This window comes from Mesorhizobium sp. A623 (assembly GCF_054489405.1).
Map to the genome: position 1 here is coordinate 56,152 of NZ_JBTMXB010000006.1, position 113,773 is coordinate 169,924.

Consider the following 113,773-nt stretch of genomic DNA (forward strand, 5'->3'; position numbering starts at 1 on the left):
GCGGAGTTTGCTGATTTGCGTGAAATCATTTTCGACACGGAAACCACCGGCCTCGATTCGCGGGAAGACCGCGTCATCGAACTGGGCGGGATCGAACTGGTCAACCGGTTCCCGACCGGCCGCGTCTTCCATAAATTCATCAATCCGCAGGGCCGCGCCATTCACCCGGACGCGCAGGCCGTGCATGGCATCAGCGCCGCCGACCTGGCCAACGAGCCTGGCTTTCACAAAATCGCGGAAGAGTTTCTCAGCTTCATCGACGGGGCCAAGCTGGTCGCGCACAATGCCGGCTTCGATATCGGCTTTCTCAATGTCGAGTTCGGGCGGCTTGGCCACCCGGTGATCGATCCGCTTCGGGTCATCGATACGCTGGCGCTGGCGCGCCGGAAGCATCCGATGGGACCGAATTCGCTCGACGCGCTGTGCCGCCGCTACGGCATCGACAACACGCATCGCACCAAGCATGGCGCGCTGCTCGATTCGGAACTGCTGGCCGAGGTCTATATCGAGCTGATCGGCGGCAAGCAGGCAGCCCTTGGCCTCGACAGCATGGCCCCGGCCGCCGACCGCCGGGAGATAGGCCAAATTACCGTCGCCATTCGCGCGCGGCCAGTGCCGTTGCCACCACGGCTGACGGAGGAAGACCGTGCGGCCCATGCCGGCATGGTCGAGACGCTGGGCGAAAAGGCGCTCTGGCTCAAAGTCGCCAGTCGTTAAAAGAAAACCCGGCGCCAGGCCGGGTTTTTCGCATGAAGGGCAGGGGTCTGGTTGGTCTTAGCTGACCTGGACCTTGGAAGCGGCCTGATCCTCGGCCATTTTCTGCTGGAACATCTGCGCGAAATCGATCGGGTCGAGCATCAGCGGCGGGAAGCCGCCATTGCGCGTTGCTTCGGCGATGATCTGCCGGGCAAACGGGAACAACAGCCGCGGGCATTCGATGAACAGGATCGGCAGCATGTGTTCCTGCGGAAAGCCGCTGACTGAGAAGACGCCGCCATAGACCAGTTCCACGTTGAACAGCACTTCCTTGTCGAAGGAGGCCTTGGCGTTCAGCGTCAGATTGACGTCGAACTGGTTGTCCGACAGCGGGTTGGCGTTGACGTTGACGTTGATGGCGATGCCGGGAGCCTTGTCGCGGCCGCGCAGCGAATTCGGCGCGCCGGGGCTTTCGAACGACAGATCCTTGACATACTGGGCAAGCACGTTGAGCGAAGGCTGCGCGCCGGTTCCGTTGGTTGCAGCGCCGGCCGGCGCGTCGTTGTTCTCGGCCATAAGCCCTATCCTCTTGCCTGGGCCGTCTGGGCCCGAATTAAAATCGGGCGTTGGCTACCATGGGCGGCATGACAAGACAAGGTTTTCCACTGTTCCGGGCTTGCCGTGACCGGCGGCTCACTCGTCCTTGAGCCGGCGCCATGGCGAGTTGGGGTCGGGCTTTGCGCCATCGCGGGAAAAGTCGTCATTGTCGAGATCGATGGTCTTGTTTTCGTCACGGCGGCGAAAACCGCCCCCGAATCCGGGCATGCCGAAATTGCCGGCAACGACGACACGGCTTTTCAGCGCGCGCCAGGCAAAATCGCGCACCGGCGGCAAAAGCAGCAGCAGCGCGAACAGATCGGTGATGAAGCCGGGAACGATGAGCAGCACGGACGCCAGCACCATGATGGCGCCGTGAACAAGCTGGCGGCTGGGGTCGCGCTTGGCCTCAATTTCGGCTTGCACGCGGCGCATGACGCCAAAACCCTGGTGGCGCAGCAGCATAGATCCCGCCACGGTGGAGGCGAGAACCAGCCCGACCGTCGCTAGGGCGCCGATGTGACGGCCGACGACGACAAATCCGGCGATTTCCAGGAAAGGAAGCGCTAAAAACAGCAAAGGAAGGGTCGAGATACGCAATTCTTGCCCGATCGGTTCGTGTTGGGCCATGCGCACGCAATCGCCGCTGGCACTCCCGACCCTAGATAGGTATGCGTGCCTTTGATTTGAATGATTGCAAGGCACGTTCTATATGCTTTGATGATCGAACGCCATGCGCTGGCATGGATGGCCGTTACCGGCCGCAACAGGGATTGATGGCGCAAGACATGGGATTCTTCGACTTCGGCACGATTTTCTTTCTGGTCGCGGCAGTGGTGATCTTCTTCCAGCTGCGCAACGTGCTCGGCCGGCGCACCGGTAGCGAGCGGCCGCCCTTCGATCCCTATACCGCGAGCCGGACGACGGCCAAGGATGCAACCAGCGCGGCGGAGAACGTCATTTCGCTGCCGCGCAAGCGCGCGCCCGGCGAGCCGCCCGTGGATGCCTATGCGTCCATCGACGCATTCGCCAAGCCCGATACCGATCTCAACAAGGGCTTGCGCACCATCAAGGACAACGACCCGACGTTTGAACCCAAGACCTTCGTCGACGGCGCCAAGATGGCCTACGAGATGATCGTCATGGCCTATGCCGATGGCGACCGGAAGACGCTGAAGAACCTTTTGTCGCGCGAAGTCTATGACGGCTTCGTCGCCGCGATCGGCGAACGCGAAGCGAAGTCGGAAAAAATCCAGTCGTCCTTCGTCGGCATCGACAAGGCCGACATCGTCTCGGCCGAGATGAAGGGCGGCGAGGCGCACATCACGCTGCGCATCGTCAGCGAGCTTATTTCCGCCACCCTCGACCAGGCGGGCACGGTTGTCGACGGCGATCCGGAAACCGTCGCCGAGGTCAAGGATGTCTGGACATTCGCCCGCGATAGCCGCTCGCGCGATCCGAACTGGAAGCTGGTCGCGACCGAAGAAGAAGATTGATTTTTCGGGCGGCAGCGAGGCCTTCATGTCGCTCTCTGCGCTTTTTCTCCCCACGCCGTTCTTGGCGTTGCCCGGCTGGGTGCGGGACGATCATTTGCCCGCCTTCGAGGCATTCCGCCGCTCTGCCATCCATGTCCTGACCAAGCCCTACCGCTCGGGCTCGCTTGGCGTGGATTTTGGCGCTTTCGCTGACAGCTATGAAGCGGCACGAAACGTTTCGCTGGCGAATCGAGATGAGGCCAGGGCCTTTTTCGAACGGTTTTTCGCACCGGCCCTGATCGTGCCGGAAGCGGGCGAGGCGGGTCTCGTCACCGGCTTTTACGAGCCAGAAGTCGCCGCATCCCCGGTCCGCACCGACGCTTTCTCCGTCCCGTTGCTGGCACGACCCGTCGATCTGGTCGATGTCGACGATGCCAACCGCCCGGACGGAATGGACCCCTATCTCGCTTTTGCCCGCGAAACGCCCGCTGGGTCGGTAGAATATTTCGGACGCGAATCGATCGAACGCGGCGCGCTGGCCGGCAAGGGGCTGGAAATCGCCTGGCTGGCCGACAAGGTCGACGCCTTCTTCATCCATGTGCAAGGCGCCGCCCGGCTTGTCATGCCCGATGGCCGCATAACCTGCGTCACCTATGCCGCAAAATCCGGCCAGCGTTTCTCGGGTCCGGGCAAAATCCTCGCGGAAATGGGCGAAATTCCGCTCGAAAAAGTGACGATGCAGTCGATTCGCGCCTGGTTCAAGGCCAATCCCGGCCGAATCGACGAGATTCTCTGGCAAAATCATTCCTATATTTTCTTCCGGGAGGCGGCGGTGGACGATCCAGCGCTTGGTCCCATTGCTGCAGCAAAGGTGCCGCTGACGCCGGGCCGTTCGGTTGCCGTCGACCGCCTGCTGCACACCTTCGGCACGCCGTTCTACATCGACGCGTCGACGCTGACAGCGTTCGGCGGCGAAAAGTTCCGCCGCCTGATGATCGCGCAGGATACCGGCTCGGCCATTACCGGCCCGGCGCGCGGCGACCTGTTTGCCGGGTCAGGTGATGCGGCGGGCGAGATCGCCGGCGTGGTCCGCAACCCAGCGGATTTCTACGCGCTGATTCCCCGCAGCCTCGTTTCGGGGCCGAATCGATGAAGCGGCTTCCCGAAAGCGGGCTGAAGGAGGAAGACCGGGTCCTGTGGAGCCTCGTGGCGCGAACGGCAAAGCCATTGAAGGGGACGATTGCAGTCACGGTTCCTGCCGCGATCCTCGACCCGAAGGCGATGCCGGTCGAGCAGCCCAAAGCCATTTCAGTCCCTGCCGCCGCGCCCAAGGCCAAGACAATGCGGGTTTCGCATGTCCTCGACGAGCCGACGCTGGACAAACTGTCCAAGGGCCGCCTGCCGATCGAGGGCCGGGTCGATCTGCACGGCCTGACGCAGGACGAAGCCTACATGCTTTTGTTCTCCTTCCTGCAGCGCGCGCATGCCGGCGGCATCCGCTATGTGCTCGTCATCACCGGCAAGGGTTCTTCTTCCGGCGGCGACGGGGTGCTGCGTCGTTCGGTGCCGGCATGGCTTTCCACGCCGGCTTTCCGCATGCTGGTTTCCAGCCACGACCACGCGGCGCGCCAGCACGGCGGCGCGGGCGCGCTTTACGTGCGGCTGCGGCGGACCAGACCATGACCCCGCTCGGCGAGAAGATGCGCGCCTTGCGGCACGAGCGCGGCGTCAGCCAGAAGGCGATGGCGGCCGCCATCGGCGTCAGCCCGGCCTATCTTTCGGCGCTGGAGCATGGTCGCCGCAGCGCGCCGAGCTGGACGCTGATCCAGAAGATCATCGGCTATTTCAACGTCATCTGGGATGACGCGGAAGAACTGGCGCGGCTGGCCGAGCTGTCGCAACCGCGCGTAATCCTCGACACGTCGGGGTTGACGCCGGCGGCCACCGAGCTTGCCAATCTGCTGGCGGAAGGGATCGGGCGGCTGGATGAAGCCGATTTGCGCGCGCTTGCCGTATCGGTTCGCGAAGCGCTTGCGCGGCAAAAATAACCGGCGCAGCGGCCGTCCTGTTTGCTGCCCTTCGAACCGGAATTTGACTTTAGGCCGGAACAGGCCTACCTATGCCTTGTCGATATTTGCTTGAACGACTTTTGTTATGCGCGCGTACAGCGCGCTCCTGACGAACTTCCCATCAAAAATCGGGACGAAAAACCGCAACGCATCCGCGCGGCGGTGAACGAGTATTGCCATGGAAAGGGTTCGTTATGGCCACAGGCACAGTTAAATGGTTCAACGCCACCAAGGGTTTCGGTTTCATCCAGCCTGACGACGGTTCGGCCGACGTCTTCGTCCACATCTCCGCTGTCGAGCGCGCCGGAATGCGCGATCTCGCCGAAGGCCAGAAGCTTGGCTACGAGATGGTCCGTGACAACAAGTCCGGCAAGATGTCCGCCGACCAGTTGAAGGCGGGCTGACACGAATTCAACGCGCCGGCGACCACGGATGTACTGGCGCCGGCGGCGTGGAATTTTACGGGAGGTCAGGCGAAGGCCTGGCCTCTTTCAGTTTTCGCCCCGCGTGAGGGGCGCCCCGAAGCGACCGGGTCGATTTCTGGTACTGCAATGGTTTTTGCTCTATCAGGGGCACTCTAGGTCAGGAGCAAGAATGTGAGCGAACCGTCCAAGCGATCCCGCGACCAGGCCGAATCCATGTTCAGCAAGACGCAAACCCAGGCCATGTCGCTTAATCGGATCGTTTCGGAGCAGGAAGCGGCCAGCCATGCGCGGGAAGTGAAGACCGCGCGGTTGCGGGAGTTGCGGCTGGAAAAGGAAGCGGAAGAACTGGCGGCGGCCACCAAGGCTGCGCCGAAACGGACGGGACGACGCTAATGGCTAAACGTGCGGTACAGGACGGCATCGCCGCCGATTCGACCATTGCAGATGTCGTCGAACGGCTGACCAAGCCGGTCGAATATGTTCGACGCGTCCTTGAAAAGCTGGAGCATTGCCGGCGCGTTCATGGCGACGCACAGGTGCGGCTGGGCGTGCTCAGCCGCTCGGAATGCCCGAACTACCTGATCGAATATGCGCTCGAGGACAAGAAGACCCACCAGGTGACCGTGCATGCGGAGGCCGCCTATAGCGGCAGCACGCATCGCGAGCTTGCCCCACGTCATATCGAGGACGCGAAAAACTGGTCGCCCGAGGAAATGAACATCACCGCCGTCGCGGCGCTGATCGGCCGGTTGCGCAACCCACGCGCAGTGTCGTCCCGCTTTTCGGATGAGGATTGATCCATGGCGATAAAGTTTTCGACCAAGGATCAGTCAAAGACGCCGCCGGCAAAGGCCGGCAAGCCCGCTCCGGCCATCGATGAAAAGACATCGACAGCGGATGCAGCGGGCAGCGACGCCGATCTGTTCGAGGCGGAAACCGTAAAGCCGGCCGCCAGGGGCCGAAAGAAAAAGTAACGCCTTTGGCGACTGCTTTGCCGCTTATCCCGGAATTCGACTGCCAAAGCTGCGGCGCGTGCTGCTCTTACTCATCCGAGTGGCCCCGTTTCTCTATGGAAGACGACGCGCAGCTTGAGCGGATTCCAGCCAAGCTCGTGGCTGTCAACGAAACCGGCATGCGCTGCGAAGGCGCGCGCTGTTCGGCGCTGGCCGGCAAGGTCGGCCAAGCCACTTCCTGCACGATTTACGAAATCCGTCCCGATGTCTGCCGCGCCTGCATGCCGGGCGACGGCGACTGCCTGATTGCCCGAAAGGCTTTTGGTCTGCCGGTGTGATCGGGCTCTAAGCGTCGCGCACCTGATAGTCCTTCACGTCCGCGAAGCGGATCGCCTTCCAACGCTCGGCTTCGTAGTTGAGCGAAAAGGCGTGCTGCGCCAGAAACACCGGGTCCTCGTCGAGATCGCGGGCGATATCGCCGCGATGCGCCTCGATGAAGCGGTCGACTTCGGCCTTGTCGTCGGCCGAAATCCAGCGGCAGACGGAAAAGCGCGCAATCTCGAAATCCACCGGCAGCATGTATTCGACGCTGAGCCGCTCCTTCAGCACGTCGAGTTGCAGCGCGCCGACGACGCCGACGATGGCCGGCGAGCCGTCCTCCGGCGAAAACAACTGCACCACGCCTTCCTCGGCCATCTGGTGCAACGCTTCCTTCAGTTTCTTGGCCTTCATGGCGTCGCCAAGGCGCACGCGGCGCAGGATTTCCGGCGCGAAGTTGGGCACGCCTCGGAACAGCAGTTCCTCGCCCTCGGTTAGCGTATCGCCGATGCGCAACGTGCCGTGGTTGGGAATGCCGACCACGTCGCCGGCATAGGCTTCGTCGGCGGTGACGCGGGTGCGGGCGAAGAAGAACTGCGGCGCCGACAGGCTCATCGGCTTGCCGGTGCGCACCAGCTTGGCCTTCATGCCGCGCTCCAGCCGGCCCGAGCAGACGCGCACGAAGGCGATGCGGTCGCGGTGGTTCGGGTCCATATTGGCCTGGATCTTGAACACGAAGGAGGTCATCTTCTCCTCGGTCGCCTCGACCGTGCGGATGTCGGCTTCCTGCGCGCGCGGCGGCGGCCCGTAGGCGCCCAGCGCCTCGATCAGGTCGCGCACGCCGAAATTGCGCAGCGCCGAGCCGAAATAGACCGGCGTCAGGTGCCCCTCGCGGAACGCTTCGAGGTCGAAGGGGCGGCATGCAACGCGCGCCAGCTCCAGTTCCTCGATGAAGGCCTCGCGCTGGTTTTCCGGCAAAAGGCCGGCGACGCGGTTGGAATCCGGGCCGCTGACCGGCGTGCGCTCTTTTTCGGCATCGCCCCGGCGCACGGCATTATCGGCCAGATGGTAGGTGCCGGAAAAAGTCTTGCCCTGCCCGATCGGCCATGTGATCGGCGCGGTATCCAGCGCCAGCTTCTGTTCGATCTCGTCGAGGATTTCGAATGTGTCGCGAGCCTCGCGGTCCATCTTGTTGACGAAGGTGATGATTGGAATATTGCGCAGCCGGCACACCTCGAACAGCTTTAGCGTGCGTGGCTCGATGCCGCGCGCGGCGTCGATGACCATCACGGCGCTGTCGACTGCCGATAGGGTGCGGTAGGTATCGTCGGCAAAGTCCTCGTGGCCGGGCGTGTCGAGCAGGTTGAAGACGTTGTCGCCATATTCGAAGGTCATCACCGAGGTGACGACCGAGATGCCACGCTCGCGTTCGATCTTCATCCAGTCGGAACGCGTCTGGATGCGGTCCTTCTTGGCCTTGACCTCACCGGCAAGCTGGATCGCGCCGCCGAATAGCAAAAGCTTTTCGGTCAGCGTCGTCTTGCCGGCGTCGGGGTGGGCGATGATCGCGAAGGTCCGGCGGCGCGGCACGGCGTCTTTAATCGTCTCGGTCATTTCGGGAATCCGTTGATGCGCCGGCTTTTACCAGCCCGCTGCTGCCATGTCGAACGGAAATGAAAGCGCCCGAACTGGCTCAGCCGGCCAGCGACAATTGGGCGGCTTCGGCCGGCGCGAAGGGCCGCACCGTGATGCCGGAACGGGTCATGGTGACGAAGCTCGACGGCGGGATCGCCTGCCACTGTTCGCCCTCGCGGTCCAAGGGTTCGGAGACCAGCGACCGCCCGATGCCGTCGCGGAACGGGCCGGTATAAAGCGTCGGCGCCTCGCCGTAGCTGGCATAGCGCACGGCATGCAGCGTCTCGCCATCGGAAAAGGCGGCGGTTAGCTTCAGCGCTGGTTCGATGCCGGCGTTGCGTGCCGCGTCGAAGACGCGCGCCGTGGCGCGAGACACCGCCGCCTGCGCATCTACGGCCAACCCCTCGTCTATCATCAGGAGAAAGAAAAGCTCGGAATCGGTGCCGCCTTCGAGCTGGTCGTAGAGCGCTTCCGGCAGGCTCGCCTCCAACGCCCGCCTTATCCTGTCGAAGCCGAGGATCTGGCCGTTGTGCATGAACGACCAGCGCCCGCTGACGAAAGGATGGCAATTGGCGCGGTTGGTGGCGCCGCCGGTAGAGGCGCGGACATGGGCGAGGAACAGGCCCGATTTGATCTGCCCGCACAGGCTTTTCAGATTGGCGTCGGCCCAGGCCGGCAGGATATCGCGATAAAGCCCGGGCTGCGGCCGCTCGCCGTACCAGGCGAGGCCGAAGCCGTCGGCATTGGTCGATGTCTTGGCCTGCTCCGCGCAATGGCTCTGCGCCACCAGCGAATGGCAGGGAGCCGACACGATGTCTTCGAGGAAAACCGGTTCGCCGAGATAGGCCGCCCATCGGCACATTGTGGTGATCTTTCTGGCAGGCTGCGATGCCGCCACAATCGCTCATCATGGGTAACAAACCGTAAATGCCCGACCCGACCCCCCTCGCAACGGGTAAGAAATCCGTTGATAGAGGTGTTCGGCAATTGACGGTGCCGATCCACCGCCCGATAGGTTCACCATGTCCGCATCATCCCCGAAATCATTCGTCGTCGGCCCCGCCGTCGGTTTCGTTCGCCTGCCGCATGGCGCGGGTCTTCCGTTGCCCGCCTATGAGAGCGTCGGCGCTGCCGGCATGGATTTGCGCGCCGCCGTCGACGACGACAGGCCGCTTCTGATCCTGCCCGGAAAACGCGCATTGGTGCCGACCGGTTTCACCATGGAAATTCCGCTGGGCATGGAAGGGCAGGTCCGGCCGCGCTCGGGTCTTGCCTTCAAGCACGGCATCACCTGCCTGAACACGCCGGGCACCATCGACAGCGACTATCGCGGCGAGGTCAAGGTGCTGCTGGTCAATCTCGGCGACGAGGATTTTGTGGTGACGCGCGGCATGCGCATCGCCCAGATCGTCTTCGCGCAGGTCACGCAAGCGACCGTCGAGGAACGCGATGCCGCCGGCCAGACGGTGCGCGGTGCGGGCGGTTTCGGCTCGACCGGTACCGCCTGAATGGCGGCGCCGAAGCTGGTCATCTTCGATTGCGACGGGGTGCTCGTCGATACCGAGACGCTTGCCAACCGGCGGCTCGCGCAATGGATCACCGAGGCCGGCTATCCAGTCACCTATGAGCAATCGCGAAAAGAGTTTTGCGGCCGCAGCCTGTCTTCGGTCCATGCCGAGTTGAAGGCTGCCGGCACCGATCTCGGCGACGATTTCGTCGAGCGTTGGTATCGCGGGCTGCCCGATCTGTTCGGCGCGGGCGTTGAGGCGATCCCGCATGTTGAAACCTTCATTGCAGCGGTGCAGGCCGCCGGCATCGCCCATTGCGTCGCGTCCTCGGCCCGGATTGACAAGATGCTGCTGACGCTCGGCCAGACCGGGTTGCTGCCGCATTTTTCCGACGTGCTGTTCAGCGCCACCATGGTCGCGCACGGCAAGCCAGCACCTGATCTGTTCCTTCATGCCGCGAAGACGATGGGGTCCGCACCGGCCGACTGCATCGTCATCGAGGACAGCGTGGCCGGAACGCAAGCCGGCATCGCGGCGGGCATGCGTGTTTTCTCCTACCATGGCGACCCGCATTCCGACCGTGAAGGACTGGCCGGCGCCGGCGGCATCCTGTTCGACGACATGCGCGAACTGGCGGCGCTCGTGCCCCTCGCATAAGCTGCCGGCAGCGCTTTCTGAGCCAATCACATCTGTTTGCCCACCACGCAGCGAGGGGGTAGGCTCAGTTCCTGTTTCCGCTCGGACAAGGGTGATGCTTCCATGGACAAGGGCACGATTTTTCGCGATCTTCATGCTTCGACCTTCATTATTCCCAACCCGTGGGACATCGGCACGGCAAAGCTTCTGGCTTCCTTCGGCTTCAAGGCGCTCGCCACCACCAGCGCGGGTTTTGCCTTTTCGCGCGGCCTGCCCGACGGCGGCATAAGCTTCGAGGCGATGATCGCGCATTGCAAGGAACTGGTCAGCGCCACTCATCTGCCGGTTTCCGCCGATCTCGAACGCGGCAAGGGCGACAGCGCCGAACGCGCCGCCGAAACCATCTTCGCCGCCGAGGCCGCCGGGCTAGCCGGCTGCTCGCTGGAGGATTTCTCCGGCGACGACGGCAAGCCGATCTACGATTTTTCGCATGCGGTCGAGCGTGTCGCCGCCGCCGTCGAGGCCGCGCGGGCGCTGAAACGCGATTTCGTCTTTACCGCGCGGGCGGAGAATTTCCTTCATGGCCGCCCCGATCTCGACGATACGATCAAGCGCCTGCAGGCTTTCGAAAAAGCCGGCGCCGACGTTTTGTATGCGCCGGGCATCACCGACGTTGAGACCGTGCGCGCCATCTGTTCGGCGGTCTCGAAACCGGTCAATGTGCTGGCGGTGCCGGGTTTCACGATGGCCGAACTGGAGCAAGCCGGGGCAAAGCGAATTTCGCTCGGTTCGAAGCTGACCAATTTCACCTTCGGCATGCTGGAGCGCGCTTCCAAGGAAATGCTGGAGAAAGGCACCTTCGCCTTCAGCAACGACGCCATGGCGTTCGCGCGGCTGCAGAAGATGTTTTCGACGGACGGCGCATGACGTCTGTCCTGACCGTGACCGACATGCACACCGGCGGCGAGCCGGTGCGCATCGTCACCAGCGGATATCCGGCGATCCCCGCCGGCACCATCCTCGAAAAGCGCGCCTATGTGCGCGCCAGTCTCGACCATCTGCGCAAAATGCTGATGTTCGAGCCCCGCGGCCATTACGATATGTATGGCGTGCTGCCGGTCGCGCCCGATCTGCCGGGCGCCGACCTTGCCGTGCTGTTCATGCACAATGAAGGCTATTCCACCATGTGCGGCCATGCCGTCGTCGCGCTCGGGCGCTACGCGGTCGATCAGGGCATCGTCGCGAAAAAAGAGCCGGTGACGGTCGTCAACATCGAGGCGCCGTGCGGGCTGGTCGTCGCCTCGGTCGAGGTGCGCGATGGCAAGGCCGGCGCGGTGTCGTTCGAAAGCGTGCCGGCCTTTCTCTTCGCCCGCGACCGGGAAATCGACCTGCCCGGCATCGGCAGGGTCCGTTTCGACGTCGCCTATGGCGGCGCATTCTATGCCTTGGCCGACTGCCGGCAGTTCGGGCTGGAATTCGGCACAAGCCGCGCCCGCGATTTTGTCGATGCCGCGACCGCGCTGACGCAGGCGCTGCAGGCCGGTTTCCCTCTCGCGCATCCCGACCATGCCGATCTCGGCTTTCTCTACGGCACCATCCTGACCGATGGAAAGGACGCGTTTTCAGCCGAGCCGACCAAAAATGTCTGCGTCTTCGCCGATGCCGAGGTCGACCGCTCGCCGACCGGCTCGGGCGTCACCGCGCGCCTTGCCGCGATGCACGCCAAGGGCCAGATCGGCATTGGCCAGACCAGGGAGTTCGAAAGCATCGTCGGTTCGCGCTTTTCCGGCTCTGTCGCGAGGACGACCACGGCCGGCGAGCACGACGCCATCGTTGCGCGCGTCGGCGGCCGCGCCTTCTACAGCGGAAAAGCGGAGTTCGCGCTGGAGCCGGACGATGAACTGGGGCGCGGCTTTCTGCTGCGGTAATCGCCTCGAAAGCGACAAGCGGCTGGACAGGCGTGCCCCCCGCATGGCAAGCCGCCTGCAGATTTCAGGGTTTTGGCGGAGACATGAATGCCCGACTATGACGTGCTTTGCATCGGCAATGCCATCGTGGACATCATCGCACAGTGCGACGACGCCTTCCTCGAAACCAACGGCATCGTCAAGGGCGCGATGAACCTGATCGATGCGCGCCGCGCCGAACTTCTCTACAGCCGCATGGGACCGGCGATCGAGGCGTCGGGCGGAAGTGCGGGCAACACCGCCGCCGGCATCGCTTCCTTCGGCAGCCGTTCGGCCTATTTCGGCAAGGTGGCGCAGGATCATCTGGGCGGCATCTTCACCCACGACATCCGCGCCCATGGCGTCGCCTTCGACACGAAACCGCTCGAAAAAGACCCGCCCACCGCGCGCTCGATGATTTTCGTGACGCCGGATGGCGAGCGTTCGATGAACACCTATCTCGGCGCCTGCGTCGAGCTTGGCCCCAACGACGTCGAGGGCGACAAGGCGAGCAACGCCAAGGTCACCTATTTCGAGGGCTATCTGTGGGACCCGCCGCTGGCCAAGGAGGCGATCCGCCAGACCGCGAAGCTGGCACATGCCGCTGGCCGCGAAGTGGCAATGACGCTGTCGGACTCGTTTTGTGTCGACCGCTACCGCGACGAGTTCCTGGACCTGATGCGTTCGGGCACCGTCGACATCGTCTTCGCCAACAGCAACGAGATAAAATCGCTCTACCAGACGGATTCCTTTGACGACGCCGTGGCGCTGATCCGAAAAGACTGCAAGCTCGCCGCCGTCACCCGCTCCGAGCACGGCTCGGTCATCGTGCGCGGCGACGAGACGGTGACGGTCGAGGCGGCCCGCATCGGCGAACTGGTGGACACCACGGGCGCTGGCGATCTCTACGCCGCCGGCTTCCTGCACGGCTATACGCAAGGGCGCGACCTGAAGGCCTGCGGCGATCTCGGCTCGCTGGCCGCCGGCCTGGTGATCCAGCAGATCGGCCCGCGCCCGCGCCAGAACCTTCGCGACGAAGCCAAAAAGGCCGGGCTACTTTAAAGGATGCTGCCCAAAAACCGGTTTCGGCTTTTCGATCCGATGCCGCGGCGTGAATTCGCATCAAGTCAGGTTCAGGTCAGGTTGAATTCAGGAAGCGATCAGCTTTGTGCCGTTTACTCCGCCATCTGGACCGGGTGGGAGGAGCTGATCCGGATGGTTTGACTGTAGGTGGTGCGCTGTGCGTGCCGGCCTGCGGTCATCAGGATATTCCTCCCCGCGAAGGAACTGGCGCCTGCACGACGTGCAGGGCGAAAATTCTAGGGAGGAAACCAAATGTCTGATAATATTAAACGCCCCGCTGTCTGGACACGCCGCCAGACGCTGCTGACCGGCATGGGTCTTGCCGGCGGCGCCATGCTGCCTATGGGCTTGACGCGCGCCGCTTTCGGCCAGGACAAGCCCGCCATCGGGACCTGGCCTGCCGGCTCGGAAGGGGATTCGGTTTTCGTCGGCGCTTCCGTGCCGCGCACCGGCACTTATGCGGTGCAGGGCGAGGACGAACTCAAGGGCTACCAACTCGCCGTCGAGCACATGAATTCCGGCCACGAGCTGATGAAGGCGATCTCGCCCAAGACCACCAAGGGCGTGCTCGGCAAGGAAGTGAAGCTCGGCGTCGCAGATTCGGGCGCCAAGCCCAACGAGGCCGTGCAGGCGCAGCAGCGTTTCATCAGTGAGAACAAGGCGGTGATGATCACTGGCGGCACGTCGAGCGCCGTCGCGGTCGCGCTGAACAAGCTGGCGCAGCGCGAAAAGGTTCTTTTCGTGTGCGGCATCTCCGGTTCGAACGACACCACCGGCAAGGACTGCGTGCGCTACGGCTTCCGCCAGAACTTCTTTGGCCAGACGGCCGCCGCCGCGATCGCGCCGGTTATCACCAAGGAGTTCGGCAAGGACCTCAAGGTCGCCTACATGACGCCGGACTATACCTATGGCCATACCGTCACCAAATCGATGCAGGACATGACGGCGGAAGCCGGCTGGACGACCGTTACCAACCAGGTGTCGCCGCTCGGCGCGCCGGACTTCTCGTCCTATCTGCTCAACATCGTCAACTCCGGCGCCGACGTCCTCGTCAACGTCAATTGGGGTCACGACGCGGTGCTGTCGATCCAGCAGGCCAAGCAGTTCGGCGTGCTCGACAAGATGAAGCTCGTCGTGCCTTACCAGATACCGTTCCTGGCGCGAGAAACCGGTGGTCTCATGCAGGGCGTCTATGCGGCCACCGAATACTGGTGGACGATGGAGAACGAGTATCCGCTCGCCAAGATGTTCAACGACACGTTCGAGGCGAAGTACGGCTACAAGCCGGAATGGGGCGCTGAAAACGCCTATATCAGCTTCGCCCACTGGGCGCGGATGGTGGAAGAAGCCGGCAGCTTCTATCCGCCGGACGTCATCAAGTCGTACGAAAAGGGCGAGACCATCCCCTCGCTTACCGGCGACGTGCACTATCGTCCCGAAGACCATCAGTGCGTCCGCTCCGTCACCATCGTGAAGGGCAAGATGGAAGCCGACATGAAGAACAAGGAAGACTATTACGACATCATCGAAACGGTGCCCGGTGAAGGGATCATGCAGGCGACCGACGCCTTCGGCTGCAAGCTCGGCGACTACACCTGACACGACGGGTTCGACGTGGCGCGGACGGCACAAGCCGCCCGCGCCACACACCCGCCGCATCGATATGGCGGCGGGTTTCTCAGAGGAAGGGGATGCGGTAATCCGCCATGGTCAATTGGGCTAATTTTGTCTCGCAACTGTTCAACGGGCTGGCGCTCGGCGCGCTTCTGGCGCTGATCTCGTCGGGCCTGACGATCATTTACGGCACGCTGGGCGTGCTCAACCTGGCGCATGGCGCCATGTTCATGCTCGGCGGCTATGCCGGCTATGTCGCTTTCACCTATACCGATTCCTTTGTCGTCGCGGTGATTGCCGGATCGCTGTTCGTGATGATCGTCGGCATCCTGATGGAACGCATCGTCATCCGTCATTTCTACGACCGCCCGCACGAGGACCAGCTTCTGGTCACGTTCGGCATCGGCATTGTTTTTGTTGAGCTCGTGCGCTTGTTCTTTTCGAGCGACTCCAAGCTGGTGCCGCCGCCGCCGGCGCTGCAGGGCATCACCCCGCTTGGCTTCATGTTCTATCCGACCTATCGGCTGGCGGTTGTCGGCATCGTCGCAGTGGCGCTGCTCGCGCTGTTCTTCGTGCTGTATCGCAGCCGCCTCGGCATGATCGTGCGCGCCGGCATCGAGGATTCGGTGATGGTTTCCTCGCTCGGCATCAACGTCCATCGCGTGTTCATGATCGTGTTCGGCATCGGCGCCATGGCGGCGGGGTTTGCCGGCATCGTCAATGCACCGATCGTCTCGCTGACGCCGGGCATCGGCGACGATATATTGGTCGAAACTTTCGTGGTGGTGGTGATCGGCGGTGTCGGGTCGTTCCCCGGTGCCGTGCTGGGCGGGTTGATCGCCGGCGAAATCATCAGCATCACCTCCATGTTCAACCCGGGTTACGCCTATGTCATGCTGTTCGCGGTGATGACGCTGGTGCTTGTGCTGCGCCCTCACGGGTTGCTTGGCGCCCAAGGCAGAGAGTGAGCGCGGTAGCCCAATGTTGAAAGCACGTCCCTATCTTATCGAGGCGCTCACCGCGATCGGCCTGATCGCCGCGCCGTTCATCCTGCCTTATCTCGGCTTTGCGCCGAACACGGTCAACCGCATCGTCGTATGGGGTCTGTTCGGCATCGGCTTCGACATATTGTTCGGCTTCACCGGCCTGTTGTCGTTCGGCCAGTCGGCCTTCTACGGCACCGGCGGTTTCTTTGCCGCCTATCTCCTGACCCGCGCCGGCTTCCCCTATGTGATACCGGCGCTGGTCCTCGGCATGATCGTGGCGGCGGCGGTCGGCTACCTCGTCGGCCTGATTGCGCTCAGGCGCACCGGCATCTATTTCGCCATGATTACGGTGGCGATCGCGGAGGTGTTCTACTTCGTTGAGTTCAATCCGCTGGCCCACTGGACCGGCGGCGAAAACGGCCTGCCCGGCGTGCCGACGCCAAGCCTCTATCTCGGCTTCACGACGCTGCATTTCACCACCGGCTGGTCGCTCTACCAGTTCCTGGCGGTGTGCTACTTCATCGGCATCGTTCTGGCCTTGCGCATCGTGCGTTCGCCGGTCGGCGCCATCTTCCGCGCCATCCGCGAAAACCCGCTGCGCGCCACCGCCATCGGCCACAACATCCACAGCTACAAGCTGACGGCTTTCGTCATCGCCGCCGCCTATGCCGGTTTCGCCGGCGGCTGCCTTGGCGTGATGCAGGCGTTCATGCCGCCGGACGCCTTCATGTTCGAAACGTCGGGCCAGCTCATCATGCAGTCCGCCATCGGCGGCATCGGCACGCTGTTCGGTCCGCTTCTCGGCGCCGCCGTCTGGCTGTTCCTGCAGGACTTTTTGCAGTCTGCCCTTGGCCTCGGCGCTGCGTGGAAGCTCGTGCTCGGCCTCGTCTTCGTGCTTCTGGTGTGCTTCCTGCGCCGCGGCCTGATCGGCGGCATCGCCGATCTCTACGCCTATGCTACCGGCCAGCGGACGAAAGCGGAGCCGGAGGCGGAGACGCTTGAACCAGTCGCCGGCCCGGCGGCGGAAGCGAAGGCGGCGCGCGTACCGGCAACTGCGGCTCCGGTCCGTCATCGCGCCGGTGCGGTTTCCTCGGGACCGATCTTGCAGGCAACCGGCCTGACTCGGCGCTTTGGCGGCCTCGTCGCCAACAACAATATCGACTTCACCGTCGATCACGGTGCGCTGCAAGGCATCATCGGCCCCAACGGCGCCGGCAAGTCGACCTTCTTCAAGATGCTGACCTGCGAGCTTGCGCCTTCTTCCGGCAAGATCGTCTTCGAGGGCCGCGACATTACCGGCATGTCGGTCACCGACGTGTGCCAACTCGGCCTGACCAAGAGCTACCAGGTCAACCAGTTGTTCAACCGGCTGACGGTGCGCGAAAACGTCACCGTTGCGGCACTGGCCGAATTGCGCGGCCCCTTCAAGCTCGACCTGTTCCGCAACATGAACAACATGCCGGAGCTTGACGAGCAGGTCGAGCAGACGCTGGAACTGATCAACCTGACCGGCCGCGTCGATACGCCGGTGTCGGACCTGGCCTATGGCGAAAAGCGTCGGCTGGAAATCGGCCTGGCGCTGGCGTCCTCGCCGAGCCTGCTTTTGCTGGACGAGCCGCTTGCCGGCATGAGCCCGCGCGAGCGCGTCGAGACGGTGGCGCTGTTGAAGGCGATCAGCGCGGGACGTACCATGGTCGTCATCGACCATGACATGGATTCGCTGTTCGAACTGGTCGACAAGGTCACCGTGCTTCAGGAAGGCGAGGTGCTGGTGGAAGGCACGCCGGACGAAATCAAGAGCAATGAAAAGGTGCAGGAAGCCTATCTCGGCGGCATGCGCGGGGTGTTCGAATGAGTCTTCTAGAGGTCGCAGGGCTCAACAGCTATTACGGCGACAGCCATATCCTGTTCGACGTGTCGATGCATGTCGAGCGCAATGAGGTGGTGGCGCTGCTGGGGCGCAACGGCGCCGGCAAAAGCACCACGCTGAAAAGCCTGATGGGCGTGCTGACGCCGAAATCCGGCTCGGTGAAATTCGACGGCGCGGAGATTGCCGGCAAGAAAAGCCATGTCATCGCGCTGGCGGGCATGCAGCTTGTGCATGAGGACCGCCGCATCTTCGGCAGCCTCAATGTCGAGGACAACCTGACGCTGGCCGGGTTGACCGCCAAGACCAGATGGCCGCTGGAGCGCATCTACGAAATGCTCCCGCGCCTCAAGGAGCGCCGCACCAGCCGCGGCACCGACCTTTCCGGCGGCGAGCAGCAGATGCTGGCCATCGCCCGCGCCTTGATCCGCGACCCGAAGGTAATTCTCCTCGACGAGCCGTTCGAAGGGCTGGCGCCGATCATCGTTCGCGACCTTCTGGCCGTTTGCAAGAAGCTGGCGGCGGAGGGGCAGACGATCGTCATCGTCGAGCAGAACATCGCGGCAGCACTCTCCATCGCCAACCGCGCCTACATCCTCAACAACGGCCACATCGTCTTCGACGGCACCCCGCAGGACCTCAAGGCGACGCCGGCCATCCTCAGCCGCTATCTCGGCGTGTGAGCGCCCCGGCTCCGCCCGGTCGCAGCCACCGCTTCGGCAACCGAACCGCGAGCGCCTAAAGCATGTCTCCCGAAAGTGGGAACCGGTTTCGGGGCAAAGACATGCGAGAAAACAACGATCTAAAGCACGACAAGCGAATCTGAAAGATCGCGACGCGCTTTAGGGATTGGCCAAACCCGCGTCCAGTTCGCGCAGGAGCGATCCGATTGCGCGGGCGATGGCGGCGCGCCGGCGCGCCGGCTTCCTGCCGGGTGGCGGGTCGACGATCGTGTCTTCCAGCGCGAGCGCCGCACCGCCGATCGCGCCAAAACCGAAGGTGCCCGCCGAGCCGCCGAGCCGGTGGGCAAGCGTGGCGATCTGCTTCAGCCGCGTTTCTAGCGCTTCAGCCTCCAGATCCCACAGGTCGCGCGCATGGTTGAAAAGCGTCGCCCGGTCGCCTTCCAGCCGGGCGGGGAAGGTTCCGTCCGGGTCCAGCGCCGCGAGGTCGATGCGCGCGGCATCCGCCGGGTGCGCCATCAGGCCATGTCCGGCTTCGTTTCCACCAGCCGGTAGCCGATCCCCCGGCGCGTCTCGATGGTCGCTTCAGCACCTGCCGCGCGAAGCGCCTGCCGCAGCTTGTAGACCTGCGCCTCGATCGTGTTGGTCGAAACCTCGTCGTTGAAGCCGTACAGCGTTTCCTCGATCATCCGCTTCGGGGTGACATGGTTCTTGCGGCGCACCAGAAGCTCCAGCAACTGGAATTGCTTGAGCGCCAGCGGCAGGCTGTCGCCGTCGATGACGGCTTCCAGCGAATCGCGGTCCACGACGATATTGGCGACCGACAAATGGTTTCCCTTCATCCGCGAGGGGCGGCGCAAAAGGGCCGTGACCCTGGCCCGCAACTCCGGCACGGCGAAGGGTTTGACCAGGTAGTCGTCGGCGCCGCGCGACAGGCCGCTGACCCGGTCCTCGACGCGGTTGCGGGCGGTCAGCACCAGGATCGGCGTCTCGATCAGGCGGCTGCGCAGGTCGCGCACCAGCTCCAGCCCGTCGCGGTCCGGCAGGCCCAGATCCACGATCATAAGCGCATAGGCGGTGTTGCGGGCGGCAAGCAGCGCATCGCCCGCAAGTTCCACCACGTCGACCGTAAAGCCGAGCGCGATCAACTCGCGCCGCACAAGGCCGGTCAGGTCGCGATCGTCGTCGACAACCAGTATCCGTGCCTGCGACAGGCCGGACAGATCATTGTTCTCGTCAGGCGTCGCGCCGTTGGTCAGCTTGCCGGCCCCATTCATCATGTCGCTGCGCGCCCCGGATGCAGTGATCGACATTTGTGCTAGTCTTGCCGGCCAAACACAAGAGGGCTACTAACTTTGCAGTCTATTCGGGAGGACAGCAACGCATGTCGGCCTCGGTCCTGATCGCCGACGACGACCCCAACATCCTGCTTGCCTTGAGTTATCTCATGCGGCGGGAAGGCCATGACGTACGCACGGCAACCGATGGCCAGGAGACGCTGGACGCCATCGCGCTGGCGGTCCCCGATCTCTTGTTGCTCGACCTGATGATGCCCAAGGCCAATGGCTACGATGTCTGCCGCACGCTGCGGGCAAGCCGCGCCTATGACGGCGTGCGCATCATCATGCTGACGGCCAAGGGGCGCGAAGCCGACCAGATCGCCGGTCTGGCGCTGGGGGCGGACGCCTATATCAGCAAGCCTTTCGCGATCGGCGACGTGGTTGCCTGCGTGGCGGACGTGCTTTGCGCCAGTCCGCGGCGGGTAGCCGCCGCCACTCCTTCCGAAGCATAGGGCGCGCGAAAATGCTTCGCCGGACAGCAAAGCGCGACCGGCTGGTCGGCCTGTTCATCGTCGCCTTCGTGCTGTTCAACCCGCCCATCCTCAATCTGGTCGGCGGAACGCTGTTCGGATGGCCCGCGCTCTATCTCTATCTCTTCGGCGTCTGGGCCGCGCTGATCGCGTTGACCGCCCTGGTCGTCGAGCGCGGCGGCGGATCGCCGCCGGGACGCGACAGGGACGGCGGCCGGCCATGAGCCAGCAATTCATCATCGCGGCCGCCGTCGTCTATCTGATGCTGCTGTTCGCGGTCGCCTATCTGGTCGAGCACAGCACCGGCCGCGTGTCGCGGCTGACCGGTTCCAGCCTCGTCTACACGCTTTCGCTGGCGGTTTATTGCAGCTCCTGGACCTTCAACGGCGGCGTCGGCCGCGCCTCGCAGTCGGGCCTGGACTTCCTGCCGATCTATCTCGGGCCGACGCTGGCCTTCCTGCTCGGCCCGGTGCTGATCCGGAAAATCCTGCGGGTCAGCCAGGCCAACCGCATCACCTCGATCGCCGATCTCATCGGCGCGCGCTTCAACAGCGGTGGGCTGGCGGCCCTTGTCACCATCATTGCCGTGATCGGGCTGGTGCCCTATATCGCGCTGCAGCTCAAATCCATATCGAGCGGCTTTGCGGCACTCAGCCAGAGCGGCGAGGCGGCGCACCCGATGATGCAGCCGCTTTTGGCCGACGGCGCACTGTGGGCGGCCATCGTGCTGACCGTCTTCGCCATGCTGTTCGGCAGCCGCAGCATCCATCCGGGCGAACACCATCCCGGCATGATGGTCGCCATCGCGCTCGAATCCATCCTGAAGTTCGTCTGCCTGACCGCCATCGGTCTGTTCGTCGGCTATGGCCTGTTCAACGGTTTCGGCGATCTCTTTGATCAGGCGCTGGCGCGGCCGGAGATCAGCGCCATCTTCGAATACACGCCCGACCGCTATGGCTACAACTGGATCGCCATGACGCTGCTGGCGATGCTGGCGGTGTTCTGCCTGCCGCGCCAGTTTCAGGTGATGGTGGTCGAGAATGTGGATGAGCGCCACCTCAACCGCGCACTCTGGCTATTCCCGCTCTATCTGCTGGCCATCAACCTGTTCGTGCTGCCCATCGCCATTGCCGGGCGCATGCTTTTGCCCATCGATACCGATCCGGACAATCTGGTGCTGGCGCTGCCGCTGGCGACGGGCCAGCCTTTCCTGGCGCTGATCGCGTTCCTCGGCGGGCTTTCAGCCTCGGCCAGCATGGTGGTGGTTGAAACCACGGCGCTCAGCCTGATGGTGTGCAACGACGTGGTGATGCCGGCGCTGCTGCGCGTCAAGGCGCTCGGCCTGGCGCAGAAAGCCGATCTGACGCGCCTGCTGTTATGGGTGCGCCGCATCGTCATGATCGCGGTGATGGCGCTCGGCTATTTCTACATGCGCCACGACAGCGCCCAGTTCGCGCTGGTTTCCATCGGCCTGATGTCGTTCGTGGCGGTGGCGCAGTTCGCGCCCGCCATCGTCGGCGGCCTGTTCTGGCGCGGGGCCAGCAAGGCCGGCGCGTTCGCCGGCATTTCGGCCGGTGTGCTGGTCTGGTTCTATACGCTGCTGTTGCCGTCCTTTGCCCGCTCCGGCGCGCTCGAAATCAATTTCATCGCCGACGGTCCGTTCGGCGCGGTGTTGCTGAAGCCCTATGCGTTGTTCGGCCTCGCCGGGCTGGATCCCGTCACGCACAGCGCGTTCTGGTCGCTGCTGGCCAATATCGGCGCTTTCCTCGTCGTTTCGATGATGGGCCGCCAGAGCCCGATGGAGCAGGCGCGCGCCGCCCTTTTCGTGGATACGGAGCATGTCGAAGGGGTGGCGCAAATCTGGCGGCGCACGGCGCGCGTTCCCGACCTGATGTCGCTGGTATCGCGCTTCCTTGGCCGCGAGAAGGCGGCGGCGGCCTTTGCCAGCTGGGCGCATGCGCGTGGCCTCGATCCGGCCACCGCCGTGCTGGCCGACGCCGAAACCGTGCTGTTTTACGAGCGGCTGCTGGCCGGCGTCATCGGCGCGGCTTCGGCGCGCGTCCTGGTCAGCGCGATCGTCGAGGAAGAGCAACTCGGCGTCGACGAGATGATGCGCATCCTGGACGAGACGTCGCGCATCATCGAGGCCAACAGGCAGTTGGAGGACAAGTCCCGCGCGCTGGAGGCGGCCACCGACGAACTGACGGAGGCCAACGCCCAGCTTCAGGTTCTGGACCGGCTGAAGGACGATTTCGTCGCCACCGTGAACCATGAACTGCGCACGCCGCTCGCCTCGATCCGCGCCTTTTCCGAAATCTTGCGCGACCATCCCGGCCTGCCGGACGAGGAGCGGAACGAGTTCCTGCGCATCGTCGTCACTGAATCCGAGCGCCTGACCCGGCTCATCAACCAGTTGCTCGATCTGTCCAAGATCGAAGCGACGGGGGCCATTCCGGCGCAAAGAACGGTCGTCGACCTAGCCGGCGTCATCCGCGAATCGACGGCCGCCATGTATCAGGTATTCGCGACGAGCAATGTCGAACTGGCGCTGCGCATCGAGGCCGATCCGGCGCTGGTTATGGGTGACCGCGACCGGCTCGTTCAGGTGGTCATCAACCTGCTCGGCAATGCGGCGAAGTTTTCGCCGGCCGACGGCGGGCTGGCGACGCTGCGGCTTCACCGCGCCGGCCGGGAATTCGAAATCTCGGTCAGCGACAACGGCCCCGGCATCCGCGCCGCCGATCGCGAGATCGTTTTCGAACGCTTCCGCCAGCTCGGCGACACGATGAGCGAAAAGCCGCATGGCGCCGGCCTCGGGCTGGCCATCTCGCAACGTATCATCACCCAGCATGGCGGGCGCATCTGGGTCGAGGACGCCAAGGGCGGCGGTGCTGCTTTCCGCGTGCGGCTGCCGGCCGCGCCGGCTTCCGCCACCGCCGAGGGCAAGCTCGAAAGCACGCCCTGAGCCGGCTTCCGGCTCGCCTGCCGTTTCCTGCGGAAATGCACCGACGGGCTTGCGAGGCGGTGCCGCATGACCGAGAACCGTCGCGGTTCCGCCATTAAGGATCGAAGGGCGAGCGATGGCATTGACGGCTTTCTTTTCCCGGCCGGCGCTTACCGTAGCCAAGGACCTTGTCGGCGCAGTGCTGCTTGTCAATGGAGCGGGCGGCGTAATCGTCGAAACCGAAGCCTATGAGCCGGACGATCCGGCCTCGCATGCCTTTCGCGGGCCGACGAAGCGAAACCGGGCGATGTTCGGGCCGCCGGCTCACGCCTATGTCTACCGTTCCTACGGCATCCATTGGTGCCTGAACTTCGTCTGCCTGCAAGGCCATGCCGTTCTCATTCGCGCGGTTGAGCCGACCGCCGGCCTCGACGCCATGGCCTTGCGCCGCAACACCGATAGGCCGCGCCTGTTGTGCTCGGGACCGGGGCGCTTGTGCCAGGCGCTCGCCGTCGACGCCTCGCTGGATGGACTTCCGCTGGACCAGCCGCCCTTCACGCTGAAACTAGCGACGGAGCCGGCAAGCGTCGCTGTCGGCCCGCGCATCGGCATCACCCGCGCCGCCGAATTGCCATGGCGCTTCGGGCTGGCCGGCTCGCCTTTCGTCAGCCGGCGGTTTTGAGCAGCCATGCGTGAAGCCCGGTTGTGCATCGCCCGTCGCCCCTGATATGCGCAAGCCTATGATTTTGAGCGCTGCCCAACCATGCGAGGCAAGGTGATATCCCCGGAGTTGCCCGACCTGCCGGTTACGGCTGCGCTACCGGCGCTGGGCGAAGCTCTTGCCGCCGGCAACGCCGCCGTGCTGGTCGCGCCGCCCGGTGCTGGCAAGACCACGCTGGTGCCGCTCGCGCTGCTCGATGCGTCGTGGCGCGGCGACGGCAAGATAATCCTGCTCGAACCCCGCCGTCTTGCCGCGCGCGCTGCCGCACGGCGCATGGCGTCGCTGCTCGGCGAGGAGCCCGGCGAAACGGTCGGCTACGCCATGCGCATGGAAAACCGCACTTCGGCGCGCACGAAAATCCTCGTCGTCACGGAAGGCGTGTTTTCGCGCATGATCCTCGACGATCCCGAATTGCCGGGCATCGCCGCCGTGCTGTTCGACGAATTCCACGAACGCTCGCTGGACGGCGATTTCGGGCTGGCGCTGGCGCTCGACGTGCAGGGCGCGCTGCGGCCGGATTTGCGCCTGCTGGTAATGTCGGCGACGCTAGACGGCGCGCGCGTGGCGAGGCTGCTTTCGGATGCGCCGGTGATCGAAAGCCAGGGCCGCGCCTTTCCGGTCGACATCCGCTACGAGGAGCGCCCGGCGGGCATGCCGGTCGAGGACGCCATGGCGAGGGCGATCCGGGCCGCCCTGGCCGATGAAACCGGCAGCATTCTCGCTTTCCTGCCCGGCCAGCGCGAAATTTTGCGCACGGCCGAGCGGCTGGAAGGAAGGCTCGCAGCCGATACCGTCATCGTGCCGCTCTACGGCCTGCTCGACGGCAAGGCGCAGGACGCCGCCATCAAGCCGTCGCCGGCCGGCCAGCGCAAGGTGGTGCTGGCGACCTCGATTGCCGAAACCTCCATCACCATCGACGGCGTGCGCGTCGTCATCGACAGCGGCCTGTCGCGGCTGCCGCGCTTCGAGCCGGCAAGCGGCTTGACCCGGCTGGAAACGGTGCGCGCAAGCCGGGCTTCCGCCGACCAGCGCGCCGGGCGCGCGGGGCGCACGCAGCCGGGTGTGGCGATCCGCCTGTGGCGGGCCGAGCAGACGGCGGCGTTGCCGGCTTTCACGCCGCCCGAAATCCTGGAAGCAGACCTTTCCGGCCTGGTGCTGGACTGCGCCGCCTTCGGCGTCGCCGATCCGGCCTCGCTTTCCTTCCTCGATCCGCCGCCGGCGCCAGCTCTTGCCGAGGCCAGAACGCTGCTGGGGGCGCTGCATGCCGTTGACGAAGCCGGACGGTTGACCAAACAGGGCGAGGCCATGCGCAAGCTGGCGCTGCCGGTGCGGCTGGCGCATATGGTGGCGGAGGCGGCGAAGAATGACCGCGCACAGGACGCCGTCCAGCTTGCCGTGCTGTTGACCGAGCGCGGTCTTGGCGGCGACGGCGTCGATCTCGAACGGCGGCTGATGCGGTTTCGCAACGAGAAATCGCCCCGCGCCAATGCGGCAAGGCAGTTGGCCGAAAAGCTGGCGCGCAGCATTTCGCCCCGCGTCGATCCTCACCGCACGGGAGAGAAAAACAGCGGCGCGCTGCTTCTGCATGCGTGGCCGGACCGCATCGCCAAGGCGCGGGGGATGCGCGGGCGCTTCGTGCTGGCCAATGGCTCGGGTGCTGCGCTCGACCCGGCCGATCCGCTGGCGGGCGAAGCGTTTCTGGTGGTGGCGGACCTGACCGGCAAGGCGCAGAACGCCCGTATCACGGCGGCGGCCGCCATCGACGAAGCCGATATCCGCGCCGCCTTGGGCGACAGGATCGAGACGCGCCGCGAAACGCTATTCGATCCTGACCGTCGCGCCGTGCGCGTGCGCGAAACCGTCCGGCTGGGTGCGATCACGCTTTCCGAACGCATGCTGCCGGCTCCTTCGGGCGCGGATGCGGACCGCGCCATCCTCGACGCGCTGCGCGAACACGGACTGGATCTGCTGCCGTGGAACGGGCAAGCGGAGACCTTGCGGCGGCGTCTTTCCTGGCTCAATCGCGGGCTTGGCGCGCCGTGGCCTGACGTTTCGGACGCAGCCCTGTTCCAAAACCTCGAAGAATGGCTCGCACCATTCCTGACCGGTGCCGCCGCCTTTGCCACCATCGACGCGAGCGTGATTTCCGCAGGGCTTGTCTCGCTGGTACCGCACGATCTGCAACGCAAGATCGAGGCGCTCGCGCCGACCCATTTCGACGCTCCCTCGGGCAGCCGCGTCCCCATCCGTTACGACGAGGAAGGCCCGGTGCTGGCGATCCGGGTGCAGGAACTGTTCGGGCTGGACCGCCACCCCTCGATTGCCGGCGGCACCGTGCCGCTGACGGTGGAGCTTTTGTCGCCGGCGCATCGGCCGATCCAGACGACGCGCGACCTGCCCGGCTTCTGGCGCGGCTCTTGGGCGGATGTGCGCGCCGACATGCGCGGCCGCTATCCCAGGCATGTCTGGCCCGAAAACCCGCTCCTTGCGCCGCCGACCAGCCGCGCCAAGCCGCGTGGCAGCTAGAATTTTTCGCCGTGCGCCTGTAAAGGCAGCAGATGAACGCTTTCCAGCACGCGCCCGATTTCCGGCAGAGCCAGCGGCTGCGCCTCAATACGCTGATCCGGCTGCGCTGGCTTGCCATTGTCGGCCAGAGCGTCACCGTCATCATCGTCGCCTATGGCTTGCAGTTTCCGCTGCCGGTCGGCCTGTGCTTCGCCTTCATCGCCTCGTCGGCCTGGCTCAACGTCATCCTCGCGCTGCGCTTTCCGGCCGCCCACCGGCTCAAGCCGCTGGCCGCGCTGGCGATCCTGGTTTTCGACAGTCTTCAGCTCGCCGGCCTGCTCTACATGACCGGCGGCCTCACCAACCCGTTCTCGCTGCTGATGACGGTACCTGTGGTCATTTCGGCGGCCTCCCTGCCGCTGCGCCTCACCGCGCTGCTTTGCGTGCTGGCGATGGGGACGGCGACGCTGCTGGTGTTCTTTCATCAGCCGCTGCCCTGGACCTCGGGCGCGCAGCTTGCCCTGCCGTTCGTCTATGTCGCGGGCATGTGGATGGCGCTGTTCTCGTCGATCTCGTTCACTGCCATCTACGCTTTTCGCGTTGCCGAGGAAGCCCGCCTGCTCGCCAATGCGCTGGCGGCCACCGAACTGGTGCTGCAGCGCGAACAGCATCTGTCAGCGCTCGACGGGCTGGCGGCGGCGGCGGCGCATGAACTGGGCACGCCGCTCGCCACCATCGCGCTCGTCGCCAAGGAGATGGAAAAGGCGCTCGGCACGGACTCGAAATACCGCGAGGACGTCACCTTGCTGCGTTCGCAAAGCGAGCGCTGCCGCGAGATCCTCAAGCGGTTGACCAGCCTGTCGTCAGAAGGCGAGCCGCAGCTTTCGAAACTGCCGTTGACCTCTCTGGTCGAGGAGGTGATCGCGCCGCATCGCGACTTCGGCATCTCGATCACCCTGCTGCCGGGCGAACGGATCGGGCCGGAGCCGGTCGGGCGACGCAACCCCGGCGTGCTCTACGGCCTCGGCAATCTGGTCGAGAACGCGGTGGATTTCGCCAGCACGAAGGTCACCATCCGCTGGAACTGGAACGACACAAGCGTCAACTTCTCCATCACCGACGACGGACCGGGCATTCCCGCCGAAATCATCGACCGCATCGGCGAGCCCTATATGTCGACGCGGCAGGGCGCGGAGCCCGGCGGCGGCCTCGGCCTTGGCCTGTTCATCGCCAAGACCCTGCTAGAACGCTCGGGCGCGACCTTGACATTCAACAATTCGAACGGGCCGGGCGAAGGCGCGGTCGTCTCCGTCGGCTGGCCGCGCGCCAGTTTCCTGCATTCGCCATCCGCCGAAACCGGCATGTTCGACACCGCGTGACGGCGGCGGCAGGACACTGGAATTGGACAAGCGCATGCAACAACGGTATTTGCTGAAGAGCGAGTAAAAAGGACGAACGACAATGAACGGCGAAGATGCCGCTGACGGCATGGTAACGGGCGACGACACCTCCCTTCTGATCGTCGAGGACGACAAGCCTTTCCTGACCCGGCTGGCGCGCGCCATGGAAACTAGGGGTTTCGTGGTCGACACCGCCGAAAGCGTCGAGGAAGCAGTCGCCAAGGCGCGGGCCAATCCGCCCGCCTACGCCGTGGTCGACATGCGGCTTGGCGACGGCAACGGGCTGGACGTGGTAGAAGCCATCCGCGAAAAGCGCGCAGACGCCCGCACCGTCATTCTCACCGGCTATGGCAATATCGCCACGGCGGTAACGGCGGTAAAGCTCGGCGCGGTCGACTATCTGTCGAAGCCGGCCGACGCCGACGACGTGTTCGCCGCCCTTACCCGCACCGCTGGCGAGCGCGCGGCACCGCCGGAAAACCCGATGTCGGCCGACCGCGTGCGTTGGGAACACATCCAGCGTGTCTATGAAATGTGCGAGCGCAACGTCTCCGAAACCGCCCGCCGCCTCAACATGCATCGCCGCACGCTGCAGCGCATCCTGGCCAAGCGCGCGCCGAGGTAGGAAAAGAGCGAATAGGGAATAGGGTATTTTCTACTCCCTACTATTCACTCTCTCCCTCCACTGCCGGGACCGAGACGCCGGCCAGTTCGGCCGCCAGCAGGCGGGCCGCGCCGGCGCGGGCGATCCGTAGCATCAGCGCCTTGCGCGTCGCTGCAGCCATCCGATGTTCCGGCGCGTCGCGCATGATTTCCGCGCCATAGCCGTCCGAGAGAATAAATCCGCATTCGGGCGGGAAGATTTCCGCCGGCACGCCCGGATGGGTGGCGAAGAAGAACCGATCCGAATGCAGCCGGTAATCCGGCCATTTGCGATCGACCCGATAATCCTCGACCGAGGACTTTATCTCGATGATCCAGATGTCGCCCGACCGCGTCAGCGCGACGAGGTCGGCGCGCCGCCCCGTGGCCAGCGACAGTTCGGGCAGCACATGCGCGCCCATCTGCACAAGCAGGCGCTGCACCCCGCGCCGCACCAGCATGGCGCGCTCCGACTGGCGGCCGTCGATGAGGGGATTGGATAGAATCGGGGATACGATGGGCATGGGCCGATCATGCCTGATTCTGTTCACGGTTTGAACCCGTGCAAGGCGGGTGCTGACGCTTTTCCGATTCCGCTCGCCGATCTCGGCGTGGCATTGGCCTTCACGTCGTAGAAGCCGCGCCAGCCATTTCTTCCAAAATCGGGCAGTCGGGGCGGGCGTCGCCATGGCAGGCGTGGATGAGCGTCTGCAGCGTGGCGCGCATCGACTGAAGCTCGCGCACCTTTTCCTCGATCGCCGCGACATGGGCGGAAGCGATCCGGCGGACGTCGGCACTGGCGCGCTCGCGATCGTGGTAGAGCGCCATCAACTGCCGGCAATCCTCTATCGAAAAGCCGAGCGTGCGGGCGCGCTTCAGGAAGGCGAGCCGATGGACGTCGCTGCCCGAATAGGCGCGATAGCCGTTGTCGGCGCGCTCGGGCAAGATGAGGCCGATCTCCTCGTAATAGCGGATGGTCTTGGCTGGAAGCCCGGCACGCCGGGCGGCTTCACCGACATTCATGGTCTTGTCCTCGTCTGGCTCTACACTTCGATTGAGCATCGGAATAATCCGAAAACCGGTACCCACTTTCGGTCCGATGCTCCAGGCGCAGTCACGCCGTTGAATCTGCTTCACATTCCCGTGACCACTGTTGTGAAAATGCCACAGCGCGGCGCTTTATGGCAGCGCTCCGTAGCGCATATAGGCACCGCCTGCTTGGCAGGCAAAGCAAATGCCCGCATGAATGAAGGCGGAACCATGGCGCGAATCGGGTCATGCGTGGTTGGGCGGGGCATCGTTTTCATGCGCATCAAATCTCTTTTCATCGCTGCATCGCTGGCTGTCGCCCTATCGGGTTGCAGCACGGTTGGCCCGATGCAGGTGTTTACCAACAATTACGGCGCCGTCACCGACGCGGGTTACCGCCTGCCGCGCATCCCCATCGAAAAGGTGCCGATGAAGTACCGGCGCCAGATCGTGCGCTACGACACGGCCGAAAAGCCCGGCACCATCATCGTCGATACCGGCAACAAGTTTCTCTATTTCGTCATGGGTGACGGCAAGGCGATGCGCTACGGCATCGGCGTCGGCCGCGAGGGCATGGAGTGGCACGGCACCGCCCGCGTCGCGCTGAAGCGCGAATGGCCGACCTGGACGCCGCCCGCCGCCATGATCGGGCGCCAGCCGGAACTGAGGAAATGGGCGGGTGGCATGCCGCCCGGCCTGACCAACCCGCTCGGCGCGCGCGCTCTTTATCTGTTCAACAAGGGCGGCGATTCGGGCTATCGCCTGCACGGCAGCCCGGAATGGAACTCGATCGGACACGCCATGTCGTCGGGCTGCATCCGGCTGATGAACCAGGACATCATCGACCTCTACAGCCGCGCCGATGTCGGCGCCAAGGTCATCGTGATGTAACGAAGAAAATAGGCGGACCGTCCAGGCAACAACGGACGTCCCAGGGCATCGGACCGAAAAGCGGTTACCCGTTTTCGGAAAATCCGATGCTCACTTAAACCGTCGAAGCGTCCAGCCGGACGCCCGGCGCTCCAATGAAAACCGGGCTGTTCTGGCCCGGTTTTTTGTTTTCTGGACGCCGGCAAAGTCAGGCTCTATGCCAAGCTGGCGCCACGCGCGATGAATGTCGATTGGTCCTGGGGCCCCGGTTGCTCCAGGCTTGTCAGCAATTCTGTCTTGCGTTGCTGGAAGCGCTTGGCGGCGGCCTGCTTTATATGACCGTAGCCGCGGATTTCTTCCGGCAGGCCGGCAAGCTCGGTGGCGGTCGCCAGGTTTTCCCGGTCCAGCCGCGCCGTCAGATCCTCGACGAGCGCGAAATATTCCTCGATCAGCCGGCGCTCCATCCGGCGCTCAGTGGTTCGGCCGAACGGGTCGAAACGCGTGCCGCGCAGTCCCTTGGCGCGATCCAGAAGCCAGAATAGGGGCTCGATCCAGCGGCCGACCTCGATCTTTGCTGGATGGCCGGTGCGCGGATCGATACGTGTCAGCATCGGTGGCGCGAGATTGTAGCGGATTTTATAGCTGCCCTCGAACTGCTCGGTGAGCTTGCGCCGGAATGCCGGGTCGCGATGCAGCCGCGCCACCTCGTATTCGTCCTTGTAAGCCATCAGCTTGAACGCCGCTTTGGCGACTGCCGTCGCGAAGGGCGCAGCACCGGCCCCCAGGCGTTCTTCCGCCTGCCGGGCCTTGTCGACCAGGGCGCGATAGCGCTCGGCATAGGCGGCGTTCTGGTAGCCGGTGAGGAAGGCGGCGCGGCGCGCGATCACGTCATCCAGCGTCTGCGCCGGCGGCGTGGGGGCGGCCGCCAGCCCCGCCTGTGCGGTGACGAAAGCGATGTCCTGCGCCGAACGGCGGCCCCAGGCAAAGGCGGCGCGGTTCATCGCCACGCCGGCACCATTGAGGTCGATGGCGTTCTCGATTGCCGCGCGGCTGATCGGCACGAAGCCTTTTTGCCAGGCATGGCCGAGCAGGAACATGTTGGCCGCGATCGCGTCGCCAAACAGGGCTGTCGCGAGCTTCATGGCGGGCAAGGTGACAAGGGCGTCCTCGCCGGCGGCATTGCGCAGGCGGCGTAGCGTCGCGGCCTCCCGGAAGTCGATGGTGGTGTCCTTCACGAAGGCGGCGGTCGGCGCGAAATGGTCATCGACAACCGCTTGGGTCCTGCCCTTGCCGAAGGTGGCGATGACATTTTGCGAAGCGGTTGCGACGAGGTCGAAGCCAAGCACGAGATCGGCCTCGGTCTGGCCGATGCGCGCGGCGTTGAGGAAGTGCGGCTCTCTGGCCAGCCGGATATGCGAAACGACCGTGCCGTTTTTCTGCGCCAGCCCGGTTTGATCGAGCGTCACCACAGACAACCCGTCGAGATGGGCGGCCTGCGACAGGATCGCACTGACGGTAATGACGCCGGTACCGCCGATGCCGGCCAGCAGCATGCTGTAGGGCTGGCTGTGCAGAACGGGCAGGCTCGGCTCGGGCAGATTGGCGTCCGCCTCGCCGGCCGCCTTGGCGCGCGGTTTGCGGATGCGCGCGTTTTCGACGCTGACGAAGCTTGGGCAGAACCCTTTGACGCAGGTGAGATCGGTGTTGCAACTCGACTGGTTGATGGCGCGCTTGCGGCCGAATTCGGTTTCGCGCGGCTCGACCGAAATGCAGTTGGACACCGCCGAGCAATCGCCGCAGCCCTCGCAGACCAGCTCGTTGATGAAGACGCGCTTGGGCGAGACGGGATAGGTGCCGCGCTTGCGCCGGCGGCGCTTTTCCGCCGCGCAAACCTGATCGTAGACCAGCACGGTCACGCCCTCGATCTCGCGCAACTCGCGCTGCACGCCGTCAAGTTCGTCGCGGTGGTGGACAGTGACCGCGCGCGGCAACTGGCCGGCCAGAAGCTGCGGCCGTTCGGAAACGACAACGACCCGTTTGGCGCCTTCGGCCAGGACCTGGCCGACAATCAGCGGCACCGACAATTCGCCGTCATGGCGCTGGCCGCCGGTCATGGCCACCGCATCGTTATAGAGGATCTTGTAGGTCGCGTTGACCTTGGCGGCGATGCCCGCGCGGATGGCAAGCAGGCCCGAATGGAAATAGGTGCCGTCGCCCATATTGACGAAGATGTGCTTCTCGTCGGTGAAGGGCGACAAGCCGATCCACGCGCCGCCTTCGCCGCCCATCTGGGTGAAAGTCGAGGTGTCGCGCTCCATGCCGATCACCATCATATGGCAGCCGATGCCGGTGGAGGCGCGGCTGCCCTGAGGCACGACGGTGGAGGTCGAGTGCGGGCAGCCCGAGCAGAAATAGGGATCGCGGCTAAGCAGGCCGGGCTCGGCCGGAACAGGATTGCCGATGCTGGCCAACCGCTCGGTCCCATCGGTGAGGCCGAGCCAGGCGACGATCGCCCTTGCAACGGAAAGCGTGCCGATTTCGCCGGTGAAAGGCAACAGGCGGCCCTTGTCCGGGCCGCTCTTGCCGAACACAAGGGGGCGGCTTTCGGCCGGCAGGTTGAACAATTGCGCCTTGATCTGTTCTTCGATGACGGGGCGCTTTTCCTCGACGACGAGGATTTGTTCCAGCCCCTCGGTGAATTCGCGCAGGCCTTGCGGCTCCAGCGGCCAGACCATGCCGACCTTGTAGAGACGGATGCCGAGTTCGGCCGCGCGTGCCTCGTCGATGCCAAGCAGGGCCAGCGCGCCCTTGAGGTCGAGCCATGACTTGCCGGTCGATACGATGCCAAGCCGCGCCCTGGGCGCTGGCCATATCTGCCTGTCGAGCCGGTTGGCGCGGGCGAAAGCCAAAATGGCGGCGAGCTTGGCTTCCTGCCGCACTTCCATGGCCTGCTGCCCGTCGGGCCAGCGTATGGACAGCCCATCCGCAGGCAGCGGCATATCGGGAAGGATGATGGCGGGGCTTGCCGGGTCCAGATCGACCGTCGCGGAGCACTCGACGATCTCGGTCTGGCACTTGAATCCGACCCAGGCGCCGCAATAGCGGCTCATCGCAAAGCCGAGCAGGCCGTATTCGATATACTCGCTCACGCCTGCCGGCGACAGCAGCGGCACCATGGCCGAAATCAGATTGTGCTCGCTTTGGTGCGGAAGCGTGGAAGACACCGCGCCATGGTCGTCGCCGACGAGGAGCAGAACGCCGCCATGCCTGCTGGTGCCGGCGGCGTTGGCGTGGCGAATGACGTCCATGCTGCGGTCGACGCCGGGGCCTTTGCCGTACCACATCGAAAACACGCCGTCGTAGCGCGCGCCCGAAAACATGCCGGTCTGCTGGGTACCCCAGACGGCGGTCGCCGCCATGTCCTCGTTCAGGCCGGGCTGGAAGACGATATGGCATTCTTTCAGGTATTTTGCGGCGTTGCCCATTTCGCGATCGAACCCGGCCAGCGGCGAGCCGCGATAGCCGGAGACATAGCCTGCCGTATTCAAGCCGGCGGCGAGATCGCGCTGACGCTGGATCATGGGAAGACGGATCAGCGCCTGCGTGCCCGAAACCAGGATACGGCCGCGTTCGAGCGTGTAGCGCTCGTCGAGCGGGGACGGCATGCCGCTCTTTGAAGTCCTGGCCGCGTTCATGGCTGCGCTCGCGTGTCGGTTCGGGCATGTGGCATGTCGAAGATGCGGCCCGGATTGAGGATGTTGTTGGAATCGAACGTCGATTTCAGGCGGCGCATCGCCGCGATTTCGGCTGGACTGCGCGTCAGGTGCAAAAAAGCCTTCTTGTCGAGGCCGATGCCATGTTCGGCGGAAATCGACCCGCCTGCCTGCGCGACGCAGTCGAAAACGGCGGCCGCGAGATCGTTTGCGCGTTCGGTGCGCGCGACATAGTGCAAATTGCCGTCGCCGAGATGGCCGAAAATATAGACCCGCGCCGCCGGGTCGGCGTGGCTTTGGGCGGCAGCGGCCAGATCGAGGAATTCACCCATGTGCGGCAGCGGCAGGCTCACGTCGAGGCTGAGCATCGCCCCTTCGGCGAACAGGAAGCGGTTGCAATCGTCGCGCAGCGCCCACAGAGCATGAAACTCGCGCTCCGACTGCGATAAAACGACATCGTCGACCAGACCGTCCTCGATCGCTTGCGCCAGTGCGTCGGTCAGGGCATCCCGACCCATGCCGGGTGCCATGGATTGAACGTCGGTCAGCACGTAGACCGGCGAGGAAAGCGCCACCGGAGCGGTCAGGCTGAGCGCCGACACCATATCCGCCATCAGCGGCGCGAGGATCACTTCGAAAGCGCCAAGCGCGCCGCCGAGGCGTCCGCGCAGGAATTTCAGCAGGCCAAGCGCGGCATCAAGCGAAGGCAGCGAGCAGAACGCGGCGGCTTGTTCGAGCGGCCTGGGCTGCAATCGCAGGCAGGCGCGCGTAACGACGCCGAGCGTGCCTTCGCTGCCGATGAAAAGCTGGCTGAGATCGTAGCCGGAATTATCCTTGGCCAGCCCCTTGAGCGAAGAGAGGACGCTGCCGTCGGCTAGCACTGCCTCCAGCCCCAGGACCTGCGCACGGAAATTGCCGTAGGCAAGGACGCGGATGCCGCCGGCATTGGTGGCGATATTGCCGCCGATGGTGGCGGTGCCGCGCGCGCCGATATCGACGCCGAACAGCATGCCGGCCGCATCCGCCTTTTCCTGCACGGCCTGAAGGGCAGCGCCGGCAGCGGCGATGACGGTACCCGCCATCGGCTCGACCGCTTCGATCGCGGTCATGCGTTCCAGCGACAAGACCGCCTCGCCGGGCAGGACGCGGGCGCCGCCCGACAGTCCGGTGCGGCCACCCTGGACGACGAGCGGCAGGCGCCCCGCGTTGCACGCCTTCAGGATCGCGGCCACATCGGCAGTGTCGCGCGGCCGCATCACCAGTTTCGGCCGTACGCCCGGCTCGCCGGAAAGATCGTCGCTGTAGCGTGGCCCGACCGCGTCGCCGACGAGGATCGCCGCCCGGTCGAGCCGCGCTTCAAGGAGGGAGAGAACCTGTTCTGTGGGTTGCGTCATGATGCCTGGAAAGTCCGGGGTAGCCATATCGAGCGACCGTCGGAAGCAGCTTATTTTGCTTGCAATATTTGTCAAACCTATATTGTTTGGTTTTGGCCTGCGGGAAGACCGGGCTATGGAGGTCGAATGCCGATCGAATATCAGGAAGTGGTGCGCATCGGCGTGGCCCGGCAGGTCTCCGAAAAGATTCGCGAGGCGATCCTCTCCGGCCGGCTCCAGATCGACGAGCGGCTTCCCACCGAAGAAGATCTGGCGAAAAGCTTCGGCGTATCCCGCCCGACCGTGCGCGAGGCGTTGAAGCGGTTGGCTGCCCAAAACCTCATCCGTTCGCAACGCGGCCCGTCGGGCGGCACGTTTGTCAGCCGTCCAGATCCCAAAGGACTGTCGGCCGCCATCACTGGGGCCGCGACGCTTCTGGTCGGGGTCGGGGCCTTCGATATCGACGAGATTATCGGCGCGCGGCTGGAAACGGAAGCAATCTGCAGCCGGCTCGCCTGCGAGCGGCGCAGCGCGGCGGATCTCGAGGCGATGCGCGCGGAAATCGAAATGCAGCGCCGTCCTTCGCTGAGCGACGAGGAATTCTGCGCTTCCGACGTGCGCTTCCACCGTTCGGTGGTCGAGGCCGCCGGCAACGGCCCGCTCAGCCTGATGATGTACACCGTCGTCGAGGCCTTCATGCCGATCACCAACATGATCGTTTCGCATGTGCGCGAGCGCAGCGCCGTTGCCGCCTTTCACGAAAGGCTGGCCGATACCATCGAGGCGCGCGACCCGAAGGCGGCGGGCGACGTGCTGGGCGAGCTTCTCGCCTATCTTCGCCAAAGCTATGCGACCAGCCTGGCCCGGCGCGCCGAACGGCAGCCGTCCCGCGCGGGCGCACCAACGCATTCTGCATAACCTATACCGGAGAGTTTTATGAGCGAGACGTTTACCGCATTGATGATCGAGGATGTCGACGGCAAGCCGCGCGCCGGCTTCCGTGAAATCACCAGGGCCGATCTGCCGGATAACGACGTTCTGGTCGAGGTCAGCTATTCGAGCCTCAACTACAAGGACGGTCTTGCCGTTTCGGGCAAGGGACGCATCGCGCGCCGCCTGCCGATGATCGCGGGTATCGACATGGCCGGCACGGTGGTCGAATCGCGCTCGCCGCAATGGAGGGCGGGCGACCGGGTGATCGCCAATGGCTGGGGCATGTCGGAGACGGAATCGGGTGCCTATACGCGCTTCCAGCGGATGAAGCCGGAATGGCTGATGCCCCTGCCGCAAGCCTTCACCATGCAGCAGGCGATGGCGATCGGGACTGCCGGCTATACGGCGGCGCTGTGCGTGGACGCGCTCGAAAGATGGGGCGTTATCCAGAAGGGCAGCGGCGAAGTGCTGGTAACGGGGGCTGCCGGCGGTGTCGGCTCGACCGCCGTCAGCCTGTTGTCGTCGAAAGGCTATAGCGTCGTTGCCTCGACCGGCCGCGCAGCCGCGCACGATTATCTGCGCTCGCTTGGCGCCACGTCCTTTATCGACCGCGCGGAACTTTCGGTCGCGCCGAAGCCCCTGCAAAAGGAGCGCTGGAGCGGCGCGGTGGATTCGGTCGGCTCCACGACGCTTGCCAACGTTTTGGCGCAGACCGTCTATGGCGGCGCGGTTGCGGCCTGCGGCCTTGCCGGCGGCCACGATTTGCCCGCCACGGTCATGCCGCACATCCTGCGCAGCGTCGCGCTCATCGGTGTCGATTCCGTCTATGCGCCGATGGCCCGTCGCGAGCAGGCATGGCAGACGCTGGCCGACCATCTCGACCGCGACAAGCTTGCCGCGATGACCGAGACGCGGAAGATGGCCGAACTGCCCGAACTCGCCAACCAGATCCTGGCCGGATCGGTGCGCGGCCGTGTCGTCATCGAAATCGCATAAGGCAGGGAGAGCGCCATGAGCAGCGATGTCGTAATTTGGGAAAAGGACGCCGAGGACGCATTCGTCACCCTCACCCTCAATCGTCCCGACAAGATGAACGCCATGAACCAGGAGCTTGGCGATGCGCTGGAGGCGGCGATCGCCCGCGCGATCAAGGACCCGGACGTGCGCGCCTTGATCGTCACCGGCGCGGGCCGGGCGTTCACCGCCGGCTTCGATCTCGGCGGCGAGGATTTCGAGATGGGGACGGAGGCCTGGCGCGAGGATATCGGCGCGAACATGCGGCGCATGCAGTTCATCCGCGAAGCGCCGATCCCGATCATCGCCGCCGTCAACGGCTATGCGCTGGCGGGCGGGCTGGAATTGATGATGTGCTGCGACATGACGATAGCGGCCGAGGATGCGATGCTGGGCGAGCCGGAGGTTCGCCACGTCTCGGCGCCGCCGACCCTGATGCTGCCCTGGACCGTGCCGATGATCCATGCCCGCCATCTGATGTACACCGGCGACTTGATCGACGGGCGCGAGGCGGCGCGCATCCACCTCGTCAACAAAGCCGTGCCGCGCGACCAGCTCAAGGCCGAGAGCGAGAAACTGGCGCGCAAATGCGCCCGTATGCCGGGTGCGGCGATCAAGTTTGCCAAGGCTGCGCTGAACCACCAGCAGGAAACCTCCGGGCTTTCCAGTTCCTGGGCCTACAACCGCGAAACGACGGCGATCCTGCATGGCTCGGAAGAAGGGCGGCAATGGATGCGGCTGCTCAAGGACCATTCGCTGAAGGAATTTCTCGACATCCGCGAAAAACCGTTTCGCGAACTCGACTGACCGGCAAACGGGTCAGGCGCCCGAGGGTGCCTGGCCCGCGCCCGCCCGCAGCGCGGCGAACAGTTCCGCATGATTGCGCAAATAGCGCGCCTGCACGATCTGTCCCTTGTCCGACAGTTCACCCTTGTCGCGCTGGGCCTGCGTCGTTGCCAGGCAGAAGCGGACGATCGCCGTCGAGCTTCCGGGATTGGCAAGGTTCCACCCATGGATGCGCGCGGCGAGCTTTTCCGCGAGATCGGGATCGGCCTTGTGCGAGGGGTCGGGAAACACCAGCGCCACCAGCGTATCGCAGCCCTCGCCGGCGATGACGATGTCGGCGGCCAGCGGCGCGCATTGCGCCATCAGCCCGGCGCGCAAGGCACCCGTCCGCACCTTGACCCCGCTCGACAACTTGAAGTCTTCGGCAAGCCTTCCGTCGAAGCGAAACACCGCAATTCCGTCCGAGCGCTTCTCCAGCACGGCCGCGTCGCCCGTCCGGTAAAAGCCGGCTTCGTCCATCGGAAGATCTATCCGGCGGTCGCCGATGAGGTAACACGGCGCGATGTTGGGGCCGGCGACGCGCAACTCGCTGCGCCCCTCGACATCGACCAGCGCGATCCGGTGGCCGGGCAGCGGCTGGCCGAGTTCGCCGGGCTTTTCCAGCGGCGCCGGCGACAGCGTGATGGTCGAGGCCGCCTCGGTGGCGCCATAGCCGGACAGTATCTGAAAATCGCCATGGCCGTCGCGAAAGGCGGCAAGCCTGCGCCACAGTCCGGCATCGATGCCGGCTCCCGCAAAGAAGATCGCCTTCAGGTTGCGGGTGAAGGCGAGGGCTGCCGGCATGTCGGTTTCCAGCCGGTCGAGCAAAAGCCGCAGGCCCAGCGGAACGGCGACGTGTAGCGTCGGGCCAACCCGCGTCAGGGTGCGGATGCTGGCGTCGATGGTTGTCGGGCCAGGTGCTGCATCGACATGCATGCAGCCGCCATTCCAGATGACCTTGAAGATATTGTCCAGCCCGCCGAAGACATGGTGCCAGGGCAGCCAGTCGACCAGCACCGGCGGCGTCTCGGCCAGAAACGGCCACATGGCCGCGACCGCGCCCTGGTTGGAGGAAATCATGCCGCGCGTGATCGGCACGCCTTTCGGCGCACCGGTGCTGCCGGAGGTGAAGAAGATCGCGGCCCAGTCGTCGGGTGTCGCTTGCGCGTCGACCCCGCCGGGCGGTTCATCGGTGCTTTGGCGCACCAGCTCGCCAAGCGACAGCGCGCCCATGCCCTCGATGGCGCGATGCCCGGGCGGCGCGACGATCAGCTTGGGCCGGGCGGCGTCGAGGAAGGGTTTTGTGTCGGCGTTTCTGACGCCGCTGCCGAAGGAAAAGGGAGGCAGGCTCGTGTGGACTAAGCCCCCGCACAAGCAGGCAAGTTTGAGCGTCAGCGCATCGATGCCGGCCGGCGCAAGCGACGCCACGCCGTCGCCCTTGCGCAGCCCGAAGCGGTTGGCAAGCACCTGCTTCAGCGCGCGAGCGCGCAAAAGCATTTCGCCATAGCCGACCGAGCGCCGCTCGCCCGCGTCGGGTTCTGAAAGAACGGTTGCGTCCGGCTGGATCGCCGCCCAGTGGGCGAAGCGTGCGAATATGTCGGGCAGGCCGGCAGGAAGGGGGGTGGAACTGCGATAGACACGACGGCCCGCCGAAGCCGGCTCTTCGATCAGGGTCTGAGCCTGTGCCACCAGCATGTCATCGTGCTTCCCGCTCGGCGCCGGCGGCTACCTGCCGGGCGCTGAGAGCCTTTTCATAGACGCTCGACTGGTACGCGATCAGTTCCTCGAAAGCGGCGGTCGCGGCCCCGGCATCGCGGATGCGCAATGCTTTGAGAATATCGGCATGCAGGGAAACGACCCGGCCGCGCTCGCGAAAACGGAAGGAGATCATGTTGGTCGCCGGGATCAGCGAATCGTTGACCACCAGCATGATGAAGCGAAGCTCGTTGTTGCCCGTCGCCTGGGCGATGGCGTGATGGAACGCGACGTCAAGCCGGCAGAACTCCTCGTCGGAAATGTCGTCGCGCTCGAAGGCCGTGAACGTGGCGGCGATCGAGTCGATGTCCTCGCTGGTGGCGCGCTCGGCGGCAAGCTGCACGCAGGTACGGCCAAGAAACAGCCGCGCCTCGACGATTTCGGCAAGCCCGAACACGCCAAGGCCGACGAACCAGGTCGTCATTTCCTGCAGCATCTGGCTCGCCGCGGTAAGCGACGGCGCGTTGACGAAAACGCCGCCATTGGGGCCGCGCTTGGAGCGGACCAGCTTCTTGGCGGCAAGGATCTTCAGGGACTCGCGCACGGTCGGCTGGGAAACACCGAAACGCTGCGCGATCTCCGCTTCGGAAGGCAATCGCTCCGAAACGCTGAGCGTTCCCTGCACGATTTCCTGCTGGAGTGTCGTTGCGATCTGATGCGCCAGGCTCTTGGTCGCCTGGATCGCCGGCTTGGCGTCCTCCATGCAGTGCGCCCCTTTTCGGTAATTACCGCTATTTCAATATTACAATGCCGAAATTGTTGACCACATGAAAAAAGAATGCAAGCTTTCGATTCAAGAGGGCTGCGAATTCGATCCTGCGGCGTGGCCACCATAAGGACTCAAAAGCAGGCAATGGGAGACAGTCCGATGAAACTGACTAGGCGTGAATTTGCCGTTGGCGCAGCGGCTGCGATTGCTTCGATGGCCCTGCCAAGGCTCGCGTCGGCGCAGTCGACACTGGTCGTTCCAACCTATGGCGGGTTGTGGGCGAAGTTCTGGGAAGACAAGCTCATGCCGGGCTTCAGCTCGGCGACCGGGATCACCCCGCAGCTCGACGTTGGCCTGGGCAAGGACTTCATCGCGAAGATCAGGGCCGGTGGCGGCCAATCGCCTTACAGCATCTTCATGGGCAACGAGAATATCGCCGCGATGCTCCGCGCCGAGGGCTTCTTCGAGCCTTTCGACCTTGCCAAGCTACCGAACGCCAAGGACACCTTTCCGCAGTTCGTCAACAAGAACGCCAACGGCATCCGCGCCATCGTTTCGCCGATTGGCCTTGCCTACCGCACCGACATGGTCAAGACGCCGCCGGCATCCTGGCATGATTTGTGGGAAAATCCCGAATTCAAGGGCAAGACCGGCCTCTACCAGATCGGCAATACCGGCGCTGTCGTGTTCCTGCGCCTGGTCGGCGAACTGTTTGGCAAAGGGCCGGACGATTTCGATACGGCCTTCGCCAAGATCAAGGAGCTTCTGCCCTTCGTCCAAGCTTCGTGGAGCGGCGAGTTGTCGACGTCGCTGATCCGCGGCGATGTCATCGTCGCGCCGGTCGACTGGACCGAGGCGATGACGCTGCAGGACAAGGGCGCGCCCATCGCCATCGTCGCTCCGAAAGAGGGGCTGCTTTCCTTCGAACAGTCGTTCAACCTCGTCAAGACCGGCGCGGAAAAGGATGCCGCCCATGCCTATCTGAACTACGTGCTCGACGCGCAGGTTCAGCACGACATGGCAAAGGCCTTCTACACCTCGCCGTCCAACAAGAGTTCCCTCGTCGATGCCGAGATGGAGAAGCGGACGCCCATCGTCGGCGCGCGCATGGCTGAAATCAGGAGCTACGACTGGGACAGCTATGTCGACAAGGCAGCCGACATAGCCGACCGCTGGAACCGGGAGATGGCCTGAGGGCCGGAGTTCTGCCGCAAGCGGGGCGGTTCATCCCGATTGGTTTTTCGTGAGGATATCGGATGACGGCACTGACCATCGATCGTATCAATAAGCGGTATGGTGCCCTGCACATCCTCAAGGATATCTCGATCCCCATCGAGCAGGGGGAGTTCGTCTCCCTGCTCGGACCTAGCGGCTGCGGCAAGACCACGACGCTGCGCTGCATCGCCGGTTTTGAGCGCCCCGACAGCGGCCGTATCCTGTTTGGCGAGCGGGACATGACGCATACCCTGCCTGAACGGCGCGACATCGGCATGGTGTTCCAGTCCTACGCGCTGTTTCCGCATATGACGGTGGCCGAGAATCTGAGCTTCGGCCTGGAAGTGCGCAAGGTTGCCGAACCGGAGCGGCGGCGGCGCATCGCCGAAGTGCTCGCCCTGGTGCGGCTGGAAGGCTACGACAAGCGTTTTCCGCGCGAACTTTCCGGCGGCCAGCAACAACGGGTGGCGCTGGCCCGCGCCCTGGTTATCGAGCCTTCCGTCCTGCTGCTTGACGAACCTCTGGCCAATCTGGACGCGACCCTGCGCGACGAGATGCGCTTCTTCATCCGCGATCTGCAGAAGCGCGTCGGCATCACGGCGATCTACGTCACGCACGACCAGGCCGAGGCCATGGTCATGTCCGACAAGATCGTGGTGATGAAAGAGGGCGAGATTTCCCAGCTGGGCGCACCGCGCGACATCTACGAGCGGCCGGTGTCGCATTCGGTGGCCGGCTTCATCGGCCGCTCGAACACGATCGGCGGCAAGATTGTCGAGGCGTCGGGCGCAGGCGGCTACAAGGTCGAGGCGCAGTGCGGCGTGATCGGGGCCGCCGGCCCGTCGCACCTCGCCGTCGGTTCGGGTGTGCGCATCATGATCCGGCCGGAAAACATTGCGATCGGCAGGGTGGAAGCCGGCGCGCGCGAAGTGCCGGCCCCCAATACGCTGGCCAATGTCAACATGCTCGACGCAACCGTTGTAAAATCGATCTACCAGGGAAACGCCAACCAGCTCAGCGTCATCCTCGCCGACGGCGAAGCGATGATCGTCGACGTCAGCGGACGCACCCCGTTCGAAGCCGGTGAAAAGGTCATGCTGCGTTTCGCCGCCTCCGACGCCTGGCTGCTCCCGGCATGAGCAGCGCCGCCGCCGCGCCCCGCATCCAGACCTCGCCCGGCCGAGGCGCAATATGGATGATCGCACCGGCCCTTGTGCTCCTCGTCGTGTTCTTCGCGCTTCCCTATCTGAGCATCATCACCATGAGCTTGCGCGAAGCCTCGACCAGGGCCGTCTATGGCGACGGTTTCACGCTTGCTCACTATACCGGCGCGCTTGGCGATCCCTTTATCTGGCGCATCATGGGCCGGACGGTGGCGATCGGCGCGATCGTGACCGTGCTTTCGCTGCTGCTCGGCTATCCCGTCGCCTATCATCTGGCCAATACACGCTCGCGCTGGTCCAGCCTGCTCTATATTTTCGTGTTGTCGCCGCTGCTGGTCGGGCTTGTCGTGCGCACCTTCGCCTGGATGATCATCCTGTCCAACAACGGCGTCGCCAACAAGGCGTTGATGGCGGTTGGCCTCATCGACTTCCCGCTCAAGCTCATGAACAATTCGCTCGGCGTGACGATCGCGCTGACGCATGTGTTCTTGCCCTTCATCATCTTGCCGCTGCTCGGCAATCTGCAGGCGATCAGCCCCGATCTGGCGATGGCGTCACGCTCGCTCGGCGCATCGCGCATGCGCACCTTCTGGAAGGTGACGCTGCCGCTCAGCCTGCCTGGCATCCAGGCAGGCACCATCCTCGTCTTCGTCCTGTCGATCAGCGCCTATGTCACGCCCGCGATGCTGGGCGGCAGCGGCGGGCGCACCATGTCGGTGTTGGTGGTCCAGTATCTTGTCGATAATTTCCGCTGGCCGGCGGGGGCGGCGCTCGCCATCATTCTCGCCAGCGTCGCGGTCATCATCGTTGGCCTGTATCTCCGGCTGACGGCGCGCGCCATGCGGAGGCTGCCATGAGAAGCGCCGGCGGGGTGGAAAAGACCGTCTGGGACTGGTTGTTCCTCGGGCTCGTTGCCGCGATCTATATCTTCTTGATGTTCCCGATCGTGCTGGTCGTTCTGCTCTCGTTCAATTCCGGCGAGTTCCTTGCCTTCCCGCTGGAAGGGTTTTCGCTGCGCTGGTTCGAGGCGCTGTTTTCCAACAAGCGGTTCCTCGACGCAACGCTCTATTCGGTGGTGCTGGCGGCGGTCGCCATGATCGTCAACGGCGTCATCGGCACGCTTGCCGCCATTTACGTGGCGCGCTACGCGGGTGGGTACCGCGACCGCATACGGCTCGTCATGACCAGCCCCCTGCTGGTTCCCGAAATCCTGACGGCAATCGCGCTCCTGTTCTATTTCTACGAAACCGGGATCGGCACGGACTACTCGATCGGCATTCAGGTCGGCCACATCGTCGTGACCTTTCCCTATGTGTTCCTCAACGTGTCGTCGGCCCTTTTCAATTTCGACAGTTCGCAAGAAGAGGCCGCCCGCAGCCTCGGCGCCGGCAGTTGGATGCGGTTCCGGCGGGTAACGCTGCCGGCCATCAAGCCGGGTATCATTACCGGCTGCCTGTTCGCCTTCGTCATTTCCTTCGATATATTCAACATCTCGCTGCTGCTGAAATCGCTCGGGAATAACACGCTGCCGCTGGAACTGTTCGATTATCTGCGCTTCAATTTCGACCCGACCGCAGCCGCCATCGCCTCCTTGAGCATCTTCCTGACCTTCGCCGCGATCCTCGTCATCGATCGCACGGTGGGATTGCGGTCGCTGCGCTTCTAGTTGCTAATCTTAGCCGTTGCCACCGCCGCTACATGCCGCTCGAAATCGGCGGTTTCCATCAGCGCCTTGCAGCGCGCGAAACGGCCGTCGGCATAGGCGCGAAAATCGTCCACCGGGTTGTTGTTGGCCAGTTGGATCAGCCCCCACAGGGTCCACAGCAGATCGCACATCGCCTTGTAGATGACGATACGGCCGCGCTCGCCCAGTGTCGGTTCGCCGCCGAAATAGGCGCGGATCATCTCCTCGTCCTGCGCGGCGTCGAACTTCCCCTCGACGCTGAGATCGCCCAGATCCCACATCGGATCGTTCATGCCGGCATATTCCCAGTCGACGATCCACATGCGTTCGCCCGTATCGAGAAAGTTCTCGCAGAGCGGGTCGCAATGGCAGGCGGTCAGCGGCAGAGGATGCGCCGCGAGCGCCGCCCGCACGACCTCCGCTTCGTGCACCACCTCGTGATAGCCGGCCGGCAAGGCAACGTCCTTGGTCGACAGGATTTTCAGATAGTCGTCGAGCATCGCGAACAGTTCGAAGCGGAAGGGAAATTTCGCGCCGCTGTCATGCAGCTGGCGAAACGCTTTTCCGGCGCGGGCCGGGCTGCCGGCCCGGCTCCGGAAATTTTCGGGCGACATGGTCTCGGCGCCGTTTATGAAGCGCGTCAGCATGACGCCGCTCTGGTCGTCGAAATGCAGAACCTCGGGGCTGACGCCGGCGGTTGCTGCTTCACGCGCCGCAACCGCTTCGTTGGCGCGGTCAATATATTCCTCCGTACCCTTGCCCGGAATGCGCAGGCAAAAGTCGCCCACGGCAAAGACCAGGTTGGTGAGCCCGCCAAGCCGCTCGATGCCTCCGTGATAATCCTTGAGCGCGGGAATGGTTTTCAGCGCATCGCGGGCAAGCGAAATAGGATCGGGGGAAACGGGATCGGCGTCGCTCATGCCTTCAGCCTTTCCATCTTCGCGTCGTACAGCGTGCGCGGGCCGCGGGTCGCGTCATAGGCTTTGCCGAAGGCTTCGATCTCGAAGTCCTGTTCGCCGGCAAACTCCACCGGCAGATAGCCGAAGGCAATCGTCTTGCCGAGCGTATAGCTATAGCCGGTCGAGGTGGTCGACCCGACCAGCTTGCCCTCATGCAAGATCGCCTCGCCGCCATGGAATGGCGCAAACCCGTCGACGGTGAAGGAGCACAGCTTGCGCTTCACGCCGTCAGCATTGATCTTGGCAAGTGCGGCACGGCCGAGAAAATCCCCCTTGCCGAGCGCCACGGCGAAGCCGAGGCCGGCCTCGTAGGGGTTGTAGTCCGGCGAAATGTCGCCCGACCAATACAGATAACCCTTCTCCATGCGGCAGGCGTCGACGGCGCGGTAGCCGGCATCCGCGATGCCATGCGGTGCGCCCGCTTCACGCAGCTTTTCGTAAACATGGCCGGCGAATTCCTGCGGGATGTAGAGTTCAAAGCCAAGTTCGCCGACATAGCCGACGCGCACGGCCAGCGCCGTCGCGTTGCCGATTTCGATGGTTCTTGCCGCCAGGAACGGGAAGGCCGCGTTAGAAATGTCGTCATCGCTGACCGATTGCAAAATAGTGCGAGAAAGCGGCCCGCACAGGTTCAGCGTCGCATACTGGTTGGTGACGTCGCGCATGGCGATGCCGGCGGGCAGGTGCAGGGAAATCCAGTGGCTGTCGTGGATGCCGAAGCCCGAGCCGGTGACGAGCAGGAAGCGGTCCTGCCCGACATGGACGATGGTGACGTCCGCCTCGATGCCGCCCTTCTCGTTGCACAATTGCGTGTAGACAGCCTTGCCGGGCGGGCCCGACAGATCGTTGGCGGTGATCGCCTGCAGCGCGTCGAAAGCGCCGAGGCCGGAAATCTCGAATTTCGAAAACGACGTCTGGTCGATGAGCACAGCGCGCTCGCGGATGGCGCGGACTTCCTCGCCGACGGCCTCGAACCAGCCGGGTCTGTCCTCGAAGCTGCCGCGCTCCACCGATGTGCCGCCTTCTAGCGCAAACCAGTTTGGCCGTTCCCACCCGGATTTCGAGCCGAACACAGCACCCTTGGCCAGCAGCGCGGCATAGAGCGGCGAGCGGCGCAGGCCACGCCCGGCATGTGTTTCCTCGCCGGGCAGATGCACCTTGTAGTAGGCGCCGTAAGCCTCGATGGTGCGCTCTTCCAGATAGCGCCCTTGCGCCTGCACGGCACCGAAGCGGCGCACGTCGAAGGGCCACAGATCCATGCCGGCGTCGCCATGCAGGATCATGTTGGAAAGCGCCAGCCCGCCGCCGCCCGATCCGGCAATGCCGGCGGTGAAGCCGCAGGCGACGTAGAAATTATCGAGTTCGGGAGCGAGCCCCAGGATAGGCTCGCCATCCAGCGAGACCGGGATCGGCCCGTTGATGACGGTCTGGATGCCGATTTCATTGAGCACCGGCAGGCGTTCGGCCGCCGGCAGCGCGAACAGTTCCAGCCGCTCCATGTTGGGCGGAAAAAGTTCGCGGCCGAAATCGAGCGGCGGTTGGCCGCGCCAGCAGCTTTTCGAACCATCTTCCCAGCCGCCGATGGCAAAGCTGCCGGTGTCGGGCTTGAGGTAGAAATTGTGATCGGGGTCGCGCAAGGTGGTCAGGTCGGGGTCGAGCTTCAGCGTCTTTTCGGTCAGGAAATACTGGTGCTCGACCACGCCCGTCGCCAGCGGCACGCCGGCCATGTTGCCGACGCGCTTGGCCCACAGGCCGGCGCAGTTGACGAGGATGTCGCAGGAGATGGAGCCACCATTGGTGACGACACCGACAGCGCGGCGCTTGTCCACCACGATCTCCTCGACGCAGACGCCTTCCTCGATGCGCACGCCGTTCTGGCGCGCGCCCTTGGCATAGGCCATGGTCAGCGAATAGGGGTCGATATAGCCGTCGCCGGGAATGAAAGCCGCGCCCTCGATGCCGTCCTTGACGATGAAGGGAAAGCGCTGGGCGGCTTCCTCGGCGGAAAGCGAGTGGCATTCGACGCCAAAGCTTTTCGCCTGTCCCATCGAGCGGCGGATTTCGCTCCAGCGTTCGCGGCTGCCGGCAAGCCGCAGCGAGCCGACCTTCTTCCACGAAATCGCCTGGCCGGTTTCCTTTTCCAGCCGGTCGAAGACCGCGACGGAATTCTGCATCAGCCGCGTCAGGTTCCGCTTGCCGCGCAACTGGCCGACCAGGCCCGCCGCATGCCAGGTACAGCCATGGGTGAGCTGCGATTTCTCGACCAGCAGCACGTCTTTCGCGCCGTCGCGCCCCAGGTGATATGCGACCGAGGTGCCGATGGCGCCGCCGCCGATAATGAGAATATGGACGTGGCGATCCGCGCGAAAGCTCATGATTTTACCTTGCTCCCGGACGGGTCATAAAGCGGCTGGAGATGGATTTTCGCGGGCGTCCGCTGCGTGGCCACGACAAGCTCGTAGTCGCCGGTGGCCAAAAAGTCGTCGGAGACGCCATCGGCGTCGCGCACATAGCCGTAGCCGATATTCTGGCCCACGGTGTAGCCATAGCCGCCGCTGGTCAGGTAACCGACGGTCTCGCCATTACGCAGGATGGTCTCGCGGCCCAGCAGCACGATGTCGGGGTCATCGACGGTAAAGCCGGCGAAGCGCTTGGTCAGGGCTGCGCCGTTAACCTTTTCAAGCGCAAGGCGGCCGAGGAAATCGGTGTTCTTGCGTAGCTTCACCGCCCAACCGAGCCCCGCTTCCATCGGCGTGTCGTTGGGGGTGATATCGGAGCCCCAGGCGCGATAGCCTTTTTCCAGACGCAGCGATTCCAGTGCCCGGTAGCCGATGGGGCGGATGCCGTGCGGCCTACCCGCCGCCATCAACACGTCGAAAATTTCGCCGGTGGCAGCAATCGGCACGTGCAGTTCCCAGCCAAGTTCGCCGACATAGGTGATGCGCAGCGCCCGCACTCTATGCCCTGCAATGGTGATTTCGCGGACATGGCCGAACGGGAAAGCGGCGTTGGAAACATCGGCGTCGGTCGCGGCCCTCAGTACGTCGCGGGCGTAGGGTCCCATCAGCGACAGCGTGCCGAATTCTTCCGTAACGTCGGTCAGTTGCGCATCGAGCCCGGCCGGAATGTGATCGGCGATCCACGACTGGTCATGCGTGCGGAACCCGGTTCCGGTGACGATGTAGAATTTCTCGTCGGCCAGCCGCGCCACGGTGAGATCGGATTCGATGCCGCCGCGCGTGTTGAGAAACTGCGTATAGGTCAGGCGGCCAACCGGCTTGCTGACATCGTTGGCGCAGATCCAGTCGAGCGCTTTTTGCGCGTCCGGCCCGGTCAGTTCGTATTTGGCGAAAGACGACTGGTCGAAGATACCGACCGCCTCGCGCACATGCAGGTGCTCGTCGCCGACCGGCCCGAACCAGTTCTGCCGGCCCATCGAATAGACGTCCTGCGGCTCCATGCCTTCGGGCGCGAACCAGTTCGGCCGCTCCCAGCCCAGCTTCGAGCCGAACACGCCGCGATGCTTTTTCAGCCGCTCATACAAAGGCGAGACGATGCGCGGCCGGCCCGAGACATATTCTTCGTGCGGGAAGCCGACCGTATAATGCTTGCCATAGGCTTCCAGCGTGCGCTCGCGCACCCATGTCCGGTCGCGGTGCATCTGCGAAAAGCGGCGGATATCGACCACCCAGAGATCGAGCGGCGCTTCGCCGTCCACCACCCATTTGGCCAGCACCCAGCCGGCACCGCCGCCCGACGCGATGCCGAAGGCGTTGAAGCCGGCACCGACAAACATGTTGGCGCATTCGGGCGCGGCACCCAGGATGAAATTACCGTCCGGGGTAAAGCTTTCCGGCCCGTTGATCATCTGCTTGACGCCGACGGTTTCCAATGCGGGAACTCGCGCGATCGCCTGCGTCATATGCTGTTCGAAATGATCGTAGTCATCGTCGAACAGGCGGAATTCCCATTCGTCGGGCACGTCGCCGCCCGGCAGACCCGTTTCCCAGGCCTGAGGGTTCGGCTCGTAGCCGCCCATCACCAGTCCGCCGACCTCTTCCTTGAAATAGGTGCGCCGGTCGGGATCGCGGATGGTCGGCGCATCGGTGGCCAGGCCCTCAATCTTCTCGGTGATGATGTACTGATGCTTGACCGGCTGCAGAGGCACGTCGATGCCGGCCATCGCGCCGACTTGCCGCGCCCACTGGCCGGCGCAGTTCACCACCTTTTCGCAGGCGATGGTGCCCTGATCGGTACGTACTGCAACGATGCGCCCTTCCTTCATGTCGAAGCCGATGACCCGCACTTTCTCGAACAGTTTCGCGCCATGCATGCGCGCACCCTTGGCCAGCGATTGCGTGATGTCGGACGGGCTTGCCTGGCCGTCGGTCGGCAACCACGACGCGCCGACGAGGTCGCTGGTGTCCATCAGCGGCCACATCTTCTTCACCTCGGCCGGCGACAGCAGCACCATGTCCATGCCAAAGCTTTTCGCCGTTGTCGCCAGCCGTTTGAACTCGGTCCAACGGTCTTCATTGGTGGCAAGACGCAGGCAGCCGGTCATTTTCCAGCCGGTGGCAAGGCCGGTCTCGGCCTCCAAACCCTTGTAAAGATCGACCGAATATTTGAGCACGCGGGTGATCGACGCGGACGACCGCAACTGCCCGACCAGCCCGGCGGCATGCCAGGTCGAACCGGAGGTGAGGCTACCCTGCTCCAGCAGCACGACATCGGCCTTGTGGTCGCGCGCCAGATGATAGGCGGTGGAACAGCCGATGATGCCGCCGCCGATGACGACGATGGCGGCGTGTGTGGGCAAGCTCATGGTTGGCGCATCCCATATTGCGTTCTGTAGCTGTCCAGCGCGGCTTCGAGCCGCGCCAGATTGTCCTGCGTGTAGGCGAAATAGTCCGCGCCCGGCGCGTCGAGATGAAGCTCGGAGATCATGCTCCACATGGCTTCGCGCAGCAGCGAGGCGCACTGCATGGCCGTATGCGATCGGCGGATTTCCTCACTCGTTTCGTTCCCGAAATAGACGGCAAGCAGGAGCGCGGCCTGTTCTTCGGCCATGCCCGAATTGGAGGAAAGCCCGGCCAGATCGAACATGGCGGTGTTGAAGCCGGCATATTCGAAATCAATCAGCCACAGCCGGTCGCCGTCGTCGAGGATATTGGCGGGGAGAAGATCGTTGTGGCCGAAGACGATCGGCAGCGGCGTCTGTGCGGCCTCCAGTTCGTCCGCCAGCGCGAGGTAGCGCGGCAGTTCAGCCACCATGCGGCTGCCGCCCGCCGCCAGCGAGCGCGCATAATCGCGAATGACGTGAAATACCCAGAACATGAAGCCGGCGCCGGAGACCTGGTGCGGCATCTCGCGGTGAAACGCACGCACCAGCGCCGCGATGCGGTCGGCATTGGCGCGCACGTCTTCCGCGGCAAACGTGCGGCCGTCGATGTAGCGGCTGACCATGACGCCATGCGCGGCATATTCCACGGCGGGCGCAAAACCGCAGGCGTGCGCCGCGCGCGCGCTCATCAGTTCGCGCTGACGCGAGACGTGGTGGAAATCATAATCGCGCCCGAGCCGCACCACATGCTTGCCGCCGGCGTCGCGCACCAGAAAGTTTGCGTTGCTGAGGCCGCCGCCCAGCGGTTCGATTTCGATGCTGCCGTTCCAGCAGGGCAGGGCGGCAACAAGGGCCTCGCCGGTGACCTGGGCCATCATGCTATATCCAGCCGCGTCTTTGCACGCTGCGCGCCTGCCGCGATCAATCGGTCGGCGATGATGGCGATGAAGGCAACCGCGAGGCCCGCCACCAGCCCGCGCCCGGTGTCCGCCTTGGTCAGCGCGATATAGACCTCCTGGCCAAGATCGCGGGTGCCGACCAGGGCGGTGATGACCAGCATCGACAAGGCGAACATGATGGTCTGGTTGAGGCCCAGCATGATCTCCGGCAGCGCCAGTTTCAGCTTGATCTTGGTGAGAAGCTGCCAGCGCGTGCAGCCCATGGCCCGGCCGGCCTCGATCAGCTTCGGGTCGACCTTTTGCAGGCCGAGCGCGGTATAGCGGATCGCCGGCGCCACCGCATAGGCGACGATGGCGATGAGCGCGGTGAAGTCGCCGACGCGAAACAGCATCACCACCGGCATCAGATAGACGAAGGAAGGCAGCGTCTGCAGCGTGTCGATCACCACCTGCACCCAGCGCCACAGTTTTTCGCGCTCCGACGCGATGATGCCGATCGGGATGCCGATCAGCGAGGCGATGACGACCGAAATGCCGCACAGATAAACGGTGATGGTGGCCTTTTCCCATTGCCCAGTGGCGGCAATCAGGAAGGCGAGAGCGGCGACGGTGGCGGCGAGCCTCATGCCGCCCAGCCGCCATCCGGCAAACGCCAGAAGGGCGGTGACGCCCAGCCATGGAAAGCCACCCAAAAGCCGCTTGAACGGGATCAGCACATTGAGCAGGATCGCGTCCTTGGTGCCTTCGAGCACGTCGAAGAAATTGACGTTGATCCACTTGACGACATCGGAAAAGAACCCGCCGGTCGAGACCTGCAGCGCCTCCGGGTAGCGCTGCAGAGCGGGCAGGGCGAGCCCCGCGACACCGGTGACCAGCACGACCGCAAGCGCTGCCAGCGTATAGGGATGCCGCCGCGCAAAACCGCCGGCATGGCGCGCCGTGGTCGCGGAGCCCGCCTTGATCGCATAAGCCTGGGAAAGCCGGTCGAGGGCTACCGCGAGCGCCACGATGGCGATGCCCGATTCCAGTCCGGCGCCGATGTCGAGACGGCGCAGCGCCGCCAGCACGTCGAAGCCGAGGCCACCGGCCCCGATCATCGAGGCGATGATGACCATGTTGAGCGACAACATGATGACCTGGTTGACGCCCACCATCAGGCTGTCGCGGGCCGATGGCACAAGCACCCGCCAGGTCATCTGGCGGCGCGTGCAGCCGATCATCTTGCCGAGATCGAGCACTTCCGACGGCACCGAGCGCAGCGCCAGCGCGGTGATGCGCGTCATGGGCGGCATGGCGTAGATCAGCGTCGCCACCACCGCCGCCGTCGGCCCGAACCCGAACAGGAACAGGATTGGCACCAGATAGGCGAACACCGGAATGGTCTGCATCAGGTCGAGCACCGGCGTCAGCATCTGCTCGAAACGCCGCGACCGGTAGGCCGCGATGCCAAGCAGCACGCCGCCGGCGACGCCGAGTGGGGCGGCGACGAGAATGGAAGCCAGCGTCACCATGGAACTGCTCCACTGGCCGAAGACGGCGAGGAAGCCGAAGCAGACGGTAACGATGACGGCAAGCTTGCGGCCGCCGGCGTGGTAGCCCATCAGGGCCACGATGACGACCACCGCTATCCACGACAGCGGCGGCAGGATTTCCACCGCGCTCGAACCCTGCCCGGACAGGAAGCCGGTCGACAGCAGCGACAGCGCCAGTTCGTATGGCTGGCTGATGAGCCAGGCGATGAACCGCGTCATGTCGGTGAAGCTGAACAGCCCGAAATTGGCGCTGTCGACCAGCCATTTCATGGCGCTTCCGATCCAGCGCTGGGCTGGAATCTGCCATGCTTTCGGATAGTCGAAAGCCCATTTGGCATGCGCGCCGAACTGCCACAACAGGATGAACGCACCGATCGCCGCGAGCCAGAGCGCTGCGCCGCCGCTGCCGCCCGCCCTCCGGCGCTCGGTGCGCCGCGCCGGGGCTTGCGTCTCGACCGGTTGCGCGGGGCTGCTCATGTCAGCCCCGCATCATCAGTTCGACCACGTCGGCGCGCTCAAGCGTGCCGACCGTCTCGCCGTGCTCATCGACGACGCGCAGCCTCTCGATACCGTCCGCGAACAGGGCCGCCGAACCCGCAACCGTTGTGCGCGCCATCACGGCAACGCCGCCCTCGACGGGCGACGCGCCGCCATCCACCGGCCGCATGACCGACGCCACCCGCATCACCTTCGCCTTCGAGACGTTGCGAGTAAATTCGGTCACATAGGCGGTCGCCGGATTAAGCACGATGTCTTCGGGCGTTCCCGCCTGGACGATCTCGCCGTCCTTCATGATGGCGATCCGGTCGGCCAGGCGGATCGCCTCGTCGAAATCATGCGTGATGAAGACGATCGTCTTCTGGAGAACCGATTGCAGGCGCATGAACTCGTCCTGCATCTCGCGCCGGATCAGCGGATCGAGCGCCGAAAACGGCTCGTCCAGGAACCACAGTTCGGGCTCGCCGGCGAGCGACCGCGCGATGCCGACGCGCTGCTGCTGGCCTCCGGACAATTCGCGCGGGAAAAAATTCGCCTTGTCGGAAAGCCCGACCAGTTCGAGCATCTTGCGAGCCCTTGCCTCGCGCGTGGGCTTGTCGATGCCCTGCACTTCGAGCGGGAAGGCCACATTGGCCAGCGCGCTGAGATGCGGCAACAGCGCGAAGTGCTGGAACACCATGCCCATCCGATGTCGGCGCAGTTCGATCATGCGCGCGTCGTTGGCTTCGAGCAGGTTTTCGCCGTTGAACAGGATTTCGCCGCTGGTCGGCTCGACCAGCCGCGACAGGCAGCGCACCAGCGTCGACTTTCCGGAGCCGGAAAGCCCCATGATGACGAAAATCTCGCCCGTGTGAACTTCCAAATCCACGGCGCGAACCGCGCCGACCAATCCGTTTCGGGAAAGCTCTTCGGTGCTTACCGCCGCCCCGGCCTTGTCGAGGAACTCCCGCGCTCCCGAGCCGAACACTTTCCAGACATTGCGGCAGACGAGTTTTGGTTGTGGTTCAGCCATGGATTAATCACATATGGGGTCGTTTGCATGCAAACCGCCGGACCCCGCCCGCCCGGAAAGTCGCTCGCCCGGAAAGCTGGCCGCCCGGAAAGCTGGCCGCCCGGAAAACCGGCCGTCGGCAAAGGTCGAAGTAGGACGAACCCGCGGCACCTGGCGCCGCAGGTTCTGGATGGCTGCTACTTCTTGATCCAGCCGGACCAGCGCGCTTCATTGGCGCCCATCCATTCGGCAACCACGTCGTCGACCTTCTGGCCGTCGAGATCGACCTTGGTGATCATCTGGCCCATTTCGTCATTGTCGATGGTGAAGGCCTTGATGGCCTTGTAGGCGTCCGGCCACTTGTCCTTCACGCCGACCCAGCCGACTTTCCAGATTTCGCCGTGCGGCTTGCCGCAATCATAGGCCATGTCGGGGTTGCTGCCCCATTTCGGGTCTTCGTAGCATTCCTTGGTGTATTCGGGGAACTCGACCCATTCGCCCTTGTATTTGGCGGTCGACCAATGCGGCGCGTAGATCCACAAAAGAATCGGCGCCTTGCGCTGGTAGGCGCTTTCCAGTTCGGCAAAAAGCGCCGCGTCGGTGCCGGCATGGATAACCTCGAACGGCAGGTCGAGTGCTTCCACGCGCTCGTCGTCAAAGCCGCCCCATGTCACCGGGCCGCCGAGATAACGGCCCTTGGGCGCGGTTTCGGCGGTCGAGAAGGCTTCGGCGCATTTCGGATCCTTGAGGGCTTTCCAGTCGGGCAGGCCGGGGCACACCTCCTTCATGTATTCGGGGAACCACCACTCTTCCTTGGCCTTCATGCCGGTCGCGCCGAAATTCTCGACCTTGCCGGTCGCGGTCGCGGCATCCATGGCGTCGCGGCCCGTCGTCTCCCACATTTCCATCGCCACATCGAGGTCGCCGGTTTCGAGGCCCGCGAACTGCGCCAGATAGTCGGCCTGCACATAGTCGATGTTGTTGCCGGCCTTCTTCAGTACCTCGCCCATGATGTGGGTGGTGATGAGCTGTCCGGTCCAGTCGTGCAAGGTAAGCTTGATCGGGTCGGAAGAGTCCTGCGCCCAGGCCGGCGACAGCGAAAGGGCCGTACAAAGGGCAAGCGCGCCCAGTGCGGCCTTGGTGATGCGATTGCGCGGAACCATCGAGAGCCTCCCTGCTCATTCGTTGATGTCTATTGAAGCCGTGCCGTCTTTCGCGGCATTCCGGCCAAACCATCGTGCGATAGTGTCACGCTCGTTTTAGTGCCTGTCAACGGAGTCCTGTGGTTTTTTTTGGGAATTTGACCATATGGCGTGGCCCACGTTGCAATGATGGGTAAAATTGCCATAGAAGCGGTCATGTCGAACACTTTACCGACGGCGGCGATCCGATGATCCACTCGAAGAGGCATGGCGAAATCCTGCGGCTTCTGGGCGAGCACGGCACCGTTACCATTGCCGATCTGGCCGAGAGGCTGGGCGTTTCGCTGGAAACGGTGCGCCGCGACGTCAAGCCGCTTACCGACGACGGCGTCGTGGTGAAGATGCATGGCGCCATCGGCTTGCCGTCGATGACCGGCGAAGCCCCTTTCGAGCGGCGCATGCGCGACAATGCCGAGGCGAAGAAGACGATTGCCCGCATGGTCGCCGCGACCATCCGCGACGGCGAATCCGTCATGCTCGATACCGGCACGACCACCAGTTTCCTCGCCCGCGAGCTGCTTGGCCACCGGCGGCTCACCGTGGTCACCAACTCGTCCGACATTGCCCGCACGCTGGCGACCGTCAACGGCAACAAGGTCTATATGGCGGGTGGCGAACTGCGCAGCGATTCAGGCGCTGCCTTCGGCGTTTCCGCCATCGATTTCGTCAGCCGGTTCAGCGTCACGCACGCCATCATTTCAGCCGGCGCGATCGAAGCCGCCAACGGCGTCATGGATCACGACCTGGCGGAAGCCGAATTCGCCCGCATGGTACTGTCGCGCGGCCAGCGCTCGGTGGTCGTCACCGATCACACCAAATTCGGCCGTCAGGGCCTGGTGCGCGTGTGCGGCTTTAGCGGGCTCTCGGAACTGGCGACCGACTTGCCGCCCGCAGCCGATGTCGCCGAGGCGCTTGCCGCGGCCGGGACGCGACTGGTCGTCGCTGGCTGATCGGCGCCAATCCGCGCCAAGTAACCGTATCCCCAAAACGCCCACCGCTTTTCGATTGTGCTTCATAAGGACGGCAAGCGCACACGCGCGTGATCCAGCCCAGGCATGATCCTGCTGCCTGAAACCAGGGCTTCTTCCATCGTGAAATGGAACCGGGAGTGCGCGACAGGCATGCGCTCCATCGCTCGACGGTCGCGTCTCGCAGACATCATTGAATTCGCGGTTCCGCCCGTCCGCAGTCGTTGCCCCTCGCGCCGGGAACGCCCGAGTAGCTTCGACATTATCAACCACGAATGCCGTCAATCCAAGCTTATTTTGTCGACAATCATATTGACAAAACGGGAAAGGCTCGCAATGAATAGGGGTGGGACGTCGTGAACCGGCGTTGTGATAGTTCCATGGAGGATGGATCTGATGACACGCTTGCGTAGGGCCTTTTTGACGGCGGCCTCCCTGCTCATCTTCGCAACGGCGGCCGATGCCGCGACACTGCGTTCGGCCGGTCAGCGGGACATCTTTTCCCTTGATCCATATTCCTATGGGTCGACATCCAATCTGGCATTCCTCAACCATGAAGGCCTCGTGCGCTATACGCCTGAGACCAGCAAGGTCGAGGCTGTCGTGATCTGCGCCGACAACAAGCCGAGCCATTGGCTGACGCGCATGGCCGAATAGGCCCAGGGACCTTTCGAGCAAACCGATAATCAGAAAAGACCTCCTGAAGGAGGCGGACACTTCCAGAAGCGGAGCAATTGAAAATGTTGAAGCAACTTGGCCTTGCGGCCGCAGTGGCATTGGGCCTCATTTTTCCCTCTCATGCCGAAACGCTCAAATGGGGCGCGTCGAAGGATATCTTCTCGCTCGATCCTTATTCCTACGGGGACAGCTATACGCTTGCCTTCCTGAACCATGTCTATGAAGGCCTCGTCCGCTACGACGACAAGTTGCAGATCGAGCCCGCGCTGGCGACGTCGTGGGAGACGGTTTCGGACAGCGTGTGGCGCTTCCACCTGCGCAAGGGCGTAAAATTCCACGATGGCGCCGATTTCAACGCCGACGACGTCATCGCCTCGCTGAAGCGCGTGAGCGATCCGGTTTCGCCGCTGAGGGGCAATCTGCCCGCGTATAAATCGTCCAACAAGGTCGACGACTACACGGTCGACATCGAACTGACCGGGCCTTACCCGCTGTTGCTCAACGACCTGACGAACATCCACATTTTCGACATGGGCTGGCTGACCGAACACGACTCGCTCAAGCCGACGGATGTCGGCGCCCAGATCGAGGGTTACGCGACCTATCACACCAACGGAACCGGCCCCTTCATCGTCGAGAGCCGGGTCCCCGACAGCAAGACCGTGCTCGTCAGGAACCCGAACTGGTGGGACAAGTCCCAGACCAATATCGATCGCATCGAGTTCACGCCGATCACTTCGCCTGCGACGCGCGTCTCGGCGCTGTTGTCCGGCGAAATCGACTTCACCGACAACGCACCCTCCCAGGACCTGCCGCGGCTGACCGCGCAGCCCGGGCTCAAGGTCATGGAGCGCACCGACCTGCGCACCGTCATGGTCGGCTTCAACCGCAGGCCGAAGCTTGTCAACGGCGACGACAACAAATTCAACGACCTGCGCGTGCGCCAGGCCTTTGCGCATGCGCTGGACCACAAACTGATCCAGCAGCGCATCATGCGCGGCAAGTCGCGGACGGCGGGAACGATCGTCGCCCCCGAGATTCCGGGCTATTCCGCAGCGCTGGACGAACCCCTGTCCTACGATCCGGAACTGTCGAAGAAGCTTCTGGCGGAAGCGGGCGCCACCGACTTCGCCTTCACCATGGTGTGTACGAATGACGGCTACGTGAACGAGGAAGAACTTTGTCAGGGGATCGTCAACCTTTTGAGCCGCGTCGGCTTCAAGCCTCAACTCGATATCGCGCCGATGGCAGTACAGGCACCGAAGCGCACCAGCGGAAAGGCCGATGTCTATATGATCGGCTGGGCGACCGAGCCGATGCTCGACACCTACTCCATCCTGCTGCAGATGATCGAGACGAAGTCGGACAATGCCGGCGTCTTCAACTGGGGCGGCTGGAGCTATCCCGAGATCGACAAGCTGATCGTCCAGGCCTCGACCGAAATGGATCGGGAGAAGCGGCTGGCGCTCGAAACCAAGGCGCTGGGCATGGTCAAGGATGAGATCATCATGCTGCCGCTGCACCAGCAACCCATGGCGTGGGTGATGACCGACAGGATCGATCACATTGCGCAATTGCCGGACAACAAGGTCCGTCATTGGTTGACCCACATTTCCAAATAGGAAGAACGTTCGGTCCGGGCAGCAGCGCCCGGGCCGGGCTGAAATTGGGGGTATCCCATGCTGGTCTTCATCGTCAGGCGGCTGATAAACGCGATATTCGTGATGCTGGCGGTCGCGCTTTTGGCCTTCCTGATCTTTCGCCTGGCCGGAGACCCCGTCGAACTCATGGCCAACGAGCAGATGACGCAGGCCGACCGCGACAATCTGCGGGAGCGGCTGGGCCTCAACGACAGCCTGCCCGTCCAGTATACGCGCTTTGTCGTAAATGCCGCGCAGGGCGATTTCGGCATCTCCTACCGCAACGGGCAGGATGTGCTGAAGCTGATCGCGGCGCGCTTTCCCGCGACACTGGAACTGGTGCTGATCGCCACGCTGATCTCGCTAGTGCTGGGCATTCCGCTCGGCGTGCTGACGGCCATAAAACGCGGGCACTGGTACACGGAGGGCCTTCAATTCGTCTCCGTAATCGGCGTTTCCCTGCCGAGCTTCATCGTCGGCATCCTGCTGATCCTGATATTTTCGGTGATCCTGGGTTGGCTGCCAGCCTTCGGGCGCGGCGACGTCGTCAAGTTCGGCTGGTGGTCGACCGGGCTGCTGACGCCGTCGGGCCGCGCGGCGCTCATCTTGCCTTCGATCTCGCTGTCGCTCTACCAGATCACGCTGGTGATGCGCCTCATCCGCGCGGAAATGCTGGAGGTGCTTCGTTCCGACTATGTGAAATTCGCCCGGGCGAGAGGCATCCCGCGCTGGCGCATCTATTTTCGCCATGCGCTGCGAAACTGCCTGATGCCCATGGTCACGATGACGGCCATGAACGTCGGCTCGCTGATCGCCTTCGCGCTCATCACGGAAACCGTCTTTCAATGGCCCGGCATGGGCATGCTGTTCATTCAGGCGGTGACCTTCATCGATATCCCGGTGATGGCGGCATATCTGTGCATCATCTCATTCATTTTCGTCGTGCTGAACACGATGGTCGATATCGCCTATGCGGTCATCGATCCTCGCCTGCGCACCGCGCGCTAGTTTCACGAAGGATGGACGCCCGATGACCGTCGAGATATCGCAGCCGGCAATCGCGAAGCCGGCACGGCCCCCGTTTTTCAGGCGCGTCCGCGACAGCGACCTGTGGTGGTCGTTCACGCACAACAAGTCGGCGATGCTCAGCGCCGCCCTTCTGGCGCTGCTGATCCTGACGGCTCTGTTCGCGCCGCTGATCACCCCCCAGAACCCCTATGACGGCGCGCAGTTGGACATGTGGAAGGCGGAACTGCCGCCACTATGGCAGGAGGGCGGCGAATGGCCCTACCTGCTCGGCACCGACACGCAAGGCCGCGACATGCTCTCCGCCATCCTCTACGGCACGCGCATCTCGATCGTCATCGGCGTCGCCTCCGTCGCCCTGTCGCTCCTGGCCGGCATCAGCGCCGGTCTTGTGTCGGGCTATTTCGGCGGCTTTGTCGACAACCTGCTGATGCGCTTCGGGGACATAACGCTCTCGATCCCCACCATCCTCATCGCCATACTGGTATCGACCGTGGTGCGGCAGATGCTTCCGCCCGGCTTGCGCAACGTCGGCGCCTCCGGCGTGCTTGTGCTGGCGATCGCCCTGTCGGCCTGGGTTCAGTACGCCCGTACGGTGCGCGCCCAGACCGTGGTGGAGAGCGGCAAGGACTATGTGCAGGCAGCCAGGCTGATCGGCGTGCCCGCCCGCCGGATCATGGCCCGGCACATACTGCCGAACACGCTGACCCCCATCCTGGTCGCCGCGACGCTGAATTTCGGCATGGCCATCCTCACCGAAGCGACGCTGTCGTTCCTCGGTATCGGCATGCCGCCGAGCCAGCCGTCGCTTGGAACGCTGATCCGCATCGGCAACCAGTTCCTGTTTTCAGGCTCATGGTGGATCGTGCTGTTTCCCGTGCTCCAGCTTTGCATGCTCGTCGTGACCGTCAACGTCCTGGGCGACTGGCTGCGTGACGCACTCAACCCGAAACTGAGGTAGCCCGGCATGACCGATCTTCTCCTGCGCAACGTGCGCCCCATGGCGGGCGAAACCTGCGATATCCTGATACGGGACGGGCGGATCGCCGGCCTCGGCCACTTCGAGCCGCAACCGGGCATGCCGGTCGAGGATGGCGGTAACGCCATCGCCATACCGGGCCTCATCGACGCGCACACCCACCTCGACAAGACCACATGGGGCATGCCCTGGCACGTCAACAACCGTGCCGCGGTGCTGCGCGAGCGCATCGATTTCGAGCGCGAGAACCGCGGCGCCATCGGCATCGATCCGCACCGGCAGTCCATGCGCCACGCGATCGGGCTGGCGGCGCATGGCGCGACGCATATCCGAAGCCATGTCGACATCGACACCGCGCACGGCCTGTCGATCGTCGAAGGCGTGTGGGAAACCCGCGAGAAACTCCGCGGCATCATCGACATCGAAATCGTCGCCTTTCCGCAATCGGGCGTCATGGTGATGCCCGGTACGCTGGAGTTGCTCGACGAGGCGCTGCGGCAAGGCTGCGAAGTGCTGGGCGGGATCGACCCATGCGGCATCGATCGCGATCCCAAGGGGCAACTGGATGCGCTCTTCGGGCTGGCCGTGAAGCATCGGCGTCCCATCGACATTCACCTGCATGAACTTGGCGATCTTGGCGCGTTCACCATGGAACTCATATTCGAGCGCATCCGGGCCAATGGCATGCAAGGCATGGTCGCCATCAGCCATGCCTTCACGCTCGGCATGAACGACTGTCTGCGGGTCGGCAGGCTGATCGACGGGCTTGCCGAACTCGATGTCGCCATCCTCACGACCGGCGCGCCTTCCGTCGAGGTTCCCTCGGTCATGCGGCTCAAGCAAGCCGGCATCCGCGTCGGTGCCGGCTGCGATGGCATCCGCGATACCTGGGGTCCCTGGGGACAACCCGATATGCTCGACCGCGCCAGGGTGGTCGGCATGAAGAACGGCCTGCGCAAGGATAGCGACCTCGAACATGTCCTGCATATCGTCTCGCAGGGCGGCGCCGACGTCATGCGGCTCGAGGGTTACGGGTTGCAGGAAGGCTGCCACGCCGACCTGACGCTGCTGGCCGGCGAGACGCTGGCGCATGCGGTGGTGGAGGTCGCCCCGCGCCCGCTGGTCGTCAAGGGCGGGCGTATCACCGCCCGGCAGGGCCGGGCCACGGTGGACATGCCATGATGATGACCGGGATCGAGCAACTGACGCTTGGCTCCAGGCCGGCAGGGCGTACGCTATTGACCGCCGACTGGGTGCTCGGTCACCGCGATGGCCGGCACCGCCTCGTCCGCAAGGGCGAAGTCGTATTCGAAAACGGCGAAATCCTTTTCGTTGGGCACCGCTTTGCGGGCGAAGTGGCGCGCCGGGTCGATTTCGGGCCATCGCTCATCAGCCCCGGCTTCATCGATCTCGACGCTCTTTCGGACCTCGACACGACCATCCTGGGCATCGACAGCCATCCCGGCTGGGCCAAAGGCCGGGTCTGGCCGCGTTCCTATGTCGAGGCCGGCCCCTACGAAATGTACACACCGGAGGAGCTTGCATTCCAGAAGCGCTTCGCCTTCGGCCAGCTTCTTCTCAACGGCATCACCACGGCCGCGCCCATCGCCTCGCTGTTCTACCGCGAGTGGGGCGAGACGGCGGCCGAATTCGAGGCGGCGGCGGACGCCGCCGGCGAACTCGGCCTGCGGGTCTATCTCAGCCCCGCTTATCGTGCCGGCGGCATGGTGCTGGAAGCGCCGGGGAAGGTGGTTCCGATATTCGATGAGCAGCGCGGTTTGCAGGGCCTGGCGGCGGCTGTCGACTTCATCGAAAGGCAAAACGGCCGCCATGGCGACCTGATCAGAGGCATGCTTGCACCCGACCGGGTGGAAACCTGCACCATCGACCTGCTTCGGCGCACGGACGAAGCAGCGCGCGAGCTTGGCTGCAAGATTCGCCTGCACATGGCGCAGGGAACGATGGAGGTCGACACCGTGCGCGCCTTGCACGGCGCCACCGCTCCGATGTGGCTGGCGAAGGCAGGGCTTCTTACCGAGCGCTTGATTGCACCCCATGCAACCAGTGCGACGCAAGAAGACCTGGCGCTCTACGCGGCGCACGGCGTCTCGATCGTGCATTGCCCGCTGGTGTCGGCGCGCGGCGGAAACACGCTCAACTCGTTCTCGGCCTGCCGTGCCCGCGGCATCAACATCGCCATGGGCACGGATACCGCGCCCGCCGACATGCTGATGAACCTGCTCGTCGGCCTGGTCGCCTGCCGCATCAACGACCGTGCGCCGGACACGGTGCGCTGCGCCGACCTGTTCGATGCCGCGACGCTGGGGGGTGCGAAGGCGCTGGGCCGGACCGATCTCGGCCACCTCTCGGCGGGGGCACGTGCCGACATCGCCGTATTCGGCCTCGATGACGCCGTGATGGCGCCGTCCATAGATCCAATCACTACGCTTGTCGTCGGTGGCTCCGGCAAGGTCACGCGCGCCACCTTCGTTGACGGCCGCGCTTCCATGCTGTCCGGCGAAGTGGCCGGCATCGACATGAAGGCGGCGCGCCAGAGGGCGCAGAACCAGTTCGACAGCCTCGTCGCGAAATATCCCGAGCGCAGCTGGAACCATCCGCCCGTTTCCGAAATCTTCCCCCCGAGCTATCCGATCGAGGTCGATGAAAATGGTTGAAGCAGCCGGAAACCCTGTCCTCCAGGTTCGCAATCTCCGGGTGGAATTTCCGGGCCGCCATGGCGTGGTAACCGCGCTTTCGGATGTCGATCTGGATATTCGTTCGGGCGAGATCCTCGGCGTCGTCGGTGAATCGGGTGCCGGAAAATCCATGACTGGATTGGCGATCCAGGGCTTGCTCGAGTATCCGGGGCATATAGCGGGCGGCGAGATCAGGCTCGAGGGGCGGCGCATCGACAATCTCGCCGACCGCGACATGGAAAAGATCCGCGGCAGCGAGATCGGCGCGATCTTCCAGGACCCGCTGACCTCACTGAACCCCCTTTTCACGATCGGCGCGCAATTGAGCGAAACGATCCGCCAGCATCTCAAGATCGGCAAGGCGCAGGCCAGGCAGCGGGCGGTCGCCCTGCTTGAGGATGTCGGCATCCCTTCTCCGCAAGAGCGCGTGGACCACTACCCGCACCAGTTTTCAGGGGGAATGCGGCAACGCGTCGTCATTGCGCTGGCGCTCGCCGCTTCGCCCAAGCTCGTCATCGCCGATGAGCCGACGACGGCGCTGGACGTGTCGATCCAGGCGCAGATCATTTCGCTGCTGAGGAAGCTGTGCAAGGAGAAGCATACCGCCGTCATGCTGGTTACGCACGATATGGGTGTCATCGCGGAGGCTGCCGACCGGGTGGCGGTCATGTATGCCGGCCGGCTGATCGAGATCGGCCCGGTCGAGCAGGTGCTTCGCGCGCCTTCGCATCCCTATACGCGCGGCCTCATGGCCTCGATCCCGGCACTTGGCGCCCGCGTCAAGCGCCTCAACCAGATCGACGGGTCGATGCCGAGGCTGGATGCGATCCCGCCGGGCTGCGCATTCAATCCGCGCTGCAAGTCGGCAGGCCCGCGCTGCCTGCGCGAACGGCCCGAACTCACACCAGCAGGCGTCGGTATGAGCGCCTGCTGGCTCCATGCCGGAGGCACCCTGTGATGGCGACCAACACCGAAGAGAAACCCGCCCTGACCGTCAAACACCTCGTCAAGACGTTCGACGTTTCGGCGCCATGGCTCAACCGTGTCCTGGAACGCAAGCCGCGCCAGTTTCTCCAGGCCGTCAACGACATCAGCTTTTCCGTTCCGATGGGCGGCTGCCTGAGCCTCGTCGGCGAAAGCGGCTGCGGCAAGTCCACGGTGGCGCGCCTGGTGACCGAGCTTCACAAACCCACAGGCGGCGAGCTTCGCTTCGCGCCCGGCAAAAGCGGCGCGGCCCTCTCGGCACAGATGATTTTCCAGGACCCCTATGCGTCCCTCAATCCCCGCTGGCGCGTGAAGAACATCGTCGCGGAGCCGCTGCGTGAATTGAAACTGCGCAAATCCGCCGCCGAAATCGCCGAGCGGGTCGACGACCTGTTGCGGACGGTCGGGCTTTCGCCTTCCGACGGCGAAAAGTTTCCGCATGAATTTTCCGGCGGCCAGCGTCAGCGGATTTCCATCGCGCGGGCGCTCGCCAGCGAACCCGAATTCCTCGTCTGCGACGAGCCGACTTCGGCGCTCGACGTTTCAGTGCAGGCCCAGGTCCTCAACCTGATGCGCAGCCTTCAGGATGAACTCGGCCTCACCTATCTGTTCATCAGCCACGATATGAGCGTCGTGCGGCACATGTCCGACCGCATCGCTGTCATGTATCTCGGGCGCATCGTGGAGGAAGGCGATACGGAGCAGATCTTCGCCGATCCGCGCCACCCCTATACGCAGCTCCTGCTACAGACGATCCCGAATATCGAAGAGCCGAACCGGGATCGCGCCATCGTACGGGGCGAGGTTCCGAGTCCCTTGAATCCGCCGTCCGGCTGCACCTTCCACCCGCGTTGCCCGATGGCGACCGCGCGCTGTTCCGCCGAGATCCCAAAGGTGCGCACGCTCGCCAACAAGACACGCATCGCCTGCCATCTGGTCGAAGACAGGCCGTCCGTTGAGGCGGCCGATACCCGGCCGGCCTAGAGCATGTCTCCCGAAAGTGGGAACCGGTTTCGGGGTAAAGACATGCGAGAAAACAGAGACCTAAAGCTCTACAAGCGAATCTGAAAGATCGCGACGTGCTTTAGAACGATTGAAGGAAGTTCATCCAGCCTGGCTTATCCCAGCGCCGCCCGCAAATCCTGAGACAGGTTGCGTATCTCACTCAAGTCGAGTTCGGATTCCACATGCTCCAGATGATGCCCCATCAGCCGGATAGCCTTTTCAGCATCGCCCTTGGCAATGGCCTCGACGATATCGGCGTGTTCGTCGGGCCCGCAGTTGAAACGGTTGTTGTTGCGGTACACGGCGGTGATCAGGGAGGTCCGGGAAATGAGATCGCGCATCGTTCCAAAGAGAAAATCCGAACCGACGATCTCGGAGAGCAGCAGATGAAAGCCGCCCGACAGCTTGATGATATCGGTCGTCGCGTTTTCCTGGTTGGCCACCCGCTCCCTGGCGACATGATTGTGCAGTCGTTTGAGGTCCGCCTTGGATATCGAGGTACAAAGCCGCTCGACGACGCGACGCTCGACGGCACGACGAATAAAGAACACGTCCCTCGCTTCATCGACCGAAGGTTCGCAGACGAAGGCGCCGCGATTCGGGATGATGGTAACCAGCCCATCGCGTTCGAGCGCGGTCAATGCCTGCCGGATACGGGCCCGGCTGACATCGAAGATCGAAGCCAGTTGCCCTTCCTTGAGCTGGACGCCCGGCCGAAGCCGCCGCTCTGCAATGGAAAGCCAAACGCGCTCAACAATTTGCTGCGTTGATGGCTCTGTACGTTCGGTCATATTCCGTCTCCCCTGGCGGCAGACAATCGGTATAGAGCGAAAAATGTCAACTAGAGCCCCATTGCTTTTGATTACATAATTGTAGACAATCAATGGAATTATTGTACATCAAACGAAATCGGCTTGGGAGTCACACGATGGAGTTCGATTTCACGGAACTTGCGCCGGATGGCCGGTACCGCCTGCTGACGAACTTCATCGGACCGCGGCCCATCGCGCTGGTGACGACCCGTTCCGCCGCCGGGCACAGCAACGCGGCACCGATGAGCTTCTTCAACGTGTTTTCCCATGAACCGCCGATTGTAATCCTGGGTATCCAGCCGCGGCTGAACGGCGAGGAGAAGGACACCACCATCAATATCCGGCGCACGGGTGAGTTCGTGGTCAACATGGTGGATATGGCGCTGTCGCAACAAATGCTGGTTTGCGGGCTGGGTTTCGACAGCGAGATCGACGAATTGGAGATGGCCGGCCTTGAGGGCATCGCCTGCAGCAAGATCGACGCCAAATATATCGCTACGTCCCCGTGTTCGATGGAATGCCGCGTCGAGAGGCTGATCGACTATCCACGTCGCGTCCTGGTGCTGGGCGAAGTCCTCCACATGCATGTGCGCCGTGACTGCCTCGATGCGGAGGGACGCTATGTCAACGCCGACACCTACCAACCGATCGCGCGTCTCCACGCCGACAATTATATCACCTCGGACCGTCAGTTCGTCCTGAAGCCTCCGGCAATCTCCGCGTTCAAAAAATCCACCGCCGTCAAGCCGTCATGAAGGACCCGATCGTGCACATTCTTCTCATCAACCCCAATTCCACGGCCTCCATGACAGAGCAGGCGCTTCAGAGCGCGTTGCGCGTCGTGCAGGCGACCACACGGGTCACGGCGGTGAATCCGTTGGGAACGCCCGTGAGCATCGAAGGTGGCGCCGACGAGGCGATGGCCGTTCCGGGCATGCTGGCCGAAATTCGCAAGGGCGAGATGCAGGGCGTCAACGCCTGTGTCATAGCCTGTTTCGACGATCCGGGTTTGCATGCCGCCAGAGAAATTGCCCGTGGGCCGGTGATCGGCATTTGCCAGGCCGCCGTGCAGGTTGCCATGACCATCAGCCGGCGATTTTCGGTGATTACCACATTACCGCGTTCCATTCCGATCATCGAGGACCTCGTCAGCACTTATGGCGCGGGTCGCCATTGCCGCAATGTCCGCGCTATCGATCTTCCGGTGCTGGGGGTGGATCAGAACCCCGAGGAGGCCGAACGCCTGCTCATGCTTGAGATCGGCAGGGCAAAGCTGGAGGACCGCGCCGAAGCGATTGTGCTGGGATGTGCCGGAATGTCGTTGCTGTGCGACCGATTGAGCGCATCGACGGGCGTTCCGGTTATCGATGGCGTGACCGCCGCGGTGAAATTTGCCGAGGCGTTGGTGGGAGCCGGCTATCGGACGTCGAAGATCAACGGCTACGACTTCCCCCGGGTCAAGTCGCCCGCTTCAAGGGACACGCTATCGCTAGGCCGTTAAGCCAGCGCGGGAACGCGCAGGTACGGCTGAAAAGCGCCTTGTAGCGGTCAGTGCGCGGTCAGCGCGGCGGAAACCGTCGCATAGGCTTTGGCAAACGTGCCTTGAACTCTGAGCACATATCGAGTGCCGGGATGAATCAACACGCACGTCACGGCGCAAGCGCCATGTAACTTCCGGGTCGACAGCGCCTATTTGTGACAGGGTAGTCTCGGGCTTAAAACCTGAGGTGAAAACATGGCCCGCATCGGTTGCGCCCGGGTCAGTACGCTTGATCAGGGCCTCGATACTCAGCCAGATTGAAGGGCGAAGGCTGCACGATTATCCATTCGGAGAAAATACCGGGGAGCAGCCGTGAGGGTTGCACTGAACTCGCAACCGTCATCGAATTCTGCGCCTTGGTGACGAACTGGTTATCACCCGCCTCGATCGGCTGGGGCGCGATACCGTGACGGGCTCAATGTGCCGCTGAATGTTGAGAAAGAGAAGTGTTAGAGCGTTTCACGCTTTGACGGAATTGTACCCGGCGTTAGCGAAGTAGTTTGCGCATTGGCCGGGTTCGATGGTTGAGACGAGATAGCCGACATGGCGCCAAGTGTCCTTGATGGTTCGTTTTTGGGCCTGGCGCATCCAGTGCTTGACCTTGGCGAAGGCCTGCTCGATCGGATTGAGGTCAGGCGAGTAGGGTGGCAAATACCAGCACCTAGCTCCGGCTGCCTGGATCATCTGTCTGACGGCAGCGGACTTGTGGGAACCGAGATTATCCATGACGACGATGTCGCCGGGTTCCAGCACTGGTACGAGTTGTTGCTCGACATAAGCTCGAAAGCACTCGCCATTGATCGGTCCGTCGAAGACACAAGGGGCGACGAGCCGATTGCAGCGCAGCGCGCCGAGGAAGGTCAACGTGCGCCAATGGCCATGTGGCGCGAAGCCACGCAGGCGCTGGCCTTTCGGCCCCCAGCCTCGCAGCGGGGCCATGTTGGTCTTGATCCACGTTTCATCGATAAAGACCAGTCGGCTTGGATCGAGACCTGACTGCCAGGATCGCCAGCGCTGACGCCGGCGGGCAATGTCGGCACGGGTCTGTTCAAGGGCGAACAGTGTTTTTTTTGAACCTCAGGCCCTCGCGCCGCAGGAACAGCCACACCCCATTGTGCGAAACCTTTACCCCGCGGCCGGCCAATTCATCCTTCAGGCCGTGCAGCGTAAGCTGCGGTGTCTGGTTGATCCGCTCCATGATGAAGGCCCGATGCGGGTCCAGGACAGGTTTGCGGTGCCCACCCATCTTGCCAGGCGTCACCGAGCCCGTCGCCCGATGTAACTGCGTCCACTTCACAGCCGACGAGACCGCAACCTCGAACCGGACAGCCACAGATCGACAGCTCTCGCCCGCCAAAACAGCCGCCACAACACGTTCTCGAAGATCAATGGAAAGAGGTCGGGTCATCAGATGCTGGCCTCCACTCCAGCCAGCATCTTGAATCACAAAAATATCAAAACGTGAATCCCAAAGATTCACTCAATCAGTGAAACGCTCTAGCGAAATGAATGGGTTGGCATGGTGCCAGGGGCGGAATCGAACCACCGACACGCGGATTTTCAGTCCTAATGTCGTTATAAATAGGCGAGTCAAATATGTTTACCGTTCTAGGTATACCGAAGCGGCGTGCATAAAACATTAGCAAAATCAGATGCTTGTAAACAAAGTTCCATTTAATTTAGTAAACCCTTAATTATTAAGCCTAGACCCCACCAGGGCTTGTCAACAGATTTTGAAAAGGTATGAAAAAGGTACGAGCGAAATCCGGGATCGGAGACGGCATGGCCGGAGAGAACAACCTTTTCATCGAAGCGATGCACGTCGAGCGCGCCCAGCGGCAGGCTGCGAAGAACCTGAAGGGCGAAGGCGACCCCGTCGACTACATCCTGACGGACAAGGGGCACAAGCGCCTCTCCCTGAAGCTGCAGGGCGGCACTGTCCGTTGGCTAGCCCGCACCAAGGAACACACCCGTGTCATCGGATACGCCTGGCCGACTTCCCATGAGTGGAGGCTGACCGCACCGAAAGAGGCGAGAGAAATGTGCGGCTACGTTCAGGGGCTGCTCAACGACGATCCTAAAAAGGTCGAGCCATATCTGGCCGGACGGCATGCGGGGAAAGGTCATCAGGAAGCTCTCGATGCCATCAAGCCCGACGTCGACACATGGACCTTCGGCGAGTGCATCGAAGAAGTCATCAAAGGGCGGACGACCACGGGCGCGAAGAACCCTTTGAAGCCCAACGGAGTGAAGGACCTGCGCGGTGCCTTCGCTCGACCGGAGTGCGACGAGCTGAAAACGACCCCCGCTTGCTATGTAACCAAAGGACAGATCGAAGATATCCGCGACAAGGTCGCCACGGCCTACGGTGTATCCGTCGGCAAGAAGATCGTCACTTACACGCGTAGCGTCTTGGATTGGTGTCTACGGTTCCAATCGCTGAAGTCGGGCCTGTCCGACCGCGACGTCTGGTGGAAGCTTCTTTATGACCCGTACGACATTGAACCTCGAGAACGGAAGCCTGAGATCAAGGACATCGTCCGCAGCCTCCTACTGGCAGAGGACTATCTAACGAAGCCGCTTCCAGGTCGTATCGTCGACAAGCCGGGTGTCGGCGCAGGCGTGTTGGCCGGATTATGGTGGCTGATCCTGACCTGCCAGCGTGGCGGCGCAGGCATGGGGCTGCGTTCCTATAACCTTGTCGAGGACACGGAGCGGCCGGGTTGGTGGATCGCCACCTGGGATCAGGAAGACATGAAGGGTGGCCGCGCGCAGATGCTTCCGATTCCGGCGCGAGCCGCAGGGCATCTGCAACGGCTGCGAAAGATGAACAAGCATAAGGGTTCGGACGAATGGGCGTTTCCTTCCGAAGCGAACCCGACAAGCATGCCACAGCAAGCGGTGTCTACCGTATCCTGTATAGGTTAGCCGGCCGCGATGCTCTCGAGGTCAAAAAGAAGGATGACTGGCAGCCGAAGCTTCGCGCCGACGGCATGCCGCGGTCACGCCGTGAACGTGGAGAACGGCGGAATCTTCTGGAAGAACTCATGATTGCGTGGTGGTCGATGCACGACGTCCGACGGACGCTCACCGACTTCCTCGACGAGAAGGAAATGCCCGCTGCGGCATCCGCGATCCTGGCTCACGAACTCGACACCGCGAAGGCACCGAAGGCGACGGCATCCGAGCGCGAACGGGAGGACTTCCTGAAAATGCACACGGCGCGGATCACGCGCATGGCATACGGATCGAAGGCGCAGTTTCTGGGGTTGAAGAGCGAAGCCCTACAGTTGTGGACGGATGTCGTACTTGACGAATACGACCGTCAGAAAGCGGAATTGGCGGCCGCCGTGTCGATGACGGCGGCCGCGCTTCCTACCCCGCTTGCGGGACAAGCTTGAGCCGAGGTTGCTCGTCGAGGATGTCCGTCACCTCATCGCCCGATAGCTTGCCCCTGACGACCAGCGCATGCGCCAGCCGTTCGACGTCACTCCGACGCTCCCGCACGATTTCCTTGGCTTGCTCGTAGCAGTCGGCCAACACCTTCTCGACACGCATTCGGACAACGTGGTCAATCTGCACGAGTCGCATGAGGTCATCCGACCCCACCGCCGACAAAAATGCGAGACTGCTGCCAAGCCCTACGGACGCTTCCATCGCCGCGGCGGCAACCGTCGCGTTGTAAAGATCACTTCCCTGGACACCGCCGCCACCATCGAACCGATGGCCGAATACGATTTCTTCGGCGGCCAAGCCTCCGAGGCTACGGATGATGCGTGCGCGGTAATCGTCGGCCGATGCCGTGTACATTCCGTCATCTTCCCATAGCACGCCGCCTGCCTGTTGCTGCTCTCGAGTATCCGCAACGGCATGCACAACAGATGCCCTGATAACCTTCCAACGACCGCCCCAGGCAAGTCCGACGACCGCATGCCCAGCCTCGTGCACGGATGTCCGCCATAAGGTTTCTGCAGGCATCGGGACGAGGGTGGGCAGTTCTTCGGCGAGGTCGCCCAACCGCATGTCGCGACGAGCACGTCGAGCCGTTCGCCGAGCCTGTCGAACAAGTTGCTCGAGTGCGGCCCCGGAGAAACCTTCCGTCCGCTCGACGACATGCGTCAGGTCCTCTCCGTCGAGAGCACCTTGCAGATGCCACCGAAGGATTCCCATCCGTCCGTCGGCATCGGGCAACGGAATAATGACGTGCCGATCCAGTCGCCCCGGGCGAAGGACTGCAGCGTCGATCCTGTCGGGATTGTTGCAAGCTCCGACCACGACCACCCCTTCCCGTGTGTCGATTCCGTCGAGGCACTCAAGAAATGCGTTGACGACTTGTACGCCATACGAGGCGTTGTCTCCCGTAAAGCTTTCCCGATCTCCGATGCCATCGAGTTCGTCGACGAAAAGAATGCTGGGCGCCGATTCTTTCGCCGCTTCGAAAGCTTTGCGCATTGATCCGAGCATGTCGCCGAGGTGACCTGTTCCCGAAGCCTGCCATTTCGCAAGCGAACCGACGATAAGAGTGACCCCGCAGGTTCGTGCGAGCGCTCCCGCAAACGTGGTCTTCCCCGTCCCGGGCAGTCCAGAAAGCAAGATGCCGCGCTCGACGTCGGCCCATTGAATCTTTCCTGCCCGCCAGTCAGCAAGATCGATTGCGAGTTCCTTGCCCCACGCGCCGGCTTCGCCGAGTCCATGGAGGTCGTCCAAGGTCGGTCCCGAGTCCTTTGGCTTGTCGATGACGGTTGCCGCGTCGCGCAGCACCCGCATTGCGGTCGACATCGGCCGACCCTTGCGGAACGCTCCCGCAAGGGTGTCGAGCGGAGCAGCCGCGGCGACCTCGGCATCCGCCGCTTTCATGTCCACGTTGAAAAGGATGCGGACGGCACCCGAGACGTCGCGCGCGGAAATCGGAGGCGCGTCGACCACGGCATCGGCAAGCAATAGGAATCGCTCGGGAAGGTGGTCTCGGCTTTCGGCGAGGACGACGACGCGGTCGTATTCGCGCAGCGCATCCCAGGTATCCGATTCCATTTTCGTACGGCGGCGCGGGTCAGCGTCGACGGCAACGACGGTAGCGTCGCGGTCCAGGCGAAAGCGGGTGCCCTCGACGATGACGTTCGCGACTTTCTTATAGAGATCGACTTGGTCTTTGGGAATCACGATGCCCAAGACGACGGGCTGACGAGCCATGAGTGCGGGGACCCCGCGGCAGGCTCTTACGATGCCGAAGTATGCAAGCATCTGCGGCAACGATTTAATGCCGTCAGGGAGACCCTTCCGTTTGCGTTTCTGTTCCATGGTGATTTCTTTCCAGGCACCGCCATCCAGCGGGATGCGGGACCACGGGGCGAAATCAAAAGTGTGTAAACGGCGGCCGCCATCATCGGGGTATCTCCCGCCTGATCCGCTTGAAGTCCGCCGTCAGACTCCCCGCGAAAACACTCGCCGCGGCGATGGCATCCTGGAGCGTCAGCGTATCGATGCCCGACGGCTCGACCATCTCTTCATACTCGAGCGCCCTGATTGCGAGGTACGCTTTCCGACTCTCGTCCGACATCAGGCTGTATCCGGCGCTTTTCGGATGAAGCCGCTGCAACATGGAAATTGCGTCCGAGAGTTCCCGTCCGCCGCATTGGATGGCATGACGAACGGCCATTTCCGTCACGTATCCGTCATTGGTCAAAATGACGGCGGCTTTCCCGAAATGCACAACGGCACGCTCGACGACTGCTTCAACGTCTTCCCAGGTCACCATGTCAGACCGCAACCACGAGGTAGGGATTAAACTGTGGGTTCTCGTTGCCGTACCCCCGCGGGTTACAAATGATGCGGGTGCTGCCGACGGTGTAATCGTGGCCGTCATGGACATGTCCGTGAACCCACAAGTCAGGCTTCCCGCTTTCGATAAGACCCGACAAACCGGACACGAACGAAGGATTCAGAGCCGATCCGGCGTATCTCTCATGCACGGATTTCGGATGCGGCCCATGATGTGTTACGACGACCGTTTGACCGTCAAACGCGAGTTCATGCTCAAGAAACCGACGGCTACGCTCATGGATTTCGAGCGCGCGTTTCGCGTTGAAAGCCTCGTACGCCGGGAGCATTCGCCACGAAATCACCTTCGAGTCGTTGAGCAAGCCCTCGAAATTCGCCACGGCCCACGCGATGGCCTTGTCGTCACGGCCGTGAAGGGCGAAGTCCGTCCATAACGTGCAGCCTAGGAAGCGAACGCCGTTGATTTCTACGACGTCGTTCTCAAGGAAGTGGACACGGGGGCAAGCCTCGGCCGCCGTCCGCCCCCATTCGATACCTTCGAAAATGGAGTCGCGATAGAACTCGTGATTCCCGGCTACGAAGATGACTGGCATGGCATGCGCGACGTGGTCGTTGAGCCAATGGATTGCATTCGCGCAGCCTTGCGTGATGTCGCCCGCTGCGATGCAGACATCAGCGTTCGGGATAGCCGGCACGAAATGTTCGTCGTATTCGAGGTGCAGGTCAGAGAGAATCCACAACTTCATGGCTTCGCCCTCCGTGCCACCTTCCGTTGCTGATACAATTCCGCGCCGCGGCCTTCGGTGTACTGCCCGGCCTTGTTCATCAGCCGTGAACAGACTTCTTCGATCCGCTCCTCGGCATGCTCGATCGTGTAGTCAGCCTGACGCACGAATTCTTCGGCCGAGATAGGCCTGAAATCTTGCGCATCGACGCCGACGTCGACGGAACCGGGCATGCCCGAAACCTTGCCGTGGCTGTGGCCGAAAGCGAGGTAGCTGCCCCTGTGCTGGGCATTCCACACATAGCCAGCGTAGTGGCTCAACATGATGCGCTGGCCGTCGTGGGTGATCTCGGCAGCGAGCGCGACTTCTGCCCATGGCAGCCGCTTCAAGGACGGAAGCAGGTTGCCCTTCTTGTCCGTGTCATGGTTGCCGATGATCAGTTTCTTGGTGCCGTGCAGCGCATGGAAAATCTGCGATACGCGCCGGTCGTCCATACGCATCGCGAAGTCGCCGAGATGCCATACGGTATCCTTCGGGTGGACGATGGCATTCCAGTTGTCGATGAGCGCCTCATCCATCTCGTCCGTCGTCGAGTACGGTCGATTGCATGCTTCTTCGCGAAGCATGAGGGCATGGCCGAAATGGGTATCTGCCGTGAGATAGGTAGACATCGAAAGGACTCCTTGAAACGATAGCGTATGTCGGCGCGCCGCAAGGCACGCGGTGGCTTTGTCAGCCTGCTATTCGTGTCGAGGTCCTCATCATGATGTCGTCTCCAATCTGATGCCCGTTGTAGCATCAGAGATCTAATAATTCGCGATCGATGGTTCCGATACCGGGCTCGGCACTACGACGTCAAGCGCAGTCCGCTTCGAACTCATCCTCATCGCGGTCCTGCCAGTGGCGTGCGGCTTCCCGCAGAACGAGATCAGGCTTCTCCTCTTCGTAGGACTCGACGGCATCGGGGAGCGGCACGCCTGCAGCAGCAAGGACTGTCTGACACGCAGTACGAATCATTTCGGGGTGGCCGTTGAGCAATGCAATGAACGGCGACTTCCACCATCCTGCGAGTTTGGGGTTGGCCGCGAAGGCGCGCAGGACCTCGACAAGCAAGCCTTCGAAATGGGCGTCGGCGCGAGCCACGTGCGGCCATTGTTCGGCGAGTTTTCCAATGATGTGCTTTTCCATGAAATCAACCATGTGAGCGGCGGGAATGTTCGGCCAGGCCACGACGTCGTTGATGTGTCGGAAGAATCTCTGGGCCTCTGCGATGACCTCGGGAGCCAGCAGGAAGCGTAGCACCGGGGAAACCGCCGACGGCAGTGACGGAACTACCTTGGGGGTTGCCGCAAGGACTCGGTTGCGTTCGAATTTAGCCATCATCTGTACTCCTCATGGTCATCCAAATAGCGGCCGACTAATTTCTGGATGGTGTCGATGTCGGCTTCGGAAACCGGATATCGGCCAAGCTGCCATGTGTCCGGACGGCCCATCGACATGAACTGAAAGGTCAGCAGGACTCGCCGTTCTCCCGTGAAATTCATCTTCTGGATGGGGCCCCCGACCAAGGTTTCGACGTCGAGAGCGGTCAAAGCCTCGTCGACATGGAAGACGATCTCCTTTGCCGTATCGAAAGTGACGACGTCGGACTCGGGTTCACCTTCGTCCTCCTCCTGTGTGATGAACGCCGGGGCCGCTTTGGCTGCGCGCTTGCGTTTCCCCATGCCGATGCGCTCGAGGCGCGCTTCGTCGGCTTCCCGCTCAATGGTGCCGTAACCCGGCTCCAATTGTTTCGTCGACAGGTCAGGGACATCGGCCTCTTCCGTGATGAAACCCCATGCGGCATAGTCGGCTCCCCTGCTGTTGATTGCTTCAAGCAGTTTGCGACCGCGGAACTGACGAAGATTGAATTCATCCGACAGGGCAACTTCGGACAAGGCTTCGTTCAACGCGATCTGCCACAGGTCGGCCATCTGTCGATTGGTCATTGCGAGGCGGCGGCCGTACGGCTTAGCAGCGCGCCGCCATACGCGGGACTCGACGCGGTACTGGATGACGTCCTTGTGGCTGACGCGGGCGACGTCTTCCGATGGCTTGAAAAACATAGGAACCGTGTGCCGCGACGGCGGGGCCAGATGCAGGATGAAGTCGATTTCGGTAATCGGATTTCCGCGGGCCTTCGAAACGCGGGGGCTGCACTCGAGACGGAAGGCGCGGACGTCGGCGAAGTCGGCCTCCACTTTTTTTAAGAACCGCGCGCGGAGTTTCCCGACATGAACTCGGCCTTTGGCTTCCTTTGGGAACCCGATCCAGTCTGAGACCTCGTCGGGTGTGCCGGTCAGCGTGAGGGTATTGTCGTCGCCTGGAACCCAAGGCTGCTCCTTGGCGGCGAGCGCGAACCGCTTATAGAGACGGCTGGAGAATTTCGACCGCATCTTCGGAAGCGCCGCGAGTTCGATGTACGCATAGGACGGCATATTCCTCATCAGGATTCGAAGAGACTCGGGCAGACGGTAACGGATCACGTCCTCGCCGGGAGCGACCTCGATCCAGCCTTCGAGTAACTGGACGTCTTCGAAGCGTCGTTCCGATGACTGTCCGTAGGATACCGTCGTCCTTTTGAGCCGTGCCAGCGATGCTCGGATGTCCGAACGCTCCACGCGGCTGCCAAGGAAGCGTATCGCCTCGGCCATATCCATAGAATGAGTCTCGGCCGACATGAGGTTGTCGCCCGAGTAGGCGCGGTCGATTAGGAAATCATGCAGGTGCTGGTCGTCTGCCGTCAGCTCGTCGCGGCCGGTGACGATGACCCCTTCGAGCATCTCGGAGGGCCTAGGCGACTCCGGCGCAATCTTCTGCAGGCTGGTTTTCGTAGCCAGGGCTTTCGACAGGCTGCCCCGAGCCTGAGGCTGAAACAGCCCTTCGACGGTCTTCTGGCTGACCTTGTAGCCTGACGGAATTTTGGGTTGATGCAGCATGTTTTCGTTCCTCCCTGTGATCAAGGATTGGAGCGGGCGATGCCTGGGTCAAGGTCTTAGTCTCATATTTTTACGGATTTCCGAAATATGAGACTAAATGATTTCGTCCCATGCCTTGCGGAAAGTAGGATTAAGAAACTAAAACGCATATGTTATAAGGTTTCGTCTCATATTTTCGAAGCATGGGACTAAGACAATTCTCTGCGTCTTCGTCTCATTTGAAAGATTGGATGGGACTAAGTTGCGGAAAGTGGGACGAGAACAATTCGTATGTTGACATGACTTGCGGAAATTGGGACGAAATCAATGTTGACGAGCGTCAGTCCTGCCTAGGTTTCCGAGCATCTTTTGGACAGCATCATTTTCCTGATTCTAGCAGAAGGTTTCGGAGGGTGTCATTCTTGTCCTCCGGACCATTGAATCCGCAGGTCTGGATTCGAGGCTCCGGCGAGGGTGGAATCGGCACCCCCGAAGGGGAAGAAAGATCCCGTGGTTGGCCCTTCGGGCTGGCATTAGGGCTGTGCCTTTGACGAAGGTAGAGCTTAACCTTGCACCGTACAAATCGGAATCCGTAATGCCGTAGGCCAATGACGGCTCCCCGGGTGTGGATACGGCAACAGGCAGCTGAAGACCTCTTCAGCGAAGCCTGACCTCAGACAAATTTATTTTCATGTTTGACCGTCAAACACTTTGTCGCTTGCATGAATCCTTTCGAACATCGTTTCACGACGCTGATGTCGATGGAGACCGAGACGATGAACGACACCCGCGTGAAGACGGGGACTGGCCCGACGAGCCAGCACAGGTCGCGTGGCAGCGTGCTGCCGCTCTCAGCATACTTGCCAACCTAGGCGACCGAGGCGGCATCAAGCATGAGCTATGGAATGTCGATAGCGATGTCCGTGCGGAAATCATTGAGACGCTGACGGAGATCATAGGGCTTGCATACGAGCAGGCGGCATGACCGCCGCCCCCGTATCCATCGAACCCGAGGTTACCATCAAGGCTTGGGCCTTCGTCATGCACTGCGGCGGCGACATCCACCTCACCGGTCTCCGTGATAATAGGAAGGCCCGCGTATCGTCGGCAGTCGAATCCTTCGACAGGGAGACGATGACGGCGACGACGATAAGCGGCCGGAAATATCACCTCGAGGGCATGCCGTTCGACCGCCTCGGCATCATGCTTGCAAGGCTTCATTGGGGATCCGAGGAAGCCGAAGGATGCAAAATCGTTTCCCCGGAGGACGTCGAACTCGCCTTGTCGCCCGCGCCGTCACCGTTCCGGCATTGACCCATTTTCAAAAACGCATATCAGTCTTTTGTAGCTAATACCCGTTAGCTACATCAAGATTTCTTTATGTCTCGGGAGGCGGGTTGCAAAAAAAATGCTGCACAGCCAATAGGCTGCAGGCTTTCGCCATGTATTGATACCACTTACAACTCGATGCCGTTAAAACCCAAAGGAAACTGATTTAACGGGCATGTGCAAATTTGCATGGCTCCGAAAACGCCGGAATGTGGCGAAATAGAGGTTTGCGCGCTTGGCCTGAAAGCTGAATGTGAGCATGTGGCTTTTGGGGGCGGCATGATCGCAGCAGTTATTTCTTCCGTTTTTTTGGCATCGGCATCTCCGGTGGTCGCGAAATTGCTCGACGAGTATTTTGAGCAGAACGGTATTTGTCGAGGAACCTACGGCGAAGGATCGGACATCGCGTGCAAGAAGCGCGATGAACTGGTTACCCAACCTGGTGAAAATAATTACTGCTACGGCAAGAAGTCAGACCAGGCGATGGCGGACATGAGTTGGCATGAATGCACCGGGGATTCCATTCAGCCGACACAGAAGGACACATATGAATTTGGCAGATCGTTCGGGACAACCACGGTCGATTTCGACGGTATCACCGCGGATATGTCGACCCGTCTGGATTTGTATTCAGCGGGCGGCGACAAATTTTCTTGGAGCGATTCCACGAGAGTAGGAATAGGACTATCCTTCACATGCCGTCGTTCGAAGCCGTCGAAGATATTCGTGAATGTGGTCCGCCTCGATCCTATTGATGAATGGAAAACCAGATCGTCCATGCATCAGGATATCCAGTTTACATCGAATGAAAGGGCCGTCGACGCGGCCTTGTTCACCTCTGTCAAATCATCGGGTTTCGGATTTGTGTTTTCGGTTAAATCCAAGGAGATCACCCGGGTCATCGAGGATATGTACGATAATAAGAAGATCGTGTTCGACCTGACCGCGGCGCCCGAATTCGGGATGGCTAAGTTCATTATCGATCCAAATCTATCGACCAAGGTCAAGGAGAAAGTGGGTCGGATTTTCCAGATGTGTGAGACGATGTCGTTGTTCGACTGATCGCTGAGGACTGGCGTTGGACGTCATCAGGTGTTGGCGGGTTTTTTCTTCGGCGATTTGCCTGCCAGTTTCATTGCGACCTCACTGTCCGACCGCCGCATCTCCTCCTCTTTTAGGACGACACCCTCCAAGAGATCCCGCGGATCGTAGCGGTTATAGTCCCGGAGGGGCAGGCTGTATTTCGCCCGTAGGTCGATTGCCAGGTCGAGGGCTGACAACCCCAGCTTTCCATACTGGAACGTGCGCTCTTGAAACCAGTCATCGTAGTCGGGCGGGAAGGCCACCATGTCTCCGGCGAACTGTATCGTCTGCTTGGCACTCTCGATTTCGTTCGGCAGCGTGAGGATTCGGTACATCATATCTGAACCGACGCTTCTCCAATCGACATCGGCGGGGAAGATCAGCGTAGGTTCTTCCGCGTCAGGGCGTATTTCACCTTCAGCGTCAGGAACTCCCGTGTCGGCGGCGGCTACGTCGCAGCATCCCATCACGAACGGGTCGAGCATGCATACGACGCGGATGGCCAAATAGGTTGCGTGACGATCCCGCTCTTCCTTTTTGAAGCGTTCCGACCACGGATAAGCCGATGGTGAGCAGGTCAGCCATTCCGACCTCCTATCGGATCAGGGCTGCGAGGATTACGGCCGCCGCCAGAATCCACAATGCGTATTTCAATCCCTTGAGGTGCTTGTCGATGGGTTCCGAGCGTGGCTCAGAGGTCGGGACGGACTGAGGTGAGAAGCCCGACGGTGTGCTGGCATCAATGTCACCGCAGGTTTCCGATGGAGTCACGATAGCCGGCGAAGACGGAATATTGAACCGGATCGAGTTCAGCACGGCCGGGACATGATGGTCGTAGATGATGACATATTCCCGAGGATGCCATGGCTCCGACAGGGATTCGTCCACCTCGTCTCGGAACATCAATCCTTCCGCGTGCAACGTCAGCGTTGGTTTGGTCGGCTGTGCGGCTATATCGCGGGCAAGCGCCTTCAACTTCTCCGGCAACATATAAAACTGGGCGTAGAGCACGTCCTCGTCAGGCATGTCGTCGTCTCTGCTGTTTTCACGCAGGGACTTGCTCCAAACCCACAGAAAGCCGGGATGTTCTTCGGCCGAACTCAAGATCGTGACTTTGAGTTTGGTGAAAGTTTTCTCGTAGGTCTCGTCGAAATCGCTGCTTCCCCAATTCGGATCGTTGTCGACGGCAAACGAAGTGATTTTGATGTCGCCTATGCCGCCTTCAAGGCGGGCCCAGCATTCGAGATTGATGCCGTCGGGTTGCGCTTCCGCTCCAATGTTGGCCATCTGTGCGGCATCGAATAATTTCTGCTCGTCCTTCGAGAGCGCTTCCCATCCTTTCTCGGACAGCTTCTGCGCAGCCTTGTCGAATTCGGGGTCGTCAATCCTCCGATGGGTGTTGTGCGACGCAAGCCACCGTACGAAACGGTAGTCGTCCGTCGTCATGGTGAAGTAATTCCAGTGCCGGAAGTAGTGCAGGTATCGTCCTGAATCCATCGGCTCCCCGCGCCTGATGGCATTCGGGTGCACCCACCGTCTCTCTTCGTCCATGACATCCCCTCCGTGCCCGGCGTGCAGCGTAGCCGCCGCCGTTTGTTCCTTGCAAGCCCCCGCCTAAATCCTTGTCGCAGCACATGCGAGGAGGAGGCGGTGAAGATAACGAAGAATCATAAGAAGTTTCTAGCCAACCTTACAGGCCGGACCAACAGACACGGGATCGCCGTCGATAACTGCGACTGGAACGGCAACGTTCTAATCTACGAAGTCGACTACGTCGGCGGCTACGAACTGACGTCGGAGGGTGATCACCTTTCGCTCAGCTTCCGCAAGTGGGAGGAGCCAGCATGAAACGCCACCGTCTCCTTTCACACTGGGGCCTCGTCTCCCTCAATGGCCACGGGCCCTAGCTGGCCGGATACGAAGTCGGCCAAGGCACGCGTACGTCGACGCCTCTACTCGAACTCGACGCCGAACTCGGCACCGCTCTCACCTCCTCCGGGCGGCCGTATCGTCTCGTCGGCGCACCCGATCCTGACTTAGGCCTGGTCACGGCCATTTTCGTCTGGGGTGAGTACTTCGGCCTCGCCAAGTCCGTCGTCGGCAGCCTGACCGTCGACGAGGCCGCCGCCATGATCACCGCAAACGGCAATACAGCGTACAATCGCACGCTTGAGGAAGAGAACGCCCTCCGCAGGAAATACGGCGTCCCGGAAGTTGCCGACGAAAGCGAAATTCCACAGGTTTCGGACATCCTTTTCGATCTTATCATTCCCGATTCCGATCCCGGGGAAATCGAATCCTATGAATCCTTTGGCCGTGGGAACGTGTTCCGCGATCTCGGAGTCGACAATCTCGAAGAACGGTTGGCGAAGGCCGACGTCGCAAGCGCGATCGCGGTCCTCATCGATGACCTACACCTGTCGACGGAGCTTGTCGTCGAACTGACGAGGTTGACTTCGACGCAGGTGTTCTGGATCGTCGGCAGGGGTGACGCGGAAGGGGTGTCTCTGGAGCGGTTGGAGGAGATCCAGGCCGTGCTTGAGGCGTACGGGACGGGGAGGAAACCGTGATGCTCGGTCTGCTTTCAGAACTCAGAGCAGTAGCTGTGCTGTCGGTTCTCGATAGCTTGCGGCAGCGCTACCCCCTGTTGAGGCCGCGGCGGAAATTGCGGATATCGACGTCGAGCGGACGCGGACGCTTGTCGACCAGAGAGATTATAGGGTTTTCGGGATCGATGAACTGGCGACATCCTCGATGCGACAGACGAGTCGGTGCCGAGGTGTGGGCGGAGGCCGTGATGCCGTGGGTCGTTGATCATATCGCCGGAGGTGCTGCTGCATGCCGTCATCTGGGGAGATTAAAGGAAGCCGCTAGGATCACGTGTCCAGCATGTCCAGTCGTCGCCGAGAACCTGGCGCAATGCCGGCAATTTGCCGTTTATCAACTCATTCGATCGTCCGCCTTTTGCCTGCACGCCGGCATATCGAAGATCGTCTAAGAGGGTGAAAGCAGTTTACGGTACCCGCGATCTCCGACAAGTCTCTGATAAGGCAACATTATCGGTCTTTTTACAGCCGCGACAGGCGCGGCGGTTTTAGGCCAATCTTTTTAGTGAAAGCGTCCCCTAAGGTCGTTCGCATTTGTGATCATCGGACTGTAGAATGGGGGACTATGATCCCGCGACCTCCAGAATTTGACGGCAAATTCTCGGAGTTTTTCGAACTCGTCGCCGAACCGATTTTCCTCCGGCCGACCGGGTTTCGGTGTTCGATGAACTGCTCCGGCGACACCTGTCGCAACAAGGAGAGCATGAGGATTTGTGTGGCAGCTACGCCGCCGCCTGGTTTTCAGGGAAATGGTGATTGTCGTTTGCCATTCCCGGATACCACTTTTCGAACGTCGACCGCAGCGACCCATCAAGGGTCTGCGTTCTCGTGTGCAACAGGAGATGCGCGCCTGTCCGGCTCCATTGCATTTGCTGCTTCTTGGCGAAGCGCTTGCTGATGACGTCGTTGACGGTGGCCTCGACGAAGGCCGAGGATATCCGCTCTCCGGAGCGGTAACGCTCGCCGTAATTGATCAAGCTGGTGTTGTTGGAGGCGATGTAGAACTGGAATTCGCCGATCGCTGTCAGGAATTTGCGCATGTTCGGATAATCGGACTCAACGCACTCGGCATCATAATATAAGTCGCCGATCTCCTTGCGGGCCCGGTAGCTGTTGCCATGCCAGAGATACCATTTGATACGCGAGAGCATGCCGAGCATATCGTTGCCGGCTTCTTCGTCATAATGGCGAAGGGCCAGGGCGAACTGGCGAAGTACGGTGATCCGCATGGTATATGGAACCAGTCCAGCACGTGCTCACTGGCCGGCGCGATCATTTCGGCGAGTGACCGCACTTCCTCGCCTCCGTAGGTGACGAAGGTGATGTCCTGGTTGGCCTGCACGCCCTGTTCTTGAGATGGTCGAGAATGCGGCGTTGGGGCCTGCGATCATTATGACCATGGACGAAGCCGATATAGCGCGGCTCGCCATTTTCGAGGCAGGGAGCGGCCGCCGATCAGCTCGAAATTCTCCGGTCGTCACGATCCCGGTATATCCGCCCATCCAGCCCGATGACGATGCAGCCATCGGGGATGGGAAGGTTTGCCCAGTCGCGCGGACAGGAATCCTGCATGCAGGAAACCCGCTCTTCTGTCAGCTCCCGCTCGATGCGGCCGGCCGCGCGCAACGCATGCTGCCGCACGGTGGTGGCGTTGACCCCGCTGTTGATCGGCAGCACATCCGCCAGCAATTCAGCCGCGGCGGCATAAGGCACGAGCGAGGCCCAGCGCGTTTCAAGGTAAAGACGTTCGGGTGCAATGAGATCGAGGAGGAGTTGCCGCAAAGGCGAGATCGTCGCCGGGCCGTTGTTTCCATCCCTGATCGAGAGGCCGTATCGCGGGCTCTTAAGCCGGACCTCGCCGAACGGGGTATGGAGAAGGTAACAGGGTAATATCCTTTGTGCCGCCACCAGCGGCCATCCGTCTCGCGGTTTTCCTTCAGCCACGATTCCACCTGCGTTTCGACCAACTTCTGCTGAAGCCTGGCGAGCAAGGTCTTGCCCTCGGAGAGCGACAGACCGAGATCCTCGGCACCTTTGGTGATCTTCTTCAAATCCGCGACCACCTCGCGAGCAATCAGCCCACTGTCTTCGCAGTGAGTTCCATGACGATCCGAACCTAGGATGCCGCACCTCTTTAACCGGCTTTCCAGAACGGGAGGAGTGGAAAACCGGTCGCGCCGAGACCGCACATTTCCATCCTCCGCTTTACCGGAAGCCATGCTATTCCTCGTCAGTTAGCAATCCGGAAATCATCTGGTAAATTGTGATGACCTCAATCGATCGTGCCGCAAGCGCCATCGCCACTATCTTGATCCGGGAGGGGATAACTACCTGCAGAGCAAGGCGGTGATCAAACGCGCCCGCGCACAAGCCGGCCTGTCTGCACCGCGGGAAAAGCGAACGTCGATCAACCGGCTGACGATCGAGGAGGAACTGGTGTTCATCGACCATGCCTATGGGGCGAGCGGTGCGACCACCGGCCTACTGCTTCAGTCCTTGCTGGAAACCGGATTGCGCGTCTCCGAGTTCACCCACCTGCGCGTCGAGGATGTCAGCCTGACCGATCGCGTCATCGTCGTGGTGCGCGGCAAGGGGGCGAAGCGGCGCGAAGTGCCGATCCGCCGGGAGCTGGCACAGATGCTCAGGCTTCATATCGGCACCCGGCGCGCTGGCCCACTGTTCCAAAGCCGGGAGCGGGGCAAAGGACCGCTGCCCTACACCTACAGCCGCCAGCGCATCGGCCAGATCGTTCGTCAGGTTGACGGAAAGGCCGGGATCACCAAGCGGGTCTATCAGCATCTGCTGCGTCACACCATGGCGACAAAGCTGTTGTGGCTCGGCATGGACATCACCGACGTGCAGCGCTTCCTCGGCCACGAAAATATCACGACGACTCGGCACTATGCGGAAACGACCGCGGCGACCCTGCGCCCCAAATTCGATCAGCTCACCGCTCCGGCCGCGCGCTCATTACTCGCCGGCATCCAGCACGACTGTGGTGACGTTGCCGCCCTTGTGGCCGCTGACCTTCTCTCAAAGGGGGCGCAGCGCTGAAAAGCAGATCACATCTGCTGATATATGAGATTGAGATGTTCGTCCTGCCGCAGGCGCTCGTTGACTTTCCGCCGTTCGAACGGCTGTCCCAAGAAGTCGGAACGCGCCTTGATCCTAAAAAGCAGTTCCTGCACCCAAGCCGCCAACCCGCTACCTGACGGCTCGGCACCCGCCCTGCCAGCTCGCCGCGCAACCGTAGGCCGCGCGGCGCAATCTGGCCAGGTTCATGTCCCGTCGCATTCATCCGGTCGCCGGCATGTGTCGCGCCGACTATTCCTGGCGCGGACGCCCGGCGGCAACTCAGCCGATCAGGCGATCCTGCGGCAGCTTCGCCTTGGAAATCAGATAGACGACAGCGCCGAGAATCAGGCAGCTTGCCAGTATCATGATGGTCGCGACGGCGGTGATCGTCGGGTTCACTTCCAATAGGAGTTCGTTGAACATCCGCTTCGGTATGGTGTCATAGCCACCCGAGATGAAAAGCGTGATGATCACTTCATCGAAGCTGGTTACAAACGCGAACAGCCACGCAACCAGGAGGGACGGCGCCACCGCCGGCACGATCACCCGCCATGCCAGATAGGGCCATGATGCGCCAAGGCTCATCGCGGCCTGTTCGATGCGGTGATCGAACATGCGAAAGGCCGTCATCATCACCAGCAATACATAGGGAACCCCCAGGATCGCGTGGGCGATCACAAGTCCGGGAAATGTGCCCAGCAGCCCGATCTTGGCGTAGAACAGGTAAAGGGCCACCCCGATCACGACGCTGGGTGTAATCAGCGGGGCGATGAAATTGGCTTCGAGCAATTTCACAGCCCTGAACCGGCCGCGCGCGACCGCATAGGACACCAGGCCGCCAACAAAGACGGCGACGAGGCTTGACACCAAGCCGATCAGCAAGGAATTTTCGAGCGCCTTGCGCCAGCGCGGATCGCCGAACAGAACCTCATACCAGCGCAGCGACCACGAAGTCGGCGGGAAGGCGAGGGACCGTTCATCGGAAAACGACATGATGACGACGATCAGGACCGGCGCCATCAGGAAGAACAGCGTCAGGCAGCCGAAGAGCGTCAGGCCGATCCGGCGGCCCGCTCCTGGCCGCGACCCTTTGTGCCGTTGCGTGCTCATGCGTAGTCGCCCCTTGAGCTGAGCCATTTATAGCCGAAATAGAATACCATGATCACCACGAACAATATGCTGGCGATGGCGGACGCCTCCTCCCAGTTTGGCAGCTGGTTTATCAGGATATCCAATACGTTCGCGATCATGGACACCCGGCCGCCGCCCAGAATGGCGGGGGTGACGAAAAAGCCCAGCGTCAGCATGAAGACCAGGATCGTTCCTGCGGCCAGGGATTGGAACGTCAGCGGAAAGAATACCCTGGTGAATGTCGTGGAAGACGAGGCCCCGAGCGATTCGGCCGCGCTCATCAAGCGACGGTCGATCCGCGTCATCGTTGCAAACAGGGGCAGAACGAGAAAGGGAAACAATATGTTGGTCGTTCCGATCAGGACGCCGAACTGATTATAGAGAAACGGGACCGAACTGTCCGATATACCAAGGGAAATCAGTGTCCGGTTGACGATGCCCGCATTGCCCAACAGCACGATCCACGCATAGGTCCGCACCAGAATGCTGATCCAGAACGGAACCACGACCAATGTGAGCACGAGCAATTGCCAGCGCCCCGACAGGGTGTACATCCAATAGGCGAACGGGTAGCCGACGACGGCGCAGATGAGGCTTGCCAGAACCGCGATCTTGAGCGTGTTCATCAGCACCAGCAAATAGGCCGGATTGCTCGCCAACTGCTCATAATGCATCAGCGTCGGCGTCGGATTAGTGAAGCTCAACCCGAACATGGTCAGCAATGGCACGTTGAAGGCAAGCATCATTGCCACCCAGAGGGGGATGGCAATGATGGCAGCGACCGATACTGGCTGCTGTCGCTTGGTCATGTGGTCACAGGCCCAGCTTGAACTGCTGCCAGCGCCGCTCGACGATATCCGCGTTTTCCATGAACCAGGCATCGTCAAACGTGATCTGGAGATCCTTGTTGACGGCCGAGGTGGGGAACTTGCCGAGAGCGTCCTGCGGCAGCAGCGGATCGAGATTGATGCTGGAACCGGTATAGGGGATCATCCCTGCCGCCAGCGCCTGATTTTCCGCCACCGTCATTTCGTGCAGCAGTTTCATCGCCGCTTCCTTGTCCTGCGGCGTCGTGCCCCGCGGCACCACGAAATATGACAGGCCCAGCAAACCCTGATTGAAAGTATAGGAAATACCGGGCAGGTCGGTCACGCGGCCCGAATAGGAAGCGGCGTAGTCGACCTCGTTGTCTTTCAGCAATTGTGGCGGCTGGGACGATGAGCTCCACCAGACCGTGATGTCGGACTTGATCTTTTCCAAGCTGCGGAACGCCCGGTCGAGGTCGAGGGGAAACAGCTCCGACGGCTCGACGCCATCGGCAAGCAGCGCGATCGGCAGGGTGAAGGTCGGCCGGTCGGGCAGCGAGCGCTTGCCTGGGAACTTCTCCACGTCCCAGAAGTCTTTCCAGCTGCTCATCGGCGCGGCGGTGTCCTGCCACGAAAGTACGACCGAATAATACTGGAAGCCCATCCCGAAGGGCAGTTTCGCTTCGTCGAATATCGGATCCGGGTCGATCATGTCCCAGTCCAGAGGTTCGAGCAGGTCGAGCGCCTTCGCCTGTTCAAGCACCGAGCCGGACAATTCGAACAGGCTTGCGGAAACGCTGTTTGCTTCCACCATCGCCCGCAGCTTGCCAAGGCTGGTTCCGCTCTCGCGCGTCACCTGGATGCCGGTCTTCTCCGTAAAGGGCTTGATATAGGCCGCCTCGATCGATTCGCCCGACGCGCCGCCGGCTTCGACGATGTTGATCGTATCGGCGTGCGCGCCGAACATGCCAAGTGACAAGGTCGCAGCCATTGTCGCCGCGATACCCAGATTTCTATACTGTGTCATTTTACTTCTCCCTTTTGTATATATCAGCTATCTTTTGGAACAACCCACAAATTCTCTCCATTCCATGTCATGTATACTTCATTCCCGGCTCGCATCTCCCCCGCGCGGCCCCTGGAACTGACGACCATCTTTTCGCCGTTTTCGCATTTGACTTCGTAGCGCACGGCGTGGCCGAGATAGACGATGTTCTCAATTGTCCCGCGAAGGATTCCTTCGTCCTCACGGGTGGTAAAGATTATGTCCTCGGGCCTGAGCATGCCGAGGACCGGCATATCCGTGCGGGCAATCCGTGAGTTGCACGGAATCGAGCGTCCGTCTTTCATCTGGAATGTGCTGTCGGCGGTCAGCCTGCCATTGATGAAATTTGCCGCGCCGATGAACTCACCGACGAATTTTTGCCGGGGATGGCGATAGATATCTTCAGGCGTTCCCATCTGAACGACCTGCCCCTGGTTCAGGACAAGCACCCGATCGGACATCGACAGCGCTTCTTCCTGGTCATGCGTGACGATGATGGTGGTGATGCCGAGGCTTTTCTGAAGGTTGCGCAATTCGACCTGAAGCTCGTCGCGCAGGCTTCTGTCGAGCGCACCGAGCGGCTCGTCCAGGAGGAGGATCTGCGGCTCGAACACGATGGCGCGCGCCAGCGCGACGCGCTGCTGTTGCCCGCCCGACAGCTCCCTGGGCTTCCGCCCCTGCAGGCCCTCAAGATGCACGCGCGAAAGCGCCTTCATCACCAGGCTTCTGGTGACGTCATGCCTGAAGCGCCTTACCTTCAGCGGGAAGGCGATATTCTCGAAAACCGACATATGCGGGAAAAGCGCATAGCTCTGGAACACGATCCCGACATTGCGCTGCGCCGGCGGCGTCGACGTCACATTGGCGTCGCCAATGAAGATTTCGCCCGAGCTTGGCCAGGTAAGCCCGGAGATCAGCTCCAGGGTCGTGCTCTTTCCCGATCCGCTCGGCCCCAGTATCGACAGAAGCTCGCCATCCTCCACGTCAAGGTCGATCGTATCCACCGCGCGAAAGCTGCCGAAATTCTTGGAGATCTGGTTTAGCCGGATAGTGCTCACAATCAGCCTCTCTGGTGCTTTGCTGGCCTTACATCGTCGCCGGATTCTATCCGGCCGACAGCAGGGCCTGTTCTTTTCGCACGGACTTGCCCTGTTCAGCCGGCAGGCCTGGCTTTGGTCCGCGCTCGTCCCGGCTCAGGCGCATCCTCACATCCGCGATGGACAAGCCATCGGGATGAAGCACGATCGGGTTCAGCTCGATTTCCCGGATGCCGCCGTCCAGCAATTGCAAGGAAAGCCGGTGGATAAGCTGCGCCAGGGCCGAACGGTCGATGGCGGGGCTGCCGCGATAGCCGTCCAGCAGCCGTGAAACCTTGATTTCATCAAGCATCTGCATGGCTTCTGCAACCGATACCGGCGCGAGGCGCAGGACCACATCGTCGATCGCCTCGACGAGAACGCCGCCCAGCCCGAACATGACGAGCGGCCCGAACTGCGGATCGATGAAGCCGCCGACGATGGCTTCGAGGCCCGGCGCGATCATGGGCGTGACCAGAATCTGCCGCGCGGGATCGGGTGTCGGCAGGGGAATGTCCCAAAGCCTGGCAAATGCGGCGCGCGCCTCGTCCGGCGTGCGCACATGAAGGATGACGCCGCCAAGGTCGGATTTGTGCACCAGGCCGCTGGCCATCAGCTTCATCGCGACCGGCCCGCCCATCTCCTCGATGGCCGCCACGCATTCATCGGCCGAGGCGACAAGCCGGTGAGGCGGGACCGCGATCCCAGCCAGGCTCAACCGGTCGCGCGCCTGCGATTCAAGAAGCCACTCGCCCTCATCTTCAGAAAGGGCGCCGAAGTCGAAGCGCCCGAATGTGCCGGCGCCCAATGCCGCCGACTGCGACGCAAGCCTGGCCGCAGTCAGCAATCGCGCGATCAATGGAATGGAGCGGCAAACCAGCAGGCCGGACTGGTGAAGCAGATCCATCGCCGGCGTGCTGCGCCCGGCATGGACGGAATGCACGATGACGGGCTTCGTGCTCTGGCGGGCAATCTCGACGATGTGGCGGGCGGACGCCAATTCACGCTCCACCAGAGCCGGGCCGCCAAGATCCGAATAGCCTCCGAAATGGCCGGCGACGATCACGCAATCGACGGCATCGGATTGAAGGGCGATGGCCAGCGAGCGCTCGATGACCGAGGGATCGCCCTCGCTTATTCCGGCAAAATCCACCGGATTGCCAACCGCACAGCGCGGGCTCAGGACGTCGACCAGCGCCGCCTGGATGCCGGGCTCCAGTTGCGGAATCTCAAGACCCGCAAGCTCCAGCGCGTCCGACAGCAATGTGGCATGCCCGCCGCCATCGGAAAGGATCGCGATCCCCTTGCCGTCAGGGCACTTCAACAATGGCAGATGCCGCGCCATATCCCATGCTTCCTCGACCGAGTCCGCAAGGATCGCCCCGCTTTGACGCAGGGCGGCTTCCAGCACCCGGCTCGCGCCCGAAAGCGAGCGGGTATGGGACATGGCCGCCTTGCGCCCGCCATCCGTCCAGGCGGCGCGGATGACGATTACCGGCTTTACGCCGCCGCTGGCGCGCACCGCCTCGCAGAAGGCCCGTCCCTCGCCGGTCGCCCAGCCCTCAAGATAGACGATGACCACGCTGGTGTCGGGGTCGGCCAGCATGTACTCCAGCAACTCCACCGCGCGGACGTCGGCGGCGTTTCCAATGCTCACATAGGTGCTGAAGCCTCCGCCGGTATCGAGCGCCAGATTCGACAGGTCGAGCGCGACATTTCCACTTTGCGAAATCAGGCCCACAGAACCTGGCGGAACCTTCCAGCCAACCGAATTGAGCCTGGCCGAACTGCTGAAGATGCCGGCGCAATTGGGACCGATCATCCGCATGCCCGCCTCGCGGACAAACGCAACCACCTCCTGCTGCAACGCCTCGCCGCCGGGGCCGGCCTCGGCGAAGCCGGCGCTGATCATGACAATCGAGCGGATTCCTTGCCCGGCGCATTGCCGCACGACATCTAGCGTCGCCTGCGCCGGCACGGCGATGACAGCCAGATCGACGCCCTGGGGCAGGTCGGACACGGCTTCAACGGCGGCGACGCCCCGCACCAGCCCGCCACCGCGATTGACGGGGTAGGCGGGGCCCTGGAACCCGCCATCGACCAACGTCTTCCAGCGACGGCCGCCCATCTTGTCGACCGACCCGCTCGCGCCAATCATGGCGATACCCGCCGGGTGGAAAAAGCCCCTCATCGATATACCTGCCCAGATCGATATACCCGCCAAGTCATGGAAGCGCCTCGATGATGCGAAGTGCATTCTCGCCCATGATCGCGCGGCGCGCCGCATCGCTGACGGGCAAGGCCATCGCCTCATTGACCGCCCGGTCAAACGGGATCATCGAATCCGTGGCGAAAAGAAGTTGGTCACGAAGAAGATTATTCGCCATCGACAGCAGCATCCCCCAGCCGGCATCCGGCTTGGCGAGGTATTTCGGCGAAATCCCCCCGAACTCCAGATAGACATTCTTGTGCTTGCGGGCGATGGCGACGCTTTCATTGACCCACGGCCACCCGGCATGATTCATGACAATCGTCAGATCAGGAAAATCACAGGCAATATCGTCGATATAAATCGGCCGCCCGAAATCGATCTTCCGGTTGTTCGAATAGTTTATCCCCGTATGGATACATACAGGAATCCCGTATTCCATGCATTTATAGTATAGAGGATAGGCCAGCCTGTCGTTTGCCAGAAGCTGGCTGGCGAATGGCTGGATATTCAGCCCCTTGAGGCCGAGTTTCTCGACCGCGCGCTCCAGCTCGCGCACCGCAGCGACACCTTCTGAAAAATCGACTGCGGCAAAGCCGACGAACTTTTCCGGCCGGGCGGCGACAAAGCTCGCGACGTAATCATTGTCCAGCCGGTAGTCGCCGCTCATCCACTCTGCCTGCATGACGGCGCGATCGATGCCCGCCGCAGCCAGAGCCGAAACCAGCGTCTCGTCCGTATGGGATACGGAACCAAGATCGAAAATGTCGCTGTAGCGCTTCATATATCCCGGACGGTCCTTTGACCTTTTTTCCTTCGGGCGCTGAACGCGGAAGTCAATTATCATTTTGTCTCAACGAGTTATATAATTCACGGAGTGATAACGCGGTTTGATATCTGTAAAAAATAGTATATGAAGCGCTTCATTAGTCAATGGGAAATGCGTATACTTGACATATCGGCAGATGTGCGCCCGATGAGGCCGAGGCTGAACGTCCGATTGAAGCCAGGATTGAGCATTGCCCGGATAGCCGCCGGTGTGGCGCGGCGGAGCGGCGCGCGCGCTGACGGCCAAAGGCCGCCGCCGGCTCACCCCGGCACGCAGCCGCCGGCCGGAAGCCGTGGCGGCGCGCCCGTTCGGGGGGCAAATTATGTTGACTTTACGGGTGGCCGCTGGAAAGCGAGACTTGCATCCTTGCTGCAGTTGTAACCGGAATGATGGCGATCGACGGAAAGCGGAAATGAGGAAAAAAACTTTCGGCGGTCGTGCAACCTTGTCGGATGTCGCCCGATTGGCCGGCGTTTCTCTCGGCAGCGCCTCGCGGGCCCTCTCGGTGCCGCACAAGGTGAAACCGGCGACGCTGGCGCGCGTGAACCAGGCGGTGTCGCAGCTTGGCTATATAAGAAACGGCGCGGCCCAGGCGCTTGCCTCGCGGCGCACGCGAACCATCGCCGCAGTCTATCCCACGCTCAGCAATCCGATATTTGCCGATTCAATTCATTCATTGCAGCAGAAGCTGTGGGAAGCCTCCTACCAGCTTATCGTCGCCAGCCATGAATATATTCCCGGCAGGGAAGACGCCGTGCTGCAGTCCATCGTCGAGCGAGGCGTGGACGGCATCGTACTGGTAGGGTCGGCGCATTCCGACTTTGTCTATGATCTGCTGCGCAGATATCAGCTTCCCTATGTATTGTCGTGGTCGCATGACGACAGCGGATATGCCCACCAGGTCGGCTTTTCCCACTATGATGCGGCCCGCCGGATGGCGACGCTTGTGCTGGAATATGGCCACACGGACATCGCGCTTTGCTATGGCGATGATTTCGCCAATGAACGCGCGCGCGCGCGCGTCGCCGGCACGCGCGACGCCCTGAAGGGGCACGGGCTGGCGCTGAAGCCGGAATGGATCTTGCAAGAGCCTTATTCCGTCGAGGGAGGCAGGCGCGCCATCAGCAAGCTGGCGGCGCTCGACCGGCTGCCAACCGCGCTGCTGTGCAGCCTCGACTTGCAGGCCATCGGCGCAATCGACGAATGCCGGCAGCGCAATATCCGGGTTCCTGACGATCTTTCCATCGTCGGCTCGGACGACACGAGCGTAGCGGTGGCCATCGAGCCGTCGCTAACCACGATCAGCGTGCCGGCAGACGAGATCGGGAGCCGGACCGCGGATCGAATCCTGTCCCTGATAGACGGCAACATCCTGGCCCCGGCGGCAGCGCTGGAGACGAAGAATGTCATCCGCGCCAGCCTGAAACGCCGGGATCGGCGATAGCCGGACGGCTTCCGGCAAATTGGCGACGGCGTGTGCGGCGGGCCGCGCCAGATGACGCCCCTCTCGACCCCGAAGCAGCACCTCTTGCGCCGGCGACGGCCGCCCTCCGTCGAGCGCCGGCCAGCGGGCCGCGGTTGACGGGCAGATCGGTGTCAATGTATTGGCGACTATGATCAAAAGTGTTTCCATTGAAGACAATGTCAGCCTTGGTGAAAAGGCTTATGTGGAATTGGAAAGGCGCATCGTCACCGCAGAACTGGAACCCGGAACCTGGATCACCGAAGCCTCCATCGGTGAGCAGCTCGGGATAAGCCGGACGCCCATCCGCGAGGCCGTGCGCCGGCTGGCCCGCGCCAAGCTGGTGGAAATCGAGCCCCGACGCGGCCTCAAGATCACGCCGATAAATGTTTTCGACCAGCTTTCGCTTTTGCGCTTCCGCCGGCCGGTCGAGAATTTCATGACCAGGGAGGCCGCCCGCAACGCCGACGATGAAGAGCGGGCATATTTCAGCGAACTAGCCGTCGCGATGGAGCAAAGCGCTTCCGGCATGAATCTGGAACATCATTACGAGATCGACCAGGACTACAAGCGCCAGCTGGTCAAATGCGCGAAGAACGAATACGCCACCAGCGCCCTCGAGCCATTATGGGCGGCTTCGCGACGGTTCGCCTGGGTGACGAGGCGCACGCGCGATATTCCCGCTGTCGCGCATGTCACCGCCGCGACCATGCAGGCCATCGCCAGCGGCGATCTGGTTAAAACCGCCTCGGCGACCACGGCCTTCATAAACTATCTGGAAGCGCAGGCGCGCCGCAGCCTGAAAGAAGACTGGCGTTAACCCGCGCTGCCGGGCCGCAACAGCAATCCCCCCACGACTGCCCGCAGGCGGCTTTGCCGACAGCGTCCGGCCCGCCCGGCCCGCAGTCGCGCCCCGAGGCGAGGGCGGGTGGCGATATCCGCGCTTGCATCGAATTGACTGGTATACTACTGATATGTCAGGCAGACATTGTTAGCGGATGGGATCGTGCGCGACTATGAGACTTTGATCGTTGACCGCCATGACGATGTGGTGGTCATACGGATGAATCGGCCTCGCTCGCTCAATGCGTGCAATGTCGCGCTGTGGCAGGACTTGCGCCGCGTCGCCGAGGATATCGGCCAGGAGGCGGGAATTCGCGCTGCCATCATCACGGGGGAGGGCAGGGCGTTCTGCGTCGGCGCCGATCTGAAGGAAACCGCCTGGAACAGCGAAACCCCCGATCAAAGCCGCCTGCGCATAGAGGGCAACCAACAGGAGCTTGCGCGCTTGCTGGTCGGCCTGCCGGTTCCGCTGATCGCGGCGATAAACGGCTATGCGCTGGGGGGCGGGCTGGAGATCACGCTGGCCTGCGACATCCGCATTGCGGCCGAAGGCGCCAAAGTCGGCTTTCCCGAGAGCGGGGTCGGCTCTTTCATCACCGGCGGGGCGTCGCTGCTCCTGCCGCGTCTCGTCGGCCCCTCACGCGCCAAGCGAATGCTGTTCACGGCCGAGCACATCACGGCGGCGCAGGCCCTGGACATCGGCCTTGTCGACGAAGTGGTCCCGCCTGAGAAGTTGCTGGCGCGCGCGCTTGAAATCGCGGCAAGCATCGCGCGCAACGCTCCCTTGTCGGTGCGCAAGATGAAGGACGCCATCAACCGCTTCACCAGCGACGAGCTGGAAGCGGCCTTGGGGCTGGAGACGGAAACATTGCTGGCGCTCTATGACACGGCCGACCACAAGGAAGGCGACCTTTCCTTCGCCGAGCGTCGCGCCCCGCGATTTACAGGTCGCTGAGGTGGACACCATGTCATTCATCGCGCGCAGCAGGAATGAGCGGGATGCCGCCGGCGTGGACAGTTTGCGCCGCATATTCGAGCCGGACTGCATCGCGTTCATCGGCGCGAGCGAGTCGGTCGACAAGATCGGCGGCAGGCGCTGGAAGTCGCTGGTGGAGGGCGGCTTCAAGGGCAGGCTCTTCCCTGTCAACAACCGCAGCAGCCGCGTGCTGGGCCATAAGGCCTATGCGTCGGTTCTCGACGTGCCCGAGACGCCCGATCTGGCCGTCGTTTCGGTCCCTGTCGAATATACGCCGGGGGTGGTGGACGAATGCATTCGTCGCGGCGTCGGCAATGTGATGATCATCACCGGCGGCTTCGGCGAGGTCGATGAAGCCGGCAAGGAAGCGGAACGGCGCATCGCCAGTGCCCTCAACGGCAAGGCAAGCCGCCTCGTTGGACCGAACTGCGCGGCATTGTATAGCGGCCCCGCCCATGTCGACATCGGCGGATGGCCGATGAAGCCCGGTTCGATCGGGGTGATTTCCCAGAGCGGCAATGTGGCGATCGACCTCGCCTCCCATGCGCAGCAAAGGGGCGGCGGGTTCAGCCGCAGCATCACGATCGGCAATGCGGCCGATATCGGGACCGCCGATATCCTGTCCTATTATCTTGCCGATCCCCACACCAGCGCCGTGCTTTGCTATGTGGAGGGACTACGGATCGGGGAAGGAAGGCGCCTGCTGGATATCATGCGCGCCTCCCCAGTCTTCAAGCCGGCCATCTTCATCAAGCCGGGCCAGAGCGAGGCGGGCCGCCGCGCGGTTTCTTCCCATACCGGCGCACTGGCCGGCGAGGATGCGGTGTTCGACGCCGTGATGCGGCAGGCGGGAATATTGCGCGCCTCGTCGATCGAGCAGGGATGGAGCATCGCAGCGGCATTCGCCCGTTATCCGGTCGACGCGCTGTCGCGGGTCGCCGTGCTTACCGATGGCGGGGGCCACGCCACGCTGGCCAGCGACGCGCTGGGGGCGGCGGGGCTTGAAATGGCCAATCTTTCGCCTGCGTCCGACGCCGCGCTGGCGAAATTGCTGCCGCCCAGATGCCCGCGCTCGAATCCGATCGACTTCGCCGGCGAAGCCGAATCCAATCCCGGCATCATTCCGGAAGCGCTTGCGATCGCGCTTGCGGACCCGAGTGTCGATGCAGCCGTGCTGGTTGGTCATTTTGGCGGCTATCATCTGATCGGCGGCGAGGCGCTGTTGCCGCAGGAAAATGCCGCAGCCAGGAAAATGGTGCAGGTTTGCGCGCATTCGGCAAAGCCCGTCCTCTTCCACAGCGTCCATGCGGAAAGACCGCTTGAGCCGATCGAGATACTGAGCGAGACAGGGGTGGCCGCCTTTCGCAGTCCCGCCGGCCCCGCCGAAGTGCTGGGCGGGATAGCTAGCCTGGCGCGTTTGCGCGCACAGGCTGAATCCGCGCCGGCGAATTCCGCGTCGCCAACCGCCCAAGGCATTTCAGAAACCCATCTTCCCGAGGCCGGGGGCGGCGCTTCATCATGGCTGCTAGAGCCGCAAGCCCGCCAGCTGCTGCAGGCGGAGGGGCTGGACCTGCCGCCATCGCGCGTCGTCGCAAGCGCAACCGAATGTGCCGAGGCAGTCGCGGAACTTGCCGACCTGTGCGCACTCAAGGTCGTATCGGCGCAGGCTCTCCATAAATCTGAGGTGAAGGGGGTCGTGCTCAATGTCGCGGCAGCGCAGGCGCACTCGGCCTTCACCGATCTGTCTGCACGGATGACAGCGCTTGGCATCGACCATAAAATCCTCGTGACGCCCATGCTGAAGGGCGAGGCGGAGTGCTTTGTGGGCGCGTTCGTCGACCCGCATTTCGGGCCGGTCGTGGCGCTGGGGATGGGAGGCACACTTGTCGAGCTGCTGGACGACGTCGCCTTCAAGGCCGCGCCGGTCAGCCGCGCCGAAGCCTGGGAAATGATAGGGAAAACCCGCCTGGCAAAGCTCTTCCAGGGCTACAGGGGCGGGCCGTTACTTGATGGCGAAGCCTTTGTGGATGTGGTCTGCAAGGTCGGCGACATCATGTCTCGACGCGGCGACATCGCTGAAATCGACCTGAACCCAGTCTTCGTCGGGCAGGCCGGCGCGCTGGTTGCCGATGTGAGGGTGGGCGTCGCGGGCGAGGCCAGCGCGGGGCTTCCTGCAGGTCGCATCGTTGACGCTGCGGGTGCTGACATTTAAGTTGGTGTTCCGCTAGTATACCAGAAACGGGAGGAATGAGATGGAATATCAGGACAATGACCGAAAGCGGTCGCTCGAAACTCTGAGATCGACCATATCCAGGCGCACCCTGTTGAAGGGCGCGGCTTCGTCTGCCCTCTTCGCACCCGCCATCATCGGCGTCGGCAGAGCGCGCGCGGCTGGACAGGTTGTCGTCAGGACGCCGGGCGGCGCTTATGAAACGGCCATCAAGGCCGCGATCTACGAGCCGTTCACCCAAGAGACCGGCATCGAGGTGGTGACTGTTCCGGCAAATATCGCCAAGCTCTTGGCAATGTTCAAATCGGGCAATGTCGAACTGGATGTCATCGATACCGATGTCGGCCCGCTGACCAGCCTGAACCGCCTCGGAGCCTTGGTGCCAATCGACTACGACAAGTTCAAGAGGTCGGACCCGGCGGCGATCGATGCGGATGTGCGTCTGCCCTATTTCGTCGGCAACGGCTATGTCGGCATGGTGATGGCCTATCATCAGGACGAATTTTCTGAAGACAACCATCCCACCTCATGGGCCGAATTCTGGGATACGGAGAAATTTCCGGGACCACGCACGCTTCCCGACATGGCGGTAGGCCAGCCGCCGCTCGAATTTGCCCTGCTGGCGGACGGAGTTTCGCCCGACGCGCTCTATCCGCTTGATTTGGACCGGGCGTTCGCCTCACTCGACAGACTGCGCCCGTCCATCCAGAAATTCTGGGACAGCGGCGCGGTTTCCACCCAGATCATGAACACCAAGGAAGCCGTTCTCGGCGCTTTCTGGAACGCGCGCATCCAGAGCGCGATCGATGAGGGAACCCCGGTCAGCATCGTCTGGAACCAGTCGATGTTCTGGGCGCAGGGCTACTCGATATTCAACGGCGCGCCGAATGCCGAAAATGCGCTGGCGTTGATCGACTACGCCTTGCAGCCCGAGAGGCAGGCGGCGTTCCTGAGCGTCTATCCCTATGGGCCGACGGTTGCCGGCGCGCTCGACCTCATACCCGAGGATGTCCGCTCGAAACTTCCCAGCAACCCGGAAAATAAGAAGCACAGCTTCCTTCTTAATGTTAACTGGTGGGAAGATAATCGGCAGGAAATTAGCGACCGGTGGTCGCGCTGGCTCCTTGGTCGCTGACGCATGTCTTCCCCGGAGCCGGGAACGGGTTCGGGGGAGGGACGTGCGCGAAAACAGGAGGCTGAAGCCCGCAACGCGATCCTGAAGGATCGCGCCGCACTTCAGTTGCCTGCCGAACTTGCCGATCTGCGGGGCAGGGCCGATGCCGGATATGCATCCCGTCCTGCCCCATGACCGGCAGCCGACCTGCCTCATGAAAGGCGATCGGCGCTTCAAGGCTGGTGGAAGGGGAGTGTGGGTCTTTTGGGTGCTGAAGTCTGCCTGGAGAACGTGGTCAAAAAGTACGGCTCGATAACCGCGGTCGACAATATATCGATAAATATCAAAGCAGGAGAGTTTTTCACCATCCTGGGGCCAAGCGGCTCCGGGAAGACGACCACGATGATGATGGTTGCCGGTTTTGTCTATCCGAATGCCGGCACGATCAGGATCGGCGAAAAGGATGTGGCCAATCTCCCGCCCCAGAAGCGGGGGCTGGGGATGGTCTTCCAGCATTATGCGGTTTTCCCGCACCTTTCCGTGTTTGAGAATGTGGCGTTTCCGCTGCGGGTCCGGAACATGCCGAAACAGCAGATCATCCACACGGTCGGCGAGACGCTCGCGCTGGTGAAGCTGCACGATTACGCAAGCCGGATGCCGCGCGAGCTTTCCGGCGGCCAGCTTCAGCGCGTCGCTCTGGCCCGCGCGTTGGCGTTCAATCCGAATGTCCTGCTGATGGACGAGCCGCTGGGGGCGTTGGACAAGAAGCTGCGCGACCACATGCAGGCCGAGATCCGGCGCATTCACAAGACCGTGGGGGTCACGGTGATCTATGTGACGCACGACCAGAGCGAGGCGCTGACCATGTCCGACCGCATCGCCATCATGAATGAGGGCCGCATCGACCAGATCGGCAGCCCCTCCGACCTTTACGATCGGCCGACCAGCCGCTTTGTTGCGGACTTTCTCGGTGACACGAATTTCCTGACCGGGACCGTCGTCGCGATCGACGGCGATCTGGTGCAGGTGCGCACGGATGACGGCTTTACGTTCCGGGGAACCTTCGCCGGAAAGGCCGCAGATGTGGGCGTAAGGGTAGAGGCAGGCATCCGGCCGGAAAAGGTCCAGATAGCCGAAGCCGGCGATATGGATTCAAACCGCTATTCGGGACTAATAAGGGAATCGGGATATTCGGGAAATACGCTTCATTATTGCGTTGAAGGCCCCGGCGGCGCTGATTTCATCGTTACCGCGGCCAACAATATGAGTGTCGTTCGTCACAATGCAGGCGACCACGCTTCCCTGGTTTGGGAAAGCCGCGACACCCGTATATTCGCGGGGTAGGCAACCATGGCTCACGCATCCTCACCGGAACATCCGCTCGACCGCCGCAACCGCCATCGCTACATCGCCCTGCTGATCCCGGCGATCTTTGCGATGATCGTGCTGTTCGTGTGGCCCCTGCTCGCGATGGCCGGTCGCAGCTTCTATATCGACAGCATCACCTTCCACAATTATGCGCTCATACTGAGCGATCCGATATATATGGTTGTCATCGGCATCACCTTTCGAATGGCGATAATCGTCACCCTGGTTTGCGCGCTGGTGGGCTATCCGGTAGCCTATGTCCTAGCCCACGCCTCGCCACGCCTGCGCAACATACTCCTGATCGCGGTCATCCTGCCATACTTCACCAGCATCATCGTGCGCACCTATGCCTGGATGATCCTGCTGGGGCGGGAGGGTCTGATCAACAGCTATCTCGCCCGATGGGGGCTGCCACGCGCCGATCTGCTCTATAACCAGACGGGGGTTCTGGTGGGGATGATCTATGTGCTGCTTCCCCTGATGATACTGACCCTTCTGGTCGTCATGCGCGGAATAGACCAGCGCCTGATCGCGGCTGCGCTCAGCCTTGGCGCAAGCCCGTGGTATTCGTTCCGGCGCGTATATTTCCACCAGAGCCTGCCGGGCCTGGCGGGCGGCATGCTGCTTGTCTTCATTCTTTCCATCGGCTTCTACATCACGCCGGCGCTGATGGGCGGGACCGGCGACATCACGATCGCCATGCTGATACAGCGGGAGGTGGAAATCACGGTCAACTGGTCCTTCGCTTCCGCGCTTGCAGTCATCCTGCTTGCCGTGACACTGCTTACCTTCGCCCTCTACGCCCGCGCGATCCGGCTGGAACGCCTGCTGGGAGGCACGCTGTAATGGACGAGAATGGCCAGAGAGCCGGACCGGGAACCTATCTGCTTTGGGCCGCCTGCATCGTGGTGCTGCTCTATCTGGCGGCCCCGGTGATAATCATCGCGATCGTCTCGTTCGACCAGTCGCGCATCCTGAACTTTCCGCCGAAGGATATTGGAACCCTGTGGTATCGGCGCGTCCTTTCCGATCCGGGCTGGATGCATTCCTTGTGGGTAAGCATCCAGGTCGGCATCATGGCGACCGTGGGCGCCACGACGCTCGGCTTCCTGGCCGCATTCGCGCTGGTGCGTTCCACCTTCAGGCACAAGGTGGCCATCTATGGCTTTATCCTGACGCCGATGATCGTTCCTAATGTCATTGTCGCAATCGCTTTCTACATGGCGTTTGCCCGGCTGGGCGCGGCCAACAGCCTTGTCGCCATGGCACTGGGACATACCGTGCTGGCCCTTCCGCTCACCACGATCATCCTCACGGCCAGCCTGCAGGGCGTGGACGAACGCTACGAACGCGCGGCCCTGAGCCTTGGCGCCACTCCGTTTCAGATGATGCGCAAGATCACATTGCCCCTGGCAATGCCCGGCCTAATATCAGCGGCGCTGTTCGCGTTCCTGACGTCGTTCGACGAACTGCTGATCAGCCTTTTCCTCTCGGGGGTGAACACGCAAACGACGACGGTGCGCATCTGGAACAGCCTGGCGAACGAGGTCGAACCGACCATCGCCGCCATAAGCACGCTGCTAATCGGCATGACGGTCGTCATACTGGGCCTCAACGCGGTGTTTCAGCGTGGCCCGTCGCGATAAGAGATCAACAGGGCAGGCAGGCGGCTGTGGCCGACAATCGCCAGCCCCCGAAGCAAAGGTCTGGCTGCGATGACACCTACCGAACGCATTCCCGTCATCATCGGAATTGGTGAAGTCGTGGACCGCCCTGAAGTCCTCGCCAATGCGGTGGAGCCGCTGGAGTTGATGGCCGAAGCGCTTCGGGCGGCGGAGCGCGACGCCGGCGGCAGCTGGCTTTCACGGCTGGATTCGCTGGTCGTCATCAATTCCGTCTCCTGGCCCTATCGCAATCTGCCGCAATTGCTGGCCGAAAAGACAGGGTGCAAGCCGCAAACCTGCATGCAGGGGCCAGTAGGGGGAGAAACGCCCGTCCGGTTCCTCAGCGAAGCGGCCGCCGCCATCGCAGGCGGGGATGATATTGTCGCCGCCATCGCAGGCGGGGAGGCCGCCCACAGCGTTGCGCGGGCGCGCAAGAGCGGCGAGCCATTGCCGTGGACGCCTCCCGACCCGCTTTGGAAGAACCCGCGCTCGCGCGAATATCTGCATCCGCTGGCCTGCGCCCATGGCGTTTCGGAGCCGGTATTCGTCTATCCCCTTTACGAAAACGCCACGCAGGCGGTGTGGGGCCAGACCCCACGCGAGGCAAGGGGGGAATCGGCGCTGCTATGGTCCCGCAATTCCGAGGTGGCCGCGCAGAATGAATATTCCTGGCTGAAGGGATCGAGGACTGCCTCCCAGATCGAGACGGCGTCGAAGGAAAACCGGCTGATCGCCTGGCCCTACCCGAAGCTGATGACGGCCAACCCGATGGTCAATCAGGGGGGCGCGGTGCTGGTGGCCAGCCTTGCGGCGGCGCGCGCGGCCGGCATCCCCGAAACGCAGCTCGTCTATTTCGTCTCCGCAGCCATCGCAACCGAGCCCCGCGACTGGCTTTCGCGCGACACCTATATCGGCTCGCCGGCGCAGGACGCCGTGCTCGCCAGCGTGCTGGAGGAGGCCGACGTCCGGGCCCGCGATCTGGATGCGATGGAACTCTATAGCTGCTTTCCCTGCGTGCCGAAAATGGCGCGTCGGTCGCTTGGGACCGGGCCTGAAAGGGCGATGACGGTGGCCGGCGGCCTCACATTTTTCGGCGCGCCGCTCAACACCTACATGACGCATGCCGCAGCGGCGATGGTGCGGCAGTTCAGGGGCCGGGCCGGGACGGGATTGCTGTATGGGCAGGGAGAGTTCGTGACCAAGCATTGCGCGCTGGTGCTGTCAGGCGACCCATCCCGGCGGCGGCCGACATTCGCTCTGTCTTCCGTGCAGGCGCGAGCCGACAGCGCGCGAGGGGCCGTTCCGCCCATCGTGACGAGCGCCAGCGGGCCAGCCGCCGTCGAAACCTTCACGGTCCTGTTCACCTCCGGGGGCGACGTCGAGAAAGGGGTGGTGGTCTTGCGGCTGCCTGGCGGGGCCCGCACGGTCGCGAGGGTTGCGCCCGACGACGAGGCGAGCCTTTCCGTCCTGATGGCGCTCGCCCGCTCGCCCGTCGGCCATGCCGGAGAAATTGTCACCGCTGCCGATGGCCTGCTGGAATGGCGCGCAGGGCCTATGAAGGAGATCGCAGGATGAGCACCGCCGAAAACCAGGCGACGCAGCTGGAAAGGCTGCCCGGCCATGTCGCCGTCGTTACGCTGAACCGGCCGCAGGCGCACAATGCGGTCGACGAGGCGATGCGCAGCGAATTGGGGCAGCTGGTTGCAGAACTGGAGGCCGATGGGGATATCCGCGCCGTGGTGCTTGCAGCCGCCGGCGGGCGCTCCTTCTGCGCCGGGGCGGACCTGAAGGTGGTGGCCGCCGGCCGCGCCGATTTCCTGTGGTCACCGGAGGGCGGCTTTGCGGGCATCACCCATGCGCCAAGGATCAAGCCGTGGATCGTCGCCATTGAAGGTGCGGCGCTGGCCGGCGGGCTTGAGATCGCGCTGTCATGCGACATGATCGTTGCCTCCCCGTCCGCATCATTCGGGCTGCCGGAAGTGACGCGCGGCATGATCGCCGCCGCTGGCGGCGTCTACAGGCTTCCCCGCTGCCTTCCGCGCGCCATCGCCATGGAGATGATCGCCACTGGCGAGCGCCTGGATGCGGAGCGGGCCTACCAGCTCGGAATGGTCAACCGGCTCGTCGCCCCGGGAGACGCCGTTTCGGCGGCGCTGGAGCTGGCGCGCGCCATCGGCCGCAACGCGCCACTTGCGGTCTATGAGAGCTTGTCGGTCGCGCGCATCGCAAGCGAGCATCCGCAGCAGGAAATGCGCGCAATGACCGACGCGGCGCGCCGACGCATCATGGAAACCAACGACTATCGCGAGGGACCGCGCGCCTTCATCGAAAAACGCCCGCCCAACTGGACGGTGACGTAACGGCGCATACCCGGCGGGGGAGGGGGCGTCCCTATCTACGCAGGAGCCGTCAGGAGAGGCTTCTTCCAGCCTTTTGATGCCCAGCGGCCCCAGCCTGACGCAGCCAGACGCCAAGCAAGCCGGAAAAAATGCCGCGCTTCGTGATGAAGCGCGGCATGCCTCAGCATGGCGATAGCGGCCCGGCTGGCCCTCAGAACTTGAAGGCGACGCCCGGCGTTGCCGACTCCAGCACCGTGCTCTCGTCGTAGAATGTGATGTTGTTGGCGGAAGAGCGGCTCCGTCGAACTCGGCCCCAAATTGGCGACCACGGCCTGACCGTATCCCTGGTGGTCTTCCGCGCGGATCTTGTAGGGCCCGGTGAGGGTTTCGAAGGTCAGCCCCTTGAATGCGGCGATCACCGCGTCGGTCTCGGTCGAGCCGGCTTTCCTGATGCCTTCCAGCAGGCCCAGCGTCGGGCGATGACCCATGCTCGCAGTCAGGCCAACCGGAGACTTGTCGCCGGTCATCTCGATATATTTTTCATAGACAGCCTTGGAGAAGGCGCCCGATTCAAACGGCTCCGCATCAGGATACCAGGCGCCGGGCGACCATATATTCTCGGGCGTATTCTGTTGCATGGCGCGGGCGATCACTAGGTCCGTGCCTCCCTCGCCGATGACGCGGAGCTTTTTGGTCAAGCCCACCGACCGGGCCTACTGCAGGAAGGCGATGGCCGGGCCGACGAGAATGCCGACATAGAGGCCTTCAATGTCGGAGTTCATGAAATTGGTGTGTCAAACCGGGACGAGGCGGTCCTCAACAATTGGAGGATTGGGTATCCATTACCTCCTTGGATTTATTCGTTGACGGGAATCGAGAGGCTCGCCATGCACTAAAGTTGCAGCCCGCCGTCGACAGCAAGAGACTGCCCCGTGATGAAGTTTGCACGATTAGAAAGCAAGAATAATGCGGCTTCCGCGACCTCCTCCGATCGCGTGAAACGCTTCATCGGGACTGACTTTCGGAAACGGTCGACGAGTTCGGGTGTCAATCCTTCTTCGATAAAGTCGCGACCGATGCCCTCCTCCAGAAGTCCGGGCGCAACACAGTTGGCCCGGATTCCATACCGGCCTTCCTCCTTGGCAAGGCCACGCACCAATGTTTCGATTGCAGCCTTGGGAGCGGCGGATAGAATGTCGCGCTGGGGCACCCTTTCTACCGCACAGGTCGTCACCGCAAGGAACGAACCTCCTCGACGTGTCTTCAAGTGCGGCAGGAAGGCGCTGAAGAGATTGAAGCAGCCATTCACGTCGGCGGAAAATGTGCCGGCCCATGCCTCAGGCGTCAAAGCGTTTATATAGGCCAGCGGGATCTTCGGTCCGGACGCATAAACCACGGAATGTACGGTTTTGAAGCGATCTAGTATGCCATCGGCGAAACTTGCGACACGCCTTGAATCGGAGAGATCCACGCATTCCGCATGAGCGATGCCTCCCGAACCCGTGATGGCCTCGACAACTTTGTCGGCAGCACCGCGATTTGATCGAAAGGTGGTCACCACGGGTGTGCCAGCGCGTGCAAGGGCGAGGCAGATTGCTCCGCCGATCGCACCGCTGCCGCCTGAAACCACCGCAACTCCCTCGGGGAATTGTTTTTCACTCATTTTCTGTCATCCATCGGAGTGTTTTGTCTTTGTATGGAAGCGAACACGCTGACCTTCGGTTCTAGTTGCATTTCCGACCAAGCAATCCGGCCTGGTGCAAAATGCTCTGAGCCGTGTGGCCGGAGTGAATTCACTCCGGCCACACGGCCAAGTAGGTAGATCCTCGCCGTCGGACGCCACCCAGAGAGCTTTCAGAGCTTGTTGTACTTAACAGGGATGCCAGGGGACGGCGGCTCGATCAAATCTGAACCTGCCACTTTGACCACGTCTTTCACTTCCCAGCCCGGTTCTTTGTCTCTTGGTCCAATGCCAACTAGGTTCATGTCGAGGATCGCTTGATGATCCTCCTTTCGGAACGTTCTCGGACCCATGGCTGTTTCGAAAGTCATCCCTTCCATTGCCGCAACGATCTTCTCTGTTTCCAGGCTGCCCGCTCGCCGGATGCCATTTGCATAGGCGTGAACGGCGGCATGTCCGTGCTCGAAATACCCCAGCGGAAACTTGTCGCCTGTGGCAGCCACGTATTCTTCGTAAAGCTCCTTTCCCATCGGGATGTCGGTGTAGGATCCGAAATACCAGTTCATGGCGGTCCAGAAGTTCGGGACCATACGCTTACCAAGTGCTTTCGGCACATTAAACTCGTTTGCGCCGTCAGCAATCGCCTTGAACTTCTCACTGATCCTGAAGTTGGCGCCCTGCGCGAGAAGGGTTACCGCATCCGCGCCATTCGTGCTGTTGAACAGGCCCGACGCCGAAGACCGCATGAGCGTGGACAGTTGCGGCTTGAAATCCGTCGCCCCGAATTTCGTGAGTACCGGATCGAGGATCGTCACGTCTTTCTTGGCGAGTTCGGGATAGTATGTGTTAAGGCCGTCACGAAAAGCGTCCCATGACGAAAACGCGTAGGCCGCATCCGGGAAGACACCGGTCCAAGTGGTTATCTCCGGATATTTTTCGGCCATGACGCGGGCAAGCGCCCGGTAGCGCATGTACGAATTGTCCGAAACGCGGAAGTAGTTGCCGACGAAGTTCTCGTGTGTAAGACTGTCTGCGATCGCCGCGCAGGAAATCAGTATCGCATTCGCATCACCTAGAAGTGGCATGATAGCAAGGACCGCAGCAGTCTGGATCGAGCCGAACAGAAGATGGATGTCCTGCCCGAATAGATCCTGTGCGCCAGCCACCGCTCCCGGACCACTCGCCTTGTCGTCACGCGCGACGATCTCGATTTGACGCCCGAGAACCCCACCGGCGCTGTTGATCTGCTTGGCAGCAATCTCAGCGCCAAGGCGCATGGGTGCCCCAAGGACCTCCTGAGCGCCGGAAAGTGGCGCAATACAACCGAGCCGAATGGGTGAGTTGCTATCTTGAGCGAATGCTGCGCCACCGGCGGAGAGCACGGCGCCCGCGCCCACTCCGGCTAGAAAGGTTCGGCGAGTTGCCTTTATCATTTTCCGATTCTCCTCCTAAGGAACACAGGTCTGCTCCGACGAGTTTTCAACCACGTCTGCTGTTTTCCGCTTCCTTTTGGGCCACGTTTACTGGGATCAAATACGAGCCGACACGATCAGAATGGGATCACCGCTTCTATATGTTGTCAACAAATTAGAATCAGAATTAGAATTTATTTCTGGGCTGATAGCGGGTATAAGGATTGACCCGCAATCTACGAACTGCGCCGGCACTCCCTCGCTGAAGGGCTGGTACCGAAGGAGAATGAAGTGTGACACCCAAGGCACGAGAGCGTTTTGAGGCGTCTGCAGCACGGTACCGGTCGACAGGTCTGTGGCGCGATGAGACCCTGGTTGAGCATGCGCAAGCGCGGTTGGCCGAGGATGCTGAACGGGTTGCCCTCATTGAGGGTGAGCGTCGCTGGACGTTCGGACAACTCTGGGGTGAGGCCGCCGCGGTCTGCACCTGGCTCTTGTATCGTGACATCAAGCGTGGAGATGTCGTCTCATACCAATTGCCAAACTGGTATGAGTCAGTCGTCCTCAATCTCGCCTGCGCGATGGGTGGGTTTATCGTAAATCCGCTCGTGCCGATTTATCGCGATCGCGAGGTTGGCTACATGCTTGCCGATAGCCGCAGCCGTGTTCTTTTCATCCCGAGCCGGTTCCGGCACTTTGATTATCTGGAGATGGTGCGGCGTATTCGGGGGAATTGCCCGGAGCTTTCCGAAGTTGTCGTGCTGCGGGGGCCGCAAGACGAGTTTACAAGCTTCCAGGAGTGTTTGGCCGGACCCGCGGCTGAACTGCCGCCGAAGCCATCACCGGATGATGTCAAGCTTGTCCTCTACACAAGCGGAACCACCGGTCGCCCGAAGGCCGTACTGCACACCCACAATACAATTATGTCGGAGATTGTGGCGGTCGCGGAATACTGGGATGTTCAACCACAAGACATCGTCTTTATGGCTTCGCCGGTCAGCCACATCACCGGCTATCTTTATGCGTTGGAGCAACCTTTCATCCTGCGCAGTTCTGCGGTGTTACTCGATGTGTGGAGTGGCGAGGAAGCGGCACGTCTCATTCGCCTCCATGGCTGCACGATTATGTTCGGCGCTACACCCTTCCTGAAGGAACTGGTGGATGCTGTGGAGCGTTCCGGTGAGCCGCTGCCATCTTTGCGTCTGTTTCCCTGTGGCGGTTCTTCAGTTCCCCCTCAGCTTGTTTACAGGGCCAGCAAGATACTTTCCAACTGCAAGGTCTATCGTATTTACGGCGCCACTGAAGTTTCCGGAGCAGTTGCGCTTGGCGCGCGTTGTGGCGACGTCCGACTGGCTGCGGAGACAGATGGCGAGCTTTGGCACTGTGAAGCGAAAATTGCCGATCCGGCAACGGGAACGGAGCTCGCGCCGGGGCAAGAGGGAGAAATATTGCTGCGCGGACCGCAGACCTTCATTGGTTATGGCGATCCCCGAGACGATGAAACCGCTTTCGATGACGAGGGTTTTTTCCGCACTGGCGATCTTGGCAAGATTGATCCGCCCGGCTTTATTGTCACCACTGGCCGGTCCAAAGATCTAATTATCCGGGGCGGTGAGAACCTTTCTCCGCGCGAGATCGAGGATTTACTCGTCCAACACCCGGCGGTGCAGGAAGTTGCCGTCGTGGCGATGCCTGACGAGCGGCTCGGCGAGGCGGTCTGCGCATTCCTTGTTTGCGTTGCCGGTGCGAATTTCGATCACTCGGAAGCTTTGCGGTATCTCCTAGAGTGCAAGCTTGCGAAACAGAAAATACCGTCCCGGATCGAACTGGTTTTCGAACTCCCTAAAACAGCGTCGGGAAAAGTCCGGAAGGACATCCTCCGAGCCGAGGCGAAAAGTTTTTCCGCCCCCGGAACATCTCCCCGCGCAAACTGAAAAGGAGGGCGTGGACGTTTCACCGCAACAATAGCGGACCATGATGGCTTGGCTTGCGGGTCTTCTCGGCCATAGCGCCGACAGGCCAGCCTTTAGCAGCGTCGCGCCGGTTGTGCGTCGAGCATCGGAAACTAAACCGGCTACATCTGTTGCAGAATTTGTCGAGCCGGAGTTTTGAATGGTCAGGCATTCCCGTTAAAGCCTGAACTACCCCGGGATTTGAAGTCGAGTATGTTTGCAATGCCTGAGATTCCGTCTGGTAGCAATCTGCTCCGAGAGTGTGATAATCGCGCACCGGAGGATATCGTGCAATTACCTGAAACACCGTCGCCGGATCGTCGTCTTCATCAGACGAGGCTCAAGGTTCGTCCTGAGTGGATTGATATGAATAATCACATGAACGCTTGCTATTATCTCGCCATCGTCAAAGAGCCTGCGATGGACGCTCACAACGCCTGGGACTATGGCGATGCTTTCCGCAAGCGGACCGGACAATCGAACTTCGTGATCGGCGCAGATGTGGCTTATCTGCGCGAATTGTTGCTGGGAGACGAAGTGATCGTTACAACGCGTCTGACCCATGTTGAGGATAAACGCATCCACCTTCTGTTTGAGATATTCAACGCCACCCGTAATTTGTTGGCAGCCTTGGTTCAGTACCGGATCCTCCACGTCCGGTTGGGATCGCCCCCCAAAGTTGCCGCTATGCCCGCTGATCTGAAGGAACGACTTCAGGAGCAATGGAGGCTGCATCGATCGGCTCCGCTACCGAGGGAGGTGGAGAGACTCAAAGGGTTTGATTGTCCGCGTGCAAGTTCGATGGATAAGGTCTGAAATGGGCTATAAGCGCACTGCATCTGCTTCCGGCAAACGTACTGCTCCCGCGGGGGCATCAACTCCGCACCGCGATTCAGTGCGAGCTGCCAGCAATGGATATGCCAAAGGCAAAATGCCCACGAAAGCGGAAATCACGCGGGCCCGGATACTCGATGCCGCCGCTTATGTGTTTCGCCACAAAGGTTATGCTCTGACGCGGCTGACTGATATAGCCAAGCGTGCGCGCACCCAGACAGGCAGCATCTACTACCATTTTGAATCGCGTGAAGCGATTGTCGCTGAGGTGCTGAGGATCGCGAACGAGCGCACCCAGAATCAGGTGATCCACGCCATTGAAGCGCTGCCGCCCGATGCTGATGTCCATGATCGGATCGCTGCAGCAATTCACGGGCACCTCGCCGTTGTCCTGTCGGGCGACGACTATACCTCCGCTCACATGCGCATCTTCGATCAGATCCCTACCAGTCTCCGCGAACACTTCCTGCAGGTGTTGGACGAAAGTTCCCAATTCTGGCGTTCTCTGTTGCAGGAAGCGCGGGCAAAGGGACAGATTCGTGACGACGTCGACCTTTCGGTAATTCGCCTCCTTTTGATCGGAATGATGAACTGGTCCGTGGAGTGGTATCGCGAAGGCCGTCTAGAACCGGCGCAGATTGCCGACCAGGTAACAATTCTGCTTTTTGAGGGAATCCGAAAGAAAAAAAGCGTGGAGGGTCCGCACCTTTCGGAGAGGGCCATGAGCGGCAGTGTGGGTCATTCTTGACATTTGAGATTGCGACGGAACCCGCGGGTTACGCCTTCAATCGAATTTTACGCGCATTGCGGCGCGTGCGCCCGCAATGGAAAAGTTGTCGATGATGATCTCGTGGCGCAAGCCGGCGGCGTTTTGATCCTGATCGCTTAGCCCGGATCATCCGTCCGGTTCGCAAGGCGTGGTCGCGTCCGGGCTCATTTTTTACGTGCCTGCCATCCACTGGCCTTCCGGAGGAGCAGCGTCATTCATGGTCGGTTTGCGTGCCTCAGTGCGCGCTTCATGCGTTCTGCTCGCAGCGAAGGGGCCGTGCGCAGCCGGAGGGCGCCAGTAGGCTCGACCTGTAGTGGAAGCTCTTGGAAATTATTGTCAATCGAATTCGAATTCGAATTCGAATTTAATTGACAGCGGGGTGCTGTCTATGCTGATGTGAGACCCTCACAGGAGGTAGGAGAGCTCGTGTTCGAGCGCGGTCCTGCATAGTTCAAGGCACTAATCAGGAGGATTTGACAAGTGTCGAGCATCACACGTCGCACATTGCTAGGTACAAGCGCAGCAGCCCTCGGCGCTGCCGCAACGAGCAGCTTCGCCACCAAGGCCTGGGCACAGTCCAAGGACCCGATCCGTATCGGTGTCCTCCTGCCGCTATCGGGTGCGCAGTCGACCTATTCCGCGGACTGCCAGTTGTCAGCGCAGATCGCGGTCGACCAGATCAATGCGGCGGGAGGTATCATGGGCCGCACGCTGGAGATCGTCTATCAGGATGACAAGGCGAACCCGAATGCGGCGATCGCCGCGGCGAAGGAACTGACCGGGCAGGGCATCAACCTTCTGATCGGCGGGCTGAACACGCCGGGCGCACTCTCTCTCGTTGGCATCTTGCCTGAGTCGAAAAGCGTGCTCATCACGATCGGCTCGGTAGCCGACTCGCTGACCCATGAGTCCTTCAACCGCAATTTCTTCCGCATCACCGACAGCGCCTATAGTCGCGCCCGGGCGCAGGCCCGTCTGGTGGCGGAGCAGCATCCCGAGATCACGAACTGGGGCGGCGTCCTGCCCGATGTGGAGTTCGGCCACGCGCTGTGGCGCTCCTTCTCCGCGGGATTGAAGGATTTCTATCCGAGTATTGCAAAGAAGGAAGTCGAGATTACGGACCCGGTTCTGTTCAAATGGGGTGCAATCGACTTCAAGAATCAGATTGCCAGCCTGATGCGCCAGCCGGTGGAAGGACTCTATCAGTCGCTGACGGGCGAGGACCTGCTGACAATGCTGAATCAGGCTCGGCCCTTCGGTCTGACCAAGAAGGTCAAGGTTTTCATGGATCTGAGCGGCGAGATACTCTTCGCCAAGATTTTGAAGCAGAACCTTCCGAACAATTTCTGGTCGGGAACCCATTGGTATTACGGGTCCTATCAGGACATCAAGGCCGGCCGCGATCTCTATGAGGCCTATGTCGAGCGTACGGGCGACAAGATCCCGACCGGTTATGTCGGCCCAGCACACATGGCGCTTCATGCCTATGCCAACGCGATTCAGGCTGCCGGCAGTACGGAAACGGATGCAGTGATCAACGCGCTGGAGAACATCCAGTTCGAGAGCGCCAAGGGTCCGCTTTCCTTCCGAAAGGAAGATCATCAGGTCGTCGCGGACATCAACATCATCAAGCTCGGCCCCAAAGACGAGGAGCCGGGTTGGGCGGTCGAGGGCGATGTGAAGCTCGCCAATGCTGAACTGCTCGGGGCCGCAACGCCCGGGAAGGTAATCGTCGTCGAGTAGTGAAACAGCATCGGCGGCGGTTTCGCTCGCCGCCGATTTCGGGAAGGCATAGAATGGCATTCAAGGGTTTGTCCGGAAAGATCGCCGTCGTTTCGGGCGGCGGTGGATCGCTCGGCTCCGCCGTCGTGGCGCGGCTGCTCGAAGAGGGCTGCGCCGTCGTGGCGGCCGACCTCAAGGAGGAGGCACTGGATGCGCTGAGCGCGCGCCATGCCGCCGCGCCTCTTGCTACAGTCTCGGCCGACATCGCGACGGAGGAGGGCGCGCAGTCGGTGATCGGCACGGCGGTGGAGGCATTCGGCGGTGTCGATCTTCTCGCAAATGCGGTCGGGATCCTCGGGCCGTCGGGGCCAATCACCAGCCTGAGCGCGGATGATCTCGATCTCGTCTACCGGGTGAATGTGCGCGGCGTCTTCCTGATGATGCGCGGCGCGTTGTTGGAAATGATCGAGCAGGAGCGCGGCGGCGCCATCGTCAACTTCGCCAGCGTCGCGGCGCTGAAGGCTCGCGCCGACCGCGCGCTCTACGGCGCCTCAAAGCGGGCGGTGGTGGCGCTGAGCAATTCCGCCGCGCTCGAGAACGCCCGGCATGGCATCCGCGTCAACGCGATCGCTCCCGGCGTCATCAACAGCCAGATGACGAGCGACCTTGCCGCCTCGGCGGGAGCTGGTGCATGGGGAAGCGGTTTGCGTGCC

At 62.3% G+C, this 113,773-nt stretch carries 106 protein-coding genes and 2 pseudogenes (1 of these 108 cut by a window edge); 69 read left to right on the forward strand and 39 right to left on the reverse strand.

Annotation, left to right across the window (positions count from 1 at the left end; genetic code table 11):
- Window positions 1-15: 15 nt before the first annotated feature.
- Window positions 16-717, forward strand: coding sequence for a DNA polymerase III subunit epsilon (gene dnaQ, locus ACX3P1_RS08230; protein WP_459079086.1), 702 nt, complete (start codon window positions 16-18; stop codon window positions 715-717).
- A gap of 57 nt (window positions 718-774) precedes the next feature.
- On the opposite strand, the gene secB is transcribed toward dnaQ, so the two are convergent.
- A complete protein-coding gene (gene secB, locus ACX3P1_RS08235; protein ID WP_459079087.1) occupies window positions 775-1,272 on the reverse strand; it encodes a protein-export chaperone SecB in 498 nt (165 codons plus the stop codon).
- A gap of 117 nt (window positions 1,273-1,389) precedes the next feature.
- A complete protein-coding gene (locus tag ACX3P1_RS08240; protein WP_459079088.1) occupies window positions 1,390-1,923 on the reverse strand; it encodes an FxsA family protein in 534 nt (177 codons plus the stop codon).
- A gap of 158 nt (window positions 1,924-2,081) precedes the next feature.
- Here ACX3P1_RS08240 and ACX3P1_RS08245 point away from each other — a divergent pair, with 158 nt between their 5' ends.
- The 9 genes from ACX3P1_RS08245 to ACX3P1_RS08285 all read left to right on the forward strand — a co-directional run bounded on the left by ACX3P1_RS08245 (window position 2,082) and on the right by ACX3P1_RS08285 (window position 6,553).
- The gene (locus ACX3P1_RS08245; RefSeq protein ID WP_459079089.1) at window positions 2,082-2,789 is read left to right on the forward strand and encodes a Tim44/TimA family putative adaptor protein; all 708 of its coding nucleotides are present in this window, start codon (window positions 2,082-2,084) and stop codon (window positions 2,787-2,789) included.
- A gap of 25 nt (window positions 2,790-2,814) precedes the next feature.
- A complete protein-coding gene (gene mltA / locus ACX3P1_RS08250) occupies window positions 2,815-3,921 on the forward strand; it encodes a murein transglycosylase A (protein ID WP_459079090.1) in 1,107 nt (368 codons plus the stop codon).
- Entirely contained in the window at window positions 3,918-4,451 is a 534-nt protein-coding gene (locus tag ACX3P1_RS08255; RefSeq protein ID WP_459079091.1) for a Smr/MutS family protein, read from the forward strand. The genes mltA and ACX3P1_RS08255 overlap by 4 nt, the downstream gene beginning before the upstream one ends.
- Entirely contained in the window at window positions 4,448-4,816 is a 369-nt protein-coding gene (locus tag ACX3P1_RS08260) for a helix-turn-helix domain-containing protein (RefSeq protein WP_459079092.1), read from the forward strand. The genes ACX3P1_RS08255 and ACX3P1_RS08260 overlap by 4 nt, the downstream gene beginning before the upstream one ends.
- Before the next feature lie 215 nt (window positions 4,817-5,031).
- On the forward strand, window positions 5,032-5,241 hold the full coding sequence (locus ACX3P1_RS08265; RefSeq protein ID WP_459079093.1) for a cold-shock protein: 210 nt from the start codon (window positions 5,032-5,034) through the stop codon (window positions 5,239-5,241).
- Window positions 5,242-5,433: 192 nt separating this feature from the next.
- Window positions 5,434-5,655, forward strand: a complete 222-nt coding sequence (locus ACX3P1_RS08270) for a hypothetical protein (protein WP_459079094.1) — start codon at window positions 5,434-5,436, stop codon at window positions 5,653-5,655.
- Window positions 5,655-6,059, forward strand: a complete 405-nt coding sequence (locus ACX3P1_RS08275) for a hypothetical protein (RefSeq protein ID WP_459079095.1) — start codon at window positions 5,655-5,657, stop codon at window positions 6,057-6,059. The genes ACX3P1_RS08270 and ACX3P1_RS08275 overlap by 1 nt, the downstream gene beginning before the upstream one ends.
- Before the next feature lie 3 nt (window positions 6,060-6,062).
- Window positions 6,063-6,236, forward strand: coding sequence for a hypothetical protein (locus ACX3P1_RS08280; RefSeq protein ID WP_459079096.1), 174 nt, complete (start codon window positions 6,063-6,065; stop codon window positions 6,234-6,236).
- A gap of 17 nt (window positions 6,237-6,253) precedes the next feature.
- Window positions 6,254-6,553 (forward strand): YkgJ family cysteine cluster protein, encoded by a 300-nt coding sequence (locus ACX3P1_RS08285; RefSeq protein WP_459079097.1) that lies wholly within the window; start codon window positions 6,254-6,256, stop codon window positions 6,551-6,553.
- A 7-nt stretch (window positions 6,554-6,560) separates the two neighbouring features.
- Here ACX3P1_RS08285 and ACX3P1_RS08290 read toward each other — a convergent pair whose 3' ends face one another.
- Both ACX3P1_RS08290 and ACX3P1_RS08295 read right to left on the reverse strand, forming a co-directional pair.
- A complete protein-coding gene (locus ACX3P1_RS08290) occupies window positions 6,561-8,147 on the reverse strand; it encodes a peptide chain release factor 3 (RefSeq protein WP_459079098.1) in 1,587 nt (528 codons plus the stop codon).
- A gap of 79 nt (window positions 8,148-8,226) precedes the next feature.
- The gene (locus ACX3P1_RS08295; protein WP_459079236.1) at window positions 8,227-9,030 is read right to left on the reverse strand and encodes a class II glutamine amidotransferase; all 804 of its coding nucleotides are present in this window, start codon (window positions 9,028-9,030) and stop codon (window positions 8,227-8,229) included.
- A 160-nt stretch (window positions 9,031-9,190) separates the two neighbouring features.
- Here ACX3P1_RS08295 and dut point away from each other — a divergent pair, with 160 nt between their 5' ends.
- From dut to ACX3P1_RS08340, 9 genes are all read left to right on the forward strand, one after another.
- Window positions 9,191-9,676: a dUTP diphosphatase gene (gene dut / locus ACX3P1_RS08300; RefSeq protein WP_459079099.1), complete on the forward strand. Its 486-nt coding sequence runs from the start codon at window positions 9,191-9,193 to the stop codon at window positions 9,674-9,676.
- Window positions 9,677-10,333 carry an HAD family hydrolase gene (locus ACX3P1_RS08305; protein WP_459079100.1) on the forward strand — a complete coding sequence of 219 codons (657 nt, stop codon included), beginning with the start codon at window positions 9,677-9,679 and terminating at the stop codon, window positions 10,331-10,333.
- 102 nt (window positions 10,334-10,435) lie between these two features.
- On the forward strand, window positions 10,436-11,239 hold the full coding sequence (locus ACX3P1_RS08310) for an isocitrate lyase/PEP mutase family protein (protein WP_459079101.1): 804 nt from the start codon (window positions 10,436-10,438) through the stop codon (window positions 11,237-11,239).
- The gene (locus ACX3P1_RS08315) at window positions 11,236-12,240 is read left to right on the forward strand and encodes a proline racemase family protein (RefSeq protein WP_459079102.1); all 1,005 of its coding nucleotides are present in this window, start codon (window positions 11,236-11,238) and stop codon (window positions 12,238-12,240) included. The genes ACX3P1_RS08310 and ACX3P1_RS08315 overlap by 4 nt, the downstream gene beginning before the upstream one ends.
- 87 nt (window positions 12,241-12,327) lie before the next feature.
- Window positions 12,328-13,320 carry an adenosine kinase gene (locus tag ACX3P1_RS08320; protein WP_459079103.1) on the forward strand — a complete coding sequence of 331 codons (993 nt, stop codon included), beginning with the start codon at window positions 12,328-12,330 and terminating at the stop codon, window positions 13,318-13,320.
- A 273-nt stretch (window positions 13,321-13,593) separates the two neighbouring features.
- On the forward strand, window positions 13,594-14,940 hold the full coding sequence (locus ACX3P1_RS08325; protein WP_459079104.1) for a substrate-binding protein: 1,347 nt from the start codon (window positions 13,594-13,596) through the stop codon (window positions 14,938-14,940).
- A 107-nt stretch (window positions 14,941-15,047) separates the two neighbouring features.
- On the forward strand, window positions 15,048-15,923 hold the full coding sequence (locus ACX3P1_RS08330; protein WP_459079105.1) for a branched-chain amino acid ABC transporter permease: 876 nt from the start codon (window positions 15,048-15,050) through the stop codon (window positions 15,921-15,923).
- A 13-nt stretch (window positions 15,924-15,936) separates the two neighbouring features.
- Entirely contained in the window at window positions 15,937-17,796 is a 1,860-nt protein-coding gene (locus ACX3P1_RS08335) for a branched-chain amino acid ABC transporter ATP-binding protein/permease (RefSeq protein ID WP_459079106.1), read from the forward strand.
- Entirely contained in the window at window positions 17,793-18,491 is a 699-nt protein-coding gene (locus ACX3P1_RS08340) for an ABC transporter ATP-binding protein (protein ID WP_459079107.1), read from the forward strand. The genes ACX3P1_RS08335 and ACX3P1_RS08340 overlap by 4 nt, the downstream gene beginning before the upstream one ends.
- A 159-nt stretch (window positions 18,492-18,650) precedes the next feature.
- On the opposite strand, the gene ACX3P1_RS08345 is transcribed toward ACX3P1_RS08340, so the two are convergent.
- Window positions 18,651-19,007, reverse strand: coding sequence for an Hpt domain-containing protein (locus ACX3P1_RS08345; RefSeq protein ID WP_459079108.1), 357 nt, complete (start codon window positions 19,005-19,007; stop codon window positions 18,651-18,653).
- Window positions 19,007-19,801 carry a response regulator transcription factor gene (locus ACX3P1_RS08350; protein WP_459079109.1) on the reverse strand — a complete coding sequence of 265 codons (795 nt, stop codon included), beginning with the start codon at window positions 19,799-19,801 and terminating at the stop codon, window positions 19,007-19,009. Before ACX3P1_RS08350 ends, ACX3P1_RS08345 begins: the two co-directional genes overlap by 1 nt.
- Window positions 19,802-19,872: 71 nt before the next feature.
- Here ACX3P1_RS08350 and ACX3P1_RS08355 point away from each other — a divergent pair, with 71 nt between their 5' ends.
- From ACX3P1_RS08355 to ACX3P1_RS08385, 7 genes are all read left to right on the forward strand, one after another.
- Window positions 19,873-20,280, forward strand: coding sequence for a response regulator (locus ACX3P1_RS08355; RefSeq protein ID WP_459079110.1), 408 nt, complete (start codon window positions 19,873-19,875; stop codon window positions 20,278-20,280).
- Between the two features lie 11 nt (window positions 20,281-20,291).
- Window positions 20,292-20,522: a hypothetical protein gene (locus ACX3P1_RS08360; RefSeq protein ID WP_459079111.1), complete on the forward strand. Its 231-nt coding sequence runs from the start codon at window positions 20,292-20,294 to the stop codon at window positions 20,520-20,522.
- Window positions 20,519-23,263 carry a sodium:solute symporter family transporter gene (locus tag ACX3P1_RS08365; protein WP_459079112.1) on the forward strand — a complete coding sequence of 915 codons (2,745 nt, stop codon included), beginning with the start codon at window positions 20,519-20,521 and terminating at the stop codon, window positions 23,261-23,263. The genes ACX3P1_RS08360 and ACX3P1_RS08365 overlap by 4 nt, the downstream gene beginning before the upstream one ends.
- A 115-nt stretch (window positions 23,264-23,378) precedes the next feature.
- Window positions 23,379-23,924, forward strand: a complete 546-nt coding sequence (locus tag ACX3P1_RS08370) for a DNA-3-methyladenine glycosylase (RefSeq protein ID WP_459079113.1) — start codon at window positions 23,379-23,381, stop codon at window positions 23,922-23,924.
- An 81-nt stretch (window positions 23,925-24,005) separates the two neighbouring features.
- A complete protein-coding gene (gene hrpB / locus ACX3P1_RS08375; protein WP_459079114.1) occupies window positions 24,006-26,489 on the forward strand; it encodes an ATP-dependent helicase HrpB in 2,484 nt (827 codons plus the stop codon).
- Window positions 26,490-26,521: 32 nt separating this feature from the next.
- Window positions 26,522-27,847 (forward strand): ActS/PrrB/RegB family redox-sensitive histidine kinase, encoded by a 1,326-nt coding sequence (locus tag ACX3P1_RS08380; protein ID WP_459079115.1) that lies wholly within the window; start codon window positions 26,522-26,524, stop codon window positions 27,845-27,847.
- Between the two features lie 82 nt (window positions 27,848-27,929).
- A complete protein-coding gene (locus ACX3P1_RS08385; protein WP_459079116.1) occupies window positions 27,930-28,493 on the forward strand; it encodes an ActR/PrrA/RegA family redox response regulator transcription factor in 564 nt (187 codons plus the stop codon).
- A gap of 40 nt (window positions 28,494-28,533) precedes the next feature.
- On the opposite strand, the gene ACX3P1_RS08390 is transcribed toward ACX3P1_RS08385, so the two are convergent.
- Window positions 28,534-29,034, reverse strand: coding sequence for an MmcB family DNA repair protein (locus tag ACX3P1_RS08390; protein WP_459079117.1), 501 nt, complete (start codon window positions 29,032-29,034; stop codon window positions 28,534-28,536).
- A 100-nt stretch (window positions 29,035-29,134) separates the two neighbouring features.
- Window positions 29,135-29,533 (reverse strand): Cu(I)-responsive transcriptional regulator, encoded by a 399-nt coding sequence (cueR, locus tag ACX3P1_RS08395; protein ID WP_459079237.1) that lies wholly within the window; start codon window positions 29,531-29,533, stop codon window positions 29,135-29,137.
- Window positions 29,534-29,815: 282 nt separating this feature from the next.
- Between cueR and ACX3P1_RS08400 the strand changes: the two genes are divergently transcribed.
- Window positions 29,816-30,430, forward strand: a complete 615-nt coding sequence (locus tag ACX3P1_RS08400) for a L,D-transpeptidase (protein WP_459079118.1) — start codon at window positions 29,816-29,818, stop codon at window positions 30,428-30,430.
- 194 nt (window positions 30,431-30,624) lie between these two features.
- Here ACX3P1_RS08400 and ACX3P1_RS08405 read toward each other — a convergent pair whose 3' ends face one another.
- Window positions 30,625-34,104, reverse strand: a complete 3,480-nt coding sequence (locus ACX3P1_RS08405; RefSeq protein WP_459079119.1) for an indolepyruvate ferredoxin oxidoreductase family protein — start codon at window positions 34,102-34,104, stop codon at window positions 30,625-30,627.
- Entirely contained in the window at window positions 34,101-35,516 is a 1,416-nt protein-coding gene (locus ACX3P1_RS08410) for an FAD-binding oxidoreductase (protein WP_459079120.1), read from the reverse strand. The genes ACX3P1_RS08405 and ACX3P1_RS08410 overlap by 4 nt, the downstream gene beginning before the upstream one ends.
- Window positions 35,517-35,642: 126 nt before the next feature.
- On the opposite strand from ACX3P1_RS08410, the gene ACX3P1_RS08415 reads away from it, so the two are divergent.
- Genes ACX3P1_RS08415 through ACX3P1_RS08425 form a run of 3 tightly spaced genes read left to right on the forward strand, consistent with a single transcriptional unit; the run spans window position 35,643 to window position 38,249 of the window.
- Window positions 35,643-36,413: a FadR/GntR family transcriptional regulator gene (locus ACX3P1_RS08415; protein ID WP_459079121.1), complete on the forward strand. Its 771-nt coding sequence runs from the start codon at window positions 35,643-35,645 to the stop codon at window positions 36,411-36,413.
- Window positions 36,414-36,431: 18 nt separating this feature from the next.
- Window positions 36,432-37,424: an MDR family oxidoreductase gene (locus tag ACX3P1_RS08420; RefSeq protein WP_459079122.1), complete on the forward strand. Its 993-nt coding sequence runs from the start codon at window positions 36,432-36,434 to the stop codon at window positions 37,422-37,424.
- 15 nt (window positions 37,425-37,439) lie between these two features.
- Window positions 37,440-38,249, forward strand: a complete 810-nt coding sequence (locus ACX3P1_RS08425) for an enoyl-CoA hydratase/isomerase family protein (RefSeq protein WP_459079123.1) — start codon at window positions 37,440-37,442, stop codon at window positions 38,247-38,249.
- Between the two features lie 12 nt (window positions 38,250-38,261).
- Here ACX3P1_RS08425 and ACX3P1_RS08430 read toward each other — a convergent pair whose 3' ends face one another.
- Together ACX3P1_RS08430 and ACX3P1_RS08435 are read right to left on the reverse strand one after the other, a co-directional pair.
- Window positions 38,262-39,962 carry an AMP-binding protein gene (locus ACX3P1_RS08430; RefSeq protein WP_459079124.1) on the reverse strand — a complete coding sequence of 567 codons (1,701 nt, stop codon included), beginning with the start codon at window positions 39,960-39,962 and terminating at the stop codon, window positions 38,262-38,264.
- Window position 39,963: 1 nt separating this feature from the next.
- A complete protein-coding gene (locus ACX3P1_RS08435) occupies window positions 39,964-40,725 on the reverse strand; it encodes a FadR/GntR family transcriptional regulator (protein ID WP_459079125.1) in 762 nt (253 codons plus the stop codon).
- Between the two features lie 165 nt (window positions 40,726-40,890).
- Between ACX3P1_RS08435 and ACX3P1_RS08440 the strand changes: the two genes are divergently transcribed.
- The 4 genes from ACX3P1_RS08440 (at window position 40,891) to ACX3P1_RS08455 (ending at window position 44,775) form a co-directional block, all read left to right on the forward strand.
- Window positions 40,891-41,925 carry an ABC transporter substrate-binding protein gene (locus tag ACX3P1_RS08440; RefSeq protein ID WP_459079126.1) on the forward strand — a complete coding sequence of 345 codons (1,035 nt, stop codon included), beginning with the start codon at window positions 40,891-40,893 and terminating at the stop codon, window positions 41,923-41,925.
- Window positions 41,926-41,987: 62 nt separating this feature from the next.
- Window positions 41,988-43,085: an ABC transporter ATP-binding protein gene (locus ACX3P1_RS08445; RefSeq protein WP_459079127.1), complete on the forward strand. Its 1,098-nt coding sequence runs from the start codon at window positions 41,988-41,990 to the stop codon at window positions 43,083-43,085.
- Window positions 43,082-43,966 carry an ABC transporter permease gene (locus ACX3P1_RS08450; RefSeq protein WP_459079128.1) on the forward strand — a complete coding sequence of 295 codons (885 nt, stop codon included), beginning with the start codon at window positions 43,082-43,084 and terminating at the stop codon, window positions 43,964-43,966. Before ACX3P1_RS08445 ends, ACX3P1_RS08450 begins: the two co-directional genes overlap by 4 nt.
- On the forward strand, window positions 43,963-44,775 hold the full coding sequence (locus tag ACX3P1_RS08455; RefSeq protein ID WP_459079129.1) for an ABC transporter permease: 813 nt from the start codon (window positions 43,963-43,965) through the stop codon (window positions 44,773-44,775). Before ACX3P1_RS08450 ends, ACX3P1_RS08455 begins: the two co-directional genes overlap by 4 nt.
- On the opposite strand, the gene ACX3P1_RS08460 is transcribed toward ACX3P1_RS08455, so the two are convergent.
- From ACX3P1_RS08460 to ACX3P1_RS08490, 7 genes are all read right to left on the reverse strand, one after another.
- Window positions 44,772-45,713, reverse strand: a complete 942-nt coding sequence (locus tag ACX3P1_RS08460; RefSeq protein ID WP_459079130.1) for a phosphotransferase — start codon at window positions 45,711-45,713, stop codon at window positions 44,772-44,774. The genes ACX3P1_RS08455 and ACX3P1_RS08460 overlap by 4 nt on opposite strands.
- The gene (locus ACX3P1_RS08465; protein WP_459079131.1) at window positions 45,710-48,127 is read right to left on the reverse strand and encodes a GcvT family protein; all 2,418 of its coding nucleotides are present in this window, start codon (window positions 48,125-48,127) and stop codon (window positions 45,710-45,712) included. The genes ACX3P1_RS08460 and ACX3P1_RS08465 overlap by 4 nt, the downstream gene beginning before the upstream one ends.
- The gene (locus ACX3P1_RS08470; protein WP_459079132.1) at window positions 48,124-50,577 is read right to left on the reverse strand and encodes a GcvT family protein; all 2,454 of its coding nucleotides are present in this window, start codon (window positions 50,575-50,577) and stop codon (window positions 48,124-48,126) included. The genes ACX3P1_RS08465 and ACX3P1_RS08470 overlap by 4 nt, the downstream gene beginning before the upstream one ends.
- On the reverse strand, window positions 50,574-51,473 hold the full coding sequence (locus tag ACX3P1_RS08475) for a phosphotransferase (RefSeq protein ID WP_459079133.1): 900 nt from the start codon (window positions 51,471-51,473) through the stop codon (window positions 50,574-50,576). The genes ACX3P1_RS08470 and ACX3P1_RS08475 overlap by 4 nt, the downstream gene beginning before the upstream one ends.
- Window positions 51,470-53,503, reverse strand: a complete 2,034-nt coding sequence (locus ACX3P1_RS08480) for an ABC transporter permease (protein WP_459079134.1) — start codon at window positions 53,501-53,503, stop codon at window positions 51,470-51,472. The genes ACX3P1_RS08475 and ACX3P1_RS08480 overlap by 4 nt, the downstream gene beginning before the upstream one ends.
- A gap of 1 nt (window position 53,504) precedes the next feature.
- The gene (locus ACX3P1_RS08485) at window positions 53,505-54,536 is read right to left on the reverse strand and encodes a quaternary amine ABC transporter ATP-binding protein (protein ID WP_459079135.1); all 1,032 of its coding nucleotides are present in this window, start codon (window positions 54,534-54,536) and stop codon (window positions 53,505-53,507) included.
- Between the two features lie 176 nt (window positions 54,537-54,712).
- A complete protein-coding gene (locus tag ACX3P1_RS08490) occupies window positions 54,713-55,678 on the reverse strand; it encodes an ABC transporter substrate-binding protein (protein ID WP_459079136.1) in 966 nt (321 codons plus the stop codon).
- 227 nt (window positions 55,679-55,905) lie between these two features.
- Here ACX3P1_RS08490 and ACX3P1_RS08495 point away from each other — a divergent pair, with 227 nt between their 5' ends.
- From ACX3P1_RS08495 to ACX3P1_RS08535, 9 genes are all read left to right on the forward strand, one after another.
- On the forward strand, window positions 55,906-56,667 hold the full coding sequence (locus ACX3P1_RS08495; protein ID WP_459079137.1) for a DeoR/GlpR family DNA-binding transcription regulator: 762 nt from the start codon (window positions 55,906-55,908) through the stop codon (window positions 56,665-56,667).
- A 414-nt stretch (window positions 56,668-57,081) separates the two neighbouring features.
- Complete coding sequence (locus ACX3P1_RS08500; RefSeq protein WP_459079138.1) at window positions 57,082-57,342, forward strand: hypothetical protein; 261 nt, start codon at window positions 57,082-57,084, stop codon at window positions 57,340-57,342.
- Between the two features lie 83 nt (window positions 57,343-57,425).
- Window positions 57,426-58,985, forward strand: a complete 1,560-nt coding sequence (locus ACX3P1_RS08505; protein WP_459079139.1) for an ABC transporter substrate-binding protein — start codon at window positions 57,426-57,428, stop codon at window positions 58,983-58,985.
- 57 nt (window positions 58,986-59,042) lie between these two features.
- Window positions 59,043-60,011: an ABC transporter permease gene (locus tag ACX3P1_RS08510; RefSeq protein ID WP_459079140.1), complete on the forward strand. Its 969-nt coding sequence runs from the start codon at window positions 59,043-59,045 to the stop codon at window positions 60,009-60,011.
- A 22-nt stretch (window positions 60,012-60,033) separates the two neighbouring features.
- Window positions 60,034-60,990, forward strand: a complete 957-nt coding sequence (locus tag ACX3P1_RS08515) for an ABC transporter permease (RefSeq protein ID WP_459079141.1) — start codon at window positions 60,034-60,036, stop codon at window positions 60,988-60,990.
- Between the two features lie 6 nt (window positions 60,991-60,996).
- Complete coding sequence (locus ACX3P1_RS08520) at window positions 60,997-62,190, forward strand: amidohydrolase family protein (protein WP_459079142.1); 1,194 nt, start codon at window positions 60,997-60,999, stop codon at window positions 62,188-62,190.
- Window positions 62,190-63,683: an amidohydrolase family protein gene (locus tag ACX3P1_RS08525; protein WP_459079238.1), complete on the forward strand. Its 1,494-nt coding sequence runs from the start codon at window positions 62,190-62,192 to the stop codon at window positions 63,681-63,683. Before ACX3P1_RS08520 ends, ACX3P1_RS08525 begins: the two co-directional genes overlap by 1 nt.
- Window positions 63,676-64,662, forward strand: coding sequence for an ABC transporter ATP-binding protein (locus ACX3P1_RS08530; protein ID WP_459079143.1), 987 nt, complete (start codon window positions 63,676-63,678; stop codon window positions 64,660-64,662). Before ACX3P1_RS08525 ends, ACX3P1_RS08530 begins: the two co-directional genes overlap by 8 nt.
- Entirely contained in the window at window positions 64,662-65,672 is a 1,011-nt protein-coding gene (locus ACX3P1_RS08535) for an ABC transporter ATP-binding protein (protein WP_459079144.1), read from the forward strand. Before ACX3P1_RS08530 ends, ACX3P1_RS08535 begins: the two co-directional genes overlap by 1 nt.
- A gap of 134 nt (window positions 65,673-65,806) precedes the next feature.
- On the opposite strand, the gene ACX3P1_RS08540 is transcribed toward ACX3P1_RS08535, so the two are convergent.
- Window positions 65,807-66,484 carry a GntR family transcriptional regulator gene (locus ACX3P1_RS08540; protein ID WP_459079239.1) on the reverse strand — a complete coding sequence of 226 codons (678 nt, stop codon included), beginning with the start codon at window positions 66,482-66,484 and terminating at the stop codon, window positions 65,807-65,809.
- 137 nt (window positions 66,485-66,621) lie between these two features.
- On the opposite strand from ACX3P1_RS08540, the gene ACX3P1_RS08545 reads away from it, so the two are divergent.
- The 3 genes and pseudogenes from ACX3P1_RS08545 to ACX3P1_RS08555 form a co-directional block, all read left to right on the forward strand.
- A complete protein-coding gene (locus ACX3P1_RS08545; protein ID WP_459079145.1) occupies window positions 66,622-67,260 on the forward strand; it encodes a flavin reductase family protein in 639 nt (212 codons plus the stop codon).
- A gap of 11 nt (window positions 67,261-67,271) precedes the next feature.
- On the forward strand, window positions 67,272-68,006 hold the full coding sequence (locus tag ACX3P1_RS08550) for an aspartate/glutamate racemase family protein (RefSeq protein ID WP_459079240.1): 735 nt from the start codon (window positions 67,272-67,274) through the stop codon (window positions 68,004-68,006).
- 234 nt (window positions 68,007-68,240) lie between these two features.
- Window positions 68,241-68,451: pseudogene (locus ACX3P1_RS08555) on the forward strand (recombinase family protein); the annotation flags it as partial.
- Window positions 68,452-68,504: 53 nt separating this feature from the next.
- Here ACX3P1_RS08555 and ACX3P1_RS08560 read toward each other — a convergent pair.
- Window positions 68,505-69,453, reverse strand: a protein-coding gene (locus ACX3P1_RS08560; protein WP_459079241.1) for an IS630 family transposase whose coding sequence is annotated in 2 segments (ribosomal slippage) — window positions 68,505-69,116 and window positions 69,118-69,453 — 948 coding nt in all. Because the reading frame shifts where the segments join, the coding sequence is not laid out codon by codon here.
- A 374-nt stretch (window positions 69,454-69,827) separates the two neighbouring features.
- Here ACX3P1_RS08560 and ACX3P1_RS08565 point away from each other — a divergent pair.
- Window positions 69,828-70,973, forward strand: a complete 1,146-nt coding sequence (locus tag ACX3P1_RS08565) for a hypothetical protein (RefSeq protein ID WP_459079146.1) — start codon at window positions 69,828-69,830, stop codon at window positions 70,971-70,973.
- The gene (locus ACX3P1_RS08570; protein WP_459079147.1) at window positions 70,898-71,446 is read left to right on the forward strand and encodes a hypothetical protein; all 549 of its coding nucleotides are present in this window, start codon (window positions 70,898-70,900) and stop codon (window positions 71,444-71,446) included. The genes ACX3P1_RS08565 and ACX3P1_RS08570 overlap by 76 nt, the downstream gene beginning before the upstream one ends.
- On the opposite strand, the gene ACX3P1_RS08575 is transcribed toward ACX3P1_RS08570, so the two are convergent.
- From ACX3P1_RS08575 to ACX3P1_RS08600, 6 genes are all read right to left on the reverse strand, one after another.
- The gene (locus ACX3P1_RS08575; RefSeq protein WP_459079148.1) at window positions 71,421-73,343 is read right to left on the reverse strand and encodes an AAA family ATPase; all 1,923 of its coding nucleotides are present in this window, start codon (window positions 73,341-73,343) and stop codon (window positions 71,421-71,423) included. The two genes, ACX3P1_RS08570 and ACX3P1_RS08575, sit on opposite strands and share 26 nt — an antisense overlap.
- A gap of 82 nt (window positions 73,344-73,425) precedes the next feature.
- Complete coding sequence (locus tag ACX3P1_RS08580) at window positions 73,426-73,800, reverse strand: hypothetical protein (protein WP_459079149.1); 375 nt, start codon at window positions 73,798-73,800, stop codon at window positions 73,426-73,428.
- A gap of 1 nt (window position 73,801) precedes the next feature.
- Window positions 73,802-74,569 carry a metallophosphoesterase gene (locus tag ACX3P1_RS08585; protein WP_459079150.1) on the reverse strand — a complete coding sequence of 256 codons (768 nt, stop codon included), beginning with the start codon at window positions 74,567-74,569 and terminating at the stop codon, window positions 73,802-73,804.
- Window positions 74,566-75,219, reverse strand: a complete 654-nt coding sequence (locus tag ACX3P1_RS08590; protein WP_459079151.1) for a metallophosphoesterase — start codon at window positions 75,217-75,219, stop codon at window positions 74,566-74,568. Before ACX3P1_RS08590 ends, ACX3P1_RS08585 begins: the two co-directional genes overlap by 4 nt.
- A gap of 184 nt (window positions 75,220-75,403) precedes the next feature.
- Window positions 75,404-75,931 (reverse strand): hypothetical protein, encoded by a 528-nt coding sequence (locus ACX3P1_RS08595; protein ID WP_459079152.1) that lies wholly within the window; start codon window positions 75,929-75,931, stop codon window positions 75,404-75,406.
- Window positions 75,928-77,526, reverse strand: coding sequence for a RepB family plasmid replication initiator protein (locus ACX3P1_RS08600; protein ID WP_459079153.1), 1,599 nt, complete (start codon window positions 77,524-77,526; stop codon window positions 75,928-75,930). Before ACX3P1_RS08600 ends, ACX3P1_RS08595 begins: the two co-directional genes overlap by 4 nt.
- Before the next feature lie 670 nt (window positions 77,527-78,196).
- Between ACX3P1_RS08600 and ACX3P1_RS08605 the strand changes: the two genes are divergently transcribed.
- The 3 genes from ACX3P1_RS08605 to ACX3P1_RS08615 all read left to right on the forward strand — a co-directional run bounded on the left by ACX3P1_RS08605 (window position 78,197) and on the right by ACX3P1_RS08615 (window position 79,896).
- Window positions 78,197-78,490, forward strand: coding sequence for a hypothetical protein (locus ACX3P1_RS08605; RefSeq protein ID WP_459079154.1), 294 nt, complete (start codon window positions 78,197-78,199; stop codon window positions 78,488-78,490).
- Window positions 78,487-78,819: a hypothetical protein gene (locus tag ACX3P1_RS08610; RefSeq protein ID WP_459079155.1), complete on the forward strand. Its 333-nt coding sequence runs from the start codon at window positions 78,487-78,489 to the stop codon at window positions 78,817-78,819. Before ACX3P1_RS08605 ends, ACX3P1_RS08610 begins: the two co-directional genes overlap by 4 nt.
- Before the next feature lie 204 nt (window positions 78,820-79,023).
- Complete coding sequence (locus ACX3P1_RS08615; RefSeq protein ID WP_459079156.1) at window positions 79,024-79,896, forward strand: hypothetical protein; 873 nt, start codon at window positions 79,024-79,026, stop codon at window positions 79,894-79,896.
- 26 nt (window positions 79,897-79,922) lie between these two features.
- Here the strand turns inward: ACX3P1_RS08615 and ACX3P1_RS08620 are convergent, their stop codons facing one another.
- Together ACX3P1_RS08620 and ACX3P1_RS08625 are read right to left on the reverse strand one after the other, a co-directional pair.
- Window positions 79,923-80,423: a hypothetical protein gene (locus ACX3P1_RS08620; RefSeq protein WP_459079157.1), complete on the reverse strand. Its 501-nt coding sequence runs from the start codon at window positions 80,421-80,423 to the stop codon at window positions 79,923-79,925.
- 88 nt (window positions 80,424-80,511) lie between these two features.
- The gene (locus ACX3P1_RS08625; protein WP_459079158.1) at window positions 80,512-81,468 is read right to left on the reverse strand and encodes a hypothetical protein; all 957 of its coding nucleotides are present in this window, start codon (window positions 81,466-81,468) and stop codon (window positions 80,512-80,514) included.
- 99 nt (window positions 81,469-81,567) lie between these two features.
- On the opposite strand from ACX3P1_RS08625, the gene ACX3P1_RS08630 reads away from it, so the two are divergent.
- Both ACX3P1_RS08630 and ACX3P1_RS08635 read left to right on the forward strand, forming a co-directional pair.
- Complete coding sequence (locus ACX3P1_RS08630) at window positions 81,568-81,765, forward strand: hypothetical protein (protein ID WP_459079159.1); 198 nt, start codon at window positions 81,568-81,570, stop codon at window positions 81,763-81,765.
- Between the two features lie 281 nt (window positions 81,766-82,046).
- On the forward strand, window positions 82,047-82,487 hold the full coding sequence (locus tag ACX3P1_RS08635; RefSeq protein WP_459079160.1) for a hypothetical protein: 441 nt from the start codon (window positions 82,047-82,049) through the stop codon (window positions 82,485-82,487).
- 758 nt (window positions 82,488-83,245) lie between these two features.
- Here ACX3P1_RS08635 and ACX3P1_RS08640 read toward each other — a convergent pair.
- Window positions 83,246-84,601, reverse strand: a pseudogene (locus ACX3P1_RS08640) (ISKra4 family transposase).
- Between the two features lie 268 nt (window positions 84,602-84,869).
- Here ACX3P1_RS08640 and ACX3P1_RS08645 point away from each other — a divergent pair.
- Window positions 84,870-85,577 (forward strand): tyrosine-type recombinase/integrase, encoded by a 708-nt coding sequence (locus ACX3P1_RS08645; RefSeq protein ID WP_459079161.1) that lies wholly within the window; start codon window positions 84,870-84,872, stop codon window positions 85,575-85,577.
- Window positions 85,578-85,877: 300 nt separating this feature from the next.
- Here ACX3P1_RS08645 and ACX3P1_RS08650 read toward each other — a convergent pair whose 3' ends face one another.
- The 6 genes from ACX3P1_RS08650 to ACX3P1_RS08675 are packed head-to-tail and all read right to left on the reverse strand — an operon-like array spanning window position 85,878 to window position 92,649.
- Entirely contained in the window at window positions 85,878-86,708 is an 831-nt protein-coding gene (locus ACX3P1_RS08650; protein ID WP_459079162.1) for an ABC transporter permease, read from the reverse strand.
- The gene (locus ACX3P1_RS08655) at window positions 86,705-87,538 is read right to left on the reverse strand and encodes an ABC transporter permease (RefSeq protein ID WP_459079163.1); all 834 of its coding nucleotides are present in this window, start codon (window positions 87,536-87,538) and stop codon (window positions 86,705-86,707) included. The genes ACX3P1_RS08650 and ACX3P1_RS08655 overlap by 4 nt, the downstream gene beginning before the upstream one ends.
- A gap of 4 nt (window positions 87,539-87,542) precedes the next feature.
- Window positions 87,543-88,562: an ABC transporter substrate-binding protein gene (locus ACX3P1_RS08660; RefSeq protein WP_459079164.1), complete on the reverse strand. Its 1,020-nt coding sequence runs from the start codon at window positions 88,560-88,562 to the stop codon at window positions 87,543-87,545.
- Window positions 88,563-88,585: 23 nt separating this feature from the next.
- Complete coding sequence (locus tag ACX3P1_RS08665; RefSeq protein WP_459079165.1) at window positions 88,586-89,638, reverse strand: ABC transporter ATP-binding protein; 1,053 nt, start codon at window positions 89,636-89,638, stop codon at window positions 88,586-88,588.
- A 46-nt stretch (window positions 89,639-89,684) separates the two neighbouring features.
- On the reverse strand, window positions 89,685-91,847 hold the full coding sequence (locus tag ACX3P1_RS08670) for an acetate--CoA ligase family protein (RefSeq protein ID WP_459079166.1): 2,163 nt from the start codon (window positions 91,845-91,847) through the stop codon (window positions 89,685-89,687).
- Window positions 91,848-91,881: 34 nt separating this feature from the next.
- Window positions 91,882-92,649 carry an amidohydrolase family protein gene (locus ACX3P1_RS08675; protein WP_459079167.1) on the reverse strand — a complete coding sequence of 256 codons (768 nt, stop codon included), beginning with the start codon at window positions 92,647-92,649 and terminating at the stop codon, window positions 91,882-91,884.
- 457 nt (window positions 92,650-93,106) lie between these two features.
- On the opposite strand from ACX3P1_RS08675, the gene ACX3P1_RS08680 reads away from it, so the two are divergent.
- The 10 genes from ACX3P1_RS08680 (at window position 93,107) to ACX3P1_RS08725 (ending at window position 104,711) form a co-directional block, all read left to right on the forward strand.
- Entirely contained in the window at window positions 93,107-94,138 is a 1,032-nt protein-coding gene (locus tag ACX3P1_RS08680; RefSeq protein ID WP_459079168.1) for a LacI family DNA-binding transcriptional regulator, read from the forward strand.
- Window positions 94,139-94,307: 169 nt separating this feature from the next.
- Entirely contained in the window at window positions 94,308-94,976 is a 669-nt protein-coding gene (locus ACX3P1_RS08685; RefSeq protein ID WP_459079242.1) for a GntR family transcriptional regulator, read from the forward strand.
- Window positions 94,977-95,162: 186 nt separating this feature from the next.
- Window positions 95,163-95,954, forward strand: a complete 792-nt coding sequence (locus tag ACX3P1_RS08690) for an enoyl-CoA hydratase/isomerase family protein (protein ID WP_459079169.1) — start codon at window positions 95,163-95,165, stop codon at window positions 95,952-95,954.
- 10 nt (window positions 95,955-95,964) lie between these two features.
- Window positions 95,965-98,187 carry an acetate--CoA ligase family protein gene (locus tag ACX3P1_RS08695; protein ID WP_459079170.1) on the forward strand — a complete coding sequence of 741 codons (2,223 nt, stop codon included), beginning with the start codon at window positions 95,965-95,967 and terminating at the stop codon, window positions 98,185-98,187.
- Window positions 98,188-98,227: 40 nt separating this feature from the next.
- Window positions 98,228-99,340, forward strand: coding sequence for an ABC transporter substrate-binding protein (locus ACX3P1_RS08700; protein ID WP_459079171.1), 1,113 nt, complete (start codon window positions 98,228-98,230; stop codon window positions 99,338-99,340).
- A 270-nt stretch (window positions 99,341-99,610) separates the two neighbouring features.
- On the forward strand, window positions 99,611-100,663 hold the full coding sequence (locus tag ACX3P1_RS08705) for an ABC transporter ATP-binding protein (protein WP_459079243.1): 1,053 nt from the start codon (window positions 99,611-99,613) through the stop codon (window positions 100,661-100,663).
- A gap of 6 nt (window positions 100,664-100,669) precedes the next feature.
- The gene (locus ACX3P1_RS08710) at window positions 100,670-101,533 is read left to right on the forward strand and encodes an ABC transporter permease (RefSeq protein WP_459079172.1); all 864 of its coding nucleotides are present in this window, start codon (window positions 100,670-100,672) and stop codon (window positions 101,531-101,533) included.
- On the forward strand, window positions 101,533-102,333 hold the full coding sequence (locus ACX3P1_RS08715; RefSeq protein WP_459079173.1) for an ABC transporter permease: 801 nt from the start codon (window positions 101,533-101,535) through the stop codon (window positions 102,331-102,333). Before ACX3P1_RS08710 ends, ACX3P1_RS08715 begins: the two co-directional genes overlap by 1 nt.
- A 69-nt stretch (window positions 102,334-102,402) precedes the next feature.
- Window positions 102,403-103,926, forward strand: coding sequence for an acetyl-CoA acetyltransferase (locus ACX3P1_RS08720; RefSeq protein WP_459079174.1), 1,524 nt, complete (start codon window positions 102,403-102,405; stop codon window positions 103,924-103,926).
- Entirely contained in the window at window positions 103,923-104,711 is a 789-nt protein-coding gene (locus tag ACX3P1_RS08725; protein ID WP_459079175.1) for an enoyl-CoA hydratase-related protein, read from the forward strand. The genes ACX3P1_RS08720 and ACX3P1_RS08725 overlap by 4 nt, the downstream gene beginning before the upstream one ends.
- Window positions 104,712-104,746: 35 nt before the next feature.
- Here the strand turns inward: ACX3P1_RS08725 and ACX3P1_RS08730 are convergent, their stop codons facing one another.
- The 3 genes from ACX3P1_RS08730 to ACX3P1_RS08740 all read right to left on the reverse strand — a co-directional run bounded on the left by ACX3P1_RS08730 (window position 104,747) and on the right by ACX3P1_RS08740 (window position 107,804).
- Window positions 104,747-105,394, reverse strand: a complete 648-nt coding sequence (locus ACX3P1_RS08730) for an ABC transporter substrate-binding protein (protein WP_459079176.1) — start codon at window positions 105,392-105,394, stop codon at window positions 104,747-104,749.
- Between the two features lie 188 nt (window positions 105,395-105,582).
- Window positions 105,583-106,353: an SDR family NAD(P)-dependent oxidoreductase gene (locus ACX3P1_RS08735; RefSeq protein WP_459079177.1), complete on the reverse strand. Its 771-nt coding sequence runs from the start codon at window positions 106,351-106,353 to the stop codon at window positions 105,583-105,585.
- Window positions 106,354-106,544: 191 nt separating this feature from the next.
- Window positions 106,545-107,804, reverse strand: a complete 1,260-nt coding sequence (locus ACX3P1_RS08740) for an ABC transporter substrate-binding protein (RefSeq protein ID WP_459079178.1) — start codon at window positions 107,802-107,804, stop codon at window positions 106,545-106,547.
- A gap of 272 nt (window positions 107,805-108,076) precedes the next feature.
- Between ACX3P1_RS08740 and ACX3P1_RS08745 the strand changes: the two genes are divergently transcribed.
- From ACX3P1_RS08745 to ACX3P1_RS08765, 5 genes are all read left to right on the forward strand, one after another.
- Window positions 108,077-109,717, forward strand: coding sequence for an AMP-binding protein (locus tag ACX3P1_RS08745; protein ID WP_459079179.1), 1,641 nt, complete (start codon window positions 108,077-108,079; stop codon window positions 109,715-109,717).
- Between the two features lie 240 nt (window positions 109,718-109,957).
- Complete coding sequence (locus tag ACX3P1_RS08750) at window positions 109,958-110,551, forward strand: thioesterase family protein (protein ID WP_459079180.1); 594 nt, start codon at window positions 109,958-109,960, stop codon at window positions 110,549-110,551.
- A 1-nt stretch (window position 110,552) separates the two neighbouring features.
- Window positions 110,553-111,317, forward strand: a complete 765-nt coding sequence (locus ACX3P1_RS08755) for a TetR/AcrR family transcriptional regulator (protein ID WP_459079181.1) — start codon at window positions 110,553-110,555, stop codon at window positions 111,315-111,317.
- Between the two features lie 501 nt (window positions 111,318-111,818).
- A complete protein-coding gene (locus tag ACX3P1_RS08760; RefSeq protein ID WP_459079182.1) occupies window positions 111,819-113,081 on the forward strand; it encodes an ABC transporter substrate-binding protein in 1,263 nt (420 codons plus the stop codon).
- A gap of 53 nt (window positions 113,082-113,134) precedes the next feature.
- Window positions 113,135-113,773, forward strand: partial view of an SDR family NAD(P)-dependent oxidoreductase gene (locus tag ACX3P1_RS08765; RefSeq protein ID WP_459079183.1) — the 5' portion only. It continues 117 nt past the right edge of the window; the window shows 639 of its 756 coding nt (coding positions 1-639); it begins with the start codon at window positions 113,135-113,137; its stop codon lies off the right edge, out of view.

Coding starts and splice junctions, on each gene's coding strand:
- secB (WP_459079087.1), bottom strand. CDS start 1,272: ATGGCCGAGAACAACGACGCGCCGGCCGGCGCTGCAACCAACGGAACC.
- ACX3P1_RS08240 (WP_459079088.1), bottom strand. CDS start 1,923: ATGGCCCAACACGAACCGATCGGGCAAGAATTGCGTATCTCGACCCTT.
- ACX3P1_RS08245 (WP_459079089.1), top strand. CDS start 2,082: ATGGGATTCTTCGACTTCGGCACGATTTTCTTTCTGGTCGCGGCAGTG.
- mltA (WP_459079090.1), top strand. CDS start 2,815: ATGTCGCTCTCTGCGCTTTTTCTCCCCACGCCGTTCTTGGCGTTGCCC.
- ACX3P1_RS08255 (WP_459079091.1), top strand. CDS start 3,918: ATGAAGCGGCTTCCCGAAAGCGGGCTGAAGGAGGAAGACCGGGTCCTG.
- ACX3P1_RS08260 (WP_459079092.1), top strand. CDS start 4,448: ATGACCCCGCTCGGCGAGAAGATGCGCGCCTTGCGGCACGAGCGCGGC.
- ACX3P1_RS08265 (WP_459079093.1), top strand. CDS start 5,032: ATGGCCACAGGCACAGTTAAATGGTTCAACGCCACCAAGGGTTTCGGT.
- ACX3P1_RS08275 (WP_459079095.1), top strand. CDS start 5,655: ATGGCTAAACGTGCGGTACAGGACGGCATCGCCGCCGATTCGACCATT.
- ACX3P1_RS08280 (WP_459079096.1), top strand. CDS start 6,063: ATGGCGATAAAGTTTTCGACCAAGGATCAGTCAAAGACGCCGCCGGCA.
- ACX3P1_RS08290 (WP_459079098.1), bottom strand. CDS start 8,147: ATGACCGAGACGATTAAAGACGCCGTGCCGCGCCGCCGGACCTTCGCG.
- ACX3P1_RS08295 (WP_459079236.1), bottom strand. CDS start 9,030: ATGTGCCGATGGGCGGCCTATCTCGGCGAACCGGTTTTCCTCGAAGAC.
- dut (WP_459079099.1), top strand. CDS start 9,191: ATGTCCGCATCATCCCCGAAATCATTCGTCGTCGGCCCCGCCGTCGGT.
- ACX3P1_RS08305 (WP_459079100.1), top strand. CDS start 9,677: ATGGCGGCGCCGAAGCTGGTCATCTTCGATTGCGACGGGGTGCTCGTC.
- ACX3P1_RS08310 (WP_459079101.1), top strand. CDS start 10,436: ATGGACAAGGGCACGATTTTTCGCGATCTTCATGCTTCGACCTTCATT.
- ACX3P1_RS08315 (WP_459079102.1), top strand. CDS start 11,236: ATGACGTCTGTCCTGACCGTGACCGACATGCACACCGGCGGCGAGCCG.
- ACX3P1_RS08320 (WP_459079103.1), top strand. CDS start 12,328: ATGCCCGACTATGACGTGCTTTGCATCGGCAATGCCATCGTGGACATC.
- ACX3P1_RS08325 (WP_459079104.1), top strand. CDS start 13,594: ATGTCTGATAATATTAAACGCCCCGCTGTCTGGACACGCCGCCAGACG.
- ACX3P1_RS08330 (WP_459079105.1), top strand. CDS start 15,048: ATGGTCAATTGGGCTAATTTTGTCTCGCAACTGTTCAACGGGCTGGCG.
- ACX3P1_RS08335 (WP_459079106.1), top strand. CDS start 15,937: ATGTTGAAAGCACGTCCCTATCTTATCGAGGCGCTCACCGCGATCGGC.
- ACX3P1_RS08340 (WP_459079107.1), top strand. CDS start 17,793: ATGAGTCTTCTAGAGGTCGCAGGGCTCAACAGCTATTACGGCGACAGC.
- ACX3P1_RS08345 (WP_459079108.1), bottom strand. CDS start 19,007: ATGGCGCACCCGGCGGATGCCGCGCGCATCGACCTCGCGGCGCTGGAC.
- ACX3P1_RS08350 (WP_459079109.1), bottom strand. CDS start 19,801: ATGTCGATCACTGCATCCGGGGCGCGCAGCGACATGATGAATGGGGCC.
- ACX3P1_RS08355 (WP_459079110.1), top strand. CDS start 19,873: ATGTCGGCCTCGGTCCTGATCGCCGACGACGACCCCAACATCCTGCTT.
- ACX3P1_RS08360 (WP_459079111.1), top strand. CDS start 20,292: ATGCTTCGCCGGACAGCAAAGCGCGACCGGCTGGTCGGCCTGTTCATC.
- ACX3P1_RS08365 (WP_459079112.1), top strand. CDS start 20,519: ATGAGCCAGCAATTCATCATCGCGGCCGCCGTCGTCTATCTGATGCTG.
- ACX3P1_RS08370 (WP_459079113.1), top strand. CDS start 23,379: ATGGCATTGACGGCTTTCTTTTCCCGGCCGGCGCTTACCGTAGCCAAG.
- hrpB (WP_459079114.1), top strand. CDS start 24,006: ATGCGAGGCAAGGTGATATCCCCGGAGTTGCCCGACCTGCCGGTTACG.
- ACX3P1_RS08380 (WP_459079115.1), top strand. CDS start 26,522: ATGAACGCTTTCCAGCACGCGCCCGATTTCCGGCAGAGCCAGCGGCTG.
- ACX3P1_RS08385 (WP_459079116.1), top strand. CDS start 27,930: ATGAACGGCGAAGATGCCGCTGACGGCATGGTAACGGGCGACGACACC.
- ACX3P1_RS08390 (WP_459079117.1), bottom strand. CDS start 29,034: ATGCCCATCGTATCCCCGATTCTATCCAATCCCCTCATCGACGGCCGC.
- cueR (WP_459079237.1), bottom strand. CDS start 29,533: ATGAATGTCGGTGAAGCCGCCCGGCGTGCCGGGCTTCCAGCCAAGACC.
- ACX3P1_RS08400 (WP_459079118.1), top strand. CDS start 29,816: ATGCGCATCAAATCTCTTTTCATCGCTGCATCGCTGGCTGTCGCCCTA.
- ACX3P1_RS08405 (WP_459079119.1), bottom strand. CDS start 34,104: ATGAACGCGGCCAGGACTTCAAAGAGCGGCATGCCGTCCCCGCTCGAC.
- ACX3P1_RS08410 (WP_459079120.1), bottom strand. CDS start 35,516: ATGACGCAACCCACAGAACAGGTTCTCTCCCTCCTTGAAGCGCGGCTC.
- ACX3P1_RS08415 (WP_459079121.1), top strand. CDS start 35,643: ATGCCGATCGAATATCAGGAAGTGGTGCGCATCGGCGTGGCCCGGCAG.
- ACX3P1_RS08420 (WP_459079122.1), top strand. CDS start 36,432: ATGAGCGAGACGTTTACCGCATTGATGATCGAGGATGTCGACGGCAAG.
- ACX3P1_RS08425 (WP_459079123.1), top strand. CDS start 37,440: ATGAGCAGCGATGTCGTAATTTGGGAAAAGGACGCCGAGGACGCATTC.
- ACX3P1_RS08430 (WP_459079124.1), bottom strand. CDS start 39,962: ATGCTGGTGGCACAGGCTCAGACCCTGATCGAAGAGCCGGCTTCGGCG.
- ACX3P1_RS08435 (WP_459079125.1), bottom strand. CDS start 40,725: ATGGAGGACGCCAAGCCGGCGATCCAGGCGACCAAGAGCCTGGCGCAT.
- ACX3P1_RS08440 (WP_459079126.1), top strand. CDS start 40,891: ATGAAACTGACTAGGCGTGAATTTGCCGTTGGCGCAGCGGCTGCGATT.
- ACX3P1_RS08445 (WP_459079127.1), top strand. CDS start 41,988: ATGACGGCACTGACCATCGATCGTATCAATAAGCGGTATGGTGCCCTG.
- ACX3P1_RS08450 (WP_459079128.1), top strand. CDS start 43,082: ATGAGCAGCGCCGCCGCCGCGCCCCGCATCCAGACCTCGCCCGGCCGA.
- ACX3P1_RS08455 (WP_459079129.1), top strand. CDS start 43,963: ATGAGAAGCGCCGGCGGGGTGGAAAAGACCGTCTGGGACTGGTTGTTC.
- ACX3P1_RS08460 (WP_459079130.1), bottom strand. CDS start 45,713: ATGAGCGACGCCGATCCCGTTTCCCCCGATCCTATTTCGCTTGCCCGC.
- ACX3P1_RS08465 (WP_459079131.1), bottom strand. CDS start 48,127: ATGAGCTTTCGCGCGGATCGCCACGTCCATATTCTCATTATCGGCGGC.
- ACX3P1_RS08470 (WP_459079132.1), bottom strand. CDS start 50,577: ATGAGCTTGCCCACACACGCCGCCATCGTCGTCATCGGCGGCGGCATC.
- ACX3P1_RS08475 (WP_459079133.1), bottom strand. CDS start 51,473: ATGATGGCCCAGGTCACCGGCGAGGCCCTTGTTGCCGCCCTGCCCTGC.
- ACX3P1_RS08480 (WP_459079134.1), bottom strand. CDS start 53,503: ATGAGCAGCCCCGCGCAACCGGTCGAGACGCAAGCCCCGGCGCGGCGC.
- ACX3P1_RS08485 (WP_459079135.1), bottom strand. CDS start 54,536: ATGGCTGAACCACAACCAAAACTCGTCTGCCGCAATGTCTGGAAAGTG.
- ACX3P1_RS08490 (WP_459079136.1), bottom strand. CDS start 55,678: ATGGTTCCGCGCAATCGCATCACCAAGGCCGCACTGGGCGCGCTTGCC.
- ACX3P1_RS08495 (WP_459079137.1), top strand. CDS start 55,906: ATGATCCACTCGAAGAGGCATGGCGAAATCCTGCGGCTTCTGGGCGAG.
- ACX3P1_RS08500 (WP_459079138.1), top strand. CDS start 57,082: ATGACACGCTTGCGTAGGGCCTTTTTGACGGCGGCCTCCCTGCTCATC.
- ACX3P1_RS08505 (WP_459079139.1), top strand. CDS start 57,426: ATGTTGAAGCAACTTGGCCTTGCGGCCGCAGTGGCATTGGGCCTCATT.
- ACX3P1_RS08510 (WP_459079140.1), top strand. CDS start 59,043: ATGCTGGTCTTCATCGTCAGGCGGCTGATAAACGCGATATTCGTGATG.
- ACX3P1_RS08515 (WP_459079141.1), top strand. CDS start 60,034: ATGACCGTCGAGATATCGCAGCCGGCAATCGCGAAGCCGGCACGGCCC.
- ACX3P1_RS08520 (WP_459079142.1), top strand. CDS start 60,997: ATGACCGATCTTCTCCTGCGCAACGTGCGCCCCATGGCGGGCGAAACC.
- ACX3P1_RS08525 (WP_459079238.1), top strand. CDS start 62,190: ATGATGACCGGGATCGAGCAACTGACGCTTGGCTCCAGGCCGGCAGGG.
- ACX3P1_RS08530 (WP_459079143.1), top strand. CDS start 63,676: ATGGTTGAAGCAGCCGGAAACCCTGTCCTCCAGGTTCGCAATCTCCGG.
- ACX3P1_RS08535 (WP_459079144.1), top strand. CDS start 64,662: ATGGCGACCAACACCGAAGAGAAACCCGCCCTGACCGTCAAACACCTC.
- ACX3P1_RS08540 (WP_459079239.1), bottom strand. CDS start 66,484: ATGACCGAACGTACAGAGCCATCAACGCAGCAAATTGTTGAGCGCGTT.
- ACX3P1_RS08545 (WP_459079145.1), top strand. CDS start 66,622: ATGGAGTTCGATTTCACGGAACTTGCGCCGGATGGCCGGTACCGCCTG.
- ACX3P1_RS08565 (WP_459079146.1), top strand. CDS start 69,828: ATGGCCGGAGAGAACAACCTTTTCATCGAAGCGATGCACGTCGAGCGC.
- ACX3P1_RS08570 (WP_459079147.1), top strand. CDS start 70,898: ATGGGCGTTTCCTTCCGAAGCGAACCCGACAAGCATGCCACAGCAAGC.
- ACX3P1_RS08575 (WP_459079148.1), bottom strand. CDS start 73,343: ATGGAACAGAAACGCAAACGGAAGGGTCTCCCTGACGGCATTAAATCG.
- ACX3P1_RS08580 (WP_459079149.1), bottom strand. CDS start 73,800: ATGGTGACCTGGGAAGACGTTGAAGCAGTCGTCGAGCGTGCCGTTGTG.
- ACX3P1_RS08585 (WP_459079150.1), bottom strand. CDS start 74,569: ATGAAGTTGTGGATTCTCTCTGACCTGCACCTCGAATACGACGAACAT.
- ACX3P1_RS08590 (WP_459079151.1), bottom strand. CDS start 75,219: ATGTCTACCTATCTCACGGCAGATACCCATTTCGGCCATGCCCTCATG.
- ACX3P1_RS08595 (WP_459079152.1), bottom strand. CDS start 75,931: ATGATGGCTAAATTCGAACGCAACCGAGTCCTTGCGGCAACCCCCAAG.
- ACX3P1_RS08600 (WP_459079153.1), bottom strand. CDS start 77,526: ATGCTGCATCAACCCAAAATTCCGTCAGGCTACAAGGTCAGCCAGAAG.
- ACX3P1_RS08605 (WP_459079154.1), top strand. CDS start 78,197: ATGTTTGACCGTCAAACACTTTGTCGCTTGCATGAATCCTTTCGAACA.
- ACX3P1_RS08610 (WP_459079155.1), top strand. CDS start 78,487: ATGACCGCCGCCCCCGTATCCATCGAACCCGAGGTTACCATCAAGGCT.
- ACX3P1_RS08615 (WP_459079156.1), top strand. CDS start 79,024: ATGGCTCCGAAAACGCCGGAATGTGGCGAAATAGAGGTTTGCGCGCTT.
- ACX3P1_RS08625 (WP_459079158.1), bottom strand. CDS start 81,468: ATGGACGAAGAGAGACGGTGGGTGCACCCGAATGCCATCAGGCGCGGG.
- ACX3P1_RS08635 (WP_459079160.1), top strand. CDS start 82,047: ATGATCACCGCAAACGGCAATACAGCGTACAATCGCACGCTTGAGGAA.
- ACX3P1_RS08650 (WP_459079162.1), bottom strand. CDS start 86,708: ATGAGCACGCAACGGCACAAAGGGTCGCGGCCAGGAGCGGGCCGCCGG.
- ACX3P1_RS08655 (WP_459079163.1), bottom strand. CDS start 87,538: ATGACCAAGCGACAGCAGCCAGTATCGGTCGCTGCCATCATTGCCATC.
- ACX3P1_RS08660 (WP_459079164.1), bottom strand. CDS start 88,562: ATGACACAGTATAGAAATCTGGGTATCGCGGCGACAATGGCTGCGACC.
- ACX3P1_RS08670 (WP_459079166.1), bottom strand. CDS start 91,847: ATGAGGGGCTTTTTCCACCCGGCGGGTATCGCCATGATTGGCGCGAGC.
- ACX3P1_RS08675 (WP_459079167.1), bottom strand. CDS start 92,649: ATGAAGCGCTACAGCGACATTTTCGATCTTGGTTCCGTATCCCATACG.
- ACX3P1_RS08680 (WP_459079168.1), top strand. CDS start 93,107: ATGAGGAAAAAAACTTTCGGCGGTCGTGCAACCTTGTCGGATGTCGCC.
- ACX3P1_RS08685 (WP_459079242.1), top strand. CDS start 94,308: ATGATCAAAAGTGTTTCCATTGAAGACAATGTCAGCCTTGGTGAAAAG.
- ACX3P1_RS08695 (WP_459079170.1), top strand. CDS start 95,965: ATGTCATTCATCGCGCGCAGCAGGAATGAGCGGGATGCCGCCGGCGTG.
- ACX3P1_RS08700 (WP_459079171.1), top strand. CDS start 98,228: ATGGAATATCAGGACAATGACCGAAAGCGGTCGCTCGAAACTCTGAGA.
- ACX3P1_RS08710 (WP_459079172.1), top strand. CDS start 100,670: ATGGCTCACGCATCCTCACCGGAACATCCGCTCGACCGCCGCAACCGC.
- ACX3P1_RS08715 (WP_459079173.1), top strand. CDS start 101,533: ATGGACGAGAATGGCCAGAGAGCCGGACCGGGAACCTATCTGCTTTGG.
- ACX3P1_RS08720 (WP_459079174.1), top strand. CDS start 102,403: ATGACACCTACCGAACGCATTCCCGTCATCATCGGAATTGGTGAAGTC.
- ACX3P1_RS08725 (WP_459079175.1), top strand. CDS start 103,923: ATGAGCACCGCCGAAAACCAGGCGACGCAGCTGGAAAGGCTGCCCGGC.
- ACX3P1_RS08735 (WP_459079177.1), bottom strand. CDS start 106,353: ATGAGTGAAAAACAATTCCCCGAGGGAGTTGCGGTGGTTTCAGGCGGC.
- ACX3P1_RS08740 (WP_459079178.1), bottom strand. CDS start 107,804: ATGATAAAGGCAACTCGCCGAACCTTTCTAGCCGGAGTGGGCGCGGGC.
- ACX3P1_RS08750 (WP_459079180.1), top strand. CDS start 109,958: ATGCCTGAGATTCCGTCTGGTAGCAATCTGCTCCGAGAGTGTGATAAT.
- ACX3P1_RS08755 (WP_459079181.1), top strand. CDS start 110,553: ATGGGCTATAAGCGCACTGCATCTGCTTCCGGCAAACGTACTGCTCCC.